This is a genomic window from Phycisphaeraceae bacterium, assembly GCA_019636795.1.
Taxonomy (GTDB): domain Bacteria; phylum Planctomycetota; class Phycisphaerae; order Phycisphaerales; family UBA1924; genus JAHBWW01.
Genome location: JAHBWW010000006.1, coordinates 115343 through 228960, shown reverse-complemented (window position 1 = coordinate 228960; position 113618 = coordinate 115343). Strand labels below are relative to the sequence as shown.

Genomic DNA, 113618 nt, shown 5'->3' with positions numbered 1-113618 from the left:
TTGTGTCACGCACTCGACATCCCCTTCACAAACGCCATGCTCTCATGGCAGCCCGGACCACGCGACACCGATGGCGTCTGGGGACCACACTGGTACGACAGCGTCTACGCATCAACCAGTTTCGCACCGTATCTCCCTAAAAATGAGCGCGTCCCCTCGCACCTCGCAGCCGTCCTCGACGACTGCCTCGCGCTCTACCACCAACTCGCACAGCACAAACTCACACTGCCCACGGAACACCCCGATGCTCCAGACCTTCAATGAACTCAACCGCGATCTCATCGTCAACATCAACAGCGAGCTCGTCCACCGCGATCACGCCGGCATCAGCCCATTCGACTCTGCCGTACAGGGCGGCGACGCCGTATGGGAAGGCCTCCGCGTCTATCAGGGCCGCATCTTCAAACTCCGCGAACACCTCGACCGCCTCCGCTCCAGCGCCCTCGCACTCGCCTTCACCGACATCCCCTCACACGATCACATCACCCGCGAACTGCAACGCACCCTCGAAGCCAACCGCATGTTCGATAACGTCCACATCCGCCTCACACTCACCCGAGGCGTCAAAATCACCAGCGGCATGGACCCACGCCTCAACCAGTCCGGCCCCACACTCATCATCCTCGCCGAACACAAAGCCCCCGTCTACAACTCCGCCGTCGGTTCCACCGGCCTCTCCCTGATCACCTCCAGCATCCGCCGCTTCTCGCCCGACTCCCTCGATCCGAAAATCCACCACTGCAACCTCATCCAGTCCATCCTCGCAAAAATCGAAGCCAACAACGCACACGCCGACGACGCCATCATGCTCGATAAGCACGGCTTCCTCGCCGAAACCAACGCCACCCACGTCTTCATCGTCACCAATGGCATCGTCGAGACCTCACGCCTCGTCGCATGCCCCGAAGGCATCACACGCGCCACCATCCTCGACCTCTGCCGCACTCACGACATCCCGGCCGTAGAACGCGATATCTCCATGACCGAGGTCTACCGCGCCGACGAATGTTTCACCACCGGCACAATGGGCGAACTCGCATGGGTCGCTCGCATTGATGGCCGCCCAATCGGCACCGCTGCCCATCGGCCCATCACCACGCGACTCACCACCCTCTTCCGCGAACTCACAACGCACCAGGGCCAGCAACTCGTCCAGCGCCCAACCTGACCAATCACGCTCACTGCACAGTCGCGCAATCACTCAACCCGCATCAGGTCCTTCACTGCTCCCGATACAACCTCAGCATCAACTCCAGGTCGCGCGCATCAATCACGCCGTCATAGTTTGCATCACTCCGCAAACTCCCCGCGTTGTGCCAGTCCAGATACTTCCCCAGCTCGTCCGACGTCACCCGACCGTCACGATCCAGGTCGTAACTCTGCAGAAACAACCGCCTGTCACGCTCAAGCGTCAGCATCTCAAGCCGCCGCTCCCATTCATCCGGCGACATCAGCCCATCCCCATTCAAATCACTCTGACGCGACGCATGCTCAAACTGCATCCGAAGCATCATCGCACCCTGTCTGGCAGCCCATTCCATCATCTCATCGCTCATGCTCTGAGTCGCCGCATGGAACGCCGCAGTCTCCGCCTCATCGAGCACCCCGTCCCCATCCGCATCAAACGACATGTAATCCGGACTCGGCGGCATGTCCTGCATCATCGCCGCACGCAGTTCCTCCGGGCTCATATTCTCAAGACGCATGGCTTCAAAAAACTTCTCCGCCACCGCCCACGACATCATCGCTTCGTTCTGCATCTCCATCATCGCATCGCGTTGCGCCTCGATCTGCGCAAGCGTCGCCGCACGCTGCTCCTCGCTCAGATGCGACAGATCCATCTCAAACGCCGCATCCATCATCTCCGTAAACCTCGCCTTTGCCGCAGCCCGGCCCGCATCACGCTCCGCATCACTCAGCACCCCGTCATAATCCGTGTCCCACGCCTCCAACTGCGCACGCTCCAGCGCCCCCGACATCGCCCCGGTTCCCGACATCGTTTCCATGATGGCCATGCGCTCATCCATGCTCAACTTGCCATCGCCGTCCGTGTCAAACCGATCAATAAAGTACGGGTGATCCGTCGCCATCATCAGCGACACGTTCTCCTTCATGAACATCTCGAACTCTTCGTCCGTCACCTGCCCGTCGCCATCCACATCAAGCGATCGAATCATCTCGAACTCGATCATCGACGTATTGATCATCCACAGCGCCGAACGCTCTTCCCCATCAAAGAACGCATCCAGCAGCGCCAGCATCGTCGCCTCAAGCTCGTTGTAAGGCCGATCCGCGTCCCGATTCGCACGCACCCACGCCCACGCCGCCTCAAGCCGCTCCGCATCGCTCTTGCCCTTCACAGGCTCCGCGCGCGCCAACTCCGCCTCCAGCCGCGCAAGCGACGCATCCTGCACACGCGCCGCATCCGCAGCCGCACGCTCCTGCGCCTCACGCGCCACAATTTCCATCTCCATCGCCTCAAGTTTCGCTCGCGCAGCCGCACGCTCCTGCTCCAGACTCTTCATCAACGCAGGAACCCCCAAAAACGCCCCCGCCCCGACCAAAACCACCAACGCCAGCACAACCCCCAAGATCCACTTCATAATTGGCTCCCTTCAAGCATCCGCTTACCACTATATAGGGATTCCATCCCGCCACGTTGCACCGCGCACACCCCAAACCAGATCCGCCCCCATTGCCGCACCCTACGCAATCCGCTCCATCAGCCCCGCCCTCACCCGCAGCCACTCGCTCCCAACCACCGAATACATCGCCGTACTGCGCAAAAAACCATCCGACATAATCACGTTCTGCCGCAGAATCCCCTCAAACTGCGCCCCAAGTTTCAATATCGCCGCTCGCGATCGCGCGTTCCGCTCATCCGTCTTCAGACAAACCCGAATCGCCCCCAACCGCTCAAACGCGTGCTCCATCAAAAGAAACTTGCACGTCGGATTCACCCGCGACCCACGCGCTCCAGGCCCATACCACGTCCACCCGATCTCCAGCCCACGATGCGCCGCCCGCACATCCAGATACGTCGTGATCCCCACCGCACGCCCCGCATCCATCACACAAAACGGCACCGTCAACGCAGGCCCACGCAAGTACTCAATAAACGCCCCCATCCCCGCCTCATCCAGTCGCTCAGGCCCACGCGAAAAATATCGAAACGTCTCCAGCGATTCCGCCGCGCGCGCAAGATCCCCCGCATGCTCAGCCATCAATGGCTCAAGCCGCACCGCACCATGCTCAAGTATCACAGGCTCAGCCCACGCCATGGGAATGTATCCGCAAGCGCCCGCGCTTCACATCTGCCACAGACTGCTCGCCCACGTCAGCCCACCGCCAAACGCGACAAACATCACCTTCATGCCCGGCTTCACACGCCCCGCACGCCGCAACTCATCCAGACACAACGGCACCGACGCCGACGACGTATTCCCGAACCGATCGATGTTCACATACAACTTCTCAGACGGGATCCCGAACCGCTCTCGCGCAGCCTCCAGAATCCGCACATTCGATTGATGGCAGATGTACAGATCCACATCCGAAGCCAAAACGCCACCACGCAAAAGCGTGTCATCGATCAAATCACAAAATGTCTTCACCGCAAACTTGAACACCGCACGCCCGTTCATGTGCAGCCGCCCAAGCATCTCCCGCTCCGTCACCTCAGGCGGAAAATCCGCATCACAGTGCGGCAAAAACAAATCCTTCCACCCCGACCCGTCAGAATGCATCGCCTGTGCAATGATCCCACGCGAAGGGTCTTCATCCGCCTCCAGCACCGCGCCCGCCGCAGCATCCCCGAACAGAATCGCCGTCCCACGTCCGCGCGTCGTGTATTCCACATACTGCGTCAGGTGCTCAGCCCCGATCACCAACGCGCGCCGCGCCGACCCGCACCGAATCATGTTGTGCGCAACATTCAGGCTGTACACAAACCCCGAGCACGCCGCAACAAGGTCAAACGCGCCCCCGCTCCCGCCCCCCAGCTCATCCAGCACCCGACACGCTGTCGACGGGCACGTCGTCTCCGCCCCCACCGTCGCGAGAATCAGCAGGTCAAGATCCGCGCTCGTCACCCCGGCATCCGCAAGCGCCTTCCTCCCCGCCTCCACCGCAAGATCACGCAGCGTCTGCTCAGGCTCAGCAATATGCCGCACCGCGATCCCCGTCCGCTGAAGGATCCACACATCCGAGGTGTCCATCATCGCCTCAAGATCAGCATTCGTGATCGTCCGAGGCGGCACATACATCCCAGTGCCCGCGATGCGCACCCCGCAGGCTCGTGATGGCAAAAATTCGGATGAGTTCAATGTCATGCGGTGTCCAGGCCCTGAATCGCTTCGGCTACAAATCGAGCCAAATCATAGCGTGCCAAAATTCACCACCCCCACAAACCGCCACCCCAACCACTGGGACTCGTCCCAACGGCTAACACATCCCCTACTCCCTCTCCCAGACACCCCAAACACCCACGCTTCTTCACCCACGCCGCAACATGACACGATGGCGAACACAAAGTCTCCATAGCCCGACACCCCCCTCAAAAAAGTATTTTGCACCCAGTGCACTTTACCCTTGCCTTTTCACCCGCACTCTCGATATTCTCAGTGGCGTTCGGGCCTCGCGCAGCGAGGTGTTTGAGCGATTCAGAATGGAGAGAGTCCTGCATCGCGCAAGATTCTGTAGGCGTGCGTTCTTAGAAAATGGAGATTTGAGATGAAATATCGTGCAATGCTTGTGGCTATGGGTTTCTCGGCATCCGTCGCATCGGCTGTCGATTTTGACTTCGAAGCCGTCCCCGCAGGACCAGTGGTCGGCGACATCCTCATGCTCTCCTCGCAAGGGGTCAACGTCACCTTCTCCGCCCTCGGACTTCAGGTCCGCGACTTCGGGGCCTCCTTCGGCAACACCGGTCACGTCCTCTCCTCCGAGTTCGACTCCGGACCAATCACCGTCACCTTCGATCAGGCCGTCCTCTCCGTCTCCTTCGAGAACGTCATCAACGGCCGCTACTCCGGCGAAATCGACTTCATCGACGCATGGGCATACGACGCCGCAAACAACCTCGTCGATAGCGTCTCCGCATCCGCCGCCGATTTCATCACCCTCAGCGGCAGCGGCATCGTCAAGGTCGTCTGGCAGGAAGCAATCTCCGGCGAAGGCTTCGTCGTCGACAACGTCTCCTTCACCATCCCCACCCCCGCCGCAACCGCCCTCCTTGGCTTTGGCGCCCTCGTCGCCACCCGCCGCCGTCGCGCATAATCACCCATCAGCCAACACAAAACCAAAGGGAGCGTCCATCACAGGACGCTCCTTTTTCTTTTCTTGTTTCGCGTCTGTCCGACACGCGCTCACGCCCGCTCAGTCACCTTCCCCATCCGACTCTCAACCTCCGCAATCCGCGCAACAATCGCCTCATTCACTCGCGTCTGAATGAACGCCTTGCTGTTCCGAATCGCAGCCGTGATCGTCCGAGGCTGGCTCGAACCGTGCGCAATCATCATCGCGCCATTCACCCCCAGCAGCGGCGCCCCACCAAACTCGTGATAATCGTTCTTCGCATAAATCTGCTTCACGATCGGTTCAAACTTCAACGCCAACTCCGGGTCCGCCGAAAAAATCTCCGACGCAATCGCCTCGAACAGACTCTTGGCCATCCCCTCCGCCATCTTCAGGATCGTGTTCCCCACAAATCCATCCGTGATGATCACGTCCGCCGCCCCCGCAAAGAAATCACGCCCCTCCACATACCCGATGTAGTTCAGGTCCGGCGTGTTCCGCAGAAGATCCCGAGCCTCCTTCACCAGGTCCGAACCCTTCGCCTCTTCCGACCCGATGTTCATCAGCGCAACCCGCGGCGATTCAATCTTCAGCACCTGCTTCGCAAGCGTGTCCGCCATGATCCCGTACTGCCACAGATGCGTCGCCTTCGGCTCAGGATTCGCCCCCGCATCGCACAGCACAATCGGACCATGAAACGCCGGAATCGTCACCGCAATCCCAGGCCTGTGCACCCCAGGCAGCCGCTTCATGTTCATGATCGCAGCCGTCACACACGCGCCAGTGTTCCCCGCGCTCAACACCACCTCGCAAGGCTCCTCCACTTTCGAAGAACCCAGCAGCGACATCTTCACAATCGAACTCTCAGGCCTCCCACGCACCGCAAGCGCCGGAGGCTCATGCATCCCGATCACATCCGATGCGTGCGCAAACAGCAGCCGAGGATCATCGATCCCCCACTCCAAAAGCATTTCTCGGATCAACGGCTCAGGCCCCACCAGGACCAGACGGTCCTCGGGCGCCAGCAGCGGCAGCGCTCCAACGCATCCCTTCAAGATCGCTTCAGGCGCGTGATCGCCGCCCATCACGTCGACAGCCAAACGCATCGACGGCTACTCCCAACGACCCGAAGGTCTTAGTCCTTGGAAACCCCGATGCCCAGCTTCTTCACACGAATTACCAGCCCAGGACGCACATACCCCGACTGCTTGCACGCCTTATGGTGCAACTTCGGCGTCCCGCTCAAGGGGCAAATCGTCGACTGCACCGGATTCAGCGCATCGTGCGATCGACGACGACGAGTACGCCCATAAGACTGCCTATGTGTAGGTTGCATTGACCCTGACTCCTGCGGACCTCCCGATCGCCCGCTTCATTGTGAACTGCACTAAAGAACCGCTCCACTGACCCCAGCCGCATTCGAACGGCCCAAAACCCCTAAACCCGGAGCACGCAAACCATAGAACGCTCCTGCTCCCCGGTCAATCAAACTCATCCCCACAACACACCAAACAGAACACTCTCAAATCAATCTCGCACCCAGACCTCCGGAAAACCACGCTACACTCTCCGCACATGTTCAACGAAGGCGGCATCGTCGAGACCATTCAACTCTTCTCCTGGGCACTCGCAGCGCTCCTCGCGATCATCATGGCCGTCCGACATCGAGCACGCCGAAACCTCGCCTTTGCATGCTGGCTCGCATTCCTCGCAATCGCATGCGCATTTCGAGAACTCGACACTCACATATACCTCAACCCCGAAACCCTCGGCAACTGGGGCGTCCGATACCGCATCGACTGGTGGCTCTCGCCCCAGGCCCCCGTCATGCCACGCATCGTCTGGGGCACGATCGGCATCGCGACCCTTCTCGCCGCCATCCTCCCGCTCATCATCGCACGCCCACGCTTCTTCGTTCTCCTCCGCGCACGCGACCACGTCATGCTCTGCTTCGCAGCAGGCGCCGCACTCATCCTCTTCGGCTATGCCGCAGACGACCTCATCGGTCGAGGCCTCATCGTCAGCCGCGAGATTTCAAAACCAATCGAAGAATCCGCAGAACTCTTCGGCGTCTTCGCAATCCTCCCAGGCTTTGCACTCCTCATCAAGTCCCCTCTTCTCGCACGCCAGGATGCCGCCCGCCTTCGCCTCACAAAGCCCGCCAAAACCAATTAAGCCCCCCCCATCACAACGCACCACGTCCCTTCAATCCGCCACCTATTGAACACCATCGACCCCTCCCCACATCTCACACCACATCTCACTCCACATCTCACTCCACATCATTCACCGCATTGCCCACGCCCCACCGCCCCGCTACCATTGCCCCAGCCCGTGGCGACCAGCCCAAAAAGCCCGCCACAGCAAAATCCACGCCTCCCTAGCTCAGTTGGTAGAGCAGCTGACTCTTAATCAGCGGGTCGAAGGTTCGAGTCCTTCGGGGGGCACTTCCGCTTGACGCCGCACGACATCACCTCGCGGCTCGCATCCTCCCCAGCCCCGTCTCCGAGTCGCCCCACCCCGCGTCATCTCTCGCTGCCTCCCTTCCCCCCACCCCATCCCTCCTCAACCCTCACCACAACCCACGTCACCGCGATCCACCCCAGAATCGCCGGATACTGGTTCCACGCCGGCAGCGTCTTCTCATGCATGATGAACATCGTCAGCATGAACGTCCCGAACAACCCCGCCGCAAAACTCAACCCGATCCGCGCAAGCCCCACACGCCGCGTTCCCGAGGCCGCAGCCGCAACCAGCAGCCACCCAATAACCGCCTCGCTCAGCCCGATCACATACTGCGACCCCACCGCGATCACCTTCACCATCGCCTCATTCGGCTTCTCGTCATACAACGGGTCCAGAAAATACGTCCACACCGGCACAAACTGCATCGGCACCCGGTCATGCCCCAGGCTCGGAATCAGCGTCACCAGCGCCGCCGCCAGCTGAAACACCCCGAACACCGCCAGCATCACCGTCCCAACCCCAGGCAGACAACCAACCAACTTCGCACTCTTGCTTTCCATGTTCCGCTTCTCCTATCTCACGCCTTCTCACCAGTGATTCACGCCCTCTCATACCGCAGCCCAACCATCCAGTTGCACCGCACCCCCATTCCCCCCGCTCACACCGCCCTAAGCCTCCTCACAATCCGCCGAATGCGCCGCCTCATCACCCACCGCTCGACAGATTCGATCAACCGAAAAGTCATGCGGTCAAACCAATTCGACGCCGCCCCCATCGCCTCGATCGATGGCATCCACACCGTCATCTGCACCGCGCTCCCCGACGCCCGAGGCTCAACACGCACCGCCAACTTCATCGGCCTCCCCACCACCGCTCCCGTGTACTCCGGCGCCGAATACTCCGCCATCCCCTCCGGATCCAGCGCAGCCGCAACCCTTATCCACGGCGCCGCGAGATTCTCCTGCTCAAAAACCAACTCCGCCGCAAACTCCGCATCGCTCTCCCCCGGAATCACAAACACAAACACAGGCCTCCCGCCACGCTCTGCCCCCACACGCACCCATCCCCCCTCTGCATTCGTCACCCCATCTGCCCGAATCAAAAACGACGCAAGCACCTTCGGCTCGCGCAGCACCCGCGCCAACTCACGCGCACCCGAACGATGCCTGCACCAGAACTCCATGCTCCCAAAATCCGAAACCTTCAGCAGATCCGCAGCCCGCACCGCCTGAGGCTCCACCATCGCACCTGCTTCCTCATCCGCCATCATCAACCTCCAAACCCGCCCGCCAAGTCTACTGCAAAACGCTCGCGACGCAGCTCATATAATAAATCCACAAAAAGCAAAAGGGCCGAAGCACAACGCCTCGGCCCTCTGTGAATTCTTCACGAACTCGAAAGTGGCTTACCAGCCGCCGCCGCTGCTGCGACCGCCGCGACCACCACCGCCTCCGCCGCCGCCGTAGCCACCGCGACCACCGCCGCCGCCACGACCGCCACCAAAGCCACCGCCGCCGCCACCCGGACGGTTCTCACGAGGACGAGCCTCGTTCACCGTCAGGTCACGACCACCGATGTTCTGCCCGTTCAGCGCTTCGATCGCCGCACGACCTTCGTCGTCATTGGCGAACTCGACAAAGCCGAACCCACGCGGGCGGCCAGTCTCACGATCCATCACCAGCGTCGCCGAGGTAACTTCGCCGTGCTGCGAGAACAAATCACGCAGTTCCGATTCCGACATACTGAAACTCAAATTTCCGACATACAGCTTCATGGCTGCCTTCCAATCCTGCCCCTGAAACCTTTGTACCGCTGCTTGAACTCGGGCAAGAGAAAGCGTCGGGAACCAACTGGCCCAGTCACCATTGACCAGCGCTCAGCAGAGATCGGGAGAATGGTATGCCCCCCCTCATCTCAAGAGTCAAGTCCCAACACCATCACAAATAGGGTGGAAACCACACCATGACCCGCCTGTTCAGGTGGTTTGGCCCCCATCCCCACCTGTATTCGCCACAAATCTCTCGGCACGATCCCATCCAATTCACCACAAAACATCCATTTCAAACATCATCTCTTGACCACCCCCCGCCCAACGCTATCCTCTCCACGTCATGGCCACAAACCTGTTTCAACATCATCATCACCACGCACATCCGCACCGCCGGACGCGATCGTGATCTGATGGCCACATCCATCCACTGATCCAAACGCCGGCACCGAGCCGGCGTTTTTCATGGACCAACCATGACGCCCGCTCGGCTCCCCGCACAACACCCGGAGCATGAGCATGAACAACAAAACCACAATCCGCTTCGCCCTCCCCAAAGGCCGAATGTTCGACAGCGTCACCGCACTCCTCAACGACGCAGGCATCCGAATCGCCCAATCTTCACGCGACTACCGCCCCACCACCGCACTCGAAAACTTCGACACCAAAATCCTCAAACCACGCGCCATCGTCGAAATGCTCGCAACCGGCCAACGCGATCTCGGCTTCGCCGGCGCAGACTGGGTCGCCGAAGACAACGCAGATCTCGTCGAACTCCTCGACACACGCCTCGACCCCGTCCGCCTCGTCGCCGCCGCCCCCGAATCCATCCTCACCGCAGGCCGCCTCCCCAATCGCCCCATCATCCTCGCCTCCGAATACACCAACATCGCCGCACGCTGGATCGCCTCCCAAAACCTCGACGCAACCCTCATCCGCTCCTACGGCGCCACCGAAGTCCTCCCTCCCGAAGACGCCGACTGCATCATCGACAACACCGCCTCAGGCTCAACCCTCGCCGCCAACGCCCTCGTCATCATCGACCAGCTCATGACCTCTTCCACCCGCATCTACGCCTCCCGCGCCGCCATCAACTCCCCCGAAAAACGCCCCCGCATCGAATCCTTCGTCATGCTCGTCGCCTCAGTCCTCGAAGCACGCACCCGCGTCATGCTCGAACTCAACGTCTCCTCCGAAAACCTCGCGCGCGTCATCGAGATCCTCCCCTGCATGCGCGAGCCCACTGTCTCACCCATGCACGCCGGAGCAGGCTACGCCGTCAAGTCCGCTGTCCTGCGCAACCAACTCCCCACCGTCATCCCCGCCATCAAAGCCCGAGGCGGAACCGACATCGTCGTCACCACCCCGCAACAAATCGTCCTCTAACCCACCACACAACCCATGCAACCTTCAACCACCACTCAACTCCCCTTCGCCTCGCGCGCCGCCACAGCAAGCGCATATTCCCGCGCCGTGCCCGCAAACATCGACCTCTTCCTCGACGCCAACGAAGGCCCAGCCCTCAACCTCACTCCCCCACCGCCCTCTCCCGATCTCCTCCGCCGTTACCCCGACTCCGCACCACTCGAACGCGCCATCGCCGCGCACTACAACATCGACCCCGCCCGCGTCATCGTCACCGCCGGAGGCGACGACGCCATCACGCGCCTCTGCCAGACCTTCCTTGAGCCAGGCCGCTCCATCCTCCTCCACGACCCAACCTTCGTCATGATCGCGCGCAGCGCAGCACTCGCCGGCGCCGACCTCATCCGCATCCCATGGATCCAAGGCCCATTTCCCACACCAACCTTCCTCAACGCAATCACCGACAACACCACCCTCATCGCACTCGTCTCACCAAACAACCCCACAGGCCTCGCCATCGACCCCCACGCACGCACCCGCATCATCAACGCCGCACGCGATCGCAACATCCCAATCCTCTTCGACGCCGCATACGCCGAGTTCGAAGACGCAGACCCCACGCCCGACCTCATCGCCCAGCCTCACCTCACCATCGTCCGCACATTCTCCAAAGCCTTCAGCCTCGCAGGCCTCCGCGTCGGTTACGCCATCGCGCCCGCCACCATCGCCCCACGCCTCCGCGCCGTCGCAAGCCCATACCCATGCTCCGCCTACGCCCTCGACATCGCGCTCAACGCATGGCACAACCGCGCACCCATGCTCGCCGCCGTTGAGCGCATCCGCCACGAACGCGACGCGCTCACCGCAACCCTCACCGCCCTCAACCTCCGCCTCACTCCATCACAAGCAAACTTCATCTTCGCGCGCACCCCCCACGCTACCCACATCACCGCCGCACTCGCCGCCCGCGGCATCGCCATCCGCTCCTTCCCATCCGAACCATCCCTCGCCGACGCCCTCCGCATCACCCTCCCAGGCTGCACCGCATCCTTCGACCGCCTCACCCGCGAACTCACCTCCATCATCACCCACCTCAACTCGGAGCAACTGTCATGACAACCCCCCGCACTGCCACCATCGAACGCACCACCTCCGAAACCGACATCCGCCTCACCCTCACCCTCGAAGGCTCCGGCCAATCCTCAATCTCCACCGGCCTCCCATTCTTCGATCACATGCTCACCGCCCTCACACGCCACAGCCTCATCGACCTCTCCCTCACCTGCACCGGCGACCTCCACATCGACGATCACCACACCATCGAAGACTGCGCCATCGCACTCGGCTCCGCATTCAACCAGGCCCTCGACGACCGCGCACACATCCACCGCTTCGCATCCACGTACGCCCCACTCGACGAATCACTCGTCCGCTGCGTCATCGATCTCTCAGGCCGCCCAGCCCCACACATCAACCTCCCATTCACCCGCCCCACCATCGGCCCAATCGCAACCGAAAACATCGCCCACTTCTTCACCTCTTTCGCCATCTCCGCCCGCTGCGCACTCCACCTCGACCTCATCCGAGGCACCAACGACCACCACCGCGCCGAAGCCGCATTCAAAGCCTGCGCACTCGCACTCCGCTGCGCAATCGCCATCGACCCACGCTCACCAGGCATCCCCTCCACCAAAGGATCCCTCTGACCCATGCCCATCTCACCACCAACCGCCGTCATCGTCAACACCGGCGTCGCCAACACCGCCTCCGTCGCCGCCGCACTCTCACGTCTCAACATCGCAGTCACGCTCTCCACCGATCCCAAAACCATCGACGCTACACCACTCCTCATCCTCCCAGGCGTCGGCACCTTCGCCGCTGGCATCGAAACCCTCCGACAAAACTCTCTCGAAAAAATCATCACACAACGCATCGCCGACGACCGCCCCACCCTCCTCATCTGCCTCGGCCTCCAACTCCTCGCAACCTCATCCGACGAATCCCCACACACCCAAGGCCTCGGCATCATCGACGCACACGTCACCCGCTTCCCACCCACCGTCCGCGTCCCGCAATTCGGCTGGAACTCCATCACCCCCGATCCTGCCGCAACCCTCCTCACCCCCGGCGACGCATACTTCGCCAACTCCTTCCGCCTCACACACTGCCCCCCAGGTTGGCACGCCGCATGGGCCGATCACGGCGGACCATTCATCGCCGCACTCCAGCGCTCACGCATCCTCGCCTGCCAATTCCACCCCGAACTCTCCAGCCGCTTCGGCTCCGAACTCCTCCATCGCTGGCTCGCACTCTCTGCCCAGGAACTCTCCCAATGCTGAAACAACGCATCATCCCATGCCTCGACATCCGCGACGGCCGAGTCGTCAAAGGCGTCCGCTTCGCCAGCCTCCGCGACGCCGGAGACCCCGTCGAACAAGCCTCCCGCTACGAAGCCGACGGCGCCGACGAAATCGTCATGCTCGACATCTCCGCAACCCTCGAGTCCCGACGCGCAGCACTCCACACCATCGGCCAACTCCGCGCCGCACTCTCCATCCCACTCTCCGTCGGCGGCGGCATCCGCACCATCGACGACGCACTCGCAATGCTCGACGCCGGCGCTGACAAAATCGCCCTCAACTCCGCAGCCGTCAACAACCCACGCCTCATCGCCGACCTCGCCACCCGCGTCGGCACCCAATGCGTCGTCCTCTCCATCGACGCAGCATCTCACGCCCAAAACGCATGGCACGTCGTCACCCGCTCCGGCTCACACCGCACCACACTCGACGCCATCGACTGGGCACGCACCGCACAATCCCTCGGCGCCGGCGAAATCCTCCTCACCAGTTTCGACCGTGACGGATGCCAGTCCGGCTACGACCTCAATCTCATCGCCGCCGTTGCCGACTCCATCAACCTCCCCATCATCGCCTCAGGCGGCGCAGGCTCCGCCGCCGACATGCTCGCCGCATTGAGCGCCGGAGCGCACGCCGTCCTCGCCGCATCAATCTTCCACGACCAACTCACCACCATCGCCACAATCAAATCACAACTCGCCGCACAAGGCATCGAGATCCGATCATGATCATCCCTTCAATCGACCTCATGCAAGGCTCCACCGTCCAACTCGTCGAAGGACGCGAAAAAGTCCTCGACGCCGGAGACCCACGCCCCATCATCGACCGCTTCGCACTCGTCGGCGAAGTCGCCGTCATCGACCTCGACGCAGCCCTCTCCAAAGGCTCCAACGAAGTCCTCATCCGCCAACTCCTCCACCACGCACCATGCCGCGTCGGAGGAGGAATCCGCTCCGAACAAGCCGCCATCAAATGGCTCGACGCCGGCGCCGCCAAAGTCATCCTCGGCACCGCAGCAACCCCCGATATCCTCCGAAACCTCCCACGCAACCGCGTCATCGCCGCACTCGACGCACGCGACGGCAACGTCGTCGTCGAAGGCTGGACCAAACCAACCAACATCCCCATCGAAGAACGCATCGATCAACTCCGAGACTACGCCGCACACTTCCTCATCACCTTCGTCGAACGCGAAGGACGCATGCAAGGCCTCGACATCGACCGCGTTCGCGCACTCGTCAAACGCGCAGGCCCAACCGTCCGCATCACCATCGCCGGCGGCGTCCGCTCCCCCGCCGACATCGCAAACGCCGACGCCGCAGGCGCCGACGCTCAAGTCGGAATGGCCCTCTACACCGGAGCATTCGACCTCGCACAAGGATTCTGCGCCCCACTCCGCTCCGACCGCCCCGACAACCTCTGGCCCACAATCGTCACCGACGAACGCGGCACCGCCCTCGGCCTCACATACTCAAACCTCCAATCCCTCCGTGCCGCCCTCGATTCCAAAACCGGCGTCTACTTCTCCCGCTCACGCAACGCCCTCTGGCACAAAGGTCAATCCTCAGGCTCAACACAAAAACTCCTCCGCATCGACACCGACTGCGACCGCGACACCCTCCGTTTCACCGTCACCCAATCCGGCACCGGCTTCTGCCACACCGGCGACTTCTCATGCTTCGGCCCCGCAACCGGACTCACCGCCCTCAACCGCACCATCGCCACGCGCATCACCAACGCCACACCCGACTCCTACACCGCACGCCTCATCGCCGATCCCACACTCCTCCGCGCCAAACTTCTCGAAGAAGCAACCGAACTCGCCGACTCCACCACCCCCTCCGAAACCGCACACGAAGCCGCCGACCTCATCTACTTCGCCCTCGTCACCGCCGCCGCCCGAGGCTCAACCCTCCAGCACATCGAACAACAATTCGACCAGCGCGCCTCACAACTCTCCCGCAAACCCGGAAACGCAAAACCCACACCCACTCACACCGCTTCCGCTTCTCAGGACGCCGGACCTCAGGACGCCGGACCTCAGGACGCCGGAACTTTGGGCGCACACACAACCCCCGAATCACCCCCAACCCCCAACGCCCAAAGGTCCGGGTCAAACTACCACAACTCCCCACCAACTCACTTCGCTTCCGCGCCTCTGGACGCCGGACCTTTGGGCGCACACACAACCCCCGAATCACCCCCAACCTCCAACGCCCAAAGGTCCGGGTCTTTCCCACCCCAACCCACCGACATCGAGCACACCGCTTCCGTGCCTCAGGACGCCGGACCTTTGGGCGCACATGCAACCCCCGAATCACCCTCAACCCCCAACGCCCAAAGGTCCAGGTCTTTCCCACCCCAACCCACCGCCATCGAACACACCGTCGCCTCCATCATCTCCTCCGTCCGCACCCAGGGCCCCGCCGCCGTCCGCAATCTCGCCATCCGCTTTGGCGAACGCTCACCCACCCAACCTCTCGTCCTCACCCCCGACGACATGCACGCCGCCCTCCACGCTCTCAACCCCGACGACCGCGCCCTCCTCGAGCGCACCGCCGAACGCATTCGCACCTTCGCACTCGCACAGCGCGCCAGCATCACCGAAACCTCCATCCCCATCCCCGGCGGCACCGCCGGCCACACCATCGAGCCCGTCGCATCCGCAGGCTGTTACGCCCCCGCAGGCCTATACCCACTCCCTTCCTCCGTCCTCATGACCGCAATCACCGCACGCGCCGCAGGCGTCCCACGCGTCGTCGTCGCATCCCCCGGAGCACACCCCCTCAACCTCGCCGCAGCCGCAATCGCAGGCGCCGACCACTTCCTCGCTGTAGGCGGAGCACACGCAATCGCAGCACTCGCCCTCGGCCTCTCAGGCCCCACCGGCGACGCACTCGATCCCGTAGACATCATCGTCGGGCCAGGCAACGCGTACGTCACCGCCGCAAAACGAGCCCTCTTCGGCACCGTCGGCATCGACATGCTCGCAGGCCCCAGCGAACTCCTCATCCTTGCCGACTCAACCGCCGACCCACGCCTCATCGCCGCCGACCTCCTCGCCCAGGCCGAACACGACGAAAACGCTCGCGCAAACCTCGTCACCACCGACCCCGCACTCATCCACGCCGTACGCGCCGAACTCGACCAGCAACTTCTCTCGCTCCCATCACGCCACATCGCCGCAGCAAGCCTCGCCTCCTCCTCGCTCACCCTCGCCCGCGACCTCGAAGACGCGATCGCATTCACCAACCGCGCCGCCCCCGAGCACCTCCAGATCATGACCGCAGACCCGCACGCCCTCGCCACGCGCATCCGCAACGCTGGCGCCATCTTCCTCGGCCACGCCTCCGCCGAAGTCCTCGGCGACTACGCCGCAGGCCCAAACCACACCCTCCCAACCAACAAAACAGCCCGCTTCTCCGCAGGCCTCAGCGTCTCACACTTCCTCCGACTCCGAACCTACATCTCCATCACCGACCCCGCCGCCGCAGCCCCGCTCCGCGCCGACGCAATCCGCCTCGCAAACCTCGAAGGACTCCAAGCACACGCAAACGCAGCACAATTACGCAATTGATCCCACACCCAAACCCACGCCTCCGCCGGACGCCGGACGCCGGATCTTTGGGCGCACACGCAACCTCCGTATCACCCAAAACCCCCAACGCCCAAAGGTCCGGGTCTTTCCCACCCCAACCCACCAACATCGAACACACCGCTTCCGCGCCTCAGGACGCCGGATCTTTGGGCGCACACAACCACCCATCACCCAAAACCCCCAACGCCCAAAGGTCCGGGTCTTTCCCACCCCAACCCACCAACATCGAACACACCGCTTCCGCGCCTCAGGACGCCGGATCTTTGGACGCACCCAACCACCCGCATCACCCAAAACCCCCAACGCCCAAAGATCCGGGTTCAATCCACCACAAACTCCTAACTCCATAACCCTCGCCCTGTTGCAACCCGCCTCACCTTGCCGATCTCGAAGAGTGCCCCGCGCCTGTTTCCAACTCGACGAACGCACCGCACCCGCACTCCGCCACCTCTTCTCCGACTTCCTGCTCTTCCTCCGCGTCGAGTGTGGCCTCGCCCCAACCACCATCGAGGCCTACGCCCGCGACACCCGCGACCTCATCACCCACCTCTGCGATTCCACCATCACCACCCCAGCCGACATCACCCCGCGCACCCTCACCCAGCACATCGCTGCCCTCTCGCGCGATCGCAAACTCGAGCCCTCATCCCTCACACGCCACATCTCCACCATCCGCATCATCTGCCGCTGGCTCCATGCCACCGCACGAATCCCCACCAACCCCGCCGACATTCTCGACCGCCCCCACACCTGGCGTCACCTCCCCGCTGTCCTCTCCCCCACAGAAATGCGAACCCTCCTCGCAAACCCAAATCCCTCAACCACATCCCCAGACGCTTCAACCACATCCCTGGACGCTTCAACCAAATCCCCGGACGCCGGATCTTTGGGCGCACCCTCAACCCCCCTCCCCACCACAACCCCTGGAGCCCAAAGATCCGGGTCAAACCCAAACCCCACGCCCAACGACGCATCCCCCGCCCTCCACCTCGCCCTCAACCTCCGCAACCGCGCCATCCTCGAAATCCTCTACGCCTCAGGCCTACGAGCCTCCGAAATCCTCACCCTCTCCCTCGCCGACCACCACGAAAAAACCCAGACCCTCCGCGTCCTCGGCAAGGGCAATAAACAACGCCTCGTCCCCATGGGCGATCCCGCCGCTTGCGCCCTCCGCGACTATCTCCTCTATGCCCGCCCTCTCATCCTCACCGCCGCCCACGCCGCCGAAGGCCGCGACAAAGGCCGCATCTTCCTCTCCAAAAACGCTCGCCCACTCACCCGCGCACGCCTCTACACCATCGTCCGCGACGCCGCCCGCGACGCAGGTCTCAAGCACACCCACCCCCACATGCTCCGCCACTCCTTCGCAACCCACCTCCTCGCAGGCGGCGCCGACCTCCGCGTCGTACAGGAACTCCTCGGCCACGCCAGCCTCACCACCACCCAGATCTACACCCACGTCGACCAATCCCAACTCAAATCCGTCCACAAAACCTACCACCCCCGCGCCTGACCACCGAACCAATCTCACGAACCCCACACCCAAACACAACACCCAACCACCCACCCCCATCGAATCCCCACTTCGCTCCCGCGCCTTTCGACGCCGGATCTTTGGGCGCACACACACCCCCGAATCACCCCCAACCCCCAACGCCCAAAGATCCGGGTCAGACCCACACCAAAACCCCTCACCCACTCACTTCACTCCCGCGCCTTTCGACGCCGGATCTTTGGGCGCACACACAACCTCCGAATCACCCCCAACCCCCAACGCCCAAAGATCCGGGTTCAACTTACCCTAACCCCCACTCACTTCGCTCCCGCGCCTCAGGACGCCGGATCTTTGGGCGCACCCAATCACCCGCATCACCCAAAACCCCCACGCCCAAAGATCCGGGTCAGACCCACACCATCTCAACCCTCACCGACTCACTTTCCAACCGCAACAAAAAGACATCGACCCCCACGATGGGGGCCGATGCAAGGTCAAGAACGTAAACTCAAACCATCAATCTCACCGGCGACGGCGGTAACCCGCAATCCCCAGCCCAAGACCCGCAAGAGCGATGCTCGCCGGGCTTGGAACGATCAACCCGTCAGCCTGCGTCGAAACTTCAGCGAAGTTATCGGTGAAGAACCCGACACCCGTCGGCGTGCGGAGCAGGATGCTCAACGCGCCGTAGTACACACTCGCCAGCGAGTCCGAATCAAACGACCCGCCGTTCGGGCCATCGAACGTCCCGTTGCCCACGCCGTTGCGATCGAACGTGATATTCGTCGTCGCACCGTTCATGAACACGAAACCGAACGCACCCGCGAACCACTGGCCGGTCACATCACCAGTGATGATGTCCCCGTCAGCGTCGGTGATCGTGAACGACCCGGAGCCGTCCGCTGTCGATCCCACCACATTGGTGATGTCAATCGTGATGACAACGTTGCCCAGCGAACCGCCGCCGAAGAACCCAGGGCCGTACTCCGCAGTCGCGCCCCCGCCTTCAGCAAATCGTGTCACGTCTCCAGAACTGGACCCCAGCCCACCGGTGAAAGCAACGGCCGTGAACACCATGTTAGTGGCGTCGAAACTTCCGTTCAGGTCTGTAAACCCGAATGAAGCAATATCCGCGCTCGCAACCGAGGCAGCAAGTCCCACAAGTCCAGCAAGCAAAGTATTCCGGACCATTTGGGCCCTCCTTCTCCAATCTCACTCTCATTGACTCAGTCTCACGCCACAAGGCGGGAGATCTTTTCCTCTGCCCCAAGATGTACACCAAGAATGAGATTTGACAACCCCTTTCGCAAGATTCTGCAACAACTTGCGCGAATAACTCCGGAACAGGACCTCAACACCACGTCCCATACCACAATTTCCGCCCCATAAACTCCTTCAACAGCAACAACTTACGCTCAATCCCCGCCGTCAAAACACCCCACGCGCAACGAAAAAAACCGAACAGCACATTTTTGCCGTTCGGTCTTCGTTCTTTCAGCCCGCTCTGTTCAGCTCAATAAGACTAATTCCCTACATCGGCTTCTTCTCCACCGTCGCGTCATACACGCTCAGCAGCTTCTCTTTATCAAAAACCATCTCCTGCCGACTCAACCCAACAAAGTCATACTCCGTCGTCAACTCGATCGCATCCACCGGGCACGCCTCCTCGCACATCCCGCAGAAGATGCACCGCAACTCATCAATCTCAAACTTCGCTGGGTACTTCTCCCTATCATCCCACGGACTCTCCGCAGCCACAATATGAATGCAGTTCGCCGGGCAGATCGTCGGGCACATCATGCACGCAACGCACTTCACCCGCCCGTCCTCATCCCGGTTCAGCCTATGCACCCCGCGAAAATTGCCAGGGTTCATACCCCCCTGCTCAATCGGCATGTTCTCACGCCGCTCCTCAGGGTACTGCATCGTTCGGCTTGTCCGCCCCTGCCCGAACGAAGTAAAAAAATGCCGCATCGTCGTCCCGAAACCCTTGAACACCTCCGGCAGATAAACCGCCTCGGACCTGTTCATAGGCCTCGTCTCAATCCTCACAATCTCATCATCTCTGATCGCCATGCCACAAGTGTAGCAACACATCCATTCACCAACCTCCACCACAACCATCAACTTCTCATCCTCCACACGCCGGATCTTTGGGCGCACACCCAATCCCCCTCATCTGGACGCCGGATCTTTGGGCGCACCCAACCTCCCCCATCACCCAAAACCCCCACCGCCCAAAGGTCCGGGTCAGACCCACCCAAACCCTTCTCCCACTCACTTTTTGCTCCTGCGCCTCAGGACGCCGGATCTTTGGGCGCACCCAACCTCCCCCATCACCCAAAACCCCCACCGCCCAAAGATCCGGGTATCTCTGCGATTCACCTGCCGCATCTCCACCTCCGCCCATACACTGCTGACATGCCCGCAGGCCGCCCACACAAACCCCTCTTCGAACACCTTGCCAAAGAACAGCAATCCTCCAGCACCCCCACCTACGACGCCGCTCCGAACTCCCCCTCCCGACGCTTCCTCCTCTCCCCCGCTGCCCTCTATGGCTTCATCGCCGCAACAATCGCCCTCCTCATCCTCTGCTGGGCAATTGCATACCGCATCGGTTACAACAAAGGCTACGACACCTGGACCACTACCCACGCCGACTCCATCCTCCTCCCCCCCGATCCACTCCGCCAGCCCGACCCCGATCGCACCTTCCTCCCCGCACGCCAGGACCCTCCCGACAACCAGGATCTCTCCCCCACCGACATCCTCAGCCCATCAGGCACCCTCTCCGCCGACCCACGCCGCTCCGGCTTTAACTACCTCGAACTCGCAACCCTCTCCCGCACACAGGCACAGGCCGCCATCACCTACCTCGCCCGCAACAACGTCCAGGCAATCGCAGTCCCAATAGTGGAAACTTCGCGGCAGGGAGCGAACAATCCCGTCCGCTATCGCCTTGTCTCAATGCAACTCGCCGTCTCCAGCGCCGAGTTCCGCACAAAACAATCCGAACGCGAACAGCACGAAGCCCAGGTCAAACGCCTCGGCACACAATGGAAAAACTCCAGCGGCGGGGCATCCGACTTCTCCCAGCCTCTCTGGAAACGACACCCCTGACCTCCCGCCCGACCCGACCCGACCGACCTGAAAGGATTCACGCCATGAGCCTCGACTCTTCTCTCAAAACCAAGAACTCCCTCGCAGGCGTCCGCTCCGTCATGAAGCGCTCCGAACGCATCGCAAAACTCGCAGCCGACAAACGATTCGATCCCAAAAAGGATCACGCCCTCGGCCTGCCCAAGACCAAGCCCAACGAAAAGTAATCCACACTCTCCATGGACACCGCTTCCATGATCGCCGACCGCGCCCATGCCATCGAGGCATCTGGCATTCGGCGAATTCTCGAACTCGCATCATCTCTCAAAAATCCCGTCAACCTCTCCATCGGGCAGCCCGACTTCCCAGTCCCCGACCCAATCAAAAACGCTGCCATCGATGCCATCCGCACCGACCGCAACGGCTACACCCTCACACAGGGAATCCCCGAACTCCGCGCCGCAATCTCCGCACACCTCGCTACCGATCTCAACTGGAACTTCAACCACAACGACGACCCCGCCCTCCTCGTCACCAGCGGCACCTCCGGCGGACTTCTCCTCGCCGCTCAGGCACTCCTCAACCCCGGCGATGAAATCATCATCCCCGACCCATACTTCCTCATCTACCCCGCCATCGCCACCCTCTGCGCCGCACACGCCGTCCCCTGCAACACCGCCCCACACTTCCGCCTCACCGCCGAACTCGTCGAACCTCTCATCACCCCACGCACCAAGTTCGTCCTCTTCAACTCTCCCTCAAACCCCGCAGGCGTCGTCTCCACCGAAGCCGAATGCCGCGACCTCCTCGACCTCTGCCGCGCACGCAACATCCTCCTCATCTCCGACGAAATCTACGACGGCTTCACCTACTCCGAATCACGCACCCAGCGCACACCACACAACCAGCACCTCTGCCCCTCCCCAGCACGCCTCGAAGCCAGCGCGCAGCACGTCCTCCTCATCCGAGGATTCGGCAAAACCTATGGCTGCACCGGTTGGCGACTCGGCTACGCCGCCGGACCTCGACCCATCATCGAGCAGATGGCAAAGATCCAGCAGTACACCTTCGTCTGCGCGCCATCGCCGCTCCAGCACGGCGCCATCGCCGCACTCAGCACCGATATCACGCACATCATCGCCGAGTATGAATCGCGCCGCGATCTCGTCGTAAACCGGCTCTCGCAGGTCACCGATCTCCCCTTCCCCGGCGGAGCCTTCTACGCATATCCGCGCGTCCCTACGCACCTCGGCCTCACTGCATCGCAGTTCGTCGAACAATGCATCGAGCGCGAACTCCTCCTCGTCCCCGGCAAGGTCTTCTCCACGCGCGACACACACATCCGCCTCAGCTTCGCGGTCGCACCCGACAAACTCGCCCGGGGCCTCGACATTCTCGTCGATCTCATGTCACGCTGAACACGCTTACGTGAACTTCCGGAACCGCGCCACATACCCGAGCGATACCTGCCGCCCACGGTCCACTCGATCATCACCTTCAAACCGATACAGCGTCATCCCCGTCCACGTCCGCCCATGATGATCCACCAGCGTCCCGCTCGTCGCTGGATGCACCGCATGCCCCTCGATCGCATCGCGCAGCGTCCACAGCGCGCTATCGCTCGCCGCAACCAGCCGCCCGCGCACCGTCACCTCGAGCTCATAGTTCCCGAACGCCGCCGACCCGGGCAGTGTCACATCAAACACCCGGAACGGCACCGCAAACAACCCCCCCGTATCCACCACGAACCGATGCGGGCCCGATCCGAACAGATTCAGCGTCTTGAACGAACTGCTCACGCCCCACCGCCTTTCTCGATCACCACCACCGGGTCCGTATCGCCACTGCTCGACACACCCCACGCCACCAGCGTGCGCACGCCGCGCCCGCGGCTCACCTCGTGCCGCACTTCTCCGATCACGATCGAAATCACAATCTCGAAGCGCCCCGCATCACTCCCCGAACGCGCCGCCTCGAACACCAGATCGCCCGACATCCCCGGCACCAGCGCATCGAGCGTCCCCTCATCAAGCACCTGCACCAGCGACACACGCACACGCTGCTCGGGAACATCCACGAACACCGCGAACGCACCATCATCACTCCAGTCCTGCACCAGTTTCTGCGCCAGCCGATCAATCGCGATCGACTCGACCTGCGCCCACTCGTGCCCGTCAAACTTCACCCGCTGCGGATTGAGCACCAGCATCGCTCGTTCTCCTTGCGCTAGTGGCGCACAAACTGCATCACGTTCAGCCGCCGTGTCGCGTCAACCTGCCCATCGCCATCCGTATCGATCAGCGCAACTGCGCGCTGTCGCTCGCTGTCGAATCGAGCCCGATAGAACTCCGCCTTGCGCCCCAGGGGCGTCTCAGGCCCCAGCGCACTCGACGCCGCCGAATACACCAGGTGCAGCGCACCCAGCGCTTCGAGCCGCGCAAACTCGCTCATGTTCAGTACCGACGACTCTCCCACCGCGCCTTCCACAGGCTCGATGTCCGGCTCGATCCCAAGCATGCGCAGCACCTGCCGATGCACCGTCGCAATCTGAGGCCCGAACGTCGCCACCTGCACCGCGACTGCCGTCGCGCCGCTCACCGCGATCGCCGGATCATCCACGTCGTTGCGCACACGCGAGATCGTCAGCACCGTCCCCGACACACGCGCAAGCACCTCGTACGGCGTGCCTCCGATCACCGCCACATGTCCCTGGCCGACGTCGGCCGAGTCGAACGAAACATCCTGCGCGCTCATCGTCAGCGCCGTCCCGCTCGCTGTGCCTGTGCCGCTCACCAGCCTCTGCCCAGTCCACATCACCTCCCGGAACAATCCCGGCTCAAGGATCAGCAGATCACGATCCGACGCGAATGACATCATGCGCTCCTTTCCGGCACGCGCTCGTGCCCATGTGCTGTCCGATTCCGAAAAACCCCGAGCGAGGCAACAGCGCCCCGCCCGGAGTGCACGCGATTCCCCCCGGTCTCGCGTTACGTTCAACTCGCCAGGCCTTCGATCAGCCCGTGCGCCACCTCGTTCTTGAACTCCATCGTGTATTCGCCGATGACCTGACCCGCAATCGCATCACCCGTCGCCGCCAGCGGCTTGTAGTGAAAACTGCGCCCGGCCAGCGGCATCACGCTGATGCGCGACGAATCGATCAGCAGCACCTTGTCGCTGGGCACCCACCGGCTCATCACGACCTTGCACACCCCAAAGTCACTCTCATAGACACTGATCAGATTGCGGTAGCGCGTGTCCTCGGGCAGGTACGCACGCGAGCCCGTGACGAAACTGTTGAGTTTGCGCTTCTGTGCCCCGCCGACGACGATCGTGTCGATCGTGCCGGCCGAGTTTTCCCAGATGTGCTTCATGGCAGCGTTGAGCACCGTCTCGTTGAGTTCGTCACCGTCGCCATCGCCTTCAGGGATCCCACCAACGCCCGGCTCGAAGCGGTTGGACAGGATCGAGTGCACGATCCCGCGCATCGAACGCCGCACGGTCGAAGACCCTTGCTGCGTGCTCGCGGGCGATACGCCGTTGATGACGCAGTTCTCAAGATCGCGCAGGAGTTCGCGCATGCGCTCCTGCTTCTGGTAATCAACTTCGTCGGGCACACCGACCGCCTTTGATGCCTGCATGGAGCCGCTGACCTCGACCGAGGCTGTGAAAATCTGTGTGTAGTTCTGCCTGCGCGAGCGCGACGTGAACCGGGCTGCGGGCGCGCCGGCACCTTCGAGGGCAGCGTTGCCGAGAATGTGCAGCACCATGTTGTTGGCCAGTGTCGCAGCCGGTGTGCCGCCATAGCCGCGCGTCACCGTCAGTGTGTTGGTGCCGGGGTTGATGGCCGAGACGAACATCACTTCGCTGAACCCGTCCGGACGCACGAGATCTCCGACCTGGAACACACTCGACGTATCGACGGTGATGCTCGTCGCGCTTTGCGGCGTGGGCGAGAACGAGGCCTGATTGATCTGCCCGGTGTTGGGCAGCAGGATGTCCTCGATCCATTCGTGAATGGTGCTCGAGGCCGGTCGCTTGGGGTCGCCGAGATGGTCGAGCAGTGCCGTCTCGAACGGGCTGACGATGCCGATGATGTCCGAAACATCCTCGACCAGTTCGGGCAGGCTCGCGCCTGCGCCATACGTTGCTTTACCTGTAAATGCCATGTGAAAAACCTCCTGTGGAAATGTGAATCAACCGAAACTTTCGCGTGCGTGCGACTGAATCAGGCTCCGCGGCGAGCGCGGAGATACTTGAGAACAGCGGTGCGATTGCCCGACTGACGAGCCTCGGAAGCCAGGTCTTCGAGCAGATCCCCGCCGCCCGAAGCAACATGCCCGCTCATGGCCGACGCAGGTGAGGCCGGGCGAAACAGAAACGACTTGCGGCGTTTGAGATCGGCAATCACGGCGCGCACATCGGGCGATTCCATCTGATCGAGGGCCTGATGCGCGAGCAGGGTCGCGGTCTCGAGGTCGATCGCGCCTGCGAGCGTGAGTTCGAGTTCGAGTTCGCGTCGCTGTTCGGCCTGAGATGCCTCGGCCTTGGCAGAGGCAAGTTGAGACTCCACTTCGCTCACGCGCGCTTCGAGCTCCTCGACTCGCGCTTCGGCGCGCACGGCACGCGCGCGCCAGACGATTTCCTCGTTGCCGAGGCGCGCCGCGCTCGGGTCGAGTTTGGGCTGCGGATCGGGTTTGGGATCGGGATCTGTCCCGATCGGGTCGATGCCGCCGCCACCACCAATACCACCAATTCCTCCAACCATGTCAATGCTCCTTGTGATGCAATGTGTGAGATGCCAGTCGCAGCCACACGGCGCGCGACGAACGAAACATCAGGAAATTCCGGGATCTGTCGCGGCGTAGCCGAGTTCGCCCAGCACCCGCTCGGCGGGGATACCGAGTTCGATCTTGGTCTTGGCGACTGCGGCCTCGTCGCGTGCGTCGGCGGGCACGGGGTTTGGCCAGATGAGTCGCAGTGCGCGATCGCGTTCATCGGTGCGCAGAACCTCGGCGGCATCGAGTGCGCGAAGGATCATGGCGCAGACTTGTTCGATGCCTCGGCCATACAGCACACGCTTGCGACCGGTGCGGGCGATGAGGCCCATGAGTGTGACGCGCAGTGCGGTGGCGCTGGACAGGTTGCCGATCTTGGCGCGAATGACACCGCCGGCGAGCGGGGGCACGCCGCTGATCTTGTCCATGGCCTCGCGGATTTCGTCGATGTGCACGGATTCGCTGGGCGAATCGGCATCGCCGCCGAACGATTGCACGCTGGCATCGGGATTGTCGGTGGTCCAGATCTGACCTGGGCCGACGGGGATGCGGTCGAAGCCGTCCATGCCCTTGGCGAGGTACATGCGGAAACTCTGAAGCGTGACACGATTGGCGCGATCGGAAAGTCGGGTGTTGAGTTCATCCTGAAGGGGGATGAGCGGCTCGACTTCGCTGCGCCCTTCGTAGCGGAAGGGCTGGGCGACGTTCTGGATGTGAACCACGGGGGTGGTGCCGGCCAGCAGTGTGCTGGTGGTGTGCGCGACGAGTTCATCGTCTTCGTAGCGATGCCACACGCCGCGGCTGAAGATTTCGGTGACGGTTGATCGGCGACGGGAGCGATCGCGATGCGGCTTTGAGTTTGGCCATGTGCTTGCGCGGCCGAAGATTGAACGGCGCGGCGAAGCCGATTCACGTTCGACCTGGTTGATTTCGCGGTCGAAGTGAATGACATAGGCGTCGATGGTGCGGTAGTCGTCGGGGTTGAGAATAGGAATGCCGCGCGTGGGTTCGATGATCTCGATGCGAAATGCGGCGGCGATGCGGTCGATGTCGGCGCGACCCTGGCGAGGTGCTGCCAGAGCGAGTGCTTGCTCGTTGATGCGGAGGAGGAGATCGACCGAGCCGTAGACGTGGCCGAGGAGGGCGATGTCCTGAAGAAGTGCGATTCCGCCGGAGTTTTCCCAGATTTTTTCGAGGACTTCTTCGATGAGTGTGCGTGTGTCTGGTTTGTCAGCGGCGCTCTGGATCTGAACGGGCTTGCCGAACATGAAGTCGACCATGGTTTCGATGCGCCAACCGATGTCGTTTTCGATGACGACTTCGCGGTTGTTGCGTGTGCGGTCGTCGGTGGCCTGGTCGGCCGATCCGATGAGTCGGGGGGGCAGGCTGTGGTATTGTGCGGGGCGCCACTGAACGCGCGAAGACCAGACCGACCCGACCGGCTCAAGCGGATTCCTGAAATACGTCCAGAGTTTTTCGAGTCGCGGGACTCGTTTTGAATGATGCTCGTCGATGACGAGCGAGAGCAGTGCCTTATCCAGGCCGACGTCGGAAAACGCGTTGAGCCGATCGGGCATGGGTCGGTCTCCTTTGGTGAGCGGTGCGTTGTCGGGACGCGTGTCTCGACACCAAGGGGCACGGAGACGACGGCGCGCGCACGGTCGCGGACGTTGCGGTGGGTGATCGGTGCTGTAAGTCGTGGCGGGGAATGGCGGAAAAAAACTTTGAGCGTTTTTTGGGGGTGGGTCAGCAGCGGGCGGGAGTGTGCGCGCAATGGCGGCGTTGTCTGCGCGCCGACCCGGACCTTTGGGCACGATGCGAAAGGCAACCCGGATCTTTGGGCATGGCGCTTTGTATGAAGGAGAGAGCACAGGAGCGCCCAAAGATCCGGCGTCCAGATGCAGCTAGGGTTTGGGATGGCAAAGCGACCGGACTTGACGGGGCATCAGAAGAAGATTGTGAATCGGTACTACGAGAACCGGGACACGATCTCGACGACGAAACTGGCTGAGGTGATCAGTTCGTTGTATCTGGAAGATGACCCGAAGAAGTCGGGGCGGCTGTGGAAGTCGGCTGAGACCGCACTGGTGAATCTGGGTGTGGCGGGGCCTGTGGCGGCGAGTCTGGTGGCGGCCCGGGATGTGCGGGCACTGGCAGAGGCGGCAGAGAAAATCGCCCGTGACGGGGGCGGGGCAGGGGTTCGCGGTCCGAAAACCACCTGATTAGGGTATGGCTAGCAAGAAAATCTTCTTTTTGGCTCTCAATGGGTGTGCAGGGCATCGCAGATGTGATATCTTATTGGTAATGCGTTTGCATGTGCAGACAATCAGGGCACGGCGGGCAGCGTTCACGCTGATCGAGTTGCTGGTGGTCATTGCGATCATCGCGTTGCTCATCGGGATCCTGCTGCCTGCGCTGGGCAAGGCGCGGCGGGCGGCGCAGACGATGGCGTGCCTGAGCAATGTGCGGCAACTGGAGATCGCGCACGGGATGTTTATGGGCGATCACAACGGCGCGTTTATTGATGCTGCGCTGCCTCATGGTGGAATCGGGGATGATTTTCATCAGTCGTGGCTTGCGACGTTGAGCGAGTATTACGGCTCGACGCTGATCACGCGCTCGCCGGTGGACGCCAGCCCGCATTGGAGCGTGAAGGAGGGCGGGACATCGGCGGGGATGACGCTTGAGGAAGTGCTGGCGTTTTATCGCGAGAATCTGGCGGTGCTGACGGACAATGATCCGCGGAATGATCCGCCGATGCCGGCGATTGCGCGGCTGACGAGTTACGGGCTCAACAATTTTACGACGCGCAGTGTTGGGCCTTTTCTGGCGATGGATCCGGTGACGGGGCGACGGACGACGCGAACGAGTTTTGATGCGTTGCACAAGGTGCACAGGCCTCACGACACGGTGCATTTTCTGATGATGGCCACGGATGGGACGCCCAGCAACCCGGTGGGTTTTGCCAAGTCGGACCATGTGCATGCTGAATCGTGGGGCGACTGGCCGGAGGCTGCGATTCCGACGATTGCGGGCGCGGAGATGAATATCGCGGCGCATGGCGGACGGGACAAGACGTATGAGGCGAAGTCGAACTATGGCTTTCTGGACGGGCACGCTTCGACGATGCGGTTTGGCGAGGTGTATGAGTCGACGATGAAGAACAGATTTCATCCGGCAGCAGGGATTCCGACGCGGTGAAGGCGCGGGATGAGGTTGCGGGATGCGTGCAAGGAGGTTGGAGTTAATGCGCGGAGTGAAGTTGATGGCGGGGTTGTGTGTGAGTGGATCAATCGCGCACGCGCAGTTGCACGCAGGGGACATTGTGATCGGGCTGGAAGATCAGCGGATTACGACGGCGGCGCAGGTGAGCGGAGTGGTGGAGCTTGATCGCGTGTTTACGGGGCTCTTCGGAGCGGAGGGTTTTGCGGACTTTACGAACAACCCGGGGTTCGATTCGTTTGCGGGGACGTGGGCATCGGGAACTGTGATCGGATTTGACATTGTCGGTGCGGTGAAGCGATGGGCGCCGGATGCGAGTCATTTTTATTCGACTGCGAATGAGCGGATCAGCATCCGCAAGGGTGGCTTGCGGACGGATTCGCCGCTGGATGATGTGACCGTCGCGGGGTTTGCGTTTGGCGATGCGAACACGAGCGGGACGTTTCATCATCATGTGAACTTCTGGCTGATTGATGGGGAGACACCCAATGCCGATGGCGTGTGGCTTTTGGGTTTGAGGTTGTGGTCGGAGACGGCGGCGATTCAAGACTCGGAGGAGTTCTGGATCGTGTACGGACAGGGAACCCACGAGGTGTTCATGGATGAGGCGGTGCAATGGGTGCGCGATCATCTGATCGGCGAGCCTTGCCCGGCGGACTTCAATGGCGATGGAATACTGGATTTCTTCGACGTGTCGGCGTTTCTGGCGGCGTTCTCGGCACAGCACGCCAGCGCGGATATGAACGGTGACGGTGTGTTTGATTTCTTTGACGTGCAGATGTTTCTTGGAGCATTCGCGGCAGGGTGTCCGTGAATGAGAGAGAGGTCATCCGATTGAACGCTGCGCGTGCGGCGGCGGATGAAGTGGTTTGAACCTGCTGCGTGACGGCGGGTGTTGACAGAGTGAAAGGGCTGGATGATGAAGAACTGCATTGCAGGTCTGGCGGCTATCGGTGCGCTCGCAGCGGGCGCGATGGGGCACGACGAAGGCGATTACGGTCTGGTGGTGATCGATGGCAAGATTGTGACCGGGATCGGCGATCATGACAGCGGGACGATCTCGCACATCGGCGAGCGCGTGTTTGCGGCGGAGATGAGCAAGGCGTTTGGCAGTATTTATGCTGACGAACCCGGCATCTTTGTGCAGGCGGGAACGTTTGCGCCCGGGACGGGGATCGGGTTCAATATCCTGGCGGCGCTGCGCGTGTGGGACACGGTGAATCAGGATTTCTTCACGGTGTCGGCGGTGCCGATGACGATTGAGTTTGGGCCTGCGAGTGTGACGACGCCCGCGAGCGACTCGCTGGTGAGCGGGTTCAACATTATGTATGGCGGCGGGGAGTTTGACGAGCACTGGGATTTTCTGCTGCCCTCGGATGTGGATCTGGGGATCTATCTGCTCGAAATTCAGTTTGCGGTGACGGACCCGGGCATTGCGGCTTCGGACGCGATCTGGACGGTGTTCAACTATGGGCTCGATGAGGATGAGCATGAACTGGCGATCGAATGGGTGGAGAAGAACCTGGTGCCTGCGCCGGGGTCGGCGCTTGCGCTGCTTGGGCTTGGACTGATGGGCCGGCGGCGGCGGTGAGTGCGCTGTGCGGGGTTTGATGATGCAATTCAACCCGGACCTTTGGGCATGTCGGGTTTGCGTGAGGAGTCATGCACTGTGAGCCCAAAGATCCGGCGTCCGGGTAGAGGTACGGAGTTGGAATAGAAGTCCGGAGTTGGAGGAGAGATCCGGATTCGGGAGAGAGTGCGGGATTTGCGAAGTTGAACCCCTTCGATTAGGCTCTCTTTGGGATTCATCCTGAAGGGAGCCTTTTTTATGCGCGTTGAGATGAGTGTGGTGCTGGCGAGTGTTGTGGTTGTGCTGGTCGGGTGCAGCGATCGGGGGCGCGAGATTGTGCGGATCGAGCGGGTGATTGATGCGTATCACGCGGCTGCGTCGCGGGCGGATCTGGAGGGGTACATCGGTCTGATGAGCGATGGTTCGGTGTTTCTGGGGACGGATGCGAGCGAACGGTGGACGCGGGATGAGTTTCGGGCGTTTTGCGAGCCTTACTTCGCGGCGGGGCGAGGGTGGACGTATGTGCCGGTTGAGCGGCATGTGGAGATCGCGGCGGGCGGACGCACGGCGTGGTTTGATGAGATTTTGTCGAATGAGTCGTATGGCACGCTTCGGAGCACCGGCGTGCTGAGTCGGGATGCGGGAGATTGGCGCATCGAGCACTACAGCCTGACGTTTCTGGTGCCGAACGATGTGGCGAAGGAGGTTGTGAAGATGATTCGGGAGGAAGGTGGGAATGCAGATTAGGGGAGGTATGTATGAGCAGATTGAACCAAGGCACACCGACCGCTCAGAGCCGCGGATCGGTGGCACATCAGCGGCGGGGATTTCGTGGTGAGCCGCGGCGGCGGGTGCCGCGATCGGGGCTGGCGGACGGGCCCATCGCGCCTGCGTTTGTGGCTGGAGAAGCAGGATGAGGCGACGGAACGGAGTTGCGCGGCTGTGAATCTTGGGCGTCGGTGCTTTCGACGTCTGGAGATTCGTCCGTGTCTTTGTCGGGGAACTGACGCGCGAAGATGAGGCGGCCTGCGCTGGTCTGGAGCGTGCTGGAGACGGTGACGGGAACTTCGCGCCCGATGGCGTCGGAGCCATCTTCGACGACGACCATTGTGCCATCGTCGAGATACCCGACGCCTTGGCCTTCCTGCTCGCCGTGGCGGACGACGCGAACGCTGAACGCTTCGCCGGCCAGGACGCTGGGCTTGAGGGCGTTGGCGAGGTCATTGAGGTTGAGGGCAGGGACGCTGGCGATGGCGGCGACGCGGGCGAGGCCTGAGTCGGTGGTGACAACGAGGCCATTCATCTGTCGCGCGAGTTCGACGACGAGCTGGTCGACGGCTTTGCCGGGGACGGAGGTTTCGTCGATCGAGACATCAATCGCGGGGGATCGCTGGAGGCGTGCGATGATGTCGAGCCCGCGGCGGCCTCGCGTGCGCTTCATTCGGTCGCTCGAGTCGGCGAGCAACTGGAGTTCGGCGATGACGAAGTGCGGGATGACGACCGGTGCCTGAACAAAGCCGGTCTCGGTGATTTCGATGAGCCGGCCATCGATGATGGCGGAGGTATCGAGGATGAGCGGGCGCATGCCCCGGATCTGCTTGGCGAACTCGACATAGGGGATGACAAGACGGAAGTCGTCCTGAGTCTGAAGGACGGTGGTGATGCAGAGGTAGCAGAGGCTGATGCCCAGAAGGACCTTTGCGGTGCGGGAGAAGGTTTCGGCCCCGGGGGCGAGTTTTCCGCTGGAGGTGCTGAGCCATGTTTCGACGACGAGGTCGATGACGAACCCGAGGGCGACGGTTGCGGCGAGCCCCATGAGCAGGCCGAAGAGGACGCCGGAGATGGTTGCGATTTTCTTTCGCGGGGTGAAGACATCGATTGCGAGGACGATTGCGGCGAAGACGAGTGCGCCGATGACGACAGCGACCCAGTTCATTCCAAATTGCCGGTCGAGGCCTTCGACGCCCAGGTCGCGTCCTACGGCGAAGAGGCTCAGGAGTGTGACGGTGATGACGAGGATGACGAAGAATGCGCGAGTTGCGCGGACGAGGAGTGCCCGCTGCCTGCGTGCGGCTTCGAAGGGGTTTGCTGGGGCGCGTGGGTCGGAGGCTGCGCCCTTGGATCGTGGCATGAGAATAGTGTACCACAGCGGGGCGGCGGCGTAGAATGATGGTTCCCGCGTTGGTTGACGGCCGGGCCCGGTGTACGGGTGGCCCGTGAAACTGGTCAGGGCTTGACCGCAGCAGCCATAAGCGGCCGTCGCCCGGTACCGCCGGTGTCCTGGCCGTCAACCGTCGTGGGCGAACGTGCTGCTGACGGGTCCTTGCCCGATAAGCATGGGGACGAATGCGTCCTGTGAGGTTCAATCGGGTTTCGCTCGTCTCATTGGTGTTCTGACGCCAGCGCCCGCTCAAGCGGTACAAACGTCCCGTCGATGGTTGTTTCGTGCGTACTCGCGCTTTCAGCCTGATCGAGCTTGTGGTGGTTGTCGTGATCCTCGGTGTGATTGGTGCCATCGCGGTGCCCCGGATGTCATCGTTCAGTGCCAACGCCAAGGTCCATGCGGCTCAGGCGAATGTGAACATCGTGCGGTCGAAGATCGACGAGGTGATCGCGATCGAGGGCAAGCCTCCGACTGCGATCGACGCTACATGGTTTGCGGGGAGGAAGATCCCGAAGAACCCATTTGCGACCGCGTCGGACCCGCGGCAGGTGCAACAGGTCAGCGGCGGCGCGTCGGTCACTGAGCCGAGCATCAAGACGGTTGAGGGTCGGATCGCGTACTGGTACAACCGCGACAACGGGGAGTTCAGGGCGCGCGTGCCGACGCGGGGATCGAGTGCGGCGACGCTGGCGCTGTACAACCTGGTGAACGGGACGCAATTGACCAGTCTGAGCGACACAGCCAAACCGGTCGGCTCGGGCGGATCGATCGAGATCGAACTGGGGGGCTGAGCGGGCGGGGAGAACCCTACAATCGCGTCGCATGTCATACACCGTCCTTGCACGCCGATACCGCTCCAACTCTTTCGACGAACTGGTCGGACAGGAACCCATCGCCCGGACGCTTGCAGCGGCGATCGAGCACAACCGCGTCGCGCATGCGTATCTGTTTTGTGGCACGCGGGGTGTGGGCAAGACTTCGATGGCGAGGATCTTCGCCAAGGCGCTGAACCAGGCCGATGCCAACCCCGAAGTCGCCAAGGCCATCATGACGGGTCAGGATACGGACGTCATCGAGATCGACGCTGCGAGCAACACGGGCGTGGATAACGCGCGCGATCTGATTGCCAATGCGAACTACATCCCGATGCGCGGGCCTTACAAGATCTACATCATCGACGAAGTACACATGCTCTCGACCAATGCGTTCAACGCGCTGCTCAAAACGATGGAGGAGCCCCCGGCCCACGTCAAGTTCATCTTGTGCACGACCGAGTCGCACAAGGTGCCTGCCACGATTCAGAGTCGATGCCAGAGGTTTGACTTTCGCAATATCGCTGTATCGCGGATTGCCGAGCATCTGTCGAGCGTGATCAAGGCTGAGGGGCTGAGCGCCGAGCCTGAACTGGTGCAGGAAGTGGCCAAACTCGGCAACGGGTCGATGCGTGATGCGCTGAGCCTGCTCGATCGCGTGATTGCTGCGGGCGAGAAAAAACTGACGGTTGCGCTGCTCGCGAGCCTGCTTGGTCTGCCCGATCGGCAGCTGGTCGGTTCGCTGATCGATGCGATCGCGTCGGGCGATGTGCGCACAACGCTTGAGGTTGCGGATGATCTGCTTTCGCGCGGGTCGGGGAGCAATCTGTTCCTCGAGACGTTGTGTGAGCGCTTCCGCGATCTGATGGTGATTGCAGCATGCGGCGGAGAGACGCCGCTGGTGGAACTGTCGGATGTGGCGCGAACGCAGGAGGCTGCGCGAGCGGCTCATTTCGAGGCTGCGCAGTTGTCGCACATGATTGCGATCTGCGATGCGGTGCAGCGGATGGTGCGCAATTCGGCTTCGCCCCGGGCTCTGATCGAAGCGACGCTGGTGAGGCTGGCGCTGACGGAGCAGTTTGCGGACGCAGCCGCGACGGCGTCGGCCACTCCATCGGCAACGACGGGGAATGCAGGGCGCGGAGCACTGGCAAAAAAACGGTAAGGGCGGAGGAGCCGACATCTGCTCCGCCCGCCCCAAACCATCGACCACACGCGATTCGAGATGATGCCGGTGTCGCGAACGGCTCGACGGCTTCGGGTTCGCTGATCGAGCGTGTGGCGGCGGCGTGTGAGCGGCCGAGCCTTGCGGTGCTGGTGTCGCGTCTGCGCGCGAGTGAGCGTGAGGATGGGTGCGTCGAGATTGAAGCCGAAGCGGGCAAGCAGGCAATGGTCGAGGCGAATCTCGTCGAGATCAAGACGCTGTTTCGTCGTGTGATGGGCCGGGGCGATGTTGAAGTGGTGCTGCTTGGTGATGTGCGCGGCGACGCGCAAGGCGTGGATGCAGGGCCTGCGACCCAGACGCCATTGCCTCGGACGGCTGCGGATACGGAGTTTGATCATCCGTTGGTCAAGAGTGTTGCGGAGATTCTCGATGCACAGCCTCGTCGCATCGAGCCCAAGGGGCGAAGGAGTTAGCGCGCGATGTTCGAGAATTTCAAGTTGATGGGGGCTGTGGCGGGGTTTCTCAAGAACCGCGATCAGATCACCGCTGCGGGCGACCGGATTCAAAAGCGCCTCGACGGGATGAGGCTCACTGGGCGCAGCGAAGGCGATCTGGTGCAGGTGACGATGACGGGGAAGATGGATGTCGAATCGGTCACGATCTCGCCGGTACTGGCTTCGGGCATGGCGCGTGGAGAGGACGACCGCAGGCTGGGCGAGCACTTGATTGCCGAGGCGGTCAATGACGCGCTCAAGAAGGCGCAGGCTGCCGCCATCGCGGTGATCGATGATGAGGGCGATGCGCTGGGTCTGCCTGGTCTGGGCGAACAGTTGAAGCAGATTCTGCCTCGCTGAGTTGTGCAGGCCGGTGTGTCGTGACACCGCGCGAGTGTTACTCGCTGAACCAGCGCAATCGCCACTGCCCGTTCTCGACGATCATGTCGACGGACTTCCACGCGAGCTTGTCGGCACCGCGCGGGTCGATGCGCAGGCGGAACTCGTTGCGGCCGATGTTGCGCAAAAAGAGACCGGGCGTGAACTCGGCCATGGGCATGCGGGCCATGAGGGCGTAGACATCGCGTTCGCGGCGTTTGAGTTCTTTGAATGCCTCGACCGGGTCGTAGCCACGCTCGATGAACTCGTTGCGCGTTTTTTCGCTCAGAACCTGTTCGGTGAAGAGTTGTTCTTCTTCGGCAACGAGCGTTGAGCGGATATGCGTGAGGAGGTGCAGCGAGTTGCGTGAGGAGAGCTCGATGCGGCCGTCTTCGTGTTCGATGCGAATGCGATTGTCGGCTGGAGCCTGACGACCTGCTCCCTTGGGCCCGCCGACGAATGGTGTGCCCGACTGCGCCCCGGCGATGCTCGAAAGCGGCGGGCGATAGTGCACGACACGCTCGTAACGAGTGCATCCGGCCAGTGCCATCATGGTGGCTGCGAGCAGGATGAAACTGACCGGCTTCACACCGTCACCTCCGCCGGAAGGTCGACAAGCAGGGGCTGGCTCCGCCCGCGTCGCCAAAGGTCATGGACCCGGAAGCGATCGACGGGATTGGGAAAGTCGGCCCGGGCGTGAGCACCGCGCGATTCCTCGCGCCAGGCTCCGGACTGCGCAACAAGCGAGCCCACCAGCAACATATTCTGCGTCTCCCACCCTGTCGGTTCGTCAAAAATCTTGTCAAGTGTGTAACGAGACCAGAAATCGAACATGTCGTTGGCGTCGTGGAGTTTGGGTCCGGTTCGTTCGATGCCCACATTGCGCCACATGGCTGAACGCAGACTCGAACGGACATCCGCGAGATCGAGTTCGCCATGGTCGCTCGGGCGAATATCACTCACAACGGGGACAGGGCCGGGACGCGAGCCGTTGGAAGCAGCAGCCTTGGCAGCGAGCGCGCCGGCGATCTGCCCAAAAACAAGCCCTTCGAGCAGCGAGTTGCTTGCGAGTCGATTCGCGCCGTTGAGGCCCGATGCGCTGACTTCACCGGCGACGAGCAGCCCCGGCACATCGGTGCGGCACTGAAGGTCGCAGCGCACGCCACCGATCATGTAGTGGGCAGCGGGGTGAACAGGAATGAGATCTTGTGCGGGGTCAAGCTCGAAGCGTTTGAGTTCGGCTGAGATGCCTGGGAAGCGGTGCTCGAAATGCGCAAGGTGTCGGCAGTCGAGCCACACGTGGCGTCCGCCCTGGCGCGCAATCTGCCGGACGATGGCGCGCGCGACAATATCGCGCGGCGCGAGCTCGGCCATGTCGTGTTCATCAAGCATGAAGCGGTTGCCCGCCTCATCGAGAAGGTGTGCCCCTTCGCCGCGCACGGCTTCGGAGATCAGGCTTCGCCCCGCACCGGGCAGGTAGAGCGTCGTCGGGTGAAACTGAACAAATGCCATGTCGGCAAGAGTTGCACCTGCGCGATACGCCATCGCCAGACCGTCGGCAGTTGCTGGTTTGGGGTTGGTCGTTTCACGATACAACTGCCCCGCTCCACCGCTGGCAAGAATTGTGGTGCGAGCCCAGATCATCTGCAAGCCGAAACGTTCGTGATGCGTGATCGCGCCGAGCACGGGTGCGCCCGGTTCGGTGCCCTGGGTGATGAGGTCGAGCGAGAAGCAATGATCGAACAACCGCACGCGCCCTGTCTTGAGCATGCGCTCGTAGAGGCAGCGTTCGAGTTCGCGGCCTGTGGCATCGCCCCCGGCGTGAAACACACGAAAGGCGTTGTGCCCGCCTTCACGTCCGACGGCAAGCTCGCCCGCTGCGTCGCGATCAAGAGCCATGCCCCAGTCGATGAGTTCGCGCAGCCTCTCCGGACCCTGCTCAACAACGAGGCGGACTGCCGGTTCATCGCACAGACCCGCGCCCGCTGCGAGCGTGTCCTGCACGTGCGACTCGATTGAATCGTCTTCGCGCAGAATCGCGGCGATCCCGCCCTGGGCCCAGGCTGTGTTCGTATTGCGGAGGGTGTCTTTGGAAAGTACGATGACCTCCGAACCTTGAGCAGCGGCCTCGACGGCTGCCCGAAGCCCCGCAACCCCGGCGCCAATAACCAGCACCTCCGTAAAGATCTGCGGCAGGAGGCTGGAGCGGAAGGGAATCAGGTATCGGCGCTCATCGATCACGCGGTTCATGGATGACAAAACGTAGCGCGCCGGAGGGCTGCAAGGCTGGAGGCGAATCAGGGGGATGCCTGGTCGCTGCACAGGCCGGCGTGACCAACGTACCCCGAACCGGAACGCTATCGTTCCCTCGCCATGACTGAACAGGCCGATCGAAATCTTGCACTGCGCGTTGTGACCCGCCCGGCCGACACGAACCACTATGGCACGATCTTCGGCGGCGTGATTCTGGCGTACATCGACCAGGCCGGGTACGTCGAAGCACGCCGACACGGGGCGTTCACATGGGTCACCGCGTCGATCGAGCGAGTCGACTTCGACGCGCCCGTCGGAGTCGGCGATGTCGTCAGTTTCTATACATACACCAAGCGGGTCGGGCGCACAAGCCTGACGGTCGGCGTTGAAGTGGAATCCGAACGAGTCGAATCCGGGCGCGCGGTGCGCGTCACAAGCGCCACATTGACGCTTGTGGCGCTGGATGAACACTGCCGCCCGACGCCGATTCAGCGCGAGTCGAGCGAGTCATGAAGTCTCAGTCGCGTGCCCGGCTGCTGGTGCTGCTTTCGGGCTCGGGCAGGACGCTGCTCAATCTTGCCGATGCCATTGATCGCGGCGAACTTGACGCCGAGATCGCGCTGGTTGTTGCGTCGCGCGAGTGCCTTGGCGAGCAGCGTGCCCGTGAGCGAGGGCTTGCGACTCGTGTCATCGCAGGGCGACTCAATGCTGAGCACCTGCTCTCGCTGGTCGAGGCGAGCCGGGCCGATGTTGTGGTCCTCGCGGGCTATCTGCATCTGGTGCCTGTGCCCGAAGCGTTGCGAGGCCGAATCGTGAACATTCATCCCGCGCTGCTGCCCGAGTTTGGCGGCCCGGGCATGCACGGCCTGAAGGTGCACGAGGCGGTGCTTCGTGCCGGGCGCACAACCTCGGGATGCACAGTGCATCTGTGTGATGAGCGTTATGACACAGGCCCGATTCTGTTGCAGCGCACGTGCCCGGTGCTGCCTGATGACACGCCCGAGACGCTCGCGGCTCGCGTGTTCGAGCAGGAGTGCATCGCGTATCCGCAGGCGCTGAATGATCTGATCGCGCAGCGTGTATCATCGGGTGAGCCATGAATACCAACTTTCGCAGTGCGATTCTGTCAGCCGCGACCGGCCTCGCGGTGCTGGTTCCGGGCGGCATGGCGCAATCGCAGGATGCTTCCGAACCCAACGCGAATGTTCAGCGACTGGTCGATTCACTCGAACGTCGCGCGCAGGCCAATGAAATTCAGACCCGCGCGCTGGCTGCCTATGAAGCCCGCGACTACGCCGCGGCTGCCGATCTTTTTGCCGAGCAGGCGGTGCTCGATCCGATGAACTTCGTGCCGCATTACAACCTTGCGTGCGCGCGTTCAAGACTCGATGATCTCGATGCAGCATGGATGGCGCTCCTGCGGGCGATCGAGACGGGTTTCATCGACGCAAGGCAACTGGCGCGTGACGAATCGCTCGCAAGGCTGCGCGAGGACAATCGCTATGCAACGCTCGTCGAGCGCTGGCCTCGGTTGATCGAGGCGCACCGGGCTTCGAACGCTGCAAATACAGCCACATGGATGGGCTCGCGGGCTCAGAGCCGCACGCTCGAAGCCCTGCGCGTCGAACTGCTCTCTTCGCATGACGCGACTCTGACCGATGATGCAGTGCGCGAGATCGAGCGCGTCGCGGCCTTCATTCACTCGATCATTCCCGAACTTGCCGAGCCGGAGTCTGACACGCTGGATTCATGGGTTGTGGTAGCCTTGCCCAGCGAGGATCGGTTTCTCTCGTGGTCGGTGCTGACATTCGGGCCAAGTGCGCGAGCGACCTTCAGCCAGATCGGCGGCGCCTACGACCACGATCAGAGGCGACTGGTGGCCAAGGATCTTGGTGCGACGCTTCGCCATGAGTTCGTGCATGTGCTGCATTGGCGCGACATGAATCGCCGAGGAATCGAGAGCCCGATCTGGATTCAGGAAGGTCTGGCATCGCTCGTCGAAGATTGCGATGTCGTCGGCCAGACGCTATGGCCTGTGCCCTCGTGGCGCACCAACATCGCAAAGCGTCTTGAGCGTTCGGGCAATCTGCCTTCGATCGAGCAACTCACAGCCCTTTCGCACGAGCGGTTTTCCGCCAGTCGTCCGCTGCGGCAGTATGCGCTGGCGCGCACGTTCTTTCTCTATCTGCACGATCGCGGGAAACTCGGCGAGTGGTACACTCAGGTCTGCAGCACGCACGATGCCGATCCATCCGGGTTGACGGCTTTGTCGCAGGTGCTTGGCAAGCCCCTTGACGAGATTCACGCCGACTATCGGGCGTGGGTGCGTGAGTTGCCGATGGTGCCCGAATCGGGCGATGATCTTGCTGTGACGATGGGGCTGAATCTCGAACCGGGCAAGGGTGATGGGCCTGTGGTTGTGGGGTTCAAGGATGCTTCGGCGCGGCGAGAGACAGGGCTTCGGCTGGGAGATGTCATCACATCGGTGAACGATCAATCGACACGCGACCTGCAGGAACTGATCCGCGAGCTGGGTAAATCACAGTCCGGGCAGATCGTGACCGTCACCTACCGCCGCGGGCGCCTGCATGGGCGGACCGATGTGCCGCTGCGCCAGCGCGAGCCTCAGCCATAGCGTCGGATCGGGTGCAACCAGTCACGAGCCTCGGCTGTACACTTCTGCGCAGCATCTGCGCAGAACCCTCAGCATGGAATCGATCGATGAGTCAACACACACATTCTCCCGACTTCGACGCTGCCGACTGGCACGCTCTGCGCAAGCGCAAACGGCGCACCGGCTGTCTGCTGCTCATGTGTTCGCCGCTCCTGCTGGTCGTAGCGCTGCTGATCTGGATGTTGCCTCAGGTTTTTGCCAAACCGGGCACGCCTCGCGACTATGTCGCGCAGTTCAATGAGCGGTACGCCAATGTTCCCGAGTCGGACCGGGCGTGGCCACTGATCAAGCAGGCTGTGCTGATCAAGTACACTTTGCACGGCCGCAAGGCAGACACGGCCGAGTTGCCACAATATCCGACGTGGCCCGCGTGGGAAGACAGCATCGCCTACATCGACAGCATTCAGCCTGCGCTCGATCTTGTGCGCGAGGCATCGACTCGGCCGATGCTTGGTCGCCTGTTGTCGGCCGAACCCGATCACGAGTTTTTCGCCGCGCAGGCCGAAGCGGTCGGTGATCGCTACACACCCGCCCCTGCGCCCGTCCCGCCGATGGTCGGGCCGCCGCTGCTCCTGTCTGTTGTTCTTGACGAACTGGGTCTGATCCGCCGACTCTCGAAGGAACTGGTAGCAGATGCTCACATCGCTGCCTCGCGCGGACAGGGCGATCGTGTCGTCGAAGACCTGGCTGCGCTCCTGAACATGGGTCGTCTGGCGGCTGAATCGGAGACAATCATCGGACAGCTTGTGCAGGTTGCAATCGAAAGTCTCGCGCTCAACTCTCTTTCGCAGATCATCACCCATCACCCGGATCTCTTCGCCGAGCTGCACCTTGCAACGCTCGATTCGGCCCTGCGCACCATCGGTCGAGGCGAGCCCGCAACCGACAACGGGCTCACACGCTTCGTGCCCAATCTCGAGTATGAACGCCTGTTTTTCGATGACATTCTCCAGCGCACATACTCGGACGATGGCAACGGCAACGGACGACTGACGCTCTCGGGTGCACGCTTCATCGCCTCGGGCTTCGTCACGACATCCCCCGACGCTTCAAGTCCTGTCCATGTCGCAACGATGATGCTCCTAGCTCCGAATCGCCAGACACTCGCGACACAGCACAAGACAATCTTTGACACTCAGGAGACACAAGGGCGACTTCGACCTTGGGAGCGCGACGGCGCTGCCTTGAATGCACTCTATGATTCAATCTCGCCAATCGGTCGCAGCCAGTTTTCGCTGTTGAGTCAGCTTGTGCCTGCGTTCACCTCGGCATACCGCACGTTTGATCGGATCGACACCGCCCGCGACGCGATGCTCACGGTTGTGGCGATCGAGCGCTATCGCCTCGCGCACGGGGCGTATCCGCAGTCGCTCGATGTGCTTGTGCCGTCATTGCTGCCGGGGCTGCCATTTGATCCTGTCGATGGCCAAACGCTGCGCTACCGCCTGACAGAGTCGGGGTTTGTGTTGTACTCGCTCGGGCGTGATGGTGTTGACGACCTCGGCCGCCCTTCGACCAACCGCTTCGCTGCCATCCCTCACATGTATCTGCAAGACGGCGAGGACCACTCAGGTGATTGGGTATTGCATCCGACACCATACCCCGAGCAAAAAATCGAATCGAAAACTCTCTTCCCTGTCGATGAGAACGAAGATGTAGAAAGCATCGACGACTCATCGCAGCATCCATGACCCATCGGCCTCGCGTGGCGCTGCGTCACTCCGTCACGCGATCTTCTTCCTCGCTCGATCCGCTCGGAGGCACGTAGCCTCGAGGTTCGTCCTTCTTGCGTTCGCGCTTCTGCCGCTGGTGACGCACGCGCCCCTCGGCCGGCTTGACTTCCCCGCCGAGCAATCGCAGGACTTCCTCGACATCCTTGTCGCCCCGGCCGGAAAGATTGATGACGATATTGGCCTCGCGTGGCAACTCACGCGCGAGTTTCAGCGCGTGCGCAATCGCGTGCGATGTCTCGAGCGCCGGGATGATGCCTTCGGTCCGCGCGAGCACCAGAAACGCATCAATCGCCTCAGCATCCGTCACCGACGCATACTCGACCCGGCCCGCATCCTTCCAGAAACTGTGCTCCGGCCCGACGCCCGGATAATCAAGCCCCGCTGAGCACGAATGAACGTCCGCCGTCTGCCCGTTCTCATCCTGCATCACATAACTGAGCGACCCATGCAGCACGCCAGGCGAACCCAACGACAGCGGCGCTGCATGCTCCCCGATGGCATTCGATCGCCCACCAGCCTCGACCCCGACAAGCCGCACCTTGTCGTCGATAAAGGCGTGAAAAATGCCCGCCGCGTTTGATCCGCCGCCGACACATGCGACCACAGCGTCCGGCAGCGAGCCCATGTTCCGCAGCGACTGCGCCTTGGTCTCTCGCCCGATGACCGATTGAAAGTCACGCACAATCGCCGGAAACGGATGCGGCCCGACGACCGACCCGATGATGTAGTGCGTGTTTTCGACCGACCCCATCCAGTCGCGCATGGCTTCGTTCGTCGCGTCCTTGAGTGTGCGCGAGCCCGAGTCGACAGGAATGACCCGAGCACCAAGCATCTGCATACGCACCACGTTGAGACGTTGCCTGCGAACGTCCTCTGCCCCCATGTACACATCGCACTCGAGCCCCATCTGCGCGCACGCCGTAGCGGTGGCCACGCCGTGCTGCCCGGCACCAGTTTCGGCAATGATGCGGCTCTTGCCCATCTTCGTCGCAAGAAGCGCCTGCCCCAGCGCGTTGTTGATCTTGTGCGCGCCCGTATGTGCCAGATCTTCGCGCTTGAGCCAGAAGTGAGCGCCAAGTTTGCCATCAAGGTTGCGGCGAGCGTGTCGCGTCAGGCCATCGGCGTCATAAAGCGGCGTCGGTCGACCGACATAGGTGCGGAACAACTCCCCAAGTTCACTCCAGAACTGGTCGCTCTCTCGCACACGTCGGTAAGTATCCGCCAATTGCTCAAGCGCCGCGACGAGCGTCTCGGGCACATACGCGCCCCCAAACTGCCCGAATCGACCATCGGGTGTCGGATATTCACTCAGTTTCAGTACGGGGGTTTCTTCGGTCATTGTCCAAAGCGTATGCCCGGGCCTGCACCCGCTCTGCCCGCTTGGCCGCTCGCACCCCGGCCCCGCCATTGACCCGCGTAAGCAGCACGAGGCCCGCAACGAAAAACGCCAGCAGCACCACCATCGACGCCGAATTCCCCACCAGCGCCTTGACCTGCCCGAACATCAGCACACCCACAACACCGGCAAACTTGTACGTCATCCCCCAGAGCCCGAAGAACTCGGCCGTCTTGTGCCGAGGCGTAAAGAGCCCAACCACCGAGCGGCTCGCGGTCCCGATGCCCCCAAGCCCAAGCCCCACACCGTTGCCAACCACCCAGAACATCCACTCGTTGTCGGCTCTGGAGCCCGCCGGAATCAGCGTCAACCCGAGCAACCCTGCCGCGGTCAGAATCCACACCCCCAGAAACACAGCCACCGTCGTCACGGCACCAATCCGATCCTGATACAGCCCCGTCGCCACGGCAGCGATGCCCGCGGTCAGAGACAGTTGCAACGCAAAGAGCATCAACTTCACATCGCTCAAGCCGAAGTCGTTGGCAATGATGCCCGCAAAGTAGATCACCGTCTGCACGCCCAGGGCGTACACAAAGAACGACGTCAGAAACACACGCAGCTGTCGAAACTCGCGCGCTCGACGCATCGTCTCCGCAAGACGCGAAAATGTCGCACGCAGCAGCGACTGACGCTCTCGAGGCTCCGCTGCACGCACTTCACGCAGAATCAACGCCGGCGGCACAATCCCCGCTGCAAACCACAACCCGGCAAGAATAAAAAACCACCACCAGTTCAACGTATCAGCAAGCCCGAAGGCAAGCATCCCCCCCACCACCAGCACCTGAAGCACCAACGCACCGACATACCCCATCGTCCAGCCCGTCGCCGAGATGCGGCCGATGTTGCGCGAGTTTGAAATCTCGGGCAAAAATCCTGCCAGCAGGTTCTCGCCCAGTTGATACACAATGTTCGCTGCAATAAACGCCGCCATGGCGACCGCAACCATCCCCGCGCCGATCACCGCCAGCATCACCGTCAACGCCGCGCACGCCACACCCGAGAGCACCAGCAGCCGCTTCTTGATGCCATACGCATCGGCAGCCGCACCAACCAGCGGCGAAAGCAACACCACAATCAGCAGACTTCCCGAACCCGCGATCGACCACAACGCATCGCCCCGCACGTCATCGCCAACAATGACCTTCTTGAAATAAATCGGGAACAACAGCGTGATGATCAGCAGCGTGAAACTCTGATTCGCCAGATCGTACATGCCCCACGCCCAGACCTCTTTCGGGTTGTCGAGCGAGCGAAATGGGTTGAGTCTTCGCAGCATGCCAGGCCAGAGGATACACCAGTCGCGCAAAATAAAAAAAGGCCCCCTCGCCGATGAGGGGGCCCTGCAATGCTTGCGTTGGGCTTGAATCAGACTACCGCTCGCTCAGCCATGCGGCTTGAAGTCGGGCGTGGCCAGATTGAACTCCTTGAGAATCGTGTCGATCAGCGCGTGCTCCTGCACATCGGTCAGGCCGTGCGGGTTCAGGCCGTTGACACGCACCTTCCCCGCCGGGTCGATGATGGCAATGTGCGGAATCCCGTACACCCCGTAGCGCGGATCAAAGACGTTCTCCTTCGAGAACCCCACCGGCCACGTCATGTTCAGTTCCTTCATGAACTCGGTCATGAGCGTGAACTCTTTCTGCGTGTCGTCCTTGGTGTCAATCTTTTCGCGCTCGTTGGTCTGCGGGTTCGTGCGGTAGTGCGAGCCCTGAATGCTCGTCACGCCGACGATCTCGACCGGGTAGCCGTTGTAATGCTCAGCCAGATGGCGCACCTTCGGAAACGCCGAGATGCAAGGCCCGCACCACGTCGCCCAGAAGTCGATGATCACAACTTTGCCCTTGAGGTCCGACAGTTTCGTCACCGAGCCGTCTTCCGAATACCACATGAACTCGATCTCGGGCGCAGCGCCATTAATCACCGCAAGCCGATCACGAGTCTTCTCAAGCGACGCAATCTGAGGCGAGGTCGCCTTCGCGTCATCGCCCTTGAGCGACTTGATATCCGCATCGAGATACGCAAGGGCACGCGACTGAAGCGACGCCAACTGCTCCGACGGATTGGGAACCGTGTACGCCAGTGTCGTATACAGATTCGCGATCGAATCCGCCTTGCCAGGCGCGAGCGTCTCGGGCAATGCCCGCGTCAACTTCATCAGCGTCTCGACCGAATCGCTCAGCCCGCCGCCACGAACGCTGCCCAGCAGCGAGAAAATGCTCAGCCCCTGACCCTTGCTCACCAACTGCACCAGCCTCGGGTCATTGAGCATGCGCTTCACATCGTCAGCCGTCGGCGATCCACGCCGCGCGTACATCTGCATCAGCGTGTGCACCAGTTCGGCATTGAGCCCCTCGGGAGACTCTTGCGCCTTGAGTTCCGCAAGCCTGGCAATCGCGCGATCGCGCAGCGCCTCGTCGGCAACAACCAGACCAAGCACCGTCTCGATCTGCGACGAGCTGTACTCGGCAAATGTCTCATCGCCCAGCAGTTTCTTGATCAGTTCCGTCCGCGTCGCCAGTTGCTCGGCACGCGGCGTCTTGGCCATCGTCTGCTCATACTCGCGCACCTTCTCAGCCAAGGCCGCATCGCTCGGCGGAGCCGCAAACGTCGTCCCGGCCGCGACGCACAACGCCGCAGCCGCTGTCAACCAACTCTTCATCTTCATGTCAACACTCCTTCACTTCAGTGTGCTCACCCGAAAATCTGAACCTGCGCAACCCGAGGCCCCGCCTCGTCGCGCCGGGCTTGCGCCCTCTAGACAACACTTTACGGCATAATCACCGTCCCGTGCTCACTTATTCACCCCACAAAACCCACAGGCGCAAGATGACGCACCCAGAACTCAACCTGCAACGTCTTGGCTTCATTGCTTTCCCGACCAAATCCGATGTGTTCTGACGGGGCACCAGTCTCGGGCCACGTGCGAACTTCCACCAAACTCGGGTCGCTGCCGACCTCTTCGTAACGCTCGCGCAACAACCCCACAAATCGCTCCTGCGTCGCCCAAGGCACCATTTCATCCGCCTCGCTGTGCAGCACCTGCACCGGAATCGCCCTCCACTCCGCGAGATGAGCCGCCGGGTCCAACTGCTTGACCCGCGCAGGATCATGTTTCACCGGCCAGGACTTGCCATCAGGCCCCGGTAGATACAAATGCTCAAGCGACCCGGTTGTCGCTTCGACAGACGCCGCCTTGAAGGTGTGAGGCTCGCAAAGCCTTCGCAACGCAACCATCCCCCCGAGCGACATCCCTCCGATACCAAGACGATCCTGATCAAAGACCCCGTCATGAATCGAGAGCGCGTCGATCACGCTGTCGATCTCGCCCAAGGCCTCTTCGATCAGCGCCAGCGAGTTCGCCGGGTCGCTGGGCCGAGCGTCGCCGCGCTCACCATGCCCCGGCAGGTCGATCGCACACACCCCAACGCCTGCCCGCAGCCACCGCGCATAGCGCCCCGGGTCGAGCTCCTTGTTCACCGTCCGCCCGTGCATCCACAACACCACCGGCGCAGGGGTCTGCCAATCCGGATGCGCCAGCAGCGTCGGCACCTGCGTATCACCCAGACGCACCAGTTTGGCCCGCTCGACGACCGATCGCGGCATGCCCGCCAGACGTTCGGACATCAGATCGCCACCTGTGAACCTGCTTCGATCATGCCCGGCAACTCCGAGCGATCCAGCCGCTCGGGCGCGATCGCCGTCAGCCCGCCGATCTCGAGCACGCAATCCGGCGAGCCATCGTCCCGCCTGGGCACAACAACCCCCGCAGCCTCGAGCCACCGTGCCGCCTTGGCGCTCTGCAATTCCTTGCTCGTGATGATGCTGTCCACACCTTCCGCGTTTTTGACCGGCGCAAACTCCTCCACCCGATCCGTCTCCATCACGATCGACGAACCTGCGAGCGCGATGGCATCGAAGACGAATCGCTCCAATTTCACCGCGTTCGCTTCGCGCGGCTCGACCATCTCGCCCGTGTCCAGATCCACATGCCGCACCTTCTTCACCGCACGGTGATACGGCAGCGCAAAACCCGCATCCGAGTTCAGTTTCTCCACAAACCCCACGCTGAGCATGTGAATCGCGATCGAGCCGGCGACAAACCGCAACCTCCCCCGCTCATCGCGCGCGTGCGCCAGTTCTCGCGGCAGATCCGAATACTCGATCACACGCGTCTTGCCCCCGGACCTGCAAAACACCCCCACCTTTTCCTCCGGCCCACTCTTCGGAATCATCTTGCTCGACATCTCGCCAGTCGAATCGGGCGCGCCGACATGCAACCCGATGAACACCGGATCAGTGATCTGCACATTCGGATTGTCGACCTGAAAGTAACTGATATGCTCGACCCCGCGCCGGCGCATGTCCGCCAGCGCACCGCTCCGCGCCAGCGCCCGCAGCGAACCCCCGTGCCCGTCAGGATTGGTCGCGATCGTCCCCTTGCCCGACATCAGCATCCGCCCCGTCGCACACTCGAACGAAGGCATCGTCCCCTGCATAAAGAACATCACCCGCTCGGCATCAAGCCCGAAGTACTCGTTGCGCACAAAAAACCGCACCGTCTCGTCGTGATTCAGCGGGCTCGTCATGATGTACCACGGCACATCCTCGTCGTACGTCCGCTCCGCACCGCGAATCTTCTCAGCAAAGATCTGAAACAGAGGCTTGCTCGTCACCGAACCCGTCGGGTAACAGCCCTTGGGCCCCTCATAGCCAAGCCGACTCCCCTGCCCGCCCGCAACGGTGAAACACGCCACCGCGCCCTCAGACAGCAAATCCTCGCCCATCGCCTTGTACCGCTTCACATCCCACGCAGGCTCGCCCGCCAGCGGGTAGTAGTTCGCCGGCTCCAGGTCGCCCGGCACATGCTCGGCCTCGCTCGACAGCACATACCGCGACACCAACTCCGGAATCTCCTCAAGATCAATCGCCGCGATCTGGGCCGCAAGCCTCTCGCACTCCTCAGCCGAGAGTTCATCAACAAAACGCAGCACATGCTCCTGCCCCGCACGCGACAAGGTCGGCCGGAGTTCCTCGATGCTCGGCACAGTGCTGGGCAAGGTCATCGCATCGTCCTCCGCAGGGTGTTTGTGTTCATCATTCTCGTGATCAGATCGTAGGACCGCGACCGCACCCCGAATCTCCATACACTCCGCCATGCCTTCATGCTTCCGCTCTGCTGCCGATCGCACGCTCATCGCGCCATCCATTCTCTCGGCCGATTTCGGACGCATGGCTGACGAATGCGCTTCCGTCTTCTCCAGCGGTGCCGACCTTCTCCACCTCGACATCATGGATGGCCACTTCGTCCCCAACCTGACCATGGGGCCCGATATGTGCCGCGCCCTGCGCAAACATTTCGCCCACTCCTGCCTCGATGTGCATCTCATGGTCGAACGACCCGAGCAGTTCTTCGAACCCTTCGCCCGGGCCGGTGCCGATCACCTCACCTTCCACATCGAAGTCAGCGACTCGCCCGGTGCCATCGAGCGCGCCGCCCACATCCGAAGCCTCGGCCTCACCCCCGGACTCGCTCTCAACCCTGCCACCCCAGTCGAAGCAGTCCTCGATGTCGCCGCATCCTTCGACCTCCTGCTCGTCATGAGCGTCCAGCCCGGTTTCAGTGGCCAATCGTTTCAGGAGCACGTCCTCCCCAAGGTCGCCACCCTCCGCGAGCATCTCGGCCCCGGGGCATGGATTCAAATGGACGGCGGCATCGCACCCCACACAGCCCGCGCCGCACGCAACGCCGGTTGCAACGTCCTCGTGGCCGCCTCGGCCATCTTCAACCTCCCGCAAGACCAGCGTGCCTCCGCAATTGCCTCAATTCGAGGATAAATCCCCAAATTCTGGACTCCCAGCCCCTCGCGGGTCATCAAAACCCGTCCCACGACCCCCATAGTGGCACATCCCTTATAGGACCAGAACAAGACGCTCGATCCTCGTCTCTCGGGCTCTTTGTTGCCGATGACACTGGTGCTACACTGCTCGTTCCGCTTCGGCCGAACGCCGCGCCGGAACCCGCCCCCGAGGCGCATCACCCATGTCCAAGACCAAAGCGTTCTCTTTGTTCCTTGTGCGATCGAATGTCACGCAGTGGGACGAGTCCGACCGCCTCGTTGGAGGCTCGGACCTCCCGATGTGCGATTCTGGACGCGCAGGTATGGAAGCACAACTCGACCAACTTTCCGATCTCAAGCTGGACCTTGTGCTGTGCTCCCCGGATGAATCGACGACTTCCGCCGCCCAGATGCTCGCCACCGCCGCCAATGCCAGGCTCAAGCAGATTCCTGATTTGGGGGAAGTCAATCTCGGCCTATGGGAAGGATTGCGGGAGTCCGAACTGGCCGAGCGCTATCCTACAGCGTTCAAGCAATGGCTCGGGGATCCCAGTTCCGTACAGGTTCCAGGGGGTGAATCCCTTCATGATGCAGAATTGCGGATCCTCGATGCGTTGATCCGCGCATTGGAGAAGACAAAGAGCGGACACACTCGAATAGGTATTGTTGTCCGTCCGATGGCGTGGGCCATCATCCGGTGCTGGATGCGGGCCGTTCCGCTTGGGCACCTCTGGACCGCGATCAAGGAGGGCCCGTGCCTCGAATGGCACGAGGTCGACCGCGAGCAACTTTCGCTTGCCTCCGTCCGCGCGGAATCCTGAACCGTGTTACGCTAAGAATCAGTGAACGACCCGGACGCACGATGCGTCTGATGTGGGAAAACACATGACACAGACTGCGACTCGCACGTGGGCGGAACTCAAGCCCCTCCGACGGGCAGCCATTCCGGAAGGACTCTGGCTCCGCTGCCCCGGGTGCAACCAGATGATCTATCGCCGACAGATGGAAGCAAACCTCCATGTCTGTCCGGAATGCACCCACCACTTCCGCATTTCAGCAACTGAGCGTATAGCGCAACTCTCAGACCCCGGGACATTTGAGCGCATGTTCGAGGGCCTGATCGCAGCCGACCCCATGAACTTCACCGACCTCAAGTCCTACAAGGACCGCCTCGTCGGGGAACGCGCCAAGACGGGACAGGATGACGCCGTCGTTTCGGGCCGCGCCTTCATCAAAGGCCGTCCCGCCATGCTCTGCTGCCTCGATCTCACCTTCATGATGGGTTCCATGGGCTGTGTCGTCGGCGAAACCGTCACACGCGCCATCGAGCTTGCAACTGTGGATAAGTTGCCGCTCATCATCGTCAGCTGCTCAGGCGGCGCACGCATGCAGGAGTCGGGCCTGAGCCTGATGCAGATGGCAAAGACCTCCGCAGCACTCGCTCGCTTCGACGACGCCGGAGGCCTGTTCATCTCCGTCCTGACCGATCCAACCACCGGAGGCGTCACCGCATCGTTCGCCATGCTCGGCGATGTCATCGTTGCAGAACCCAAGGCTCTGATCGGCTTCGCCGGCCCTCGCGTCATCCGTCAGACCATCCGCCAGGACCTTCCCGACGGGTTCCAGCGTTCAGAGTTCCTCCTGGCTTCGGGCCTTGTCGATCGGGTTGTCGCGCGGGCCGATCTGCGCACCGAGATCGCCCGCCTCATCGACTACGCGGGCGGCTAAGCACCCATGCTTGCGACCGAGCACGCTGACCCGAGTCTTTCTCGCCGGTTCCTTGCCACGCGCCCGCCCACCGTACACCGTGTCCGCTTCTGCGCGCTGGGTGCCGGCCTTGGTCATGCAGCCCTGCTGCTGCTCGCCTTTCCACCATTCGATCTCTGGTTTCTCGCGCTGATCGCACCACTGCCGCTGGGCTGGATCGCTCTGGTCGCACGCCATCGCCCTCTTGTCGCAGCATTCTGGGCGGGGGTTGGCACCCTCCCGTTCTGGATTGTGGCCCAGCACTGGGTCATTTCGGTCTCATCGTTCGGATTTCTCCCGCTGGCAATCCTGCTCTCAGGATTCAACGTCCTGCTCGTTTGGGCCTCGGCCCGCATCTTCCGCCTCGCTCCCGCAATGCTCCTCCTTTGGCCTCTGCTATGGGTCGGTATCGAGTTCTTTCGCAGCGTCATCTTTCTCACCGGATATCCGTGGTATCTGCTCGCCCATCCTCTGGCCGGTACCACAGTGCTCAACTATCTTGCGCCTCTCGGAGGCACGTTTCTGGTGTCGGCCGTTGCAGCGCTTCCATCGACAGCCGTCCTCGCCGCCGTGGCGCGTATGCACCCTATCGCCATCATTGCTGCAGCAGGCGACTTTGTGTTCTTCTGCCTGCTCGGGCTTGTGATCAATCCATGGCCAAGCCCGGCCGGTTCTGTTCGCATCGCCATCGTACAGACCAGCGTTCCTCAATCTATCAAGACGTCATGGACTCCCGAAGACCGCTACGCCGACTGGGTGCAGATGCGTACGCTCATCGCCTACGCCGCCCGCGAACAGCCCGATCTCATCGCCCTGCCCGAAGCCATGTTTCCCGGCATGACGCTCGACGCCGAGTCACTCCTCCACGAAGCCGATGCCGACCTCTATTGGAGTTACATCGCGCCCGATGGCGTGCAGACAGCGATGCCCGCGACCCTCATGGCTGAAGAACTCATCGCGATTCAGCGCGTCATGCGAATCCCCGTGCTCATCGGCGGCGCTGCATACGAGCGACTGCAGATCTCGAATCTTCCCGGTGACCAGGGCTTCGCCTACGACAGCGACGGACGCTACAACTCCGTCTTCGTCCTCGACGATGGCATGCCCCCCACCAAACGCTACGACAAGGTCCACCTCACGCCATTCGGCGAAATCATGCCCGTCATCTCGCGCTGGCCCTGGCTTGAAAACAAGATGCTGGGCTTTGGCGCACAAGGCATGCGATTCGATCTCCTCCCCGGACGCACACTCGCCCCGGTCAACATCAAGCTCCGCGACGGCTCCACACTCGTCGCCGGCACCCCCATCTGTTTCGAGTCCACCATGCCCGCCGTCTGCCGACGCCTCGGTCGCGATGCTCAGGTCCTGATCAACCTCACCAACGATGGCTGGTTCGGCCAGTGGGACCCCGGACGCGAACACCACCTCCTGACCGCCCGCTGGCGCTCAATCGAACTCGGCAAGCCCCTCGTCCGCGTCGCCAACACTGGCATTTCCTGTGTCTTCGACGAGCGAGGCCGCGAAATCGCACGAGGTGCTCAGGATCCACGCACCGGCGAATGGGCAACCTCCAACGCCTGGGGGCTCGCCATCATCGACGTTCCTTTGACCGAATCCTCGACGTTCTATGCCAAAATCGGGGATGTGTTCGGCTGGGCCTGCTTCCTTGGAACCGCATCGGCCTGGCTTTGGACGTTTCTCCCCACCCAATCGAGAAGAAAAATCCCTGTTCAGGCCGACGAACAGTCAGACGCCGAGCACCGAACTTGACTCTGCCACCAACCCCCACCGAGACCCCGCCCTCCGGCGTGCGAAGGATACCCGTCATGCCCAGTTCATCACGCATCTCACCCCGCTCAATGATCCTTCTGGCCGGCCTTGCACTCACGCTAGTGGCCCCAACCGGATGCACCACCACCAAACCCCGCGCCAAGGACCAATCCGCAACTGAGCCCCAAGCCATCGCTCAACGCGATCCCGTTGCCCTCTCCCAACTGCGCGAGCAGGCCCTCGACGAACTCGTCACCGCCGCCTCCAGCGAGTATGCACAGGAGCGGGCCAACGCGCTCGAAGGACTCCTCTACGCCCCTTCGCGGCTACAGCCTATTGCAGCCATGGCTCTCATGGACTCCAACGAAGGCGTCCGCTCTATCGCCGCAATGGTCGTAGGACGCGCCAGACTTGCCGAACTCACCCCGGCCCTGCGCACCTTGCTGCACGACCAGTCCCCCTTCGTCGTCGCCTCAGCCATCTACGCGCTCGACCGCAACGGTGCAGCCGTCGATCCCACGCCACTCGGTCGATTCCTCTTTGATAGCGCATCGATGAAGGTCCGCGCTCACGCTGCATACGTCCTGGGCGAACTCGGGCACGCCTCGGCCCTGCCCATGCTCGCCGACGCTGCACGAGCAACAAGTTCGTCCGGTTCAAGCGTCGAACACCGCCTCCTCGAACTTCAGATCGCCGAAGCCATGATCAAACTCGGCGACCGCACCAAACTCGACTCCATTCGCTCGGCCCTCCTCCCTGCCAGTGCCGACGAACTCGAAGCAACCGCCCTCGCCGCCCAAATCATCGGCACAGTCGGAGACCGCGAATCTGCCAAAGTGCTCATCTGGCTCTCGGCCCAGCAGGACCAGCGAGGCAACGCCATGCCGCCCGAGGTCCTGCTCTCCATCACCGGAGCGCTCGCAGAACTCAAGGTCCGTGGCGGCTCGCAGATGCCCGACCGCTTCCTCACCCACGCCAACCCCGCTGTGCGAGCCCAGGCCGCCTTCGTCTATGGCCAGATCGCCCAGCGCGAAAATCTCTCCCGCCTCGAAACACTCCTCGACGATGAATCAGGCCTCGTCCGCGTCGCCGCAGCAACCGCAACGCTTCGCGTCCTCGCCTCATCCCAGAATCGCTGAGCGACTCCAATCAATCTTCCGCAACTCGGGCCCCTCCGGCTCATAAGACATCCACGCTCCTCCAACCTCCACAAACGTGCAAACACCCGACGATCCGGGATTGCAATCGGTGCGTATCGTCGCCCGACGTTTCCGGGATGCGGGTGCCCTTGACACAACCGGCGCGAGAAGGTACTACTGAAGCCCGCACTCAACCCACACGGAGCCGGAATGCTGCTATGCTTTCCATCCCGTCGGAAGCGGTCTTCCGCTGGTTGCGGGGTGTGCAGGACGATCTGCACTCATGTTAGGATTTCGTGCGTCTCACGTGTGAGCCGTCACGAACTGAAGGTGTGAACGAAGGGGTGGCCCAATCAGGCCGAGTCGAGGAGTCTCTTGTGCATATTCTGACCAAAGTCTTCGTCCTGTTCGCTGCTGTCCTCAGTATTCTGCTCTCAGCATTGACGATTTCGTACACGATCAACACCGACATGATCGTCTCGAGTTTCGCCGACGCCCGAGCAGCACAGGAAAACGCCGAGGAATCTCTCCGGGCCCAGGCGGCACAGGCCTCCCTGGTCAATCAGGAGAAGGAATCCGAGATTCAGAGTCTCCGAGCACAACTCACCGCCGCCACTCAGGAAATGCGAACCCTCGAAGCCGAGAGCGCACGACTCCAGACCGACGTCCGCGGAGCACGCGCCGACGCCGCAGCCGCAAATCGCCGTGTCCAGGGCGCACTCGAAGCAACCAAGGCCCAGGCCCTCATCATCGACGCCTACAAAAACGAAGTCACCAAACTCCGCAACGACGAACTCGCAACCCGCGAGCAGATGCTCCAGATGGAAGAACGCCTGAGCAACATCGAGTCGCAGAAGCAGGTCCTCGAAGTTACCGTCCGCGCTTTGCGTGAGGAGATCGCAAGCATCAAGGATCCACGCAGCATCGGCCAGGGCATCGCCGCCGACGCACCGCCAACCGAAATCTCCGGCCCGATCATCACCGGCATCGTGCAGGCCGTCACCCTCGACGCCGACACCGGCGACAGCATCGTCCAGATCAATCTCGGCCAGAACGATCGCGTACAACGCAACACGCTTGTCAACATCGTCCGCGGCAGCGAGTTCGTCTGCCAGGTCGTCATCACCCGCACCGACCTCAATGTCTCCACAGGCCGCGTCATCAACCTCCGCCCGGGTGCCATCGTCCGCGCGGGTGACACCGTCAAGAGCCGCCTCGGACAGTAACCCAATCTGCATAAAGGAACCACCCATGAGCCAGTTTGGAATGCAGATGCCCGGCGGCCGACAGAATCGAGGATCATCGCCCGATGTCTACACCGCACTCATGTTCGTCGCAGTCGTCGCCCTCGGCGTCGCCTGCGCAATCATGTGGGTCGCCGCAAGCAAAGTTGGTGTGGATAAGAGCCCCTTCGGCCTCCAGGACAAGGGACGAATCACACTCCAGACACGCTAATCAACCACTCAACACACCTTCCGGGGCTTGACTCAGCCACCCGGAAGGATACATTTCGCCTGCCTGCGCACAACGCTGCAAAGGCACGTTTCTCGATAGGACACAAGCCAAACGCACAACACCCGAGGCTGCACACGCAGCCCGATGAAACAATCCGAGACTGCACAGGCAGTCCGGACAGAAAACCCGAGGCTGCAAACCCAGCCCGGACTGAAAACTTGGGGCGGTAGCTCAATTGGTTAGAGTACCGGACTGTCGATCCGGTGGTTGCGGGTTCGAGTCCCGTCCGCCTCGCTTCGTAAGCCCCGCCTTTGGCGGGGCTTATCGTTTTTGGACTTCTCGCGAGAACGCGCCGAACCGTCCATTGCGTCCTCATTGCGTCCTCGCGGCCGCTCGCGCTGCGGCCCGAGGAAGCTGTCCAGCGCTTGGCGAGCACGCGTTGCGTCCTCGGTCTCGGCGGCAAGGTAGAACGCTTGCGTCGTCTTGATGTCCGCGTGCCCCATGTACTCCTTGAGCACGTGCATCGGCACTGCTCGGGCCATCTGGGTGCCGTACGTCCGGCGCAGGTCGTGGAGCGAGCCGACCGGCCAAGGCACTTCGTCCACGGTGACGCCCCGCCGCTCGGCGAGCAGGCGGTGGGCTCGCTTCTGGATGGTCTGAAAGCGGACAGCCAGGTTGTTGAGCGCCTCGTAGTTCGGACCGAGCGGGCCCGCCTTCATCTCCGCGACGATGGTCTGCAAGCGATCGAGCGAAAGGAAGACATACGCCGATCCATCGCTCTCCGTTTGGAGCTTGGCGAGCAGCGAGAGTGTCGCAGTCGGCAACGGGACGACACGTTCTTCGGAGGACTTGGCCGACCACTCGAAGATCGGGAACTCGCCACGGTCCTTGACGACGAACTTGCCCGCACGCTTGGCGGATACCTTGACGGTCCCGGTCTCGAAGTCGATATCGCGCCATAGGAGATTGGATAGTTCGCCCTTGCGGAGCCCGCTGGTGGCAGCAAGGGCAATGAACGCGCGCCACCAGAGGTTCTGAGCGCTATCGAGCATGGCGCCGATCTCGTCGGATGAAAAGATGCGCTTGGTACGCGATTGCGTTTTGGGCATCCGGACACGCGACAACGGATTCTCGTGCAAGAAACCGTACTCGATGGCCCGATTGAGCATCGCCTTGAGCGTTCGAAGCGTCTTGGCGAGCGTCGCTGGCGAGCAGCCACGCTCGTCGATTACGTAGGTCTTGATCCGTCCAATATGGGACTTGGTGATCTTCATCAGCTTGATGTCCTCGCCGAGCGCTCCCTTCGCATGAGCGCCGGCGTGTCGAATGCCTTCAAGGCTATTGCGCTTCAGGTCCAGACGCGTGGCGTCAAGGTCGTACTCGACAAACTGGCCAAGCGTGATCTCGGTCGGCTTGTCGCGGCTGACCTGACCCGAGTTGATACGGGTCTCCTTGTCGCGTCGCTTCGTTTCGGCAGCGCTCTTCGTGACCTGGCCGACTCGACCGACAGATTCGGAGTAGCGCTTGCCATCAGTCCCGAACCAACGCAGCGTCCAGTACTGGACTCTCTGCCCGTTGGACAGTTTGACGGCTCGTTTGTGGAGTTGGATGGTGATCATGGGTTGCTCCCAGACTAGTGTGATCCGGCGTGCAGATCTACGACTCTCTTCCGTTTCGTGGACGTCCGTATTGCTCGGTCTGATCCAGAACAAAGCGGTGCAGTTCAGCACGGGCATAGCGATTGTGCTTTCCGACTCGGCATGGCCTGATCCGCCCAGCCAGAACGAGGTATTCCAACGACTTGAGCGCGTCGGCGATGTCTCGTCCCCCCTCATTAAGCCGCAGATAGATCGCTGCTTCTTCCGCGGTCATCAGCGTCGGCGCCACGCGCGGGGGCTCGGTTGGAAGCCACTCTGGGGTCGCAAGTGACTCAACCCACCTCTGGTGGATTGGCTTCGGCTCCGAGTTGTTTCCGCCGCGTTGCCGCACGGTGCGCTCTCCTTGTTCGTCAACGTGTGCCCTGTTCCGAGGTCCGCCATCGATCGCGGTTTGGAGCGCCCGCGGCGAGCCAGTCTTCAAGCTCTGAACGTCGCCACCGCACAGCTCTGCCCAATCGAAGCGGGGCTGGCAACTGACCCGCTGAGTGGAGTCGCCAGATGTGCGCTCGGCTTACACCGAGAAGCCCGGCGACTTGAACGGCCGAGAGGAGCATCGGATTGGAGACTGCGTCGTGGTTCGAGGTGTCGTTCGGCATCGGGAACCTCGCAATGATGCGCATGAATGCATTGGTGCTAGCGCCCAATCGAAATGAAATCAGAACAGGGTGCTTTCGCAACGTCCATCGGCTGCAACGGGTTTGCCTTCGACGATGCGGAACTCGGGAACTGGAGACCGCTGCCAGCGCGCCTTTAGCGCTCGTCGAGCGATGGCATGTGGCATGAACGGCTGTCGATCCCCCCGGAGCCGCACATCCTGGAACCGAAGCACGGCGGCGGAAAGAGAGACTCCGAACCTGCGCGTGATGGCCGGGAGGAAGCGTGTCCGCCAGAGCCACTCGCTGGCGGGGCTGTCGCAGAGCAACTCCACGATGCACGCTCTCCTTTCGAGGCGGTTGCGGTCACAGATATGGAAGAGTTCGCGCATGACGAGTGGGAGTGGCATGAGGAACGCAGCCGCGAATCGATCTGCCTGGCGCTCTATGTGTTGAAGACGAGGATCTTGCGGCGATTCGGACTCCAAGAAAACTCGCCCGAGTGAGGGATGCATCAGCATGTGGCCGAGTTCGTGTGCGACGGTGAATCGGAATCGACCCTCATGCGATGCGACGCGGGTATCCACAACGATCCGGCGCTCGTAAACAAGGGATCCGCCCAGCACCCCGTCACCGAACCGGCTCAAGTCCTCGACTCCAAACTCAAAGCCGAGTGGGTGCTCGATCCACTGCTCGACCGGGATTGGCAGCGGTATCTCGAACTCACCGAGTCTGTTCAAACAGACTTCGAGTGTGTCGGTGGCGACGCGTTCGGCTTTGGCAGCCGCGGGCCGAGGGTGCAAAAATGGGGCCGGATCGTTCCGCATAGAAGTTGGCTCATGGTTCCTTCGGGCTCTTGGTCATGGAACGCGCCTGCTCGATGAGCTGGTCCCATTGAGCAGACGTGAGGTTGCGGGCGGTGCGAAGGAACTGGGGCACCTTTTCGGCGGTCGTGGCCGATGAGGAAGCCACTTCGCGGACGACTGCCTCCGGCTTGCTCCAAGCGGCTCGGAGAATGGGCTCCTCCATCCGATACACGCGGGCTATTCGCATCAGCAACTCGTCGGACGGCGTCCTGCGGCCCTTCTCGATGTCCGTCAAGTGTGCTGGTGTGATGTCAAGGTCAACGGCCACCTGTCGGAGGCTTCGCTTGAGCGATTCGACACGCTGCGCACGCAGACGGTCTCCGATGGGCTCAGGAACCGATGTGGAATTGCTCTTGGCCACCGTGGGTCTCCAGTGTCAGCATACATGCTACTGTGCATTCAAGGCGTGTCAAGAGATTTTTCATCGGCGCACTGGCGATCGTGTACGGGTCTTGATAGGATCGGCAACGTTGGCCCGGGAGGGCCGACGGCGTCGTCCAGACGCCGACGCTTACAGCGTCGCTGAGACGAGGCAGCACACCCGGTAAACCGGTCTCACCAACTGGCTAAGGGCGAGGAGTTCATCACCCTCGGCGTGCTGTTCTCGTAGAGCCGGATGCGTGGAGACGCGCTTGTCCGGTTCGACGGAGGCTCGTCAGCGTAATCCCCTCCCGGCGCGACATTCCTGTCCGTAACCGCGAGGGAGTAATCCTGACGTTCGATCCGATGTTCGCGTCCGGGAGATGCCGGGCGACAGGGACATTCAAGTGGGGCTGGACAGGCGCGTATGCATGTCTAGTGCTCCTTGCCGTGATGGATCGAAGCGGGTGAGAATCCCGTCCGTGGGGTTCGGTCTACGGGCGTTTGCCTATGACCGTTCAACGCGGCTGGCGTGGGGAGCTCTCGGCCTGGCGACAGGCGGGACCGCGTTCTGACCGAACGCGGCGATCGGCCCAAACAGCCGACGGTGAAAAGCTCAACCATGAACGGCCCGAAAGGGCTTGCCAGTGAGCAATGCTGGAGACGGCGCCGAACTGCGAAGCGTCATCGTTGATGGGTAGAGGGGAGCTTTCGGTTTCTGCCCCTCGAAATCCGAGCGTCTTACTCGGGAAACTATGCCGCTGCGGAAGCGCGGACATACGACGATGATCCGCCGGGTCACACCGGCTAGCAACGTGACCAGCAATGCGAAGGCCATCACTAACCTGGGAACCTCTGCGGCTACCGGGGTGATGCCCGGTGCCTGGTGCTCATTCCGAGCAAGTCAACCAGGTGATTGAAACGCCGTAGAGGGGGAGTGTGCTCCAAGTAGAAGCCGGCTTGATGCCGGGCGACATCCGCTGCAAGGCAGTAGCGGGTCGTTCGTGCGCTTACGGGTGGTGCCGGAGCGCAAGACGATGACGAAAGGGGCGACGAGATGACTCGTTTCAGCGATCGCAGACGCCCGGGGGAGGACACTCCCCCGGCGTCGATCGACGAGTCGGGTAGCGCGGCCAGGGCCTCGCAGTCCGGGAGGACTGCTGGCATCTGGCGGCGGACGGACGGCTGGCGCCTCGACCTGCAGATAGGTTGTCGGGGCGCTGCCGAGGGTTCAGGTTGCCGGCCTGCCATGGATTGGGCACGGCCTATTGGGAAACCGATAGGCCGGTGCTCGCATGCCATGGTGAGTTGTGCAGTCGCACTGGAAAGGAGGACTCAAAGGTTGGACTGGCTTCGGGGTGTGCCACAAACACCCTTTTCTCATGGAACGAGCGTTCGTTCGGTGAAGCACTCTCGATGAAGCCCGCGACTCGTGGGCATGTACCGCTGTGTGACGACATCAATCGAGGGATTCGTGCAGCAGGTGGCGTGTAGCTACCTGGTGAACGGATACGTGTTCTACGTTCGCGGCGCCATTCCCGACGGTAAAGACGCCGCGGCTGTCGACGCCAAGTTGATCGAGAAGTACGGGGTGGACCGAACCAAGTGGCGGCGGTCGGTGGACGCCCAAGAGGGCATAGCACGGATGCAGTACATCAGGCATGATCGGACATTCCTCTTGATGGCGACTCATGGCAAGCACGAGTTTTTTGAGAAGGAGACCGATCTTGTGCGGGACGCCCGCAAGGTGCCTATTCGCTTCGCGGGATACAGCATCAGCTATCGACGCGGCCCAGACGGGAAGTATCACCCCCATGTGCGCATCGAGAAGGAGCAGCTCGCGACACTCAAACAGCACTTTCGGCAGCGGGCGATTCACGCGTCAGCAGAGCAGATTGGTCGGGAACTGGGGGACTTGCCCTTTGAGCCATATGCGCCGGTTCGGCGGCAGTTGCTTGAGCTCCATCGACTAATCAACAGACATCGCAATCTGGCCGGGCTAGCGCTCGTACCGCACACGATCCTGCGATACCGGAGGCGCATCGTCAGACCTTTCTCGGACGGCACTGGTCTTCAACACCAGGTGAACTCGCCCTAGACGTAGTGCTTGAACGGCAAAGGCGGGACCCTACCCTCAAACACGGGCCCAGCTGTGAGAATCTCTCCGACAGCGTCAGCAAATTTCAGGGTCACCGGCTCACCGTCTCCAAAGCGGCAAGCGTTATAGTTCAGCTTGGTGAGGCCAAGTACGTCAGATAGCACAGTTGTCACTTCAGCTGCCCCCCGACAGATCTTTATGCTCAATGGATTCGGGGTCTCTCGGCCAATGTACGTGCGAAGTCGTGGCACAAGACCTCGCGTCCATAGGTAGCCGAGATGATCGTCGATTGGAATTGCCGTGCCTCGAAGGACGGGATGCTTCCCGGGGCGGTACAGTTTCAGGTCATACTCTTCGCGTATCTGGACGGCTACGACGTTCGTATTCGAACCCGCAGCATCAACAAATCCACTCCACTCTTCATCGTTGAACTTGGTCTTGGCATGAATGAACAACTCTTTGGGAGGAGTACCGGCCGGATCCTTCGCTCGGAACGCAGCGATCGCCTGCAGCACAAGATCGGCCGCCGCCTTTCGATCGATGTGAAACTCACCGCGCCGCCCGGTATACCACGGGCCGTTGTGCCCCTTGAACACAACGCCGTCACCGGAGTTCAGGAACATTTGAGCCGCGCAACACGCCATATTCGGCTCGGCGGCCTGATCCACATGCTTGAACACTAGACCTAGATAGCACACGCCGGGTCGCATCCCGCTGATCTTCCAAGGGCGGCCTCCAGCCTTGTAGAAGGCAGCCGTAGCCAGATGCCAAGCAATATCTTGTTCAACCCTTGACAAATCCCTGAGAGGCTTGCCATTTGGCGCTAACACATCGCGGAATGCGATTGTGCTCTCCTTCACAATTTGGCTAACAACTTGGTGCTCCAAGAGTTTGGCTTTCAGCTGATTGTGAAAGTTGACCTCAAAGTCGTATGCCCGAGCGAGCTCGGTCGACAGGTCCGACGCGAACAAGTGACTCTGGCCTTTGGCCGCTTCCTTCACATCTAGCTTTGTCAGTCCGCCGGTAGAATCAACTCGGCTCTCAGAATCAACTGAGGACTGCGGCCGGCAATTCCTGTACACCTCATCCGGGATGACAACAAACCACAGGTCTACGGTCGCATCTTCAGATCGATGGACATTCAGAATGGCTTCTTCGTACAGCTCGACTGATTTGTAGACACGATGATGCCGGTCGGAGTAGTTGATGCGGCGATGAAGTTCATCGCCGTCGATTCGCACCTCGTGCTGAGCAGGTGGCTTCCAAGGGATCCCAAAGGCTGCCTCGAAACCGGGATAGCTTGGCCGGGCCGTCTCGTCGGGATTCCCTATCGGAAGCTGAGCCCTTGCGAGCCACTTGCGAAGGTAGTCGATACCGTCCGCAGTGCCAACCACTCCGTACCTGATACCGTATGGCTTCCCGGGCTCCAGCGGGCCGAACAGAGTAAGCCCATCTCGAGGGTCCTCGGTCGCTTGCTCGTGATGGAAGAGTAATCGCGTCTCTTCAATCAGAATCGGCGCTAGGGACGGCAGAGTCGATCGATTCCGTTTCGTCTTCTTCTGTGAAGTCATCGAAATCCTCTGCAGTCTGGGTTGCCTCGTCTGGCGACTCTCGTACGGAGATATCCTGATAACTGACCGGTGACCGGCCACAAATCGGTCGAACACTCATCATTATGCTGCATGTCGGAGAGACCGGGAGCGCAATCTCATCCTCACCATTCGCAAGCCACGTCACGGCTGCGAGCGTCATGTCTCGCCACTTGTCATTCCACCACGCTTTGCATTGGCTCCGTCGGGCCCGGTGCTGCCCCTTCGGATCACCCAGCGGTGTTTCACCGTCACGAGTGAACACTACGTGTGTCTTCATCGAGAGAGCAGGCGTCGGGTAGAGAATCGGTATCGCCTCAAGCCCAAAGTGCCAATAGCGCTTTCTGATCTCGCCCGTTGGCTGCTTCGTCGTCTTGTAGCCCGCCAGCGCGCGTCTGCTCCTGCGGCCATCTACACCGTTAAAAGCGACCATGTCCCCGTTGAGAGCTCTACCCGGGAACCACAACGAGCGCCGTCGGCTCGAAAGCTCGTAGAGCGGGAGACCACGGGCAAGCGCGAGCGATTCCCATGTCTGCCACATAATCTTCTTGAACGCGGTTTTAACCTCATGCTGGTAGACACCCGCCCAAGGCGGTGGATACGAACGCAGACTGAATGGGAAGGACTTCCCTTTCATGCCCGTAGGAGAACCGGGATGTCCTAGCAGTGCTTCGCCGTCTGCGAATGAGAGGAGGAAATGTCGCACTCGATGGGTCGGGTAGCGGAAGGATTGGGGCAGCTTTGCGTCTTCGGGGATCCGCCATACCCACATTCTCGATGGAGGCTTCCGGAGCGGAAACCAGTTGGTCCAGAGCGTTTCTGGCTTGTGCTCTACTATTTCGTGATTGAGACGATTTGTGTTCCACCAGGACGCGACGCATGATGCGCCAGCAGTTTCCGGCGTGGGAATCGAATCGTCTCGGAGCGCCTTTAGCAGTTCCGCGAGTCCTGTCGCCCATCCGTTCGCGAAGTCAAGAGCATTCAAGCGATTGATCTGGATGTTGTGCTCGTTGTACGGTAGATCGTCGATCTTAATTGGGACGATGAAGCGGTCCTCCCCCAAGGCACGCGCAACACCTTCAGCCACCGCGAGCTCCTTCAAGGCCCCCGGCTTCTGGTTCGAGATGCGCGAAGTAACGAAAATGAAGCGGCGGGTGCGTAGGCGAATAGCCGCTTCAATGTTCTTCCAGAAATCGTCCCCCCCGCGGAGCTTGACGACATCGCACCAGACCCGGTATCCCTCGCGCGTGAGGCGGAGGGTGAGCCAAGTCGCGAAGGCATTGTCCTCAGGGTTCGCGTGACTCACAAAGACTGCGTCACGAGCTTGAATAGACGGGAGAGTTGAACTCACTCTACCTCCGGTTCTGTGCTGCCGTCTGCTTCCGGGCGCTCTTGTCGTCGGCCGGCTGACTGTGGACCGTCCTTTAGAACAGTGCGAGTTCGGAACGCCCAGCGCACTGTGAGTACGTGGTTGATGATCTGAAAGCTGCAATAGGCCGCGAGGAACACGAGGAGAGCGTGCGAGACGGCCGGACGGATTGTGCCCGCGGTGAAGAAACCCTCGAGAACCCAAAGAACAACGATCAGTCCGACGAGCACCAGCAGACACATCACGGTCCAGACGTGCCAGTCCACGAGTTTCTCGGCTATGCGTCCGACTCGTGGATCGCGAGACCATTCGCTAGCCGCCTGGATGTAGAAAAATAGGGTCGTCAGCACGAAGCCGAAGACAATGCTCGCTACGGTGAGAAGCTCGCCGAATCTGTCTCGGACGAGATCGACCGTGGACGGGTCACAGTAGAACAGCCATCCCGACAATCCGCCGAGGACGAGCGCAGTCCATAGCTCGCCGTCCTTCCAGAGCTTCTGGCGACGTCCCATGTGCCACAGAAATTCTCCAATCTCGTGGTACATGTCAGTCCTGCTGGTCCATCATCTCGCCCAGCCTGGCCCAGGCGTCGCTGTGATCGACTTGACCGCCCTCATCAAGTTTCAGAGACAACCGTTTACGTTCGACGAGGTTCTTTGTCGTGAAGTGGTCTTTCTGCCCGTCTTCTCGCTCGCCTTCGATCGCGGCGTAGTCCAGCTCTTTGCTGGTGAACATTCTCTTGATCGCACCGACAATGCCCTTGGTCTTCGAGAGCGACGCCTCGCGGCGGGCGGTCATGGTGACATCTGCCTTGTGAGCCTTGGAGTCGTCGGCCTCGCCTGCAAGCTCGTTCTCAAGGTCTTTCCAGCCGGGGTTCGGCCGGACCGTGCGGACGGTCGCGAGACGAACGCGAGTGAGATCATCGATTCGTTTCACAAAGGCGGCTCCGGCTTCAGGCTCAAGGCTGACGGTGATGTTCTCATCGTCGTCGTCCTCGCCAACCCACTCTTGGCCATGCACCTTGTCGATCATCCACTGGAGATAGCTCTCGATGCTGGATGGCCAAATGCCCGACTGCACCTTCTCGCAAAGCAAGATGTACCGCCCATTGACGCGAGCACCGAGAACGTGCGTCCACTCCACCCCGGTCTGCGAGTCCGCGAGAGGGTTCGGCTCGATCGCGTAGCCGTCGGTGTTGAGGATGTCAGGGCGATAGCCGGTGGTGTAGCTGAAGAACCGCAACCGGAGCCGGCTCTTGATGACCTTGGCCTCGTACAACGCATGCGACTTGCCGCCCTGGTCTCGTACCGTGTTCTCCAGTGTCTTGATCTTGTTTCGCGTGTCGCGCAAGAACGAACCGTATGCGGTCCCGTCTTCAAGACCGGAGATGGTGAGTCGATGTACCTCGATCCAGCGTCGCTTGAGCCCCATCAAATGTCCTCTTGTTTTGCGATTACGTAGGAGCACAACGCCGCCGCGGTGCCGACGACGAGCATCGTCTCCGCCCATTCGAGGTTGCGAGCCTCGCTGCCGTGTCTTCCCTGCTCGGAGGCGAAGCCCCAGAGCTTCGAGGCGGCATCATCCACCGGCGGCGGGAGCAGCCCCGGATGGCGCTTGATGATGTCGCCGAGCGTCTTCTTCGACTCGCCAGTGACCTCTCTCGCGACGGCCTCCAGGGCGGCCATCGCGTGGTGGACGGCGCCCGAGAGGTCGGGCTCCGGTCGTCGCGAGAGATCGGTCCGGGCCTCCCGCAGTTCCTGGGAGGCCACGTTGAATCCCGACGCCTCCAGCTCCTCGTGCGACTCCTCGATCAGATCCTCAAGGAGTTCGTCGCCGTGGATCTCCAAGACCCCGTCAACGAGACGCCAGCCGATGTGCTCTTCCTCAAAGAGCTGATTCATCGCTGACTCAAAGCGGGTGAGCTCTCTGCTCTGCCGAAGGGAGTCCGCGCACGCCTCCACGAAGTCGTAGAAGTCGAACCACTCGGCTCCGTAGACCAGGTCCTGCGCTTCGCCCCAGATGTTGGGGTATGGCGACCAGTTGCTCGGATCGGGACGAACTCGCCGCACGCCGCAGATGACGTCGCGGATCCACGACGGCGACTTGTTCAACTTGTCATGCAGCAGTGACATCGTTCCCACTCGCAGGGACTCCGGCGCGTCGTGGTGAATCAGTGGGCCATCACCGCGGGGACGGACGCCAAGGCGGCGGGAGAAGCGTTCACCGGCATCTGCCATCACAGCTCCCCCTTGAACGCCTTGTCGAGGATGGATGGGAGGAGGGCGTCGAGTTCGGCGGCGGTCTTCTGCTGGAGGATCTTGAGGCGTTTGACCTTTTCTTGAAGGGCGTCAAGGTAGACCACGATCCGATGCTGCTCTTGCTTCGTCGGGACTGGAACAGGGATGGTGTTCAGATTCTTGGCGCTGATTCCGATGTTGCCAGCGGTCGTCTGGCAGAAGGACTCGATCCGCTCCCGACCATACGGGCTATTCATCACTGCCCGGATGTATTCAGGTGACACTCGTGATATGTCTACACGGAATCGAATGAGCTTGTCGGGGTGTAGATGCGTTCGGCCTGTCGTGCCTGCGTACAGGCTGAAGCGGCCCACATAGTGAAGGTTGCCGTTAAACCGGCATGCCAGCAGGTCCCCCGACTCCAAGCGGTACTCTTGGAGTTCGTGATCCGTGACATCGAGGTACTTGTGGTCACTTTCCTCTACGACGCCATCAGACCTCGAAGTGCCTGCGCTGATTCGAAGAATCGGATGGCCGATCGGCTGATCAGATGGACGAGCTGAGAGTCCGTTGCGGGATTTCTCGCGAAGCAGCGTGCCTAACGGCTGAGTGTCGGCATCGAGTTCGTCGATGACTTTTGCTGCTCGACTGGGGAGCGCACTAGCCATTCGAGTCGCGGCTTCTCGCAATCCATGTGCTTCGTCGATCTTGGCGGCGAGGCGATCGATCTTCGCCACGAGCCGTCGCTGCTTATCCACCGGCGGTAGCGGAATACGGATCGCGAGGAACTTCTCCTCGTTCAGGCGGACGCGGTTGGTTGTGCCTTCGCTGACCTGCTTGCAGGCCTCCGAAAACCAACGCGTCCAGCTCAGCCATCCCAGATACTCTGGAAGTAATGCCGACTCATCCACTCGGAAACACGGGAAGTCATTGCTGACAACCGCCCCATCAAGCTCGGCAGGCACGAGCCCGAAGGCCCCATTGCGGGCGTCGATTCTGGACAGGATGAATTCACGCGGATGGACCCGAAGTCGTCGATTGCCTCCGATCTCTCCGCCCAACTTCTCACCGCGTGCGATGACACCCTTTCCCCAGAGTCGGACGGTCACCTCGGTGTAGACCTTGGTGGAGTCGAGTGTGATCCAATCCGTCGAGCGGGTGAGCACTTCACCGAGCGGGCGGAGAGGCATCCTCTTACCACTGATTGCGAGTGCTTCTGTAGCAAAGGCGGTAGCTTTCATGGTCGAGCCTCGGCAAGCTCGGTGCGAATCTCCTCCATGAGCCCGAGGATCTGCCTCTCCTTTTCGATGATGTCTGCGGCGAGGTCGCTTGGCGACAGATGCTCCAATGCCTCAACGCTGTTCGGGTTCTTCATGTCGAGGTTCACGGATATCAGGTCGCCGTTGTCGTCATACTTCAACAGCTCGCTGGCGGTGATCTTCCACGCGTAGTCGTTCTCGTCTCGTCGCTTCTTTCCGAACCACTTCATGCAGTCGGCGAACTCGTCGAACTGCATCGGCTTGGTCTTGGTGTAGTTCTTCCTCCCGTCGGGCAGTGGGAGCTCGTAGTACCAGATCTCTTTGGTGGGTCCGTCGCGGTCAAAGAAGAGCAAGTTGGTCTGGATGTCCGTGTAGGGTGAAAACACACCCTTTCGGAGACGGACGATCGTGTGGAGGTTGAACTCCTTGAGCAGTTGCTCCTTGATGCGGGCGCAGACGCCGTCGCCGAAGAGCGTGCCGTTGGGTACGACCACCGCGGCTCGGCCAGGCACGCCGTTGTTCTTCTCAGGCCGCTTGAGCAGACGCATGATGAGCTGGAGGAACAGCAGGGCCGTCTCGGAGGTCTGCTTGTCGGCCGGGAAGTTGTTCTTGATCCCGGTCTCTTCCTCGCCGCCGAAGGGCGGGTTGGTGAGGATGACATCGAAGCGGTCGCGGTCGCCGATCTCGGTGACCTTGCGGGCGAGCGTGTTGCCGTAGGCGATGCTCGGGTATTCCAGTCCGTGGAGGAGCAGGCTCATCTGGCCGAGCATGTACGGCAGCGGCTTGGCCTCCTGACCGTAGAGCGACTGCTCCTGGAGCACCCGGCGGTCCTTGGTGGTCTCGACCTGCTTGGCGATGTGCTCATACGCCTCGGCGAGGAAGCCGCCGGTACCGCAGGCCGGATCGAGCACGGTCTCGCCGAGCTGCGGGTTCGTGACGGCGACCATGAACTGGACGACCGGGCGGGGCGTGTAGAACTCGCCGGAGTCGCCGGCGGCGTCCCGCATCTCGCGGAGCATCGACTCGTAGAGGGCGCCGAGTGTGTGGAGCTCCTCGGACGAGCTGAAGTGGATGCCGTCGACCTTGTTGATGACATCGCGGAGCAGGTAGCCGCTGATCATGCGGTTGACGACGCCGGAGAAGACCTGGGCGACCACGTCGCGGCGGTTCTTGCCGTTGGAGGACTGGAGCGACCGGAGGTAGGCGAGAAGACCTGGGCCCTTGGAACCATCGGGCCGGACGGCTTCCTCCTGGTTCACGAATGCGATGAGCTCGTCGCCGGTGATGCCGTCGGCCTTCGCGGCCCAGTCACGCCAGCGGGACGGTGACTCGATGACCGGCTTGTACTTCTTGCCCTCCAGCTTCGACGCTTCCTCGTCGACCTGCTCCATGTCGTCGAGGAACTTGAGGAACATGATCCAGGTGAGCATCGGGAGGCGGTCGAGGTCGCCGTTGAGCCCCTTGTCCTTGCGCATGATGTCGCGGGCCGACTTGATCAGCGAGCCGAGCTGCTGGGCGGTGGTCATCGGCGGAGTGGCCTTCTTCGAGCGGCCAGGTTTCTTCGCCATGGTCTTCTTCGCTGTCTTCTTCTTGGTGGTCTTCTTGGCCATTGGCTCGTTTTCGCTGAACAGGGTCTGCATGGACTACTCGTGATTCACGCGGCGTAGAGCTCGCGTTGGAGGGATTCGACCGCGGAACGGAGCTGGTCGGCCCCGCCGAAGATCGCGATGATCTCCTTGACGTTCCCTCGTGTGCTGATGGGGGGAACCCGGAGGGCATCCGGGAGCTTGAACTGCCCGAGGCCGTGCTCGGCGTACTTGTCGAGCAGGTCCTCCAGGATTGCTCGCGCATCGGGGCCATACTCGTCGAAGAGGTCCTGCTTGTTCGTCCGAAGACGCTCGGCTCGTTCACAGCGAGTACGGAGCGGGGTGTCGAACGCAAGATGGCAGAGGAGGTCGAAGGCGTCCGCGTCCTTCTTGCCGGTCACCTCGGCAAGGTGGTCGAAGTCGATGCCTCGCTCAGCGAGTCGCTCCGCAACTTCCTCGCGCTGACTCGGGGTCGCCCACTGGTCTCGGAGTTCGTCGGCATCGCGGAACAGGGACCGGACGGCCTCGGCCGTATAGTCGGTGAACTCGATGACCCGGAGCTGGTTGCCGCTGGAGTCCATCTCGTAGACGACCTGGTGGGCGACCTCCACGTGCCCGCCCTCGATGTAGTACTTGCGGCGTTCCGGTGGCGGTGGGTCAACGATGACGGGGCCATCACCGTCGATGATCACCTCCCCATCGTCGTCCTCGTCAACCGGCGGTTCGTCGCTGGGCGGACCGTCTTCGATGACCTCTTCGTCGATGACATTGCCGTCGTCGTCGATGGTGGTCTCCGTGATCAATTCGGGGTCGCCGTCGAAGTCAGGATCGGCGAAGTGGCGGGTGGCTGTACCCGTGTAATCGAGGATGCTGAAGAACAGCTTGCCGTAGTCCTCGCGGACGCGTGTGCCGCGGCCGATGATCTGTTTGAACTCGCTGATCGAACCGACGACCCGAACGAGCGCGACGTTCTTGACCATCGGGGCATCTACGCCGGTCGTGAGAAGCTGCGAGGTCGTCAGCACCACGGGCGTGACAGTTTCAAGCTCTTGGAAGTTGCTGAGATGGCCCTTGCCGATGCCGCCCTCGTCGGCCGTGACGCGGCACACGTAGTCCGGATACTTCTGGACGAGGTCTGCATTCAGGTTGTTGATCGCCTTGCGCATCTCGTCCGCGTGTTCCTGGTCGACGCAGAACACGATGGTCTTCGCGAATCGGTCGGTCTTCTTCAAGAACTGGGTGATATGTGCTGCGATCGCCTCGGTGCGCTTCTTGAGCGCGACGACCTTCTCGAAGTCCTTGGTCTGGTATTCCTCGTCCGGAATCTCGCGGCCGTACTTGTCAAGCTCTCCTTTGGTCGGGCGCCAACCGGCCGCATCCACCGTCGTGACGATGCGATGCACGCGGTAGGGAGCAAGGAAGCCGTCCTCGATGCCCTGCTTCAGGGAGTAGGTGTAGATGGGATTGCCGAAGTACTCGTAGGTGTCGCGGTTGTCGTCGCGCAGAGGGGTGGCCGTCATGCCAAACTGCACCGCAGGCTCGAAGTACTCGAGAATCTCCCTCCAGGTGCTGTCGGCTCGGGCCGAGCCGCGATGGCATTCATCGATGATCACGAGGTCGAAGAAGTCTCGATCGAACTCTCGGTAGAGACCCGGCCTGCGCTCATCTTCGGCGATCGCCTGATAGATGGCGAAGTACATCTCCCGGCTCTTGACAATCTCGCCGTTCTCGATCTTGTGGCGCGCATCGCCGAACGGGACGAAGGTCTTGTCCTTCGGGTCGTCCACCAAGATGTTGCGGTCCGCGAGATAGAGGATCTTGGGGCGTCGGTGCTCACCCGTGCGGTTCCAGCGGCTGGCCCAGAGCTTCCAGCAGATCTGGAACGCGACGACGGTCTTGCCAGTTCCCGTCGCCATGGTGACGAGCACGCGGCGCTTACCCTGCACGATCGACTGAACCACGCGGTGAATCGCCACGTCCTGGTAGTAGCGTGGCTGCTTGTCGGGGATCAGGTGGTACGCCTGAAGAAGCCGGTCGGCTTGGTCATCCGCAATGCCATCGACGGTGCGGAGGCGGTTCCACAACTCGTGCGGGGCGGGAAAGGTGCCGATGTCTCGCTCCACGCCCGTTGTGAAGTCGAACTCGACGATCCCATGACCATTGGTTGAGTACGCGAACTTGAGTCCGAGTGTCTGGGCGTAGTCCTTCGCCTGCCCGAGTCCAGCGGATGGGGTCTTGTACTCCGGCTTCGCTTCCACAACAGCGATCGGAAAGTCCCTTGTGTATCGCAGGAGGTAGTCGGCTCGCTTCTGCTTGCCGCGACGCACCTTCCCCCCGGCGACAATGATCCGACCGTCCGTGAACGTGCGCTGCTCGGCGATCGAGTGCGGTTCGCTCTCCCAGCCCGCATCGGTGAGCTTCGGCACGACATACTTGCGACAAGTATCTGCTTCGGAGTTGGGACTCATTGCCGCTTGCCCTCCGGGTGCTCTTCGAGCCAGCGGTCGATGGCGTCCTTTCGGAACCGCCAGTGCTTCCCGACCTTCTGGCCGGGCACCTTTCCCTCTTGGGCGAGCTTGTAGAGGGTGGACTTGGCGATCTGGAGATAGGCGCAGAGCTGCTCGACGGTCATCACGTCGGGTGGGTCGGCCTTTCGCTTGGAGGCGCCGGCACTGGGCATCCTCCAATAGTACCAGTTGGTGTCAGTTCATGATGAGTGGGCTGGTCGAGGCCCGGTGGTGCTACTGAACCTCGATGTGAACCGCTCGGTCAGGAGCCATTCGGCTTGCCGTTCTTGCCCTCCTGGTGGATCCAGGTGTGGGCCATGTCGGCGATCTTCGCGACGATCGGTAGGTCGTCGCGTCCGAAGCTGTCGGACGTCTTCCACTCCTCGCCGTCCTTGTAGAGGCGGCTGAGGGTGACGTTGTGACGGAGGCCGTTCTGGGTCTCGTTGGCCCAGATCGCCGCCTTGATGGCGCCAAGCCTGATCTCGTGGACGGGCTTGTTCTTTCCGTTGCCGTTGTCGTTCTTGCTCATGGTGTGTTCTCCTTTCGTTGGTTGAACTGCCGCTCTCGATTCCGGTCGCGCGGCGGTCTCAGACCGCCAGAGCGAGCAACGAGCTCGCCTTCTCGTCGACCTCGGTCCGGTCGCCCGCGTTGGGCATGCGGCCGGCCAATCTGGTGAGGGCGTCGACGACTGCGAAGATCGTCAAGCGTCCCTGCGACTCGGCGATGCCCAGCGCGTCTTTCGCAAGCGTGCGCTGGATGCCGTACTTCTGGAGCAGCTTGAGCGCCTCGTCCTGGTCATCGCCGATGCGCTCGCGCATCGCTTTGCGGATGACCTCGACAAAGCCATCGCGCCTCGCATCGCGCTTCTCGACAAGGGCGTGGATGCGCCGCCGGATCTCCGGGAGTGCCTCCTCGACGCTCGCCGTGTGCTTGCGGCTGTACTCGAAGACCTCGGTCGCGTCCCAGACGATGTGGTTCTGGCAGACCGCCTGGAACCAGAAAGTCTTGACGCCGAGCGACCGCTTGCCGACCTCGGAGTTCCAGAGAAAGAAGCCGGGCGCGAACGCCTCGCCATCGATCTCCGTCCACCCTGTCGGGTCGATGAGGAACACGAACATGTCCTGCTCGCCGCGGTAGAGCCCGGTCGCGCCCCCGAGCCCCGTCTGTGGGGGCTCGAAGTCGGTCGCGAACTCCTTGACGATGGCCAGCAGGTCGATGTCGTGCACGCGCGTGTAGCTGGGCGGGTGGATTGCCCGCACGGTGCGGTCGCGGCCGAGCACCTGCAGCGGCTTGCCGCCACGGGGCAGCGTCTCAGCGAGCGCATGCGACGCGGTCCTCGGTGACAGGCGATTGATAGTGTCCTTGGAGACGTTGGCCAGCCGGCAGAGCTGGCCGAAGCTCCAATCAGTCATGTCGTGCTGCACGCCGTCGAGCGCCAGACGAAGCCGCGTGTCATGCCCGTCGGGTACGAACCCGTCGGGATGGACCCACTGTGTTCTAGATTCGGACCGAGACAGGGCGCACGCATCCCACAGGGATTGCATGCTGTCGTGTACTTCGTCCGGTGAGCGCGCGAAAAGCTGCCGACTCGCGTCGGTGAGTGTCTGCGTCATGGGATGTCCTTTCTGGTGTGATGAACCTGCGTATGTGAACCTTGGTGTTGCACCACCGGGCTCTCGGCGGGCAGTGCGCACGCACACCCGTCCGGCGAGAGTCGGTCTTCACATCTGCCCGGGCTCATGGGTTCAAAGAGCGGGCGCGGTGCGCCCAAGCTCATTACCGCCAGAATTTGTCGAGAAAGTCAAGAGCACATCGAGCCGCCTACATGACGGACAAACCAGCGCCTTCAGCGCGCAAAGAAACCGCCACCACATGGTGGGGCGGGAGCGGGTGCGCGAGCGTTCACTTCGTGATGATCGGCCGTCCGGGATGCGGAGGCGCGGGATACGGCCGGGGGCTTGCCGGAGGGAAGGGACGCTCCGGGACTGGACGAGGCCGGGGAATCTCCGGCACGACCGGTCGCGGTGGGACTTGGGGATGGTTGATGGATCTGATCATGGCGTTCTGTTCCTTGAAGCCTTGAGAGTCGCGGGCACGCCCCGCGACCTCGCCGCGTGCTTCTCAGTGCTTCTTGTCCTTGGGCGGGTTGGGGTCCTTCCCGTAGGAGTCCTTGTCCCGGATCTGCCCGTTGGGGCGGTGGATGACGACCTCACCCTTGTTCTGCTTCGCGATCGGCGTCGCCGCTTTGGTCGCTGCGGTCTGCGTCCGGTGGTTCGAGACCGGCTTGCCACCCTCCGGCTTCACCTGCCAGTTGGTGCCGTTCGGCACGACGTGGACATTCTTTCCCTTGGCCATAGCTGAAATCTCCTGGTCCACCGGGGCTTCCGGCGGAGCGTTCCGTGGGATCTGGGGACACTGCGTCCCCTCTGTATGGACTACGTGGGCTCCTTACGGCCGCCGGAATCGCAATAATGCGGGCGGCGTAAGAGCCCGGCGTACTGCTTCCAGAGCCGGCCGGGACAACGAGCGAGCGTGCAAATGGATGAAGACGCCTCGACGCAATCGGACTATGACATTGCCCTGCAGATCGCCTGCGGGGAGGAGGACGGGATTCGTGCGCTCATTCGGGAGCACGGCCCGCGCGTGCGGGGGTATCTGGAGAAGCGGTTCCCGCGCGTCTGGGAGGACGCATGGCAGCGCGCCCTGATCCGTGTAGTGGACAAGATCAACTCCTTCGATCCGGACAAGGGATCGCTGGGGGTCTGGTTCATGAAACTCGCGCATCGGTGCGCTTGCTCCGAGATGCGGGCAGAGAACCGACACTCGTGCGAGGCCGCGCAGGAAGACATTGACCACGACAAGAGGAGACCGCCGAATCAGCCATCCGCCCCGAAGCAGCGGCGCGAGGCCGAACGCCGCGCCGAGCAGATCCGCGAGGCCATCGCGGCCCTGCCGCCGAAGGGGCGGCGAGTCATCGAGGCGGACCTCGCTTTCTGGCGAGGGGACACGGCGCCCGATGAGGTCGCCTCGGCAGGCGACCTCGCCGCAGAGTGGGGCGACACGACTGAGAATGCCATTCATCAAGCCCGTCACCGGGCAAGGAAGAAGCTCAGGGAGGAATTGATTCGGCGCGGCGCTTATCGCGAGGACACCAGGCCATGACCGACCCAAGAGACAACAGATTCTGGCGGGAGATGGCTGACGAGATGCAGCGTGCGATGCATCTTCAGCCGCTCACCGATGAGGAGGCCGCCGCGGAGTACGACGCGGCGCCCGAGCTCCCCATGTCGGACGCGGAAATCGAGGAGGCCGTCCGGCTCGCCAGTTCGCGTGTACCCGTGGAGCGGAGCTACGCCGAGCGAACCGGTTCGCCGGCCGGGAGCGCCGAGATCGATCAGGAGGTTGGTGAGGTGCTCGGCCTGCATCGCAACGAGGGCGAGCTCGATCCGGAGGTCGAGGAAGAAATGCGGCGTCAGCGCGAGGAAGCGCTGCAGGACGATGAGGACAAAGACCCCCCCGACGGTGACGAGGATGCCCAAGAAACCTGAGCAAACTGCATTTGAACGCAGGCTCGACATCGCGCGTGGCGATGCCGAGTCACTCATCGAGCGCCTGGACATCCGTAAGACCCCGATCGATCCCATCGCAATCGCCGCCACAGAGAGGCGCATACTCCGGCTGTGCCCAGGCGACTATAAGGCCTCTTTCGATGGCCGACTGGAGTACCACCCATCGAAGGACCGGTTCCTCTGCTTCTACAACACCAAGTACGACCGCCCGGGTGAGCAACGGCATGCGCCTCGAACTAGGTTCTCGCTCGCGCACGAGCTCGGGCACTTCTTTATCGAGGCCCATCACGAGTACCTGCGTTCCGGCGGGAAGAGTCACCCATCTCGCAGTGAATTCGTCGCTTCAACACCGGTCGAGCGGCAGGCCGACTGCTTCGCGGCGCACCTCCTCATGCCCGACCGGCTCGTGAAACCGCTGGTCAATCAGGAGGAACTTTCGGTCGAACTGATCGACCTCGTCGCCAGCACGTTTCAGACATCGTTTGTCAGCGCGGCCCTCCGCGCTGTCGAGTGCTCGCACTTCTTCGGGGCGGTTGCCGCCGTCCGGAACGGCAAGGTGATCTGGGTCAAGCCCAGCGCTCCGCTCATTGAGCGCGGGGTCTATCCCGGTGAACGCGGACCGCTCCGCTCGAAGAGCGCACAGCAGGCATGGGGAGAGTTCGAAGCCGGAGCAGCTTCGGTGACTGACCGCGGAGGCTGGGCGCGGGATTGGTTCCGGATTTACAACGATGACCTACGGGCTCGTCTCCCGGTCACCGAGTCGTATCTACCCGTCCGTGTCATGGACACGCTGGTCGTGATGCTCTCGGTCCCCGAGGACGAACTCTGGGACGATGACGAGTAGCGGAACGCGCGCGAGCGGTTCTATCAGTCGGCCTATCACCTGTCGGCTCGCCATCGCCGTCGGGGGTCGCCCAGACCCCGCCCCGGCGGCGATGGCGGGACGACGCTTATCGCCTCCCGGCCGCAGGCCTGTCGGACGACCGGAGCCCTAGGGGGTCATGTGCTGTGGATTCGCCACGCCCGGCGAATCCGGCCGATCACGGTCCGCTCTTCGCAGCGCGCGAGCGCTCGATCGACTCTAAGGTTCTGACAGCGTTCGGGCGGTTCGCACCGCCCGCCGCCTGGAGCGACGTGTGGTTCGACCTGTCCCGTGCATCCAACGCGGCCCCGGCATCGGCCAGCAGCGCGACGATGACGGAGTCGTTACTTACCGCCGCCAGATGCAACGGAGTCCGGCGTTCCACATTCGGATAATCCCTGTACTCCCCCTCCAGCAGGCGGGCCATGATTCTGGCTCGTCCCCACTCCGCGGCCACATGGAACGCGGTGTTCCCGTTCTTATCCGTGCCGAGCGGGTCGGCCCCGGCGCGAAGCAGTAGGTCAACGCTGTCATGAAGCCCGTGGCGTATCGCCAACGCAAGCGCGCGCGAGTAGCTCTCGCCGCCGGCTTCGTTGGGGGCGGCCTCGATCAGCAGCCTCATCAGAGCCGGGTCTGGCGCAATGTTCAAGAAGGCGATCGGGAGTAGCCCCCGGCTGTCCCGTTGCGTCGCGGTCTCAGGCGCCGCCGCGATCAAGATCCGTGCAATACCTGTCTCGGACTCCCTGCACGCTTCCATGAGCGGCGAGGTTCCGTTCTTGGTCTGAACCGTGGGCGACGCACCCGCCTTGAGAAGGAGGCGCACCACATCCTCCGCGCCTCGCTCGGAAGCGACGTGGAGTGCCGTCCAGTTGCTGTGGCTTCCCGCGTTCACATCGGCGCCTGAATCAATCAGCAAGCGAACGACGTCAGCGCGTGACGCGAGTGCGGCGTTGTGTAGTGGCGTCAACCGTCGGACGCACCTGCTGTGCACGCTGTCAGGGTTGCCCGCAAGCATCGCGCGAATCACCTTGATGTCGTCGAAAACCACGGCGGCGAGCAGGTCAGGTTCCGCCCCCGCAGCACGGAGTGCTTTGTATGCCGCCGGGCTCCCGCCTGCAGCCGCATGCGTGACCGGCCCGTGCCCGGACACGTCCGGTGCGTTGGGGTCCGCGCCGGCGGCCAAGAGCATCTGTATGGCGTTCATGTCTCCGACGCCGGCCGCCACAGCCAAGAGTGTGCGCCCCGTGGTGTGCTCGTGGAACCCGACGGTGGCGGGCACCTCTCTGATCAGCCGCTCAACCGCCGTGGAGTCCTTGCCGTCATACAACGCGAACCCGTTGTATCGACCCAGCACCGCTTGCATCGACGCGCTCCCCCGCTGGCTGTGATGCGTGAGCGGTGTCCACGCGCCGCCCGTGCTATGAGCAATTGCGAGGTGCATGTTCGCGCCGCGACGGAGGAGGAACTCGGCCATCTGGGGGCTCGGCGCATAAGCGAGCGGCGGGATGCCTTGGCCATCGACAGCGTTCACGAACTCGGGCTTGCTGTCGAGCATCTTCCCGACGAGGTCGCGGCTGTCTCTCTTCACCGCGTCGTGAAGTTGGAGCACGGCAGGCAAGACATTTTCTTGCGCGTGCGTGAGAGGCGCACAGAGCATCAGAGCAACGATCAGCACAAGGATGCGAGTCATGGCGGTTCTCCATGATGCGGCGACGCCCTTGAAACGACGCGGCCGGGTGATACGCTGCGAGCGGCGGTTGCGCGGTGTGCGCATCAACAAGTCATTTTTTCCCCTTCTGTCTTGGTCGAGTACCCAGAACGGGAAAGGAGGTGCCGGGCAATGCTCGGCGGTTTGAGGCCCCAAGTCTCCCGGTTGGATAGGCCAGAGCCAATGGCTGTGGTGTATCAACTCGCGGCCGCAAGGCCGCACAACCAAAGGAGAACATGTATGGCAAAGCTCGTCGTACAGACAAAGAAGGGGCCGATCACGAGGAACTTCACGGTGGTGCAGAAGATGTCCCCGGGCAAGCCCGAGGTCGTCGAACGCATCGGCGAAGAGGTCTGGTTCCTCTCTGATGGAACCGGCGCAGAGTCGCGCTCTCTCACGCGCGTCCTGCCGTACGGTTTCGCCAGAAGACCAGTGTTCTCCGGCGCCATCGTCGGAGCATCTCTGCTCATGATTCTGCTGGTTACCGTTCGGTTCCTCGCGATATAGGTTGTGGTGGCTTGTCCTTACAGACAAGTCCACCCTTTCCCGGCGCTCGTGAGCTTGCCACAGGCCCATGGCCTTTGGCAAGGGTGCCTCGGTGTGTCCCGCGATGGCGGGAGCTCCGGCTTCTTTTTTTGCGTCCCGTTCCCGCAACCCCGATTGGGGAAGGAGGAACGGCAGGCGGGACAACCCGCAAGGGACCCAGTGCTCCCGCCTGTAACTCGTGACCCGCACGCCAGAGCGCCCGTGGAGCTCCTCTTCTGGAGCAGCGACGCGGCAGGCCGGTCGGACCGTGTGTCCGGCGACGTGCGGGAAGACAAGAGAGCCTGGCTCTTTTGTCTTTTTTGGACCGCTCATGGCGTAGCCTCGACGGGCGTGGGTCCGTACTGCCTTTCGAGTTCCCGGTAGACCGATTCTGCCAGCGGCCGCGTTCGCTTCAGGAACTCGACCTGGGCCTCATCGTCGATCTGCCGGGGGGATTGCTTCTGCACGGCGGCCTTCACGCCGACGCCTCGACCCAGATTTGGCCATGGCTCCATCGCTCGCCGCTTGTACACGCTGAACGGGATCGGCCAACGTGTTTGAACGGGGATCGGCACGCCACCGAACTGGGTGTAGCCCGACCCTTGAGAGACGTGCAGGATGAACTCCTGCGGGTGGTCTGAAGTGCGGATGATGTCGCTCTTGGTTAGTCTCGACTTCAGCGTGGTTGACTCGGTCATGCCGGCAAGGCTCCACCGCGGCACTTGCATCGTCTCCCTCGATCCATCCCCCAATCGCCGATACTTGACACTGTCGAAGCGCCACGCCACGGACTGCGAGATCGCAAGCTCCTCTCCGCTGATCGTGCAGAGGTCCTCCATCTCGCCCGGGTCCGTGACCGAGAAGTGCATCTTCACACGCGTGTTGGTCCGGATGGCAGGCCGGAGGTCGGTGTCGGGCGTCTTGAGGTCGCTGATGCTCTGGTTGGCGAGGATGGCCCGGACACCGAAGCTGCGGGCCTGCTCCAGGATGATGCGGAAGTTCTCGCCGGCGATGCGCTGAAACTCGTCGATGAAGAGGTAGGTCTCTCGGTCCTGGGCTCCGTCGCGCTGCCGGTCGATGGCCGCGGTGAGGAGCGAGTACAGCGCGAGCTTGGCGATCTCTCGCACACTCACGCTTTCCAGCGCCGCGGGAAGCCAGAAGTACACGACCTGCCGGTGCTCCAACGCGGTTGGCAAGTGGATCGTGGCCGACTCGGGCAGCGCCGATCCGTCCGACGCGAGATTCTTGTAGCGGGACAGGGACTGCACGGTGGCGGCCAGCTCGAACACATCGGCCGCGCCTTCGCGGCGAGCGAGGCGTTCGAGCACCTGATAGAGCTCCTCGAACGACCGAGGCTTGGCCGGGTCCTGCAGGGCTTCGTAGAGCATCATGCGGTTGCGGCGGGTGTAGTAGCTCCGGCCGTATCCCTCGCCGTGTGAGAGGGCGAGCGAGTCGAGGATGAGCTCGCACAGTTGCATCGGTGAGCGGCGCTTGGAGTCCATGCTCGCGAACGGGTTGAAATGATGCGATTCGGAACCCACCTCGGGTGTGAAGAGCCGGAACGCGTAGCGTGGGTCGTTGGGGTCCGTCACTCCGTGACGCTTTCGCCGTGCGTCGGCTTCTGCCTTGATGGTCTGGAGCAGCGCAGGGTCGCCCTTGAGGTCAAGGATCACGATGGGCGGTTCGCTCCTCGCACTGTCTTCGCGTGAGGGGTCGATGTGCTGACGGAGGAGCTGGATCAGCATCGGCATGATGCCGAGGCTGGTCTTGCCCGAACCGGTCTCGCCGACGATGTAGCAGTGCTGATTCAACAGCGGCCGGTGGAGCAGCACCGGGAAGCCCATGCAAGGCTCAACTCCGAGGAACAGGTGGTCGGCCTCATAGACCGCCGAACCAAACAGGGGCTCGGTCGCGGTGTGGACCGACTCAGCAACGCGGTCGACGCGCCAGTTCCACTCCGTCCGGTCAGGTGCGTGGTCCAGGCCTGGCGACGCCGAACTCCCTTCCACCCGCTGACGAAGCTCGATAAGGAAGGCGAGCGGCCGCGCGTAGACGGCAAGGAGAACCAGACTCGGCAGGGTTGCGGCGAGCAGAAGGGACACCGGCAGGAGCCACCCGTAATGCAGCCGGCCCTGGAGGATCGCGGCGAGCACCGCGAAGAGCCATGTATGCGGTCGGTCTCCGATCTCGTCGCGAATAAACGATGGGAACGCTCTCGCGACATACCGCCGACGGAACTGGTCATCGTCCGCGTCCGCTTGACTGCTGATTCGTTGCACCCGTTCGTTGAGGCGGGCGGCGCGCTCGTTCGCGCCGATCTTCCAGTCGCGAAGGGTGTCCGACGGTGCGATCTCCGGCAGTTGCGGTCGATTCACCGTGGGCACGAGCGGGGGCGGTGCCTTGTCCCAGTCCACCGGAGCGGTGGAATGGTCAAACACCTTGCGGATCGGCAACGATTCTGATGCGCCGGTCACCAGCAATCGCGACAGCCCTAAGCGTGCGACATCGCCGGGCACATACAGGGTGAGCCCGAGACCGAGGGTGAAGAAGATCGTGCTAAGCAGAGTCACGAAGGTCCAGTGGCGTCGTCGCTGGTGGTCGCGCGGACGCCAGACGCCCGGAGCACCGGCGTCGTCCCGCCCATACGCGAGATAGTGCCCGAGCGCATCGAGCGCTCCGCGAAGCGGCGCTCGGCCTCGGAGCCACCAGAGCACCACGCCGGTGTTGAGCGCGGCGATCAGCAGGGTCGCGAGCGCGGAGGAGTACCTCGGCAGAAGCACGGCGATCACCATGGTCAGGTACAGCGGCCAGAACATCGGCGCGGGGGCACGCTCAGCGCTGAGCGCCTTGCGTGTCGACGGTGTGAGCCGCGGATGGGTCAGGATCCACTGCTGATAGAAGGACACTGGGCCTGTGCCGAGCAGCCGGAAGAGGACAGCGCCGATGCTCGCGAGCACGGCTGTCACCAGCAGGCGGTCGTCGATCACGCTGGAGACCGCGTAGAGAAACGCGATGCCCATGGCCGGCGCGAGCACCGCGATCAGGAGGTACCGAGGCGAGAGCAGGCCAGCCCGGAAGAGCAACACCAGCATGAGCGTCGCAACCAGGCCCGCTAATCCGATCGCGACATAGAAGGGGGCGATGCGGGTCACCGAGATCGAGAGCACGAGCATCACGAGCATGCCGGTGGGCATCAAGCCCAGAATGTCGACCGCGTGCTTCGCGCGGTCGGCCTCCCATGGCTCGCAGCGGTGCGCGAGCGACATGTCGGCGGTGCTGAGCGGGTGCGGAAGTCGAGACGCATTGAGCTGCGTCGCTGACGTGGGGTCGTATTCAAGCGGAAAGCGTTTCATGACCATAGCGCCGACAGGAGGTACGTGCGGCGTCTCGAAGCGTGAATCGTTCATGAGTCACTCCTGATTGCTGGCTCGCATCGCCAAGTGCTTTGGCAGGGTTGCGATGCCCGGTGCCTGGTACACGCGCACGAGTCCCGGGGGGTCGAACGTATCGCTCGCGACGGCCTCCTTCAGACGACGAAGCCGGTGCGGGGAGTCGGTCAGAATGGCGAACGTGTAGAGTGAGTGGCGCACCCAGTCGCAGAGAACAGCGGTTGCTGCGGCCTCTCGCATTCGCTCCTTGATGCGATACAGTGCTGTCTGGTCGTCCGAGTCCGGCCCGAGGACGAACACGCGGACAAAGCGTGGACCCCGGTCGCTCGGCTGCATGCAGTGCTCGCCTGTGAGGGTCTCGCATCCGATGGCCGCGGCGACCTGGTCCGGTTCGACTCGGTAGCGCAGCGTGTTGCTCATGCAGCTCCACCACAGGATGCAAAGGTGCGTGTTGAGCGCACGCTCGTCGTAGTGCTCCGCGCGGTTTCGAGGCAGTCGAAAGTGACGCACGCCGCGCACGCCGAGCTGGTAGTAGGCCAGCCGAGTCCCTGTGAACGATTGATGCGACATAAGCCAGCCGCGCGACTTCAACCGACTGAGCACGTTCTGGCATGCGCTGTTGCGATCGTCGAAGTAGAGCCGTGCGATCACCGCCCGCAACGACACTCGGAAAGCGGCGATGTGCTTGAGCACGCGTTGTTCACGGTCGTGATGGTCCATCACCAGAGCTCGTACGTGGTGTGTCGTGCGGCGCAGTGCTCGTGCAGGCGGAGCAGCTTGTCGGGCGTGTAGTGCCCGACGAACTCGATCGCCGTGGGGTGACGCGCCCGCTCGATGAGCGCGTCCGGGGTTGCCGTGGGCGTGCGACGCTTCCCGGCCAGCCGCGCGGGGTCGGGCATCCACTCGGCTCGCCAGCGGGCGGCCTCTGGGGCTCGGTGCAATCGGAAGTACAGAAACACCGTAGCGACGTGCAGGTCGTGCGTGACTTCGCCGAGGCGCGGGGGGCGTGTCGTGACGCCGCAGATCCGGCGGGCAGTGCCGGGGGATGCGAGATAGATCCGCGTGGAGCGGACCGGACCCCGGAGTCGGCTCCGGCCCACTTGCGCGAGTGAAGCGAAGGCCGGCTTCGGGCGGCCCGGCTTCCAGACGGCCAGAGGCGCTGTGAGGCGCAACTCGGATCTCGCCGGCCGGCGCATGGTTGCGAGATGCCCCGATGACACGAGGCGCAAGAGGCGTCGCGACGCTGTTCTCGTGGCGGTCGATGCTGGAGTGCGCCCCCACCAGGTGCGCACGATCTGGTCCAGCGTCATCAATCGCACCTTGGTGGCGAGCGTGACCAGAACCTCCTCGTCCCGGTCGGTCAGCCGGAGCAGCGCTGGGGACTCGGAGCGTGGTGTGAGCCTGCTCATTGTTGTCTTGCGGGGGGTTCACTCTGGTGCTTTGGGGTGGGTGAAATCGTGGCTGGAGGCCGATGAACGGGGATCGGGAACTGATTGAAAGGGTGTCTCTGAGGTGCAGGGCATGCTCAGGGGCATGCACAGGGCACCGAGGACCGCGTCAGACGCGCGGCGGCTCCATCACGCGGCGAAGAAAAACCCCCCGCACGCATACCCACCCCCTCGTGGCGAACGCGCTCTGGCGGGGGCGGAGCATGCCTCCGAAGTGTTTGGGTTGTGTTGAGGGACGCGTCGGTGTGGCGGCGGGGAGTCACCCCCACCCCCTGGCGCAGCCTGAGCGAGCGGTCATCCCCCCGCTGGCCTCCATCGTTCCCTGGTCAAGGGCTTGCGGAAGACAACGCAGGTTTCGTGCTGGATGCGGGGCTCGACCATCCCGCTGTAGTGCTTGGAGTTGGAGCGCACATTGTGCTGGGCCTTGATGATGACGGCCGAGAGCTCGCCGAGGTCGCCGGCCATGTTCATCACGTCCCGCGCCAGGCAGTAGTACCGGCCATTCCTGCGGACATCTCCCACGAGGACCGCGAGGCGACCTCCGGGCGCAACCGCCTCCGCGCATCGTGCCAAGCAACGCCGGAGCCGGGTCAGGAACAGGGTGTAGTCGGCTGACGTGCTCAGGTCAGCGGCATGGTCGGAATACCGAATGATGTCCCAATACGGTGGGTGCAGCCAGACCAGGTCGTACTTGCCGGGCAATGAACGCTTGAGCAGATTGAACCCGCTGCGAAGGTCTCCACCCCAGTAGGTGAGTCCGAGCCCGAGCTGGCCGTTGAGCCATGCGACCACGTCGCGTGTCGTGCCCGAGCCTTCCATCGGGTCGGCGATGGAGCGCACGCCGTCATATCGAAGAATGAGATTCTTGATGAGCGTGCCATCGCAGTTGCCGCGGTAGCCCGCGTTCCCCCATGCCGGATTCCGAAGCGGCACCGAAAGCATCGAGCTCATCGCCTTCGCGTGGATGCGGGCTCGTTGCGCGGCGGTCCGCAGGCTGCTGCGTGGATGCTCGGGCTGGTGTGAAGTGGCGAGCTCACACCGGGCGTCGACGCGGCTACTCATCGCACGCTCCGTCGGTCGAAGTCAACGGCTGAGCGGGGGTCTCTCCGCCGAGAGCGCCGGAGCGCTTGCTGAGCACCATGGGCTCGAAAAAGTAGTCCCGCTGGATACTGAACCCCCCGGGTCCGCGCGTGGACTCCAGCTCGCTCAGACTGAAGTATCCCCACTCGCGCTCGAATCCCTCGACGAGCCCAAAGAATGTGTCCATGCCGTCAAACTCGACGGCGTACCACGTCCAGTCGGACCACGGCGTAAAGAATTTGGCGAGCGCGACGACTTCCGGCGAGTGCTCCGTACTGTATAGGGGCGGCAGCTTGCGCCGCAGTTCTTCTGTCATCAGTAGCATGTGTTCCTCCACTTTGTTGCGGCGTCGGCGCGAATCACCCCGGCGCTCGTGTTCGTCTCAAAGGCCTTAGGTGGGTCCCCCACACGGAACCTCGACCGGCCCTCTCGTAAGAGAGGCAGGGCCGGTTGAGGTTCTTGCGATGCGAGGGATGGCTCGCCGTCGGGGCGGATGCACCGAAGGCAAAGGGCGTGACACCAAGCGGCGCAGCCGCGACTGGCCGCGGCCTTTGGGGTGGCGGTGGTAGACGGCGGGCCCTCGCTCTCCGCAGCCGGGGCGAGGGGGAGCGGCACGCGAGCCCGTGGGCGGCGGCGTGGTCAGACGCGCCGCGCGGACCACGCGGCACGAATCATCCCTGCTAAGGATTGCTCGAACCGTCGGCGTTCCCCATCGAACCGCGGGGCGTTGTTGGGAAGGTACATCGCCTCTGTCGGTGATCTGATCAGGCCGAGTTCATCGATGGCCGGCTCGACGAGCGCGAGCAGCGCCCGGAGCGCATGGCTCGTGGTCAGACGCGTGCCCGTCGCGCGGCGTAGCCCGTCGGTAAGACGTTCGAGCCGGTCGGTTGCCGAGTCATCGAGGATCACTTGGCGCTTGCGGAAGCGAGTCGCCACGCGCACGGTCTCAGCCGGCGCATCACGGCTTGTCTGCGCCGCCGCGGCGAAGGCGTCAGAATCGAGCAGTCTGCCGACGGCGCTGCGATTCTCTGCGGTCGAGCGTAGCCTCGCCACCGTCACGCTCCCTGTGCAGCGACGCGGGTAGACGCATCTTCGAACTCACTCTGGAAGTCCTCGCTCTCACCCCCGCGCCCTGAGCATCGGTCGCACCACGAGAGGAACGCTTTCGGGTGGGCGACCCGGTGCTCAACCTCCGCGGCCAGGCGGCGGAACGCGTGCGCTGCAGGATGGTCGCGATGCTTTGGGTGGTTCACAATCGACACGCCATCAAGAACGCACTCCTGAACCGCCGTTGCCTGGGCGATGCGGGTGGTGAACAGGCGGCCCGGCATGGCTCGGCGCACGTGGGACGCGATCTCGGACCTCGCCCGAGTCGCCCGTTCATCGACCGCACACAGCAGCACGCCGAGCACTTGCAAGTGAGGGTTCCGAAGACGACGAATGTCAGCGATGTCTCGACACGCCTCCGTGAGTCCCGCCAGCGACAGAAAGTGCGGCAATGCGGTGAGCACAAACCAGTGTGACGCGCCGTAGGCCGCGATCGTTGCGATGTCCGCGGGGTGCGGGCTGGTGTCAAGCAAGATGTAGTCGTACCCAGCACCCTGAGTGACGGCAGGTGCGAGCAATGCCGCGGGGTCGGTGAACTTGGGTAGTCGCTTGTGAAGCGATGCGAGGTCATGCCGCGCGGGGACGAGCGCGACGCCCGACGGCATCCCGTCCGTGATCGCCAGCGGCTCAAGCGTTGAGTCGCCACAGAGCAGTTCGAGCGTGCCCTCGAACTCGACGCCGTCGATGCCCAGATGCCGGGTCGCTCCGGCCGCGGGGTCCAGATCAATGAGCAGGACGCGCCTGCCGCGCTCCCCGAGGGCGGCGGCGAGATTCACGGCGGTGGTGGTCTTGCCGACCCCGCCCTTCTGGTTGCCGACTCCAATGACGGTCGGGGTCCGCTGGTGGTGATGTTCAGCCATAGTCCTCCTGTGCGATGGCCGGCGCGCCTTCGCGCCGGCGGGCATGCACCACACATAGCGCACTGTGCCCGCTTGATGCAACACGAAAGTGCAATTGCCCGAGCGCTTGCGGACAGCCGCAAGCGGGCATGCCCGCAACCTGGCGTGCGGATTTTCGGATCTTGCGCGATGCCCGGCGCATCCGTAAGGTGAGGGGGCATCGTCTTCTGTTGGAGTGGATGGTGTGTGAGTCGCGTTCGGAGCGGGTCTGGCCACCCGTCCGACGCTGTGTGGGTGTTCTTTCACGGCAAGCCTGCCACAGGTTGGCCTGCGCCGTCAATCCCCGCATCGTCGGCGGCTGTGCCGGACGACCTCTTCCGTCCGCGTCGCTTGTGAAATGGGGGTGTATGGATTCACAACGAAGGGGCTACAGGCCCAGACATGCGCTGGTCTCGACGCGAGTCGCCGGCGGTTTCACACCAGTGACGGCCGATGAACTGCTCGCGGCCTGGAGCATCTACGCGGAGCGGGCGATCGAGCTGCGCGATCTCCGGTTGTGGTTGGCAGGCCTGGAGCTTCGAGCCGCGCACGCCGCGGGTCGGCAGGGGGTAGCCACCGCCGCAGCGGGCGAACTGCTCCGCGAGTTGTCCGGTTCGAAGCGTGCCGCATCGCGCCAGCTCTCGCGGCTGTCGCAAGTGCAGTCTCTCATCGAACAGCGCCGCGTGGAGTCGCACATCGACGACGGGTACTTCCGCAATCTCCGGAGACGTGTGCCGGTACCGCGACGGCTGGCTCGGTTCCTGGCGGGGCAAGGGTCGCGGGCGAGCATCGCCGCGGCGGTGGGGCACCTGCTCCGCTGCATGTACTGGCGCGGACCGTCCTGCGTCTCCGGAGGAACGGCCAAGGCGGGCGAGTTGGCAGAGAGCCTGGGCGTGAGCCTGCGGAGCATCCGCCGCGGTCGTCGCGAACTGATGGCAGCCGGCTGGCTGGAACGCATTGACACGCCCCAGCATGTGCTCAACCGGCACGGAGCGGTGATGCGTGTGCGCTCCGGGGGTGGCATTGCCCGTCGCGGTTTGACACCCCCGCGCCCTCACTGTGGGCGCATATTGGCACCCCCAAAGAACCAGGAACAGCTTCGCTGTCATTCAAGAACCAGGAGCGAGCCTCGGTCGCCGCGCAAGCCGGGCATCCAGCGCGAGCGGCTGAGGGACAGGGGGTTTGTGGAACGGGAGTTCGAGGATCTGGTCAGATCGAGGACTGTTGTTCGATGCGAGGCGAGCCGACTCGCGGTGCATGCGTGCGCCCAGTACGCCGCACGGCTCGGCACGCGCAGTCCGATGGGGTTGTTCCGGTATCTCGTGGGAGGCCGACGTTGGGACCGACCGGCCCAACGCGATGAGGACGCGGCGCGAGCGGCCGCATCGAAGCCCAGGTCCCCGGGCGAACTCACAGTCGTTCGCGTCATCATGGCTCGTGACGGGTCTGCAAGGGCCGGACCGCCTGGACCGGGTCACCCCACCGGACCCCCGTCCACAATGGGCTTCGCCTGCCGTCTGCGACCGTCACCGTCGGGCTCGCCCACGCTGGCCCGGCGGGGAGGGTCGCGGGCGGCGGGATCGCCGCACTTCGCGCCTGCCGGCTCGGCCCGAGCCTGAGGGCTCTTCATAGCCGGACAATCCGACTGTGAAAGGCGCCGGACGGGCAGTCAAGCCCCCTCTTGAACCATGCTCAAGTGCGACGGCTCGGCGATCTCGTCGCGGTGCGATCGAAGGCGTCCCCTGGCTACTCATTATTGGGATACGGGAACACTTCCGCGCGCGGCCCATTCCCGTGCGGACTCTTCATTGCCCTTGCGCTTGTGGAACGCAGCAACGGCTTTGGCCGTCGAGCGAGCGATCGCTGTGTCGTCGCCATGACGCGCGCATGCGGCGCTGTACATTGAGATCAGGTGCTGTTCTGCGAGCGCGTCCTGATCCACCTCACCGCTTCGCTGGCATACCACCGCAACAATGGCATCGAACGCCGGAACATGCGCCACTTCCACGGCGACCTCACTGCTCTCCCGTGCGAGTTCGAGCGCGGCCTGAAGCTGACCGTTCCTCGACAACGCGATGACCAGCCAGTTGGCGCTGCTGAGGTACGCGCCTCGATGCCGAGGTCCGCCGGAACGGTACAAGTCAACCGCCGTGGTCAGGTGTTCAATGGCGTCCAAGAGGTCCGCGGGCTTCTCTCGCCACAGCAACGCTCGGCCGAGCCCGCTATGAATGCTGCTCGTCACGCTGTGCTGTTCGCCCAGGACTTGTCGGGCCGACTCGACAACGCTCCGATACAGACGGATGCACTCGTCATAGTCGGGCACGAACAGCAAATGCGACGCGAGTCGCGCGGTTGCCGCGATTGACTGCACCGAGCCCGGGCCGAGAGCGTCTGCGTACATCTGCACCGCGCGTGATCCGTACTCGGCTGCCTCCTCTTTGCTGCCGGCGCCCAGAAAGTGCAGCACCGTTGACGCCGCGTGGAGAACATCGGCATGCTGCTCAGAGCCTTTGCCGAAGCCTTCAACCGCGCGGGACTCCGCATCTGCAAGCAGAGATCGGATGACGTCCTCCCGCTGCGGCACACCGTCCCGTCGAACGGCATGCGTGTCCGCGAGCCAGCAGACGGCGTGGATCGCCTGGATGCTCGTGCGACCCAATCGAGCGTCGCAGTGGGCGATCATGTCGTTGAGCAGCAGCTCGGACTCGGCCATCTCGTTGTCATGCTTGAGAAGCCAGTAGCGATGTTCAAGCAACTGCGCGACGCTTAGAGCGTCGGGCTGCGCCGCGTCTTGGAGCTCCTCTAGGCGACGGACGTGCGGCCGCCCATGCTCCGGCTCGCCGAGCGTCTGATACGCGCGCGCCAGCATGAGCCGTACGCGAAACTCCCGCGGTGCGTCAAAGGATGTCGCGTCGAGCGCGGCCTCGGACGATTGAAGCACCCGCACGAACAACTGCCGGTCCATCCCCTGCGCAATGACAGGGTCGACGCCGCCGATGGTTTGCTCAAGGAACGCGGACAGCCGGTCGAGTTGGTCAGCTCGTGCGTCTGCGATACGGAGCGCGGCATTCGCTCGGAGCAGCCCGGCCGTCAGCCCGAAGGCGCCGAGTCCGAGCGCGGCCATGATCGCGACGCCGACCGCAACCCCCGTGCGATGCCTTCTGGCGAACTTGCGCACCCTATATGTGGTGCTCTCCGGACCGGCAACCAGTGCGTGCCCGCGCAAGTAGGCGCGGATGTCGTCGCCCAGTTGCTGTACGGATTGATAACGGTGCTCGCGGTCCTTCCGCATCGCGTACAGAGGGATCCACTCCAGTTCGCGTCGCAGAGAGTCGGTGAGCGTCGACACCGACATCGATCGGTCACCAGCGATCGTGCCAGCCGCTTCACCGGCGGCGGCAAGGCGTGCGCTCGGCCTGAGGGGATCCTTGGTGCTGATCAGTTCGCAAGCGCCCGCAGTCCCCCGTGCGCGCAGATCTTTCGGGTCGAATGGAAGCTGCCCCGCGAGCAACTCGTACAGCACGGCGCCGAGAGAATAGACGTCGGCTCGAACATCGACTCCGAGAGATCCGCCGCGAGCCTGCTCGGGGCTCATGTACTCCAACGTTCCGACAAGCTCGTCGCGTTGCGTGAGTGTCGCCGCCGGTGTTGTCGGCCCGAGTACCGCTTTGGCAATCCCGAAGTCGATGACCTTTGCCCGGGGTGTATTGTCTTCCCCTTCATGGACCAGAATGTTGCTGGGCTTTAGGTCGCGGTGGATCACCCCCCTCATATGCGCGTGCTGGACGGCCTCGCATACCGAGGCAAACAGGCTGAGACGGTTCTTGACGCCGAGCCGGTTCCGGTCGCAAAACACGGTGATCGGGTCGCCGTCCACATACTCCATGACAAAGTACGGTGTCCCCTGGGTCGTGGCCCCGCCGTCAAGAATCCGAGCAACGCCCGGGTGATCCATGAGAGCCAGAACCTGCCGCTCCTGCTCGAAGCGAGCGAGCACTGATGCGGAGTCCATGCCGAGCTTGATGACCTTGATCGCGACTGACCGGCGCACCGGCTGCTCTTGTTCAGCAAGGTACACCGCGCCATATGCACCGGCGCCGAGGAGCCGCACCAACCTGTAGCGGTCGATCTGCGTTCCGCTCTGGTCGAACGGCTCGCTCGGCATATCAGCGACTGCCAGTCGGAAGATCTCGCCCAGAGCATCGAGCGGATCCCCCGCGTCGGGCGAAGAGGACTCCTCGATAATGCGCACGAGTTTGTCTTGCAGGTCGGGTCGGTTCGCGGTCGCCTCTGCGATGAGCGCGTCACGCTCGCCCGGGTCTGCCTCGATCACCTTCACCGCTAATGCCGCAAGACGCTGGCGGTCACTTGTGGGTGGCGGATCGTTCATCGATCGACTCATTCCAATCACTCAATGATGCTTGGAGGTACGCTCTGGCTGCTTTCAGTTCGCGTTCAACCGTGGCGGTGGAGATACCGAGCATCTCCGAGATGTCTGCTGTCGAGCGTCCCATGAACGCCCGCAGCATGAGCGCCTGTGACTTCCTTGGGTGCTCCTCTGCGAACCGCGTCAGGGCATCCTCGATCCCATCACGCATGAGCCAGGCCTCGGGGCCGGGGCGGCCGTCCGGGGTGTCGGTCGCGAGCGGCACGCCACGGTTGCCGCCCCCGCGCTTTGCTCGACCACGCTTGCGCAAATAGTCAACGACGATCCGCGTGCACCGGATCGAGGCCACCGCCATCAGGTGCTCCGCGTCACGGAAGGGCTTCCGCTGATTGAGCAGGGCCATGCAGAGGTCGTTGGTGTGAACGGTGGGAGTTTCGGTGAACTGGTCTGGGCTCCGACCGGTCAGCTTGACCATTTGGGCCCAAACAAGCCCCTTCAAGCGAGGATAGTAGGTCTCCAGCGCCAGGGCGATCTCGGCTGGCGTTAGGGTCGCCTCCGAGAGTCCCGGGTCTGCGCCATCTCCATTTGGGATAGGGACTTGCGTGCTCATGTGATGATTCCGGAACAGTTGAGCAGAGCCGAGTCCAAGAGTTTACTCCATCTCAGCCGAGAATTGGGGGCATGATTTGCCCGCGCCGGTGATGGGATTGGCCTGCCGTTGTCGCGGTGTTCAAGGGGAGGGCCCCATCCGCCCATGGATCGGGCTTCTGTTCAACCGCACTCGCGGTGCGAGTTCGAGGAGTTCGCGGATGCGCCGCCGGTCTGGCGGCGGGCGCGGAGTTCCTTGACCTGGCCGAGGAGCACGAGCGTGACAATGGCCGCAGCGGCCTCGAAGTAGACGCCGACTCGGCCATCATCGCCGCGCAGCGCTTCGGGGAACAAGCCCGACGCGATCGTTGCGATGACGCTAAAGACGTACGCGATCGCGACGCCGATAGAGATGAGCGTCCACATGTTCGGTTGCACGGTCCGGATCGAGCGGGCACCCCGGACGAAGAACGGCCACGCGCACCAGAGCACCACGGGGGTCGCCAGCGCGAGTTCGGCCCATTGACCCGCGGCGGGACCGATCCACGACTCGAACACATGACCGAAGAGCATGTTTCCCATGACATGGACGAGCAGCGGCGCCGTAAAGGCGGTCGCGATCCAGAATCGGCGGGTCATGTCGCGGAGCTCGGTATCGTCCTGCTCCGCGGTCGCGTCAACGGGTTCGAGCGCCATGCCGCACTTCGGGCAGTCACCGGGGCCGACCTGGCGGACCTCGGGATGCATGGGGCAGGTGTAGATGGCGTCCTTGGACCCTTCGCGCCTTGCTGCTGAGTCGGCCTTCGCTTCGTGATCGCTGCAGGAGTGGTCGCCGTGGTCCGCACCCTCGTCTTGGTTCTCCAGGTAGCGGGCCGGATCGGCGCGGAACTTCTCTGCACAGCTCGTCGAGCAGAAGAGGTGCTCGGTGCCGTCGTGCTCGAAGCGGTCTGCCGCGTTGCCGGGGGAGACCTTCATGCCAGACTGGGTCGATTCGGGATTCAGTCTTCTGCGTCACGGGATGCAGCCTCCTTCCGCAGGAACCACCACTCGGCGCCAAAGATCAGGGCCATGCCGCCGACGGAGACGCCGACGACCAGAGGGTCGTTCGTGAGCTTGATGTACAGGAATGCGCCGAGCACGACGGCGTCGAGCGCGAGTGCCGTGAGCAGAACCCAACCGCGGGCGCCCAACTCGCGCCGCAGGTGCTTGAACACGCCCCAGTGGATCGCCATGTCCATGACGATGTAGAAGATCGCGCCGAGCGATGCAATGCGGCTGAGGTCAAAGAAGACCGTCAGCGCGAGTGCAATAACAGCGGTGTAGACCAGCGTGTGCTTCTGGATGCGCCCGGGCATGCCGAAGTGGCGATGCGGAACGAGCTCCATGTCGGTGAGCATCGCGAGCATCCGCGACACGGCGAACATGCTGGCGATAATGCCGGAGATCGTCGCGATAATCGCAAGCCCGATGGTGAGCCACTCACCCCATCGTCCGACTGCGGGGCGAGCGGCTTCGGCGAGGGAAGAGTCCCGAGCGGTGATAATCTGATCGACCGACAGGTTGCCGGCGACCGCGAGCGTGACGAGCAGGTAGAGCCCGGTGCAGATGAGCAGACTAAAGATGATGGAACGGCCGACGTTCTTCTTGGGCTTCTTGATCTCGTCACCGCTGTTCGTGATGGTTGTGAAGCCCTTGTAGGCGAGGATCGAGAGCGCGACCGCCGCGAGGAAACCCGCGGCACCACCCTCGGCCTCGGACGGTGAGCCGTCTCCGATGAGCGTGCCGGAGGAGAGTCCCGACACCCACAGGCCGATGCCCGCGAACACGGCGATTCCGCCGATCTTGATGATGGCGGTGATCTTGCTCAGTCCGCCGATCACCTGATTGCCGAGCAGATTGACGACGAAGGCGGCAACGATCAACCCGACACCGAGCGCCGGCGCGAGCCACGAATCGGAGCCTTCGCCGAAGATCCGCATCGTGTACGTGCCGAACGTTCGGGCGACCAGACTCTCGTTGATGACCATCGAGAAGTACATGAGCAGCGAGCACCCGGCGGTGACGACGCCCGGCCCGTACGCCTTCTTGAGAATCATCGCGATCCCGCCGGCGGATGGGTATTCGTTGCATACCTTGACATACGAGTACGCGCTGAACGCGACGACGACCGCCGCGGCGATGAAGGCCACCGGGAAGAGGCCGCCGGCGAGCTCGGCGACTTGCCCGGTGAGGGCGAAGATGCCGGCGCCGATCATGACGCCGGTGCCCATCGCGATCGAGCCGGTCAGCGTGACGCTGCCCTTCTCGTAATCAGATCCGTGGTCGTGCCGGTCGTGGTCGGTCATGCTCAATCGCGCCGGTTTATCCCATGGGTACACTCGGCGCTCACCCGTATCGTGTATCGACAAGAGAGCCTCGTCCTCCACCGTGACACTGGTACCCGTCCGGCGTCTTGTGACTCCTGAGCGTCATGTCTCGCGTCTTCCTGCGGAACTGCTTGCCGCAGGACGGGCATTGGATGATGTAGACGGGTTCAGAGCTTGACGGCCGCGCGCGGTGCACCGATTGCCTGACATCCGTGACCGGCGGGGCCGAGAGCGGGCCTGCGGCGCCGATCTCGACTCGGTAGACAGGCGTGAAGACGCGGTCCATGACCCGGACCCCCTGGATGCGGTCCACGCGGTATGCGCGCGGCTCCCGAGAGTCCGTGCGGATGGCGTAAAGCAGGAGGTTTCCCGCCTGCGAACGCCGGAGGGAATAGGGCTCGATCAGGCGCGTCGTACCGTTGTAGCGAAGCTCGACGCAGAGCCGATTCGCCGCGGCGAAGCGCACCGATTCCATGGGTGCAGCCCCACCCCAGGTGGTGACGGTTCGCGGCGGCGTCCAGGATGCGTCCTCGGCACCGGCACTGGCAACGCTGATGCGGTCTTGAACGACGGGCTCTCTGACGCCTTCGAGCCACTCGAATAGCGCGGCAAGCTCCGACCAGAACGCCTCGAAGGGCGGCGTGACGGGGAGCTGATGCCCGAGCATGTTCTGCCACTCGGCCTCAAGTTCGGCCCGTGCCTGCGCCTGCTCAATTGCGCGGAAGGTCGGGACCGGAATTCCTTTGGTGTGGCACTTCTCGCGCAGGACCGTGACGATGAGGTCACGTTGGCCGTGCAGGTCCTCGCGCCGGTAGAGGTTGACGATGTCGTAGAGGTCGCGCGGGCGACCGCGCTCCCCCATCGCCCTGATCTTCTCCGCAAAGACCTCCTCGAACGCATAGCACCGAACCGCGCCCGGGTCGGGCAGGTCATCGGGGTACGGGTGGGAGATGGGCCGCACAGCGGTCGGGCGTGCGATGACTTCGCTGCCGCTCAGGTCGAGCTTCACACGGGCGACAGTGGGACTCTGGCGCGGTCCGATGTAGTAGATGCGCCCCTCGGTGTAGCGTCCCGGTGCGGCCGTCCGCAACCGGGGCGCCTGCTGCGCGAAGTTGATGCCCGACTCTTGCCCAACACGGTCGAGCATCCGGAGCAGGACGGGCTCAACATCCTCCGCGTTGATCGGACCGCCGGGGACGATGGTGAAGTCGAGGTCTTCCGAGAAACGGTACGTCTCAAGGTAGCACTTCTTGAGACAGGTTCCCCCCTTGAATGCCCACTGCTCGGCGAGTTCTGGCTCGGTCCCGATTCCCCAGAGCAGCCACCCGAGCACGTAATCCTTCTCGATCACGTCCTCGCGCAGGCCCCATTCGCGCACACGCTCATCGATGTGGATGCGTGAGATCATGCGTGGCTTTCAGGAGGCGTCAAGTCCGACGTTGACGCGGAGGTTCCAGCGCTTGGAGATCGTGCCCTTGCGCTTGACCGAAGGGTCGAGCGCCGAGAGCCCCGTGCTGATGCGCTCGCGGCAGAGTTCCGCAAATTTCGGCTCGCGGCGCGTGGTCTCGAGGATGTAACCCAGCCGCTTGAACGCTGTGCGGTTGCCCTGGCGTTCGAGATACTTGAGGAGCGTGTCCGTGTCGCGGTGCTCACCATCAAGGTACTCACCGATGACCTCGGTGATGTGACGGAGGCCGCCTCCGAGCGATGGGTCGTCAAGGATGTCCGCGACCGTTCGGCTGGGGTCTGAGACGAGGAGACGCAGCCGGTTCCGCCAGATGGTCCGTGTGCCGAAGTGAAGTTGTTCTGCTCGCTGTTTGATCAGGAACGGTGTGCCCTGCACGGTCTGCATGGTGCTGCGGACCGCGCGCGCCGTGATTACGACGATGTCGCGGAAGACCTGCTCGGTAAGCCCCCAGTGCTCGCACGCGCTCCACCCACCGATGTAGCACGGCGCGAACGTGCTCGCGGCGACAATCCACGGGTCCTCTCGCCAATCAGAAGGTGAGGTCGCCCCGAGTGGGACCGTTGTATAGAGCCCCCTCCTCACGCGGGAGAGCCATCCCCGCGACGCGAGGTAGGCCAACAGGCGGCGCGCTCGCGGCTGCTCTAGGCTCAGCACCGCGGCCGCATCGGCGGGGGTGAACGGACCCTCGAAAGAGCGGTGGAGGCGCTCCAGCAAGTCGCGGTTATTGGACTCGATGCCATCGGCCATTGGGTACATCCGTTACGCAATATCCTAGACGGAGTGGGCCATATCGCAGTTTCAGTATACCCATCGGGTCTCGCGTGTCCAGACCAAAGCGGAGCAGCCGCCTAGCCGGCCGCAATCCCACCGATTGGCGGTTCCCGGTCGTCAAAGTCAGAGTCCAGTCGGCTCGCCGGGGCGTACCGAGCGGTGTCGGGGCAGGACCCGCCAGCCCCAAAGAACCAGCCCTGAACCTGACGTGGCGATGGCGAGCACGCTGAACCCCGTGAGCAGCGGATGATTGAAGTCGTCCCTTCCGGCGTAGTCCATGGTGTGCAGCATCCAGAAGAAGTCGAAGACACGCCACGAGCGATTGCGTCGTGCCGTGACTTCGCCTGTGCGCGCATCGATATAGATGTGCGGGCGCTTCGGATGGTCGAGTGTGACGACGTACGCGGGAAGGGCGCCCTTCCGATACTCGATAGGTGGGTTCGATGCGATCAAGTCGATACTCTTGACTGCTGCCGTGTGGGCGAAGTCTCGAACGGCAATAGAAAGAGCATCGTCTTCCGTGAGGTCCGGGAGTGGCTGACCCGTGACGTCGTCAAGCCGTGCGATGAACTTGCCGTCAGTGGCGTGTACTTCCCAAGCGGTTCCGCACCCTCTGTCGCGGAGCGCGACAGTCGCCAAGTTCGGGTGCTGCGACTTGAGCAACGCCACGTGAGGTCGAATGTGCTCTGGCAGAGCCGCAACGGCACTTGCGGGCATGGGCTCGTACGGTGTCGCTGCGATGTCGCGCTCTCCACGCACGTTGTCCAGCGAGAGAATGCTGAAGAGGAATCCTCCGGTGCTCCAGGCAAGGAGTTGGAGGCTAACGATCAAGCCAATCCAGCGGTGGACACGATAGATCGCTTTTCTCGGCTTCATTGTGTCACCTTATTCGGAGCGTTCCCGGGCCGCAGTTGCAAGTAGTCCCGATCGTCACAGTTACAACTCATGCTCAGGGCTGCGACTCCCATCGAACGTCGTCGCCGCTTCGCCGGACGGCCCCCCGTCCGCTCTCCACGTGGAGTCGACCAGGGGAGTATCGGTATGATCGTTGCATCGCGAGGGCCGGCGCACACCACGAGGAGATTCGACCATGATAAGGGGGAGAGTCCGCGACATCGTGGCTTACTCAGGCCGCGGTGGCTTTTTCCATTGCGGGTGGGGTGGTCGCGGCGCAGGGTGGCCAAACAGCCGACATCCCGCGGGCACCCAAGCTGCTCACGCAATAGTTGCCAAATCGATCCTCGCGCAGTCGCAGCATCCGAAAGGCGGGGTGTTCCTGGTCTCTGATGTGTACTCATCGGCTCGCGCTCAGGGAGCTGACAGACAGTGAAGGAGCTTCGTCGCCCAAGCACCCGGCCGCGGCCCTCCGTTAGACTCTGTGAGGTCTCGACCGCTGCCGTCCGGAGCGACGCATGCTTGAGCAACACGGGCTCATCGTCATATCGGCATTGCTGCTCGCGTACGGGTTGTTCTCGCGTCTTCTCTCGCGAGGGATTGTAACCGGGCAGATGGTTTTCCTTGGCGCGGGGCTTGCGTTTGGATTTGTGGCAGAGCGCACAAACCAGATAACGCTCTCGTCCACAGTCGGGGTCGATTTACTTGTACGCGTCTTTGGTGAGATTGCGCTCATTGTCCTGCTCTTCACGGATGCCGCCCGGATCGACTTGAGGGCGTTGCGTCGGGACCTTGCGATGCCAGCCAGGATGCTCGGCATCGGCATGCCCTTGATGATCGCGATTGGTATGACCGCTGCGTGGCTCCTCTTTCCACAGTTTGGTGTGTGGGAACTCGCACTTCTTGCTGCAATCCTCGCGCCCACAGACGCAGCGCTCAGTCACGCAGTGGTGTCAAGCGATGTGGTGCCGCTCCGCGTCCGGCAGGCACTCTGCGTCGAGAGTGGTCTCAATGATGGTCTGGCGGTCCCGCTCATCTTGTTCTTTGCATGGATGGCAAGCGTTGCTGGTCCCGAGAGCATGCCAGATTCACCGTACCACTCATTCCCCGGCGCGATGCGGTTTGCGTCACTGCAATTACTGCTCGGGCTGATCGCGGGCGTCGCTATCGGCGGGCTGGGTGCAAAGTGCCTCGACCACTCTATTCGGCGGGAGTGGATTGACGGCGCGTTCTGCGCGCTATCAGGCGTGTCGTTAGCGCTCCTCGCCGCGATCGGGGCGGAACATCTTGGTGGCAACGCTTTCATTGCGGCTTATGTTGGTGGCCTCACCTTCGGCAATCTTTCGCGACGTTCAACGGAAACGATGGCCGATTTTGCGGAGCCCGAGGGCATACTGCTGATGCTGCTGACCTTCTTCCTTGTTGGTGTCATGTTTGTGGAGGAGGCCCTCGCGTCTGTCACCTGGGAAATCGCGATATACGCGGTGCTGTCTCTCGTGGGCGTACGAATGATCGCCGTATCGGTGAGTCTCCTCGGGCTGAGAACATCGTTGGAGACTCGGATCTTCTTGGGATGGTTCGGTCCCCGCGGGCTGGCGTCGGCGTTGTTCGGCCTTCTGCTGCTCGAAGGATTGACGGTGCCGCATTCTGATTTGTTGTTCGCGGTCGTCATGCTCACCGTGGTGCTCAGTGTGATGCTTCACGGTGCGACATCCGCGCCGCTGGCGCGCTGGTATGCGACTCGACTGGACTCGGCTGAGTGCGCAGCGGCGCAGCGTCCCTGCCGAGAACTGTCCTATCGAACGCGACACAGACTCTCGAAGCGCCACGTCGATGCGATTCACACGGAGCTTGTGCCCCCGGCCTACTGAGCGAGCGCTCGCACACTGCCGACCACGGGCTCGGATCGGCGCCTAACTCATTGGAGTGCGAAGGTGAACGCCAGCTTTGTGAAGAAGGCCGAGGAACGCGAGCCCCGGCTCTTTGAACTCCGCCTGTCGGAGGGTGTCCCAGTTGTGACTGAGATGGCTCTCAAGAAAACTCACCACACGAGCGAACCGGATGATGTGGTAGTTGGGAGCAGCGCCATCTCCCGTGGTCGATCCAAACGCAACCAGACGCACACGATGCCCGTGGTCTGTCTCAGCGTGGCCACGACGAACGAGTTCTTGGGCGATGGATTCTGCGCGCTCAGGGCTGCAGCATCCGAACCGTGTCAGCGCAGCTCTTATTACTGCCGGCTCGCGGGCGCCGCGGTTGAGTTCTGCCTTTCCCTCCTTCACCTCACCAATCAGCATGTCTGCTGATTCACCATCAATACCGAGTTCTGGATCGACGTCGTGGTTGGCGCGGTCCCTCGATCGAGAGGCGCCGTGCCTGGGGACAAGCCGCCCGGCGCGCGGGAAGCGGAACGCGAGCACATCGATATCGGTTGCGGTCCTGTAGCCTCCACCGCGCATCGCCTCAATCACCGGGAGTTCGGTGACTGTGAAGTACCCATTGACCCGCAGATACGCCTGAACGAGTGAGACTGCATTATCCATCGGAGCTCTCCTTGTTGCCATGGTCGGCCCAGAAGCGGGACATGGTGGCGAAAATGAATGCGGTCGACCACGCAATGAATAGGAGGCCGTTGAGAGCTTCGGTCGCGGTGAGGCACCGCAGGTGGTCGCTCGGCAAGACATCTCCGAAGCCGAGCGTCGTGTAGATCACAGCAGAGGTGTAGAAATGGCCGAGCGCGCCGGCTGCTCCCTCACCCCGGAGATCTCCGAGCCCAAGAACATCCGACGCAATGTAGAACCCGACCGCGTACAGGGCGATGTCCATGACATGGATCGCGAAGAGACCAATCATCAGTGCGTAGAAGCGCAGGTGCCCCAGGCGCATGTGCGGGCTTCGTCGTCGCGCAACGACAGAAAAGTACGCCAAGTGCAGCGCGGTCGTAAGCAACACGAGCGCGGCGCTGATGAGCACGATCGCTGTCACGGACCCGTTACCGCCGCAAGGAGCGCTTCGGCCTCTGCAATGTAGTACTCCGTTGTTGCAATCTCGTATTGCGAAAAGGCGCCGGACTCGACCACGGTCTCGTGCCATGCGCGCATCCAGTTGAGGTGGCGCTCAATCGCAGCCGCCTTGGTGCCGTGCTCTGGCTTGAGTCCGATCAGCTCAAGCTCTGCCGTCATGCGTCGCTTCGACCACAAGTAGTTGGCCTCGGCACCGGCGATGCCGCGCGGAGCTCCGCTCTCTCGGTCGTGGAACATCTTGCAGACACGCTCGGCGGCCGTGAGCTTGTCCTCCGCTCTCGCCCTGGATGACTGGGTGGCGGATTCGTCTGTTCCGGCCGCCGGCGTGGGGTTGTTGTCGGGTTGCTCGGCGGCGGCGCTCGCGAAGCCGAACGCGGCTGCGAGGACGATCGCTACCATGGACAGGGCTGCGATCCAGCGGTGTTTGTGTGCGGCCATGAGTAGTCTCCTTTCGGTGCCTCGTGGAGGCGTTGTTGCTTGTCTCAAATGTGGCAGTCATTCACGGGCTAGTAATCCGACCGGCGGGCTCATCCGCCCCACGTTGCGCTGCGAGCTCGGGTTCGGTCGTGCAATACCACAAAGTGCCCTCGCACGATGAGCAATAATGCTCAAGATGCCCTGTCTTGAAGAATCTCTTGACCGCAGACTCGCAGTCAGGGCAGGCCAAGTCCCGTTTCTGAACAGTCGACATCATGTAGGGATCATTCATATTCGGTCGCTCTATCCACACAGTCTCGCATTTCGGGCATACAGCTCCGTGTGCCCGCTCCGTCTGTGTAGGCACTGCAGAGCATTCAACAAAGACTGGAAGTCTTACACACGTGATCGGCGCAATCTTGACATATGTCATTGTGAATACTCCTTTCGATCACTCCCGACGGGCTCTTCTGATTCACTCGAAGACTCACGATGTCGTTCTTCGCTCTTCTGAGATAGGTGCTCGACCGTGCCGGGACCCATCGTCCGTCCGTTCAATTCTTAGGAACCGAGCGTTGATCGCAACGATCACCGTAGAGAGCGACATAAACACGGCCCCAACCGCTGGCGATAGCACGATCCCCAGCGGATAGAGCACACCCGCAGCCGCCGGGATGGCAAACGCGTTGTAGCCAGTGGCCCACCAGAGGTTCTGCACCATCTTGCGATACGTCGCCCGCGACAACTCGACGATCGCCGTCACGTCACGTGGGTCTGAACGAACGAGAATGATGTCCGCCGATTCGATTGCCACATCTGTCCCGGCGCCGACCGCGATGCCTACATCAGCCTGGGTCAGCGCGGGGGCGTCGTTGACACCATCGCCGGTCATCGCAACTACAAGCCCGCGCGATTGAACCTCCTTGATCTTCGATGCCTTCTGGTCCGGCAGGACCTCGGCAAAGTAGTCGTCAAGACCGAGCTCCTCGGAAACCCATTTCGCGACGGCCTCTGCGTCACCGGTGAGCATCATCACCTGGATCCCCATCGCCTTCAGCCGCTGAAGGGCCTCGCGCGATTCCGGCCGGATGATGTCGGCGAGCGCGATAGCGCCCTCGATCTTGTCATCGATCACGGCATACACCACCGTCTTGCCTTGCTTAGTGATCTGCTCCACGCGATCATCGCTCACGGTGAGCTTGTTCTCTCGGAGGAAGCCGGGGCTGACAATCCGCAATCGAACTCCATCGACGACCGCTTCGGCGCCCCTGCCTGGGATCGCTCTGAACTCCTTCGGCGGCGAAACCTGGATGCCGCGCTCCTCGGCGCCTCGGACGACTCCCTCGGCGATCGGGTGCTCCGACTGGCTCTCAAGACTCGCCGCCAACCTGAGCAACTCTTCCTCGGAGTGGTCGCCGAGAGACACAACGTCCGTAACGCCAAAGCGACCCTCGGTCAGCGTGCCCGTCTTGTCGAACACGATCGCGTCGATGTCGCGTCCGCGTTCAAACGCGGTCCGGTCTCGAATAAGCAGGCCGTTGCTCGCGGATATCGCGGTGGACACCGCCACAACAAGCGGGACCGCCAGACCCAGCGCGTGCGGGCAGGCGATGATCATCACTGTGACGGCGCGTTCGAGCGAGAAGTCGAATGGCTTGCCGATGAGAATCCAAGTAATCAGTGTCAGCGTGCCAACCGAGATCGCGATAATCGTGAGCCACAGAGCCGCGCGGTTGGCGAGGTCTTGTGTGCGCGACTTGGACTGTTGGGCCTCTCGCACCATTTCGATTACGCGGGCGAGATAGGTCTCATTGCCCGTCCGTTCAACCTCGATCGTGAATGCGGACTCGCCGTTGATCGAGCCGCCGATGACCTGGTCTCCTTCGGATTTCTCCACCGGCTTGCTCTCTCCAGTGAGCATCGCCTCGTTGATTGTGGATCGTCCCTCGACGATGGTTCCATCCGTCGGGATCTTCTCACCGGGCTTCACGAGCACACGCACTCCGTGGGTCAACTCGGTGACCGGCACATCTCGTGTTGTTCCGTCGCTCTGGACGAGGTGGGCATCGGACGGCATCAGTTTGACGAGCTTCTCCAGCGCTGCCGAAGCTCCCATCACCGACTTCATCTCGATCCAGTGCCCGAGCAACATGATGTCGATGAGCGTGGCCAGCTCCCAGAAAAAGACTTCCCCTTCGAGCCCGAAGACCACAGCAGCGGAATAGAAATACGCGACAGATATCGCCAGGGCGATAAGAGTCATCATCCCGGGCATCTTCTTGTGGATCTCACGCTGTAGGCCGCTGAGGAACGGCCAGCCACCGTAGAAGTAGACAACTGTCGCAAACACGAACTGAATGATCGCGTCGCCCGGGAAACTCATTGCTTCTTCGAGTCCAAGCAACGATTGGATCATGGGCGCCAGCGTCACCACCGGGACAGTAAGAATCAGCGATACCCAGAAGCGTCTTCTGAAGTCGGCCACCATGTGCGCATGATGGTCGTGATGACCGTGTGCGACACCTTCGTGGTTGGGCGCACTGTGGTTCGCATGCGCATCGTGTTGGCTGGCTTCGGCGTGTGTCTTGGTATGATTCTGCATTGTCGCTGGGCTCCAGTCTATGTGTCCGCGATTGCGCTCGACGTTACTACTGAACTGCACACGCTACTTGTCTGGCCTAGAGCTGATGTTGTACAGAACAGCGACGAGCGCTCCGAACAGCCATCCCAGGATGCTGAACTGGATGAACCCGATGATGGCTTCCCACCAGAGCATGTCCCATCGCATGATCGGTTCCACGTTGATCCCGTGGATGATGCTATTGAAGAATCTCACGACCGCGGTCTCCGGCACGGTCAGCATCACGAATACGCAACCGAGGTACATCAGACCGCAGGCTCCGCCGAAAGCGATGCCCGCTCGCCTGGGGCTAATGGTGTTCATGAGTGTGTCCTTTGTCGTTGGCATCAGTGTGTGTGTGCCCGTGCATCATCATGAGGAGATGGCACCCGAACATGAGCACGATGAAGATGAATAGGACAATCCCGCTGTCAACCCCGAAGAGTGGAAGCAGGAAGATGACCAGCAGCGGTGTCGCGCAACCAAGTACATGCCATTTCATGTGATGCATTGGGGGCTCCTCGTTGCGGCTGCATTCGGATCTGCCAAATAGACGAGCACCGTCGCATCGTCTTGCGCCGGTGCGTCGCCACGGTGCCGTTCTGCCGCGTGGATAATCGCGAACGCAAGCCTCGCGGCATCGCCCGGTCCGCTCGCCTCGGCTTCTGAGACGATTGCCGCTCGCCCAAGCAGCTCATGGTCGGCGTTGCTTGCCTCGCTCACTCCGTCAGAGAGCAGCACAATTCGGTCGCCCGGCTCTAGGTCCAGTTGAACTTGATCAAAGCCGGATTTGGGGTCAAGGCCAAGAAGCAGCCCGGTCGAGATCAACCGCTCGATTGGTCCCGAGGCACGAGCAATGAGCGCGGGTTCATGCCCGGCACTGGCGTACATCGCACCGGATTGGTCCGATTGCATCGGCACCACGGTCATCGAAGCAAAGTCTTCCGGCAGGCTGAGCTCACAGTACCGCCGGTTCACTGATCGCAACATCGCAGCGGGGGTCAGTGTCTCTATGTCAGAAGCAAGCACGAGGGCCTTGAGCACCGCAGAACCCATTGCGGCATGAATCCCGTGCCCGACTACATCGGCGAGGCACAGGACCGTATCACTATTCGCGCAGGTGATGACATCAACGAAATCGCCGGCTATCTCCTGTGCGGGGTAGTATTCGACGGCAATGTGGGCGCCGCCAACTGGGAGCACCGGCAGGAGATGGTCTTGCAAGCGGCGCGCTCGGTCGAGCTGCGCCCGACGATCGCTGTCTCGGCGGGCCAGTTCGCTACTCATCGCGGAGACCTCGTCTGCGAGTGCGGTCAATTCTTTGTTTGCTGCGCTCGCGATGGTGGTCCCGAAATTGTCCCTTCCTATCTCTCGAATCGTTCTGGCCGTCCGTTCAAGCGGACGGCTCACGAGATGGAGAAGAAGACCGTTGAGAAGCGCGGCTGCGATGACAGCTCCAATCCCGATGGCGAAGACGCGCCCAAACTCGGCGCGGCGCGTGAACTCGACGAGTGGCGCACGCAGCTCCCTGGTCTCAACGACAATGTCCCCTGAGGTGTAGGTGCCGGTAACCACGCCTGCGTGCTCCACATCACACGCCTCGTTCGTGTGCTCGGTGGCGTGTGATTCAAAGAGCGAGTCGGCAACACGTGCCGCGATACGATATCCGGGTGATTCCTCTGCATTCATGAGGTCGCACGTGGCATCAACGTGGCGCTGCATCGCGTCGTGTCCGGCCGGTGCAAGAGCCTCAACGGCAGAGGCGACGGTCCTGGCCTCTTCGCTGAGAGCGATGGACCTCTCACGAAGATGAGACTGCATCGCGAGCCGGTAGTCTATGACCACAAACACAAGCAACAAGAGCCCCAATGATGCGTTGACCACGAGCAGCAACTGCGTTCGCAGTCGTGCTCTTTGAAACATCGTGATGACTCGTCTGGATAGGAACAAACCGATCTCCACCGACGCCTCTGATCGAGGCGTCGTTCATCAGAAAGCGATGCGAAAACCGAAGATGAAATAGAGTTGCTCTGTGTCAACCCCGGCGGCGTCAGCGTTGTTGGCGGTTTCTCCGGCGAGGAATCCATACCGAACACCGATATACGGCGCAAACTCGCGCTCGACCTCGTAGCGCAGCCTCAGGTCGAGGTTGACTTCAGTCAGTCCAGCGCCGAGTTGGCGATCCGGAACATCCTGGAATGCGAAGCCCGCTTCTGCTCGCGGTTGAAGCACGAGTCTTTGGGTGATCCGCAGGTCGTATTCCGCCTCCAACTCCAGGGTGACATCGGCGTCTTCGGAGATGTAGAGAGAGGAGTCGAGCTCGATCAGGCCAGGCGTCAACCCCTCAAGCGCCAGCACGCCCGACCATCGGTCGGAGTATTCACCGGACTCCCACTCGTTGGCATACTGCACCCCGACCTGCGCGTTCCAGAATGGTGTAATGAGTCGAGAATAGAGGAAGTCGGTCTGTGATTCGCCTTCGCTCATACCGTCGAATGCCGCTTCGCCTTCCGATTTCCACCAGAACTTGTCATAGTCAAACCCTATCCAGCCCTGCGCATCCCATCCGAACTCGTCCTTTCCTTCATCAGCGATGCGGTATTCGAGCTGCTCGATCAACGTGAAGTAACGCAGTTCGTTGTCGGGAACCGGACTCGGGAAGTGGTCCGGTGGTGGACTGGCCGCTCGATCCAGGACCTCATCGAGCGTCATTCCTTCGGGCAGCGAAGGGTCGTCGGGCTGGTTTGCGGAGTCGGCGTTGTCGTTTGCAGTCTTATGGTGCGTGGGTCGATCGGCCGCCGACGGCTGTGATTCATGCGCCTTATGTGGCTCGGCATGGTGCGGTCCAGTGGAGGCGTGATGCGTGGGGGGAGCTTCATGCTCGTGGCTCTGGGCGATAGCCGAGTTAATAAGCCACGAGCAAGAGAACATCCCGGCAAGAGCCATCATGCAGCGATCAGGTGTCCGCATCAATCGACCCTCCGTCTAACGTTCGCACAACCGCGATAGTTCGGAACATGCCCATGTCCATGTGGTAGAGCAGGTGGCAATGGAATGCCCACTGGCCGGGCGCATCGGCAGTGATGTCCACGGTCAGAAGCTCCGATGGCTGCACATTCACAGTGTGCTTGCGCGGGTTGTGGGCGTAGTCCTCACCTGCGTACAGGTCCATCCACATCCCGTGAAGGTGGATCGGATGATTCATCATCGTGTCATTGATCATGTTGATCCGCAGCCGCTCGCCGTATTGGAACCTGATCATGTCAGACTCAGACCACTTCTTACCATCAAAGCCCCAGATATACTTTTGCATGTTGCCCGTCAGGTGCAGATCAAACTGGCGAGTGGGCGGGCGACGGTCTCGCGGCGTCTTCAAACAACGCAGTTGGGAGTAGGTGAGCACACGTCGCTCGTCGTTTCCGAGTCCCACACCGGGGTCATCGAGCCGCCGATAAGCAACCATCCCCATGGCGACGCTGCCCGGCCCGTGCTTGTCGGGGCCGTGCATGATGCTGTCGGGCAGATTACTGATTGGCAGCGTGCGCGTCCCGCCCTGGGTGTGGCCGGCGTGCTCACCGCGTTCGCCCTGCATTGCTTCACTGCCATGCTGCGCATGCTTGGGGGCCGGGGTGTGTCCGGTGTGATCGCCCATCTCCATACCGCCGTGCACCATGCCCATGTCCTTCATGGTGAGCATGGGACGTTTGCGTCGCGCCGGGATCTCGGCGGTCATGCCCTGGCGGGGCGCGAGTGTGCCGCGCGTGTACCCGCTGCGGTCCATTGTCTCCGCAAAGAGCGTGTATGCGCGATCGTCCGGGATGCTGACGAGAACGTCATAGGTCTCGGCGACCGCGATGCGCAGCTCGTCGGTTTCGACCGGCTTGATGTTCTGGCCGTCCGCTTGCACCACCGTCATCGGCAGGTCCGGTATCCTGAAATCGAAGTAGGTCATGGCGGAGGCGTTGACGAGTCGCAGTCGAACACGCTGCCCCGAACGCGCGACGGCGGTCCAATTCTCACCTGCGCTCTTTCCGTTCATGAGGTATGTGTAGGTAGCGCCAGTGACATCTGCGATGTCGGTGGGATCCATTCGCATCCATTGCCATTGAAGCCGCTTGCTGAGCACTTCGACCAGACTGTCACCCGTCGCTTCCATTTGGTCGCCCAGATTCGCGACTGTTGGACGCTGGAAGTTGTAATACCCTTCCATGGTCTTGAGCTTGCGCATGACGACGTGAGGGTCTTGGTCGGTCCAGTCAGAGAGGACGACCGAGTACTCCACGTCATACGAGACCGGGTCGGGCTGCGCCGGTTCGATGATGAGTTGTCCGTAGTGCCCGAGCTGCTCTTGGAGTCCAGAATGGCTGTGATACCAATAGGTTCCGTTCTGCCGCACACGGAATCGGTAGGTGAATGTCTCGCCGGGAGGGATGCCTTCGAAGCTGATTCCAGGCACTCCATCCATCGTGAACGGGAGCAGAATGCCGTGCCAATGAACCGAGGTTGTTTCCTTCATCCGGTTGTGAACCCGGATCAGGGCATCCTCGCCTTCACGCATGCGGATGACGGGACCCGGAATCGAGCCATTGATTGTGATCGCTGTACTGGGGCTTCCATCGACCACGACCACCTGTCGCTCCACGACCAGGTCAATGCCATTGGGATCAGCCGTGCTGAGTTCGCCGATCGCGCCAGCGCGAGGGAGTGTGAGAACAGCAGCCCGCAATGCCGGGCTCATCATGGAGTAGCCTGCCAGAGCCGCCGCCGCACTGGTGCCGAGGAAGCCGCGGCGGCTCACATTGCACCAATCGGTGATATCCACGGATTCGCGCCTCTCTTGCGAGTTCCGGACAGGCTTGCGCTTTACGTGGGCATTGGCTCGATCGGGTTCTGGATTCATGGTTCGTCCTTCTTTTGATTGCCATCTCGACGTAGCTCATAGGCAATGCTCAGGCTCAACACCGTTCGGATGACGATGACCGCGCCTAGCACGGCCATGCCTTCGAGTGTGGGAGTGACAACGGTCTTGAGTATGTCCGCGGCAATCAGGAACTCCAGAGAGAGCACCAGGCGCTCCGCGAGCCGGAGCCGCACTGCGGTAGTGCGGTGTGCCAGTTGCCTGCGCCATGCGGCATTTCCGAGCTCAACCGCACCGGCCAGAACCGAGCCGGCGATCATCAGGGCGGCAACACCCTCGATGAACTGCACGGTGATGGTGATGACCTGTTCGAGCATTGTGTGTGACTTCCCGCCTCTCTTAGTGGTGCTTGTACCACCCGACCTTTGGGATCTCGTTCCAGGAGTTGGTTCGATGACACAGGAAGCACTGGGTCACATCGGCGTGCTCAATGCCCGCGACGCGCTTCGACACCATGTTGAAGTGCCCCATATAGTGGCTCGGTGGCGCCACGTGACACTGAGCGCAGTCCATGGAGCGCGGGGAGGGATGCACAAACTCCGGAACCGTCCACGTGGTGGTTGAATGGCAGGACAAGCAGTCGGACCCGAAGAGCGTGCGATGTGGTTCTTCGCTTGCATGGCACTTGGCGCAGTCCAGCGTCATCTCTGCGATAGTCGCGCGTTCGTGTGGACGGCCGGCCAGCCGCGCGTGGATGAGAGATCGCGTGATCCAGGTGGCATCGTTGGTGCCGTCCCCTGCGAGCCCCGCGTCCCGGGCGATCGCAACGAGCAAGCCGTGGTCCATTCTTGATACCGCGACGCCCTGGGGATCATGTTCGATGTGACATCCGGTGCACGAACCAACTGTGGCGTGAAATGCCGTTGCCGGCGTCGAAAGGAGGTGCTCGCTGTTGGCATGGCAGGACACGCACTTCTGGGTTGCGACTCCGGTATGAGGTGTGTGACACGCGGCACAGTCGTTACCGATGAATGCATGGGCATCTGAGAGCGGCCCGGGAGTGACGAACTCAACCCACCCAGGCGGCGCATCGGTGCCGCCCCGATGCACCAGGAATGGCAGCCCAAACCCGAAGCCGAGTGCACCGACCGTTGCAATTCCGTAGAAGATTTCCAACTTCTTCATGGAAGCCACCGAATGCCGAAGTACCACGCGGACCAGATATGGATGAACAAGAGCAGATACAGAATGATCGCGATAATGATGTGGCTCACGAGCCACCGCCGGAAGAGGTCTTTCGCCGTCGCGTGAGTCCGTATGGCGAGTTCCAAATCGGAGATAGATTCGGCAAGCCTCAGAGCGCGGGTTGCCGGCGTTGCCGTTGCGGGCGAACCGCGAGTTAGAAAGAAGGAGGCAATTCGTCCGCCGAGCGTGGATTGTGCCCGCAGGATCGCTTGGGCTGATGGATCAGCCGCAATCTCGTTGGGCAGGAGGTCATACGCCTGCCGCAGCCTGGCGAGGTCGGCTCGCTTGGTTCGCAGGTCGGTTGAGAGTTGCCCGAGCAAATAGCGCCCGACATACCCGCTGAAGACGACGATCAGCATCATCAGCGTCAGTGCGATTCCGAGCGGGCTCTGAAACTTGTGTCCCGTGTGCAGTATGGCAAGGATCGGAGCCAGGACTCCGCTGTAGATATGGACCGAGAGAAGCGAACGCATCGAGACCCGGGGTGTGACTCGGCGCTTGAGCCACGGCACGCGCTTGACAATCAGGTAGGCGAGAGGCACCAGCATCAGGGCCGCGGCAGAGACGCCCAGCACACCACCCATGAGACTCCCCGCAAAGCGTGGGCCGCGGTGCATGAAGAACCCGAGTGTCAACACAGCGAGAAGCACGACGAGCCCGGTCACAATGACTTTCTGGCGCTCCTGCATCATTACGCCTCGACTTCCAGATCGTCCTCTGACTTCGCCTGGCACGCGAGAATGATGCCGTCGCGCCGATCGCTGTCGTCGAGCGCATCTTCGACATCCATCTGGACCACTCCCTTGAGGAGCCGCACCTTGCAAGTGCCGCAGGTCCCCGCGCGGCAGGAGTTGTCAATTTCCACGCCCACAGACTCAGCAGCTTCGAGGACCGTAGCCTCGGGCGCAAGTGGCGCCTCCTTTTGAGACACCGTGAAGCGAACCGTCGCATCGGACGGACCGGGCACCTCCGAGTCCGTGATCGCTGCGGGGGCGCTCGCCGGCTTTTGCACGGCAGGCCCGAAAGCTTCTGTCTTGATCCGATTTGCGGGCACGCCGAAGCCCTGCAGCGTCTGTTTGAGCGCGTCCATCATGCCGGGTGGTCCACAGAGATGCACCAGCTTGCTTGCGATATCAGGCACGCATTCCTGAATAAGCCCGGCTGACAGACGGCCCGTCGCACCGACCCACGAACTGCCCCGGGCACGCGTCATCGTTGCGGTGACGTTGAGCCGTGGGTGTCTGCGTTGGAGCAACTCCAGTTCGTGGCGGAAACAGAAGTCGTCTGTCGTTCGACAGCAATGCAGCAGATAGATGTGTCCGTGCCATGAGGTGTCCGTGAGGTAGCGAATCACGCTCATCATGGGAGTAATGCCGACGCCCCCGCTGATAAGCACGATGCTCTCTTCCCCATCTCCATCGAATGTAAATGCTCCTGACGGCGCGGACACGCTGAGCAGGTCGCCGACCCCGCACGAGTCGTGCAAGAATCGGCTAACGACGCCGTGCTCCTCGCGCTTGACGCTGATCTCAATCGACGCCGGCCGCGTGGGTGACGAGGCGATCGTGTAGGAGCGTTTGATCTGTGTGCCATCGATATCGAGGTTGAGCGTTAAGAACTGCCCAGGCACATACTCAAATGGGACCATGCCACCGCCAGGATTCACGAGCCGAAATGTTGATATGTCCGTTGTTTCCTCGAACACAGCATCAAGACGCAGCTCACCGGTCCACCGCCGTGATGCACTGGCAGCAGGTGGAACCGCCGTCGGCGCCGGCGCCGTCGGTTGAGAATGGACGGCGGGGGCGGCACTTGCCCTTCCGGGCTTGCGCTCCGTGTCCGGCGGCAGCACAATTGGACTCTCGGCGAGTTGCGTGAGCAATCCGGTTGCTCTCCGCATCTTCACGTAGTACAGACCGATCATCACGGCCGCGAACATCGCGAGCAACGACATCCCGATGAGATGGGGCCACGACAAACCCATGGGCCCTGATGTCGCCGGCGCAGCGATGGCGCCTTGGAGGTTCATTTCTCGCTTGAACCAATCCATCGCGATTCGGTCAGGAGCAACCCCTTCCGCCAGAGCCCTATGAGCGGCAAGCCCGCTGTCGTAACGTGAAACACCCTCACGGAGCTTCGCGATGGCGGCCTGCATCGCGGCAAAGTCGTTTGTTGTTGTAACTCGGAGCAGGTCGTCAAACCCCTCGCCCATCAGCGCCGTCCCGCTCTGCATCCGCTCGTGCCCGAGGCGCTCAAGTTCATCACGCTCCTCAAGGGTCATGGATGGAAGATCCATGAGCCGAGGGTAAATCTGCTTAGGAGGCGGAACTCCCATGCGGCTCATCATCTCTCCCATGCCCGCCATGCCGTTCGGGGCTTGGGGTTCGGGGTTCGCTTCGCCAGTTGCGGCTTCCGGATGATGTTGCGCGTGCTCTTCGGGCGAGACCTGTGCCCATGTCGTACCGGCGTGCAACAGCATCGCAATGCTCGATATCAGGTGGAGACCGCGTCGTTTCATGATGATGCCTCCGGTATGCGCTCGCATCTGTCACCGACAGGGCTCTCGGCTGGCCCACCCTGCACGATCGTGCCCAAGGCAGCGAGGGCGCCCGCTTCCAGCTTTGTGCCCGCGAGGTTTACCATCGCGCCAAGAGCCTCCTCCGGTGACATCGCCCGGTGGTACGGGCGCTCTTCTGTCAGCGCCGCGTACACATCCGCCACCCGAAGCACGGCGGCGGCAGGGTCTATCTCGTCCGTAGTCAAACCACACGGATATCCGTTGCCATCGGGGCTCTCGTGGTGCTGGGCGACAAGGCGGGCGATCGCATCCGTGCCGGGTATCTTCTGGAGCATGGAGACAGCAATATCCACATGCTCACGCATCGTCGCCATCTGCTCATCATCGAGCGGCCCGTGCTTGAACAGGATCACATCCGGGATGCCAGCCTTGCCGATGTCATGGACAAGTGCGGCAAGGTGCAGGTCGGACAGAGTCCTTCCGTCAAAGCCAATTTTGCTGCCGATCGACGTTGCCAGATCTGCGACTCGGTGCGAATGCACGACGGTCGCCTCATCACGCACGTTCACCGCAGTCAGCAGGCCGGTGATCCCGTTGATCATCTCGGTCTGCCGTGATTTGATGAGAGCCTCGTCGCGCTGCCGCTGCCGCTCGTTGGCGACACGGACAAGATCACCCGCAACGACCCCGACAATTGGATAGATCGCGAGCCATGCGTATTGATCGGGATTGGCCAGCGGCGAGTCCCGCCATGACCAGAGCAGATGCAAGAGATACACGATACTTACCGCCGCCGCAGCGATAATCCCGCCCCTTGTCTCAAACGCGACTGCCGCAATCAAAACAGGAACAAGGAACAATCCAGCGAGAAGGATATGAAGCCAGTGAAGCGAGTGAGACTGCGTGGTCAATAGGAAGTGCAGGACGGTAATGATCACCGTCCACACTGTCACACGACGCAGTTGTGCCACTCTACCAACACTCATCGTATCGTCTCGCCATCAAGGCTGTATTGCCTGGCCATCATTGCTCACAAGAAGCACGCGATTCATGCTGCCAAAGGCATTTGGTAGGCAGTTGGGGCATCCGCTGTGTGGCTCATCACACCCGACCTCACAACACCACTGCCCGTCAACGATGAACTTGTACTCGTAGGTTCCGGGAGGGAGGTCGAGCGAGACGGTCCACTCGCCCGTCTCGGACTTTGTCATCGGATGGCTTGTCGTGCTCCAGTCGTTGAAGCACCCGGCGATGAACACCGTCCCGGCGTCCGGCGCACGGAGGGTGACACGGACTCTCGGCTTCTGTGTTGCATGCTTTGCCATTGTGCGCTCCTTTTCTTGTATGGGCGTGAACAGGTCATCTGGGAGTCTGACCGGGCATGTCGCCTGAACCGAGGCCAATGAGTTGATCTCGTTGCTCTTGTGTGAGAACTTGCGCGGCCTCACCAACGGCACGAATAAACGCGAGGCGTTTTCCGGCGCGGAGCCGTCCGACTGTGAGCAGTTCTTCTTCGATGCGCCCAATGTTCGGAGCCGCGGCGCCGGTGAGCGACCAGATGACCTCTTCTTGCTCTTCGATGCGTCGGTCCATACCGGATTGCTCAAGCATGGCGGCTGTCTTCATCTCGTTCAGGCGCGTGATCTGCTCAGTGGACAGGTCGATGTGCTCTGGGTGGTCGAGAAAGAATCCGGTTGCACCAATGTGGTAAATGTGCGATGCGCCGGGAAAGCCGGGCAGGTCGGA

111 protein-coding genes, 2 tRNA genes, 1 other RNA gene and 2 pseudogenes (2 of these 116 running past the window's edge) are annotated in these 113618 nt (G+C 62.2%); 45 read left to right on the top strand and 71 right to left on the bottom strand.

Annotation, left to right across the window (positions count from 1 at the left end):
* On the top strand, positions 1–264 hold the 3' end of the coding sequence (locus KF757_13520) for a hypothetical protein (GenBank protein MBX3323995.1). The gene continues 501 nt to the left of window position 1, outside the view; 264 of the gene's 765 nt are visible here — the last part of the coding sequence; its start codon lies beyond the left edge, outside the window; it ends in the stop codon at positions 262–264.
* Entirely contained in the window at positions 245–1168 is a 924-nt protein-coding gene (locus KF757_13515) for an aminotransferase class IV (GenBank protein MBX3323994.1), read from the top strand. The genes KF757_13520 and KF757_13515 overlap by 20 nt, the downstream gene beginning before the upstream one ends.
* A 52-nt stretch (positions 1169–1220) precedes the next feature.
* On the opposite strand, the gene KF757_13510 is transcribed toward KF757_13515, so the two are convergent.
* From KF757_13510 to KF757_13500, 3 genes are all read right to left on the bottom strand, one after another.
* A complete protein-coding gene (locus KF757_13510) occupies positions 1221–2603 on the bottom strand; it encodes a hypothetical protein (protein ID MBX3323993.1) in 1383 nt (460 codons plus the stop codon).
* 102 nt (positions 2604–2705) lie between these two features.
* A complete protein-coding gene (locus tag KF757_13505; protein MBX3323992.1) occupies positions 2706–3281 on the bottom strand; it encodes a GNAT family N-acetyltransferase in 576 nt (191 codons plus the stop codon).
* A 27-nt stretch (positions 3282–3308) separates the two neighbouring features.
* Positions 3309–4331, bottom strand: a complete 1023-nt coding sequence (locus tag KF757_13500) for a ketoacyl-ACP synthase III (GenBank protein ID MBX3323991.1) — start codon at positions 4329–4331, stop codon at positions 3309–3311.
* A 400-nt stretch (positions 4332–4731) separates the two neighbouring features.
* On the opposite strand from KF757_13500, the gene KF757_13495 reads away from it, so the two are divergent.
* Positions 4732–5277, top strand: coding sequence for a hypothetical protein (locus tag KF757_13495; protein MBX3323990.1), 546 nt, complete (start codon positions 4732–4734; stop codon positions 5275–5277).
* An 89-nt stretch (positions 5278–5366) separates the two neighbouring features.
* Here the strand turns inward: KF757_13495 and plsX are convergent, their stop codons facing one another.
* Complete coding sequence (gene plsX, locus KF757_13490) at positions 5367–6401, bottom strand: phosphate acyltransferase PlsX (protein ID MBX3323989.1); 1035 nt, start codon at positions 6399–6401, stop codon at positions 5367–5369.
* 29 nt (positions 6402–6430) lie between these two features.
* Positions 6431–6631: a 50S ribosomal protein L32 gene (gene rpmF / locus KF757_13485; protein ID MBX3323988.1), complete on the bottom strand. Its 201-nt coding sequence runs from the start codon at positions 6629–6631 to the stop codon at positions 6431–6433.
* A gap of 239 nt (positions 6632–6870) precedes the next feature.
* Between rpmF and KF757_13480 the strand changes: the two genes are divergently transcribed.
* Positions 6871–7470, top strand: coding sequence for a hypothetical protein (locus KF757_13480; GenBank protein MBX3323987.1), 600 nt, complete (start codon positions 6871–6873; stop codon positions 7468–7470).
* Positions 7471–7669: 199 nt separating this feature from the next.
* Positions 7670–7742 (top strand) — tRNA-Lys (locus KF757_13475).
* Between the two features lie 78 nt (positions 7743–7820).
* Here KF757_13475 and KF757_13470 read toward each other — a convergent pair.
* The 3 genes from KF757_13470 to KF757_13460 all read right to left on the bottom strand — a co-directional run bounded on the left by KF757_13470 (position 7821) and on the right by KF757_13460 (position 9535).
* The gene (locus KF757_13470) at positions 7821–8321 is read right to left on the bottom strand and encodes a hypothetical protein (protein ID MBX3323986.1); all 501 of its coding nucleotides are present in this window, start codon (positions 8319–8321) and stop codon (positions 7821–7823) included.
* Positions 8322–8419: 98 nt separating this feature from the next.
* Positions 8420–9028, bottom strand: a complete 609-nt coding sequence (locus KF757_13465; protein MBX3323985.1) for a hypothetical protein — start codon at positions 9026–9028, stop codon at positions 8420–8422.
* A 138-nt stretch (positions 9029–9166) separates the two neighbouring features.
* Positions 9167–9535: an RNA-binding protein gene (locus KF757_13460; protein ID MBX3323984.1), complete on the bottom strand. Its 369-nt coding sequence runs from the start codon at positions 9533–9535 to the stop codon at positions 9167–9169.
* A gap of 513 nt (positions 9536–10048) precedes the next feature.
* On the opposite strand from KF757_13460, the gene hisG reads away from it, so the two are divergent.
* The 7 genes from hisG (at position 10049) to KF757_13425 (ending at position 18365) form a co-directional block, all read left to right on the top strand.
* Positions 10049–10915 (top strand): ATP phosphoribosyltransferase, encoded by an 867-nt coding sequence (gene hisG, locus KF757_13455; GenBank protein ID MBX3323983.1) that lies wholly within the window; start codon positions 10049–10051, stop codon positions 10913–10915.
* 15 nt (positions 10916–10930) lie between these two features.
* Positions 10931–12010, top strand: coding sequence for a histidinol-phosphate aminotransferase family protein (locus KF757_13450; protein ID MBX3323982.1), 1080 nt, complete (start codon positions 10931–10933; stop codon positions 12008–12010).
* Entirely contained in the window at positions 12007–12600 is a 594-nt protein-coding gene (gene hisB, locus KF757_13445) for an imidazoleglycerol-phosphate dehydratase HisB (GenBank protein MBX3323981.1), read from the top strand. Before KF757_13450 ends, hisB begins: the two co-directional genes overlap by 4 nt.
* A 3-nt stretch (positions 12601–12603) precedes the next feature.
* The gene (hisH, locus tag KF757_13440) at positions 12604–13233 is read left to right on the top strand and encodes an imidazole glycerol phosphate synthase subunit HisH (protein ID MBX3323980.1); all 630 of its coding nucleotides are present in this window, start codon (positions 12604–12606) and stop codon (positions 13231–13233) included.
* Positions 13227–13982, top strand: coding sequence for an imidazole glycerol phosphate synthase subunit HisF (hisF, locus tag KF757_13435; protein ID MBX3323979.1), 756 nt, complete (start codon positions 13227–13229; stop codon positions 13980–13982). Before hisH ends, hisF begins: the two co-directional genes overlap by 7 nt.
* The gene (hisD, locus tag KF757_13430) at positions 13979–16831 is read left to right on the top strand and encodes a histidinol dehydrogenase (GenBank protein ID MBX3323978.1); all 2853 of its coding nucleotides are present in this window, start codon (positions 13979–13981) and stop codon (positions 16829–16831) included. Before hisF ends, hisD begins: the two co-directional genes overlap by 4 nt.
* Before the next feature lie 415 nt (positions 16832–17246).
* A complete protein-coding gene (locus KF757_13425) occupies positions 17247–18365 on the top strand; it encodes a tyrosine-type recombinase/integrase (GenBank protein ID MBX3323977.1) in 1119 nt (372 codons plus the stop codon).
* A gap of 504 nt (positions 18366–18869) precedes the next feature.
* Here the strand turns inward: KF757_13425 and KF757_13420 are convergent.
* The gene (locus tag KF757_13420) at positions 18870–19538 is read right to left on the bottom strand and encodes a hypothetical protein (protein MBX3323976.1); all 669 of its coding nucleotides are present in this window, start codon (positions 19536–19538) and stop codon (positions 18870–18872) included.
* A 339-nt stretch (positions 19539–19877) separates the two neighbouring features.
* Positions 19878–20423, bottom strand: coding sequence for an NADH-quinone oxidoreductase subunit I (locus tag KF757_13415; protein MBX3323975.1), 546 nt, complete (start codon positions 20421–20423; stop codon positions 19878–19880).
* A gap of 345 nt (positions 20424–20768) precedes the next feature.
* Between KF757_13415 and KF757_13410 the strand changes: the two genes are divergently transcribed.
* Genes KF757_13410 through KF757_13400 form a run of 3 tightly spaced genes read left to right on the top strand, consistent with a single transcriptional unit; the run spans position 20769 to position 22864 of the window.
* Positions 20769–21467, top strand: coding sequence for a hypothetical protein (locus tag KF757_13410; protein ID MBX3323974.1), 699 nt, complete (start codon positions 20769–20771; stop codon positions 21465–21467).
* A 44-nt stretch (positions 21468–21511) separates the two neighbouring features.
* Positions 21512–21673 (top strand): small basic protein, encoded by a 162-nt coding sequence (locus tag KF757_13405; GenBank protein ID MBX3323973.1) that lies wholly within the window; start codon positions 21512–21514, stop codon positions 21671–21673.
* A 27-nt stretch (positions 21674–21700) separates the two neighbouring features.
* Positions 21701–22864 carry an aminotransferase class I/II-fold pyridoxal phosphate-dependent enzyme gene (locus tag KF757_13400; GenBank protein ID MBX3323972.1) on the top strand — a complete coding sequence of 388 codons (1164 nt, stop codon included), beginning with the start codon at positions 21701–21703 and terminating at the stop codon, positions 22862–22864.
* Between the two features lie 6 nt (positions 22865–22870).
* Here the strand turns inward: KF757_13400 and KF757_13395 are convergent, their stop codons facing one another.
* The 6 genes from KF757_13395 to KF757_13370 form a co-directional block, all read right to left on the bottom strand.
* The gene (locus KF757_13395; GenBank protein MBX3323971.1) at positions 22871–23245 is read right to left on the bottom strand and encodes a hypothetical protein; all 375 of its coding nucleotides are present in this window, start codon (positions 23243–23245) and stop codon (positions 22871–22873) included.
* Positions 23242–23655 carry a hypothetical protein gene (locus KF757_13390; GenBank protein ID MBX3323970.1) on the bottom strand — a complete coding sequence of 138 codons (414 nt, stop codon included), beginning with the start codon at positions 23653–23655 and terminating at the stop codon, positions 23242–23244. The genes KF757_13395 and KF757_13390 overlap by 4 nt, the downstream gene beginning before the upstream one ends.
* A gap of 17 nt (positions 23656–23672) precedes the next feature.
* On the bottom strand, positions 23673–24320 hold the full coding sequence (locus KF757_13385) for a hypothetical protein (GenBank protein ID MBX3323969.1): 648 nt from the start codon (positions 24318–24320) through the stop codon (positions 23673–23675).
* Between the two features lie 119 nt (positions 24321–24439).
* A complete protein-coding gene (locus KF757_13380; GenBank protein ID MBX3323968.1) occupies positions 24440–25612 on the bottom strand; it encodes a DUF5309 family protein in 1173 nt (390 codons plus the stop codon).
* Positions 25613–25671: 59 nt separating this feature from the next.
* The gene (locus tag KF757_13375; protein ID MBX3323967.1) at positions 25672–26211 is read right to left on the bottom strand and encodes a hypothetical protein; all 540 of its coding nucleotides are present in this window, start codon (positions 26209–26211) and stop codon (positions 25672–25674) included.
* Positions 26212–26280: 69 nt separating this feature from the next.
* Complete coding sequence (locus tag KF757_13370; protein MBX3323966.1) at positions 26281–27798, bottom strand: phage portal protein; 1518 nt, start codon at positions 27796–27798, stop codon at positions 26281–26283.
* A gap of 339 nt (positions 27799–28137) precedes the next feature.
* On the opposite strand from KF757_13370, the gene KF757_13365 reads away from it, so the two are divergent.
* From KF757_13365 to KF757_13345, 5 genes and pseudogenes are all read left to right on the top strand, one after another.
* Positions 28138–28443 (top strand): hypothetical protein, encoded by a 306-nt coding sequence (locus KF757_13365; GenBank protein MBX3323965.1) that lies wholly within the window; start codon positions 28138–28140, stop codon positions 28441–28443.
* An 82-nt stretch (positions 28444–28525) separates the two neighbouring features.
* Positions 28526–28669 (top strand): annotated as a pseudogene (locus tag KF757_13360) (prepilin-type N-terminal cleavage/methylation domain-containing protein).
* Positions 28670–29468: 799 nt separating this feature from the next.
* Positions 29469–30257 carry a hypothetical protein gene (locus tag KF757_13355; GenBank protein MBX3323964.1) on the top strand — a complete coding sequence of 263 codons (789 nt, stop codon included), beginning with the start codon at positions 29469–29471 and terminating at the stop codon, positions 30255–30257.
* Positions 30258–30359: 102 nt separating this feature from the next.
* Positions 30360–31034 (top strand): hypothetical protein, encoded by a 675-nt coding sequence (locus KF757_13350; protein ID MBX3323963.1) that lies wholly within the window; start codon positions 30360–30362, stop codon positions 31032–31034.
* A 237-nt stretch (positions 31035–31271) separates the two neighbouring features.
* Positions 31272–31760, top strand: a complete 489-nt coding sequence (locus KF757_13345) for a nuclear transport factor 2 family protein (GenBank protein MBX3323962.1) — start codon at positions 31272–31274, stop codon at positions 31758–31760.
* Between the two features lie 67 nt (positions 31761–31827).
* On the opposite strand, the gene KF757_13340 is transcribed toward KF757_13345, so the two are convergent.
* A complete protein-coding gene (locus KF757_13340) occupies positions 31828–33144 on the bottom strand; it encodes a TRAM domain-containing protein (protein MBX3323961.1) in 1317 nt (438 codons plus the stop codon).
* Between the two features lie 59 nt (positions 33145–33203).
* On the opposite strand from KF757_13340, the gene ffs reads away from it, so the two are divergent.
* The 5 genes from ffs to KF757_13315 all read left to right on the top strand — a co-directional run bounded on the left by ffs (position 33204) and on the right by KF757_13315 (position 36008).
* Positions 33204–33302, top strand: an RNA gene (ffs, locus tag KF757_13335) — signal recognition particle sRNA small type.
* Between the two features lie 156 nt (positions 33303–33458).
* The gene (locus KF757_13330; protein ID MBX3323960.1) at positions 33459–33968 is read left to right on the top strand and encodes a prepilin-type N-terminal cleavage/methylation domain-containing protein; all 510 of its coding nucleotides are present in this window, start codon (positions 33459–33461) and stop codon (positions 33966–33968) included.
* A 31-nt stretch (positions 33969–33999) separates the two neighbouring features.
* Positions 34000–35154, top strand: a complete 1155-nt coding sequence (dnaX, locus tag KF757_13325; protein ID MBX3323959.1) for a DNA polymerase III subunit gamma/tau — start codon at positions 34000–34002, stop codon at positions 35152–35154.
* 113 nt (positions 35155–35267) lie between these two features.
* Positions 35268–35627, top strand: coding sequence for a hypothetical protein (locus tag KF757_13320; protein ID MBX3323958.1), 360 nt, complete (start codon positions 35268–35270; stop codon positions 35625–35627).
* 6 nt (positions 35628–35633) lie between these two features.
* Entirely contained in the window at positions 35634–36008 is a 375-nt protein-coding gene (locus tag KF757_13315; protein ID MBX3323957.1) for a YbaB/EbfC family nucleoid-associated protein, read from the top strand.
* 37 nt (positions 36009–36045) lie between these two features.
* Here KF757_13315 and KF757_13310 read toward each other — a convergent pair whose 3' ends face one another.
* Positions 36046–36615, bottom strand: a complete 570-nt coding sequence (locus tag KF757_13310; GenBank protein ID MBX3323956.1) for a hypothetical protein — start codon at positions 36613–36615, stop codon at positions 36046–36048.
* Entirely contained in the window at positions 36612–38276 is a 1665-nt protein-coding gene (gene nadB, locus KF757_13305; GenBank protein MBX3323955.1) for an L-aspartate oxidase, read from the bottom strand. The genes KF757_13310 and nadB overlap by 4 nt, the downstream gene beginning before the upstream one ends.
* Positions 38277–38399: 123 nt before the next feature.
* Here nadB and KF757_13300 point away from each other — a divergent pair, with 123 nt between their 5' ends.
* The 4 genes from KF757_13300 to KF757_13285 all read left to right on the top strand — a co-directional run bounded on the left by KF757_13300 (position 38400) and on the right by KF757_13285 (position 42644).
* Positions 38400–38792, top strand: coding sequence for an acyl-CoA thioesterase (locus KF757_13300; protein ID MBX3323954.1), 393 nt, complete (start codon positions 38400–38402; stop codon positions 38790–38792).
* Positions 38789–39379 (top strand): phosphoribosylglycinamide formyltransferase, encoded by a 591-nt coding sequence (locus KF757_13295; protein ID MBX3323953.1) that lies wholly within the window; start codon positions 38789–38791, stop codon positions 39377–39379. Before KF757_13300 ends, KF757_13295 begins: the two co-directional genes overlap by 4 nt.
* The gene (locus KF757_13290) at positions 39376–40914 is read left to right on the top strand and encodes a PDZ domain-containing protein (protein ID MBX3323952.1); all 1539 of its coding nucleotides are present in this window, start codon (positions 39376–39378) and stop codon (positions 40912–40914) included. The genes KF757_13295 and KF757_13290 overlap by 4 nt, the downstream gene beginning before the upstream one ends.
* An 86-nt stretch (positions 40915–41000) precedes the next feature.
* On the top strand, positions 41001–42644 hold the full coding sequence (locus KF757_13285) for a hypothetical protein (GenBank protein ID MBX3323951.1): 1644 nt from the start codon (positions 41001–41003) through the stop codon (positions 42642–42644).
* A 25-nt stretch (positions 42645–42669) separates the two neighbouring features.
* Here KF757_13285 and trpB read toward each other — a convergent pair whose 3' ends face one another.
* From trpB to KF757_13260, 5 genes are all read right to left on the bottom strand, one after another.
* On the bottom strand, positions 42670–44025 hold the full coding sequence (gene trpB / locus KF757_13280; protein MBX3323950.1) for a tryptophan synthase subunit beta: 1356 nt from the start codon (positions 44023–44025) through the stop codon (positions 42670–42672).
* Complete coding sequence (locus tag KF757_13275; protein ID MBX3323949.1) at positions 43991–45358, bottom strand: MFS transporter; 1368 nt, start codon at positions 45356–45358, stop codon at positions 43991–43993. Before KF757_13275 ends, trpB begins: the two co-directional genes overlap by 35 nt.
* A gap of 105 nt (positions 45359–45463) precedes the next feature.
* On the bottom strand, positions 45464–46747 hold the full coding sequence (locus KF757_13270) for a TlpA family protein disulfide reductase (GenBank protein ID MBX3323948.1): 1284 nt from the start codon (positions 46745–46747) through the stop codon (positions 45464–45466).
* A 134-nt stretch (positions 46748–46881) separates the two neighbouring features.
* Positions 46882–47706, bottom strand: a complete 825-nt coding sequence (locus KF757_13265; GenBank protein ID MBX3323947.1) for a prolyl oligopeptidase family serine peptidase — start codon at positions 47704–47706, stop codon at positions 46882–46884.
* Complete coding sequence (locus tag KF757_13260; GenBank protein MBX3323946.1) at positions 47706–49145, bottom strand: UDPGP type 1 family protein; 1440 nt, start codon at positions 49143–49145, stop codon at positions 47706–47708. The genes KF757_13265 and KF757_13260 overlap by 1 nt, the downstream gene beginning before the upstream one ends.
* Positions 49146–49236: 91 nt before the next feature.
* Here KF757_13260 and rpe point away from each other — a divergent pair, with 91 nt between their 5' ends.
* The 8 genes from rpe (at position 49237) to KF757_13220 (ending at position 56323) form a co-directional block, all read left to right on the top strand.
* Positions 49237–49917 (top strand): ribulose-phosphate 3-epimerase, encoded by a 681-nt coding sequence (gene rpe / locus KF757_13255; GenBank protein ID MBX3323945.1) that lies wholly within the window; start codon positions 49237–49239, stop codon positions 49915–49917.
* 205 nt (positions 49918–50122) lie between these two features.
* Positions 50123–50740 carry a histidine phosphatase family protein gene (locus tag KF757_13250; GenBank protein ID MBX3323944.1) on the top strand — a complete coding sequence of 206 codons (618 nt, stop codon included), beginning with the start codon at positions 50123–50125 and terminating at the stop codon, positions 50738–50740.
* Positions 50741–50804: 64 nt separating this feature from the next.
* On the top strand, positions 50805–51647 hold the full coding sequence (accD, locus tag KF757_13245) for an acetyl-CoA carboxylase, carboxyltransferase subunit beta (GenBank protein MBX3323943.1): 843 nt from the start codon (positions 50805–50807) through the stop codon (positions 51645–51647).
* 6 nt (positions 51648–51653) lie between these two features.
* Positions 51654–53435, top strand: a complete 1782-nt coding sequence (gene lnt, locus KF757_13240) for an apolipoprotein N-acyltransferase (protein ID MBX3323942.1) — start codon at positions 51654–51656, stop codon at positions 53433–53435.
* Between the two features lie 56 nt (positions 53436–53491).
* The gene (locus KF757_13235) at positions 53492–54574 is read left to right on the top strand and encodes a HEAT repeat domain-containing protein (GenBank protein ID MBX3323941.1); all 1083 of its coding nucleotides are present in this window, start codon (positions 53492–53494) and stop codon (positions 54572–54574) included.
* Between the two features lie 377 nt (positions 54575–54951).
* On the top strand, positions 54952–55800 hold the full coding sequence (locus KF757_13230; GenBank protein MBX3323940.1) for a hypothetical protein: 849 nt from the start codon (positions 54952–54954) through the stop codon (positions 55798–55800).
* A gap of 25 nt (positions 55801–55825) precedes the next feature.
* Positions 55826–56029: a hypothetical protein gene (locus tag KF757_13225; protein ID MBX3323939.1), complete on the top strand. Its 204-nt coding sequence runs from the start codon at positions 55826–55828 to the stop codon at positions 56027–56029.
* A 220-nt stretch (positions 56030–56249) separates the two neighbouring features.
* Positions 56250–56323: transfer RNA gene (locus tag KF757_13220), tRNA-Asp, on the top strand.
* 164 nt (positions 56324–56487) lie between these two features.
* Here KF757_13220 and KF757_13215 read toward each other — a convergent pair.
* A pseudogene (locus KF757_13215) lies at positions 56488–57198 on the bottom strand (site-specific integrase).
* On the opposite strand from KF757_13215, the gene KF757_13210 reads away from it, so the two are divergent.
* A complete protein-coding gene (locus tag KF757_13210; GenBank protein ID MBX3323938.1) occupies positions 57163–57666 on the top strand; it encodes a hypothetical protein in 504 nt (167 codons plus the stop codon). The pseudogene KF757_13215 and the gene KF757_13210 overlap by 36 nt on opposite strands.
* A gap of 371 nt (positions 57667–58037) precedes the next feature.
* Here the strand turns inward: KF757_13210 and KF757_13205 are convergent, their stop codons facing one another.
* From KF757_13205 to KF757_13195, 3 genes are read right to left on the bottom strand one after another with little or no spacing between them, the layout of a single operon-like run.
* Positions 58038–58283, bottom strand: a complete 246-nt coding sequence (locus KF757_13205; protein MBX3323937.1) for a helix-turn-helix domain-containing protein — start codon at positions 58281–58283, stop codon at positions 58038–58040.
* Positions 58284–58342: 59 nt separating this feature from the next.
* Complete coding sequence (locus KF757_13200) at positions 58343–59107, bottom strand: ImmA/IrrE family metallo-endopeptidase (protein ID MBX3323936.1); 765 nt, start codon at positions 59105–59107, stop codon at positions 58343–58345.
* 10 nt (positions 59108–59117) lie between these two features.
* Entirely contained in the window at positions 59118–59507 is a 390-nt protein-coding gene (locus tag KF757_13195) for a helix-turn-helix transcriptional regulator (protein MBX3323935.1), read from the bottom strand.
* Between the two features lie 1431 nt (positions 59508–60938).
* Here KF757_13195 and KF757_13190 point away from each other — a divergent pair.
* A complete protein-coding gene (locus KF757_13190; GenBank protein ID MBX3323934.1) occupies positions 60939–61604 on the top strand; it encodes a hypothetical protein in 666 nt (221 codons plus the stop codon).
* Here KF757_13190 and KF757_13185 read toward each other — a convergent pair.
* From KF757_13185 to KF757_13130, 12 genes are all read right to left on the bottom strand, one after another.
* Positions 61601–63175: a hypothetical protein gene (locus tag KF757_13185; GenBank protein MBX3323933.1), complete on the bottom strand. Its 1575-nt coding sequence runs from the start codon at positions 63173–63175 to the stop codon at positions 61601–61603. The genes KF757_13190 and KF757_13185 overlap by 4 nt on opposite strands.
* On the bottom strand, positions 63108–64499 hold the full coding sequence (locus KF757_13180; GenBank protein MBX3323932.1) for a toll/interleukin-1 receptor domain-containing protein: 1392 nt from the start codon (positions 64497–64499) through the stop codon (positions 63108–63110). The genes KF757_13185 and KF757_13180 overlap by 68 nt, the downstream gene beginning before the upstream one ends.
* A gap of 41 nt (positions 64500–64540) precedes the next feature.
* Positions 64541–65107 carry a hypothetical protein gene (locus KF757_13175; GenBank protein ID MBX3323931.1) on the bottom strand — a complete coding sequence of 189 codons (567 nt, stop codon included), beginning with the start codon at positions 65105–65107 and terminating at the stop codon, positions 64541–64543.
* Between the two features lies 1 nt (position 65108).
* A complete protein-coding gene (locus KF757_13170) occupies positions 65109–65993 on the bottom strand; it encodes a hypothetical protein (GenBank protein MBX3323930.1) in 885 nt (294 codons plus the stop codon).
* On the bottom strand, positions 65993–66799 hold the full coding sequence (locus tag KF757_13165; protein ID MBX3323929.1) for a hypothetical protein: 807 nt from the start codon (positions 66797–66799) through the stop codon (positions 65993–65995). Before KF757_13165 ends, KF757_13170 begins: the two co-directional genes overlap by 1 nt.
* Positions 66799–67989 carry a restriction endonuclease subunit S gene (locus tag KF757_13160; GenBank protein ID MBX3323928.1) on the bottom strand — a complete coding sequence of 397 codons (1191 nt, stop codon included), beginning with the start codon at positions 67987–67989 and terminating at the stop codon, positions 66799–66801. Before KF757_13160 ends, KF757_13165 begins: the two co-directional genes overlap by 1 nt.
* A 47-nt stretch (positions 67990–68036) precedes the next feature.
* Positions 68037–69698, bottom strand: a complete 1662-nt coding sequence (locus tag KF757_13155; GenBank protein MBX3323927.1) for an N-6 DNA methylase — start codon at positions 69696–69698, stop codon at positions 68037–68039.
* 14 nt (positions 69699–69712) lie between these two features.
* On the bottom strand, positions 69713–72070 hold the full coding sequence (locus tag KF757_13150) for a DEAD/DEAH box helicase family protein (GenBank protein ID MBX3323926.1): 2358 nt from the start codon (positions 72068–72070) through the stop codon (positions 69713–69715).
* 38 nt (positions 72071–72108) lie between these two features.
* Complete coding sequence (locus tag KF757_13145; GenBank protein ID MBX3323925.1) at positions 72109–72324, bottom strand: helix-turn-helix domain-containing protein; 216 nt, start codon at positions 72322–72324, stop codon at positions 72109–72111.
* An 89-nt stretch (positions 72325–72413) separates the two neighbouring features.
* On the bottom strand, positions 72414–72680 hold the full coding sequence (locus tag KF757_13140) for a hypothetical protein (GenBank protein MBX3323924.1): 267 nt from the start codon (positions 72678–72680) through the stop codon (positions 72414–72416).
* A 58-nt stretch (positions 72681–72738) separates the two neighbouring features.
* Positions 72739–73764 carry a DUF932 domain-containing protein gene (locus tag KF757_13135; protein ID MBX3323923.1) on the bottom strand — a complete coding sequence of 342 codons (1026 nt, stop codon included), beginning with the start codon at positions 73762–73764 and terminating at the stop codon, positions 72739–72741.
* Positions 73765–74272: 508 nt separating this feature from the next.
* On the bottom strand, positions 74273–74506 hold the full coding sequence (locus KF757_13130; protein MBX3323922.1) for a DUF2188 domain-containing protein: 234 nt from the start codon (positions 74504–74506) through the stop codon (positions 74273–74275).
* A gap of 177 nt (positions 74507–74683) precedes the next feature.
* Here KF757_13130 and KF757_13125 point away from each other — a divergent pair, with 177 nt between their 5' ends.
* The 3 genes from KF757_13125 to KF757_13115 are packed head-to-tail and all read left to right on the top strand — an operon-like array spanning position 74684 to position 76564.
* Positions 74684–75313, top strand: coding sequence for a sigma-70 family RNA polymerase sigma factor (locus tag KF757_13125; GenBank protein ID MBX3323921.1), 630 nt, complete (start codon positions 74684–74686; stop codon positions 75311–75313).
* Positions 75310–75699, top strand: a complete 390-nt coding sequence (locus KF757_13120) for a hypothetical protein (GenBank protein MBX3323920.1) — start codon at positions 75310–75312, stop codon at positions 75697–75699. The genes KF757_13125 and KF757_13120 overlap by 4 nt, the downstream gene beginning before the upstream one ends.
* Complete coding sequence (locus tag KF757_13115; GenBank protein ID MBX3323919.1) at positions 75683–76564, top strand: ImmA/IrrE family metallo-endopeptidase; 882 nt, start codon at positions 75683–75685, stop codon at positions 76562–76564. Before KF757_13120 ends, KF757_13115 begins: the two co-directional genes overlap by 17 nt.
* Positions 76565–76760: 196 nt before the next feature.
* Here the strand turns inward: KF757_13115 and KF757_13110 are convergent, their stop codons facing one another.
* A complete protein-coding gene (locus KF757_13110; GenBank protein ID MBX3323918.1) occupies positions 76761–78272 on the bottom strand; it encodes an ankyrin repeat domain-containing protein in 1512 nt (503 codons plus the stop codon).
* Between the two features lie 258 nt (positions 78273–78530).
* On the opposite strand from KF757_13110, the gene KF757_13105 reads away from it, so the two are divergent.
* Positions 78531–78797 carry a hypothetical protein gene (locus tag KF757_13105; GenBank protein MBX3323917.1) on the top strand — a complete coding sequence of 89 codons (267 nt, stop codon included), beginning with the start codon at positions 78531–78533 and terminating at the stop codon, positions 78795–78797.
* A 347-nt stretch (positions 78798–79144) separates the two neighbouring features.
* Here KF757_13105 and KF757_13100 read toward each other — a convergent pair whose 3' ends face one another.
* From KF757_13100 to KF757_13070, 7 genes are all read right to left on the bottom strand, one after another.
* A complete protein-coding gene (locus tag KF757_13100) occupies positions 79145–82222 on the bottom strand; it encodes a type IV secretory system conjugative DNA transfer family protein (GenBank protein MBX3323916.1) in 3078 nt (1025 codons plus the stop codon).
* A gap of 3 nt (positions 82223–82225) precedes the next feature.
* Positions 82226–82924 carry a replication-relaxation family protein gene (locus KF757_13095; protein MBX3323915.1) on the bottom strand — a complete coding sequence of 233 codons (699 nt, stop codon included), beginning with the start codon at positions 82922–82924 and terminating at the stop codon, positions 82226–82228.
* The gene (locus KF757_13090; GenBank protein ID MBX3323914.1) at positions 82924–83613 is read right to left on the bottom strand and encodes a hypothetical protein; all 690 of its coding nucleotides are present in this window, start codon (positions 83611–83613) and stop codon (positions 82924–82926) included. The genes KF757_13095 and KF757_13090 overlap by 1 nt, the downstream gene beginning before the upstream one ends.
* A gap of 333 nt (positions 83614–83946) precedes the next feature.
* Positions 83947–84714 carry a hypothetical protein gene (locus KF757_13085; protein ID MBX3323913.1) on the bottom strand — a complete coding sequence of 256 codons (768 nt, stop codon included), beginning with the start codon at positions 84712–84714 and terminating at the stop codon, positions 83947–83949.
* On the bottom strand, positions 84707–85057 hold the full coding sequence (locus KF757_13080; GenBank protein MBX3323912.1) for a DUF2958 domain-containing protein: 351 nt from the start codon (positions 85055–85057) through the stop codon (positions 84707–84709). Before KF757_13080 ends, KF757_13085 begins: the two co-directional genes overlap by 8 nt.
* Positions 85058–85371: 314 nt before the next feature.
* Positions 85372–85785, bottom strand: coding sequence for a hypothetical protein (locus KF757_13075; GenBank protein ID MBX3323911.1), 414 nt, complete (start codon positions 85783–85785; stop codon positions 85372–85374).
* A 2-nt stretch (positions 85786–85787) separates the two neighbouring features.
* On the bottom strand, positions 85788–86699 hold the full coding sequence (locus tag KF757_13070; GenBank protein ID MBX3323910.1) for a ParA family protein: 912 nt from the start codon (positions 86697–86699) through the stop codon (positions 85788–85790).
* Between the two features lie 386 nt (positions 86700–87085).
* Here KF757_13070 and KF757_13065 point away from each other — a divergent pair, with 386 nt between their 5' ends.
* Positions 87086–88336 (top strand): hypothetical protein, encoded by a 1251-nt coding sequence (locus tag KF757_13065; GenBank protein MBX3323909.1) that lies wholly within the window; start codon positions 87086–87088, stop codon positions 88334–88336.
* Between the two features lie 134 nt (positions 88337–88470).
* Here KF757_13065 and KF757_13060 read toward each other — a convergent pair whose 3' ends face one another.
* The 7 genes from KF757_13060 to KF757_13030 form a co-directional block, all read right to left on the bottom strand.
* Positions 88471–91107 carry a serine/threonine protein kinase gene (locus tag KF757_13060; protein MBX3323908.1) on the bottom strand — a complete coding sequence of 879 codons (2637 nt, stop codon included), beginning with the start codon at positions 91105–91107 and terminating at the stop codon, positions 88471–88473.
* Positions 91082–91714 (bottom strand): hypothetical protein, encoded by a 633-nt coding sequence (locus KF757_13055; protein ID MBX3323907.1) that lies wholly within the window; start codon positions 91712–91714, stop codon positions 91082–91084. The genes KF757_13060 and KF757_13055 overlap by 26 nt, the downstream gene beginning before the upstream one ends.
* A gap of 161 nt (positions 91715–91875) precedes the next feature.
* The gene (locus KF757_13050) at positions 91876–92667 is read right to left on the bottom strand and encodes a YHS domain-containing protein (GenBank protein MBX3323906.1); all 792 of its coding nucleotides are present in this window, start codon (positions 92665–92667) and stop codon (positions 91876–91878) included.
* A gap of 23 nt (positions 92668–92690) precedes the next feature.
* On the bottom strand, positions 92691–94037 hold the full coding sequence (locus KF757_13045; protein MBX3323905.1) for an APC family permease: 1347 nt from the start codon (positions 94035–94037) through the stop codon (positions 92691–92693).
* Between the two features lie 40 nt (positions 94038–94077).
* Positions 94078–95466 carry a nucleotidyl transferase AbiEii/AbiGii toxin family protein gene (locus KF757_13040; GenBank protein ID MBX3323904.1) on the bottom strand — a complete coding sequence of 463 codons (1389 nt, stop codon included), beginning with the start codon at positions 95464–95466 and terminating at the stop codon, positions 94078–94080.
* Between the two features lie 9 nt (positions 95467–95475).
* Positions 95476–96273, bottom strand: a complete 798-nt coding sequence (locus tag KF757_13035; protein ID MBX3323903.1) for a type IV toxin-antitoxin system AbiEi family antitoxin domain-containing protein — start codon at positions 96271–96273, stop codon at positions 95476–95478.
* A gap of 147 nt (positions 96274–96420) precedes the next feature.
* The gene (locus KF757_13030) at positions 96421–97173 is read right to left on the bottom strand and encodes a PepSY domain-containing protein (GenBank protein ID MBX3323902.1); all 753 of its coding nucleotides are present in this window, start codon (positions 97171–97173) and stop codon (positions 96421–96423) included.
* Between the two features lie 536 nt (positions 97174–97709).
* On the opposite strand from KF757_13030, the gene KF757_13025 reads away from it, so the two are divergent.
* Positions 97710–99062: a cation:proton antiporter gene (locus KF757_13025; GenBank protein MBX3323901.1), complete on the top strand. Its 1353-nt coding sequence runs from the start codon at positions 97710–97712 to the stop codon at positions 99060–99062.
* 42 nt (positions 99063–99104) lie between these two features.
* On the opposite strand, the gene KF757_13020 is transcribed toward KF757_13025, so the two are convergent.
* The 16 genes from KF757_13020 to KF757_12945 all read right to left on the bottom strand — a co-directional run.
* Positions 99105–99734 (bottom strand): hypothetical protein, encoded by a 630-nt coding sequence (locus KF757_13020; protein MBX3323900.1) that lies wholly within the window; start codon positions 99732–99734, stop codon positions 99105–99107.
* Positions 99727–100176, bottom strand: a complete 450-nt coding sequence (locus KF757_13015; GenBank protein ID MBX3323899.1) for a hypothetical protein — start codon at positions 100174–100176, stop codon at positions 99727–99729. The genes KF757_13020 and KF757_13015 overlap by 8 nt, the downstream gene beginning before the upstream one ends.
* Positions 100173–100652 carry a hypothetical protein gene (locus tag KF757_13010; GenBank protein ID MBX3323898.1) on the bottom strand — a complete coding sequence of 160 codons (480 nt, stop codon included), beginning with the start codon at positions 100650–100652 and terminating at the stop codon, positions 100173–100175. Before KF757_13010 ends, KF757_13015 begins: the two co-directional genes overlap by 4 nt.
* Positions 100653–101118: 466 nt before the next feature.
* The gene (locus KF757_13005; GenBank protein MBX3323897.1) at positions 101119–103233 is read right to left on the bottom strand and encodes a copper-translocating P-type ATPase; all 2115 of its coding nucleotides are present in this window, start codon (positions 103231–103233) and stop codon (positions 101119–101121) included.
* 63 nt (positions 103234–103296) lie between these two features.
* Positions 103297–103575 carry a hypothetical protein gene (locus tag KF757_13000; GenBank protein MBX3323896.1) on the bottom strand — a complete coding sequence of 93 codons (279 nt, stop codon included), beginning with the start codon at positions 103573–103575 and terminating at the stop codon, positions 103297–103299.
* Complete coding sequence (locus KF757_12995; GenBank protein MBX3323895.1) at positions 103562–103762, bottom strand: hypothetical protein; 201 nt, start codon at positions 103760–103762, stop codon at positions 103562–103564. The genes KF757_13000 and KF757_12995 overlap by 14 nt, the downstream gene beginning before the upstream one ends.
* A complete protein-coding gene (locus KF757_12990) occupies positions 103750–105174 on the bottom strand; it encodes a serine/threonine-protein phosphatase (protein MBX3323894.1) in 1425 nt (474 codons plus the stop codon). Before KF757_12990 ends, KF757_12995 begins: the two co-directional genes overlap by 13 nt.
* A 66-nt stretch (positions 105175–105240) precedes the next feature.
* Entirely contained in the window at positions 105241–106221 is a 981-nt protein-coding gene (locus tag KF757_12985) for a copper resistance protein B (GenBank protein MBX3323893.1), read from the bottom strand.
* Positions 106208–108151: a copper resistance system multicopper oxidase gene (locus KF757_12980; protein MBX3323892.1), complete on the bottom strand. Its 1944-nt coding sequence runs from the start codon at positions 108149–108151 to the stop codon at positions 106208–106210. The genes KF757_12985 and KF757_12980 overlap by 14 nt, the downstream gene beginning before the upstream one ends.
* Positions 108148–108486 carry a DUF1622 domain-containing protein gene (locus tag KF757_12975; protein MBX3323891.1) on the bottom strand — a complete coding sequence of 113 codons (339 nt, stop codon included), beginning with the start codon at positions 108484–108486 and terminating at the stop codon, positions 108148–108150. Before KF757_12975 ends, KF757_12980 begins: the two co-directional genes overlap by 4 nt.
* Positions 108487–108508: 22 nt before the next feature.
* A complete protein-coding gene (locus tag KF757_12970) occupies positions 108509–109294 on the bottom strand; it encodes a hypothetical protein (GenBank protein MBX3323890.1) in 786 nt (261 codons plus the stop codon).
* Positions 109291–110046, bottom strand: coding sequence for a hypothetical protein (locus KF757_12965; GenBank protein MBX3323889.1), 756 nt, complete (start codon positions 110044–110046; stop codon positions 109291–109293). The genes KF757_12970 and KF757_12965 overlap by 4 nt, the downstream gene beginning before the upstream one ends.
* The gene (locus tag KF757_12960) at positions 110046–111872 is read right to left on the bottom strand and encodes a 2Fe-2S iron-sulfur cluster binding domain-containing protein (GenBank protein ID MBX3323888.1); all 1827 of its coding nucleotides are present in this window, start codon (positions 111870–111872) and stop codon (positions 110046–110048) included. The genes KF757_12965 and KF757_12960 overlap by 1 nt, the downstream gene beginning before the upstream one ends.
* On the bottom strand, positions 111869–112858 hold the full coding sequence (locus KF757_12955; GenBank protein ID MBX3323887.1) for an HD domain-containing protein: 990 nt from the start codon (positions 112856–112858) through the stop codon (positions 111869–111871). Before KF757_12955 ends, KF757_12960 begins: the two co-directional genes overlap by 4 nt.
* A 15-nt stretch (positions 112859–112873) precedes the next feature.
* Positions 112874–113197 carry a glycogen-binding domain-containing protein gene (locus KF757_12950; GenBank protein ID MBX3323886.1) on the bottom strand — a complete coding sequence of 108 codons (324 nt, stop codon included), beginning with the start codon at positions 113195–113197 and terminating at the stop codon, positions 112874–112876.
* 34 nt (positions 113198–113231) lie between these two features.
* Positions 113232–113618, bottom strand: partial view of a hypothetical protein gene (locus KF757_12945; protein ID MBX3323885.1) — the 3' portion only. It continues 507 nt past the right edge of the window; the window shows 387 of its 894 coding nt (coding positions 508–894); the start codon falls outside the window, past its right edge — the gene reads right to left on this strand; its stop codon occupies positions 113232–113234.

Excerpts from the sequence above, each read along its gene's own strand:
- KF757_13290 (MBX3323952.1), top strand. The coding sequence starts at position 39,376 with ATGAATACCAACTTTCGCAGTGCGATTCTGTCAGCCGCGACCGGCCTC.
- hisF (MBX3323979.1), top strand. The coding sequence starts at position 13,227 with ATGCTGAAACAACGCATCATCCCATGCCTCGACATCCGCGACGGCCGA.
- KF757_13010 (MBX3323898.1), bottom strand. The coding sequence starts at position 100,652 with ATGGCCGCACACAAACACCGCTGGATCGCAGCCCTGTCCATGGTAGCG.
- KF757_13345 (MBX3323962.1), top strand. The coding sequence starts at position 31,272 with ATGCGCGTTGAGATGAGTGTGGTGCTGGCGAGTGTTGTGGTTGTGCTG.
- KF757_13515 (MBX3323994.1), top strand. The coding sequence starts at position 245 with ATGCTCCAGACCTTCAATGAACTCAACCGCGATCTCATCGTCAACATC.
- rpe (MBX3323945.1), top strand. The coding sequence starts at position 49,237 with ATGCCTTCATGCTTCCGCTCTGCTGCCGATCGCACGCTCATCGCGCCA.
- KF757_13200 (MBX3323936.1), bottom strand. The coding sequence starts at position 59,107 with ATGCGGAACGATCCGGCCCCATTTTTGCACCCTCGGCCCGCGGCTGCC.
- KF757_13095 (MBX3323915.1), bottom strand. The coding sequence starts at position 82,924 with ATGGACCATCACGACCGTGAACAACGCGTGCTCAAGCACATCGCCGCT.
- KF757_13080 (MBX3323912.1), bottom strand. The coding sequence starts at position 85,057 with ATGCTACTGATGACAGAAGAACTGCGGCGCAAGCTGCCGCCCCTATAC.
- KF757_12995 (MBX3323895.1), bottom strand. The coding sequence starts at position 103,762 with ATGCATCACATGAAATGGCATGTACTTGGTTGCGCGACACCGCTGCTG.
- KF757_13365 (MBX3323965.1), top strand. The coding sequence starts at position 28,138 with ATGGCAAAGCGACCGGACTTGACGGGGCATCAGAAGAAGATTGTGAAT.
- KF757_13020 (MBX3323900.1), bottom strand. The coding sequence starts at position 99,734 with ATGGATAATGCAGTCTCACTCGTTCAGGCGTATCTGCGGGTCAATGGG.
- KF757_13265 (MBX3323947.1), bottom strand. The coding sequence starts at position 47,706 with ATGTCCGAACGTCTGGCGGGCATGCCGCGATCGGTCGTCGAGCGGGCC.
- trpB (MBX3323950.1), bottom strand. The coding sequence starts at position 44,025 with ATGACCGAAGAAACCCCCGTACTGAAACTGAGTGAATATCCGACACCC.
- KF757_13165 (MBX3323929.1), bottom strand. The coding sequence starts at position 66,799 with ATGGCAGATGCCGGTGAACGCTTCTCCCGCCGCCTTGGCGTCCGTCCC.
- KF757_13000 (MBX3323896.1), bottom strand. The coding sequence starts at position 103,575 with ATGAACACCATTAGCCCCAGGCGAGCGGGCATCGCTTTCGGCGGAGCC.
- KF757_13235 (MBX3323941.1), top strand. The coding sequence starts at position 53,492 with ATGCCCAGTTCATCACGCATCTCACCCCGCTCAATGATCCTTCTGGCC.
- KF757_13495 (MBX3323990.1), top strand. The coding sequence starts at position 4,732 with ATGAAATATCGTGCAATGCTTGTGGCTATGGGTTTCTCGGCATCCGTC.
- KF757_13025 (MBX3323901.1), top strand. The coding sequence starts at position 97,710 with ATGCTTGAGCAACACGGGCTCATCGTCATATCGGCATTGCTGCTCGCG.
- KF757_13140 (MBX3323924.1), bottom strand. The coding sequence starts at position 72,680 with ATGAGCAAGAACGACAACGGCAACGGAAAGAACAAGCCCGTCCACGAG.
- KF757_13045 (MBX3323905.1), bottom strand. The coding sequence starts at position 94,037 with ATGACCGACCACGACCGGCACGACCACGGATCTGATTACGAGAAGGGC.
- plsX (MBX3323989.1), bottom strand. The coding sequence starts at position 6,401 with ATGCGTTTGGCTGTCGACGTGATGGGCGGCGATCACGCGCCTGAAGCG.
- KF757_13185 (MBX3323933.1), bottom strand. The coding sequence starts at position 63,175 with ATGACTTCACAGAAGAAGACGAAACGGAATCGATCGACTCTGCCGTCC.
- KF757_12990 (MBX3323894.1), bottom strand. The coding sequence starts at position 105,174 with ATGTTTCAAAGAGCACGACTGCGAACGCAGTTGCTGCTCGTGGTCAAC.
- KF757_13105 (MBX3323917.1), top strand. The coding sequence starts at position 78,531 with ATGGCAAAGCTCGTCGTACAGACAAAGAAGGGGCCGATCACGAGGAAC.
- KF757_13500 (MBX3323991.1), bottom strand. The coding sequence starts at position 4,331 with ATGACATTGAACTCATCCGAATTTTTGCCATCACGAGCCTGCGGGGTG.
- accD (MBX3323943.1), top strand. The coding sequence starts at position 50,805 with ATGACACAGACTGCGACTCGCACGTGGGCGGAACTCAAGCCCCTCCGA.
- KF757_13085 (MBX3323913.1), bottom strand. The coding sequence starts at position 84,714 with ATGAGTAGCCGCGTCGACGCCCGGTGTGAGCTCGCCACTTCACACCAG.
- KF757_13410 (MBX3323974.1), top strand. The coding sequence starts at position 20,769 with ATGCCCGCAGGCCGCCCACACAAACCCCTCTTCGAACACCTTGCCAAA.
- KF757_13160 (MBX3323928.1), bottom strand. The coding sequence starts at position 67,989 with ATGCCTCTCCGCCCGCTCGGTGAAGTGCTCACCCGCTCGACGGATTGG.
- KF757_13375 (MBX3323967.1), bottom strand. The coding sequence starts at position 26,211 with ATGGTTGGAGGAATTGGTGGTATTGGTGGTGGCGGCGGCATCGACCCG.
- KF757_13260 (MBX3323946.1), bottom strand. The coding sequence starts at position 49,145 with ATGACCTTGCCCAGCACTGTGCCGAGCATCGAGGAACTCCGGCCGACC.
- KF757_13340 (MBX3323961.1), bottom strand. The coding sequence starts at position 33,144 with ATGCCACGATCCAAGGGCGCAGCCTCCGACCCACGCGCCCCAGCAAAC.
- KF757_13155 (MBX3323927.1), bottom strand. The coding sequence starts at position 69,698 with ATGCAGACCCTGTTCAGCGAAAACGAGCCAATGGCCAAGAAGACCACC.
- KF757_13510 (MBX3323993.1), bottom strand. The coding sequence starts at position 2,603 with ATGAAGTGGATCTTGGGGGTTGTGCTGGCGTTGGTGGTTTTGGTCGGG.
- KF757_13300 (MBX3323954.1), top strand. The coding sequence starts at position 38,400 with ATGACTGAACAGGCCGATCGAAATCTTGCACTGCGCGTTGTGACCCGC.
- KF757_13115 (MBX3323919.1), top strand. The coding sequence starts at position 75,683 with ATGCCCAAGAAACCTGAGCAAACTGCATTTGAACGCAGGCTCGACATC.
- KF757_13055 (MBX3323907.1), bottom strand. The coding sequence starts at position 91,714 with ATGAGCACGCAAGTCCCTATCCCAAATGGAGATGGCGCAGACCCGGGA.
- KF757_13050 (MBX3323906.1), bottom strand. The coding sequence starts at position 92,667 with ATGAAGGTCTCCCCCGGCAACGCGGCAGACCGCTTCGAGCACGACGGC.
- KF757_12985 (MBX3323893.1), bottom strand. The coding sequence starts at position 106,221 with ATGCGGACACCTGATCGCTGCATGATGGCTCTTGCCGGGATGTTCTCT.
- KF757_12975 (MBX3323891.1), bottom strand. The coding sequence starts at position 108,486 with ATGCTCGAACAGGTCATCACCATCACCGTGCAGTTCATCGAGGGTGTT.
- KF757_13295 (MBX3323953.1), top strand. The coding sequence starts at position 38,789 with ATGAAGTCTCAGTCGCGTGCCCGGCTGCTGGTGCTGCTTTCGGGCTCG.
- KF757_12960 (MBX3323888.1), bottom strand. The coding sequence starts at position 111,872 with ATGAAACGACGCGGTCTCCACCTGATATCGAGCATTGCGATGCTGTTG.
- KF757_13170 (MBX3323930.1), bottom strand. The coding sequence starts at position 65,993 with ATGGGGCTCAAGCGACGCTGGATCGAGGTACATCGACTCACCATCTCC.
- rpmF (MBX3323988.1), bottom strand. The coding sequence starts at position 6,631 with ATGCAACCTACACATAGGCAGTCTTATGGGCGTACTCGTCGTCGTCGA.
- KF757_13275 (MBX3323949.1), bottom strand. The coding sequence starts at position 45,358 with ATGCTGCGAAGACTCAACCCATTTCGCTCGCTCGACAACCCGAAAGAG.
- KF757_12980 (MBX3323892.1), bottom strand. The coding sequence starts at position 108,151 with ATGAATCCAGAACCCGATCGAGCCAATGCCCACGTAAAGCGCAAGCCT.
- hisH (MBX3323980.1), top strand. The coding sequence starts at position 12,604 with ATGCCCATCTCACCACCAACCGCCGTCATCGTCAACACCGGCGTCGCC.
- KF757_12965 (MBX3323889.1), bottom strand. The coding sequence starts at position 110,046 with ATGATGCAGGAGCGCCAGAAAGTCATTGTGACCGGGCTCGTCGTGCTT.
- KF757_13315 (MBX3323957.1), top strand. The coding sequence starts at position 35,634 with ATGTTCGAGAATTTCAAGTTGATGGGGGCTGTGGCGGGGTTTCTCAAG.
- KF757_12950 (MBX3323886.1), bottom strand. The coding sequence starts at position 113,197 with ATGGCAAAGCATGCAACACAGAAGCCGAGAGTCCGTGTCACCCTCCGT.
- dnaX (MBX3323959.1), top strand. The coding sequence starts at position 34,000 with ATGTCATACACCGTCCTTGCACGCCGATACCGCTCCAACTCTTTCGAC.
- KF757_13400 (MBX3323972.1), top strand. The coding sequence starts at position 21,701 with ATGATCGCCGACCGCGCCCATGCCATCGAGGCATCTGGCATTCGGCGA.
- KF757_13355 (MBX3323964.1), top strand. The coding sequence starts at position 29,469 with ATGCGCGGAGTGAAGTTGATGGCGGGGTTGTGTGTGAGTGGATCAATC.
- KF757_13470 (MBX3323986.1), bottom strand. The coding sequence starts at position 8,321 with ATGGAAAGCAAGAGTGCGAAGTTGGTTGGTTGTCTGCCTGGGGTTGGG.
- KF757_13070 (MBX3323910.1), bottom strand. The coding sequence starts at position 86,699 with ATGGCTGAACATCACCACCAGCGGACCCCGACCGTCATTGGAGTCGGC.
- KF757_13285 (MBX3323951.1), top strand. The coding sequence starts at position 41,001 with ATGAGTCAACACACACATTCTCCCGACTTCGACGCTGCCGACTGGCAC.
- KF757_13420 (MBX3323976.1), bottom strand. The coding sequence starts at position 19,538 with ATGGTCCGGAATACTTTGCTTGCTGGACTTGTGGGACTTGCTGCCTCG.
- KF757_13035 (MBX3323903.1), bottom strand. The coding sequence starts at position 96,273 with ATGGCCGATGGCATCGAGTCCAATAACCGCGACTTGCTGGAGCGCCTC.
- KF757_13505 (MBX3323992.1), bottom strand. The coding sequence starts at position 3,281 with ATGGCGTGGGCTGAGCCTGTGATACTTGAGCATGGTGCGGTGCGGCTT.
- KF757_13250 (MBX3323944.1), top strand. The coding sequence starts at position 50,123 with ATGTCCAAGACCAAAGCGTTCTCTTTGTTCCTTGTGCGATCGAATGTC.
- KF757_13270 (MBX3323948.1), bottom strand. The coding sequence starts at position 46,747 with ATGAAGATGAAGAGTTGGTTGACAGCGGCTGCGGCGTTGTGCGTCGCG.
- hisD (MBX3323978.1), top strand. The coding sequence starts at position 13,979 with ATGATCATCCCTTCAATCGACCTCATGCAAGGCTCCACCGTCCAACTC.
- lnt (MBX3323942.1), top strand. The coding sequence starts at position 51,654 with ATGCTTGCGACCGAGCACGCTGACCCGAGTCTTTCTCGCCGGTTCCTT.
- KF757_13480 (MBX3323987.1), top strand. The coding sequence starts at position 6,871 with ATGTTCAACGAAGGCGGCATCGTCGAGACCATTCAACTCTTCTCCTGG.
- KF757_13390 (MBX3323970.1), bottom strand. The coding sequence starts at position 23,655 with ATGCTGGTGCTCAATCCGCAGCGGGTGAAGTTTGACGGGCACGAGTGG.
- KF757_13465 (MBX3323985.1), bottom strand. The coding sequence starts at position 9,028 with ATGGCGGATGAGGAAGCAGGTGCGATGGTGGAGCCTCAGGCGGTGCGG.
- KF757_13005 (MBX3323897.1), bottom strand. The coding sequence starts at position 103,233 with ATGCAGAATCATACCAAGACACACGCCGAAGCCAGCCAACACGATGCG.
- KF757_13350 (MBX3323963.1), top strand. The coding sequence starts at position 30,360 with ATGATGAAGAACTGCATTGCAGGTCTGGCGGCTATCGGTGCGCTCGCA.
- KF757_13135 (MBX3323923.1), bottom strand. The coding sequence starts at position 73,764 with ATGACGCAGACACTCACCGACGCGAGTCGGCAGCTTTTCGCGCGCTCA.
- KF757_13460 (MBX3323984.1), bottom strand. The coding sequence starts at position 9,535 with ATGAAGCTGTATGTCGGAAATTTGAGTTTCAGTATGTCGGAATCGGAA.
- KF757_13040 (MBX3323904.1), bottom strand. The coding sequence starts at position 95,466 with ATGATCTCACGCATCCACATCGATGAGCGTGTGCGCGAATGGGGCCTG.
- hisB (MBX3323981.1), top strand. The coding sequence starts at position 12,007 with ATGACAACCCCCCGCACTGCCACCATCGAACGCACCACCTCCGAAACC.
- KF757_13100 (MBX3323916.1), bottom strand. The coding sequence starts at position 82,222 with ATGAACGATTCACGCTTCGAGACGCCGCACGTACCTCCTGTCGGCGCT.
- KF757_13385 (MBX3323969.1), bottom strand. The coding sequence starts at position 24,320 with ATGTCATTCGCGTCGGATCGTGATCTGCTGATCCTTGAGCCGGGATTG.
- nadB (MBX3323955.1), bottom strand. The coding sequence starts at position 38,276 with ATGAACCGCGTGATCGATGAGCGCCGATACCTGATTCCCTTCCGCTCC.
- KF757_13060 (MBX3323908.1), bottom strand. The coding sequence starts at position 91,107 with ATGAACGATCCGCCACCCACAAGTGACCGCCAGCGTCTTGCGGCATTA.
- KF757_13450 (MBX3323982.1), top strand. The coding sequence starts at position 10,931 with ATGCAACCTTCAACCACCACTCAACTCCCCTTCGCCTCGCGCGCCGCC.
- KF757_13120 (MBX3323920.1), top strand. The coding sequence starts at position 75,310 with ATGACCGACCCAAGAGACAACAGATTCTGGCGGGAGATGGCTGACGAG.
- KF757_13030 (MBX3323902.1), bottom strand. The coding sequence starts at position 97,173 with ATGAAGCCGAGAAAAGCGATCTATCGTGTCCACCGCTGGATTGGCTTG.
- KF757_13205 (MBX3323937.1), bottom strand. The coding sequence starts at position 58,283 with ATGCCGAACGACACCTCGAACCACGACGCAGTCTCCAATCCGATGCTC.
- KF757_13145 (MBX3323925.1), bottom strand. The coding sequence starts at position 72,324 with ATGCCCAGTGCCGGCGCCTCCAAGCGAAAGGCCGACCCACCCGACGTG.
- KF757_13380 (MBX3323968.1), bottom strand. The coding sequence starts at position 25,612 with ATGGCATTTACAGGTAAAGCAACGTATGGCGCAGGCGCGAGCCTGCCC.
- hisG (MBX3323983.1), top strand. The coding sequence starts at position 10,049 with ATGAACAACAAAACCACAATCCGCTTCGCCCTCCCCAAAGGCCGAATG.
- KF757_13090 (MBX3323914.1), bottom strand. The coding sequence starts at position 83,613 with ATGAGCAGGCTCACACCACGCTCCGAGTCCCCAGCGCTGCTCCGGCTG.
- KF757_12970 (MBX3323890.1), bottom strand. The coding sequence starts at position 109,294 with ATGAAGAAGTTGGAAATCTTCTACGGAATTGCAACGGTCGGTGCACTC.
- KF757_13415 (MBX3323975.1), bottom strand. The coding sequence starts at position 20,423 with ATGGCGATCAGAGATGATGAGATTGTGAGGATTGAGACGAGGCCTATG.
- KF757_13175 (MBX3323931.1), bottom strand. The coding sequence starts at position 65,107 with ATGTACCACGAGATTGGAGAATTTCTGTGGCACATGGGACGTCGCCAG.
- KF757_13370 (MBX3323966.1), bottom strand. The coding sequence starts at position 27,798 with ATGCCCGATCGGCTCAACGCGTTTTCCGACGTCGGCCTGGATAAGGCA.
- KF757_13130 (MBX3323922.1), bottom strand. The coding sequence starts at position 74,506 with ATGGCCAAGGGAAAGAATGTCCACGTCGTGCCGAACGGCACCAACTGG.
- KF757_13405 (MBX3323973.1), top strand. The coding sequence starts at position 21,512 with ATGAGCCTCGACTCTTCTCTCAAAACCAAGAACTCCCTCGCAGGCGTC.
- KF757_13110 (MBX3323918.1), bottom strand. The coding sequence starts at position 78,272 with ATGACTCGCATCCTTGTGCTGATCGTTGCTCTGATGCTCTGTGCGCCT.
- KF757_12955 (MBX3323887.1), bottom strand. The coding sequence starts at position 112,858 with ATGAGTGTTGGTAGAGTGGCACAACTGCGTCGTGTGACAGTGTGGACG.
- KF757_13065 (MBX3323909.1), top strand. The coding sequence starts at position 87,086 with ATGGATTCACAACGAAGGGGCTACAGGCCCAGACATGCGCTGGTCTCG.
- KF757_13225 (MBX3323939.1), top strand. The coding sequence starts at position 55,826 with ATGAGCCAGTTTGGAATGCAGATGCCCGGCGGCCGACAGAATCGAGGA.